The sequence below is a fragment of the Qipengyuania sp. MTN3-11 genome, from assembly GCF_042851825.1.
GTDB lineage: Bacteria > Pseudomonadota > Alphaproteobacteria > Sphingomonadales > Sphingomonadaceae > Qipengyuania.
The window spans coordinates 55,323-165,477 of record NZ_BTGM01000002.1 but is presented as its reverse complement, the minus strand read 5'-3'; the positions used below and the strand labels follow the sequence as shown (position 1 = coordinate 165,477).

113 protein-coding genes and 3 tRNA genes (2 of these 116 only partly in view) are annotated in these 110,155 nt (G+C 67.1%); 68 read left to right on the top strand and 48 right to left on the bottom strand.

The features are described 5' to 3' along the window. The 19 genes from murD to ACGHN1_RS07975 form a co-directional block, all read left to right on the top strand. Nucleotides 1-707, top strand: partial view of a UDP-N-acetylmuramoyl-L-alanine--D-glutamate ligase gene (gene murD, locus ACGHN1_RS08065; protein ID WP_390550129.1) — the 3' portion only. Its footprint begins 628 nt before the window's first position; the window shows 707 of its 1,335 coding nt (coding positions 629-1,335); the start codon falls outside the window, past its left edge; the stop codon is at nt 705-707. A 5-nt stretch (nt 708-712) separates the two neighbouring features. Next, the gene (locus ACGHN1_RS08060) at nt 713-1,966 is read left to right on the top strand and encodes an FtsW/RodA/SpoVE family cell cycle protein (protein WP_390550905.1); all 1,254 of its coding nucleotides are present in this window, start codon (nt 713-715) and stop codon (nt 1,964-1,966) included. Continuing rightward, a complete protein-coding gene (gene murG / locus ACGHN1_RS08055) occupies nt 1,963-3,183 on the top strand; it encodes an undecaprenyldiphospho-muramoylpentapeptide beta-N-acetylglucosaminyltransferase (protein ID WP_390550127.1) in 1,221 nt (406 codons plus the stop codon). Before ACGHN1_RS08060 ends, murG begins: the two co-directional genes overlap by 4 nt. Beyond that, nucleotides 3,180-4,601, top strand: a complete 1,422-nt coding sequence (murC, locus tag ACGHN1_RS08050) for a UDP-N-acetylmuramate--L-alanine ligase (RefSeq protein ID WP_390550125.1) — start codon at nt 3,180-3,182, stop codon at nt 4,599-4,601. The genes murG and murC overlap by 4 nt, the downstream gene beginning before the upstream one ends. After that, a complete protein-coding gene (gene murB, locus ACGHN1_RS08045) occupies nt 4,598-5,566 on the top strand; it encodes a UDP-N-acetylmuramate dehydrogenase (protein WP_390550123.1) in 969 nt (322 codons plus the stop codon). Before murC ends, murB begins: the two co-directional genes overlap by 4 nt. Then, the gene (locus tag ACGHN1_RS08040) at nt 5,563-6,564 is read left to right on the top strand and encodes a D-alanine--D-alanine ligase (protein ID WP_390550121.1); all 1,002 of its coding nucleotides are present in this window, start codon (nt 5,563-5,565) and stop codon (nt 6,562-6,564) included. The genes murB and ACGHN1_RS08040 overlap by 4 nt, the downstream gene beginning before the upstream one ends. Further along, nucleotides 6,557-7,465 carry a cell division protein FtsQ/DivIB gene (locus tag ACGHN1_RS08035; protein WP_390550119.1) on the top strand — a complete coding sequence of 303 codons (909 nt, stop codon included), beginning with the start codon at nt 6,557-6,559 and terminating at the stop codon, nt 7,463-7,465. The genes ACGHN1_RS08040 and ACGHN1_RS08035 overlap by 8 nt, the downstream gene beginning before the upstream one ends. Continuing rightward, the gene (gene ftsA / locus ACGHN1_RS08030) at nt 7,465-8,745 is read left to right on the top strand and encodes a cell division protein FtsA (RefSeq protein WP_390550117.1); all 1,281 of its coding nucleotides are present in this window, start codon (nt 7,465-7,467) and stop codon (nt 8,743-8,745) included. The genes ACGHN1_RS08035 and ftsA overlap by 1 nt, the downstream gene beginning before the upstream one ends. Nucleotides 8,746-8,901: 156 nt before the next feature. Next, a complete protein-coding gene (gene ftsZ, locus ACGHN1_RS08025; protein ID WP_390550115.1) occupies nt 8,902-10,740 on the top strand; it encodes a cell division protein FtsZ in 1,839 nt (612 codons plus the stop codon). Between the two features lie 35 nt (nt 10,741-10,775). Continuing rightward, the gene (locus tag ACGHN1_RS08020; protein WP_390550113.1) at nt 10,776-12,473 is read left to right on the top strand and encodes an SPOR domain-containing protein; all 1,698 of its coding nucleotides are present in this window, start codon (nt 10,776-10,778) and stop codon (nt 12,471-12,473) included. A 146-nt stretch (nt 12,474-12,619) separates the two neighbouring features. Then, complete coding sequence (locus tag ACGHN1_RS08015) at nt 12,620-13,123, top strand: YbjN domain-containing protein (RefSeq protein WP_390550111.1); 504 nt, start codon at nt 12,620-12,622, stop codon at nt 13,121-13,123. A gap of 48 nt (nt 13,124-13,171) precedes the next feature. Next, nucleotides 13,172-13,978, top strand: a complete 807-nt coding sequence (locus tag ACGHN1_RS08010; RefSeq protein ID WP_390550109.1) for a pyrroline-5-carboxylate reductase family protein — start codon at nt 13,172-13,174, stop codon at nt 13,976-13,978. 108 nt (nt 13,979-14,086) lie between these two features. Then, nucleotides 14,087-14,833 carry a Bax inhibitor-1/YccA family protein gene (locus ACGHN1_RS08005; RefSeq protein WP_390550107.1) on the top strand — a complete coding sequence of 249 codons (747 nt, stop codon included), beginning with the start codon at nt 14,087-14,089 and terminating at the stop codon, nt 14,831-14,833. A gap of 168 nt (nt 14,834-15,001) precedes the next feature. Further along, a complete protein-coding gene (locus ACGHN1_RS08000; protein WP_390550105.1) occupies nt 15,002-15,922 on the top strand; it encodes a hypothetical protein in 921 nt (306 codons plus the stop codon). A 102-nt stretch (nt 15,923-16,024) separates the two neighbouring features. Next, a tRNA-Ala gene (locus ACGHN1_RS07995) sits at nt 16,025-16,100 on the top strand. A gap of 327 nt (nt 16,101-16,427) precedes the next feature. Next, entirely contained in the window at nt 16,428-17,486 is a 1,059-nt protein-coding gene (gene obgE / locus ACGHN1_RS07990; RefSeq protein ID WP_390550103.1) for a GTPase ObgE, read from the top strand. A gap of 2 nt (nt 17,487-17,488) precedes the next feature. Further along, the gene (gene proB / locus ACGHN1_RS07985) at nt 17,489-18,610 is read left to right on the top strand and encodes a glutamate 5-kinase (RefSeq protein ID WP_390550904.1); all 1,122 of its coding nucleotides are present in this window, start codon (nt 17,489-17,491) and stop codon (nt 18,608-18,610) included. Then, nucleotides 18,607-19,515, top strand: a complete 909-nt coding sequence (locus ACGHN1_RS07980; protein ID WP_390550101.1) for an NAD-dependent epimerase/dehydratase family protein — start codon at nt 18,607-18,609, stop codon at nt 19,513-19,515. The genes proB and ACGHN1_RS07980 overlap by 4 nt, the downstream gene beginning before the upstream one ends. A 104-nt stretch (nt 19,516-19,619) precedes the next feature. Further along, a complete protein-coding gene (locus ACGHN1_RS07975; RefSeq protein ID WP_390550099.1) occupies nt 19,620-20,054 on the top strand; it encodes a lipoprotein in 435 nt (144 codons plus the stop codon). Between the two features lie 47 nt (nt 20,055-20,101). On the opposite strand, the gene ACGHN1_RS07970 is transcribed toward ACGHN1_RS07975, so the two are convergent. Genes ACGHN1_RS07970 through ACGHN1_RS07955 form a run of 4 tightly spaced genes read right to left on the bottom strand, consistent with a single transcriptional unit; the run spans nt 20,102 to nt 24,356 of the window. Then, nucleotides 20,102-21,148, bottom strand: a complete 1,047-nt coding sequence (locus tag ACGHN1_RS07970) for a mechanosensitive ion channel family protein (protein ID WP_390550097.1) — start codon at nt 21,146-21,148, stop codon at nt 20,102-20,104. A 10-nt stretch (nt 21,149-21,158) separates the two neighbouring features. Continuing rightward, the gene (gene metC / locus ACGHN1_RS07965; protein WP_390550095.1) at nt 21,159-22,361 is read right to left on the bottom strand and encodes a cystathionine beta-lyase; all 1,203 of its coding nucleotides are present in this window, start codon (nt 22,359-22,361) and stop codon (nt 21,159-21,161) included. 1 nt (nt 22,362) lies between these two features. Beyond that, nucleotides 22,363-23,211, bottom strand: coding sequence for a sulfurtransferase (locus tag ACGHN1_RS07960; RefSeq protein WP_390550093.1), 849 nt, complete (start codon nt 23,209-23,211; stop codon nt 22,363-22,365). A gap of 41 nt (nt 23,212-23,252) precedes the next feature. Then, nucleotides 23,253-24,356 (bottom strand): hypothetical protein, encoded by a 1,104-nt coding sequence (locus ACGHN1_RS07955; RefSeq protein WP_390550091.1) that lies wholly within the window; start codon nt 24,354-24,356, stop codon nt 23,253-23,255. 118 nt (nt 24,357-24,474) lie between these two features. Here ACGHN1_RS07955 and queF point away from each other — a divergent pair, with 118 nt between their 5' ends. Next, complete coding sequence (gene queF / locus ACGHN1_RS07950; RefSeq protein ID WP_390550089.1) at nt 24,475-24,948, top strand: preQ(1) synthase; 474 nt, start codon at nt 24,475-24,477, stop codon at nt 24,946-24,948. Continuing rightward, complete coding sequence (locus ACGHN1_RS07945) at nt 24,945-25,748, top strand: DUF1499 domain-containing protein (protein WP_390550087.1); 804 nt, start codon at nt 24,945-24,947, stop codon at nt 25,746-25,748. Before queF ends, ACGHN1_RS07945 begins: the two co-directional genes overlap by 4 nt. Here ACGHN1_RS07945 and ACGHN1_RS07940 read toward each other — a convergent pair. The 4 genes from ACGHN1_RS07940 to ACGHN1_RS07925 all read right to left on the bottom strand — a co-directional run bounded on the left by ACGHN1_RS07940 (nt 25,714) and on the right by ACGHN1_RS07925 (nt 29,149). Continuing rightward, a complete protein-coding gene (locus ACGHN1_RS07940) occupies nt 25,714-26,835 on the bottom strand; it encodes an FAD-dependent oxidoreductase (protein WP_390550085.1) in 1,122 nt (373 codons plus the stop codon). The genes ACGHN1_RS07945 and ACGHN1_RS07940 overlap by 35 nt on opposite strands. A gap of 12 nt (nt 26,836-26,847) precedes the next feature. Then, nucleotides 26,848-26,922, bottom strand: a tRNA-Thr gene (locus ACGHN1_RS07935). Between the two features lie 32 nt (nt 26,923-26,954). Continuing rightward, complete coding sequence (locus ACGHN1_RS07930; RefSeq protein WP_390550083.1) at nt 26,955-27,836, bottom strand: hypothetical protein; 882 nt, start codon at nt 27,834-27,836, stop codon at nt 26,955-26,957. Beyond that, the gene (locus ACGHN1_RS07925) at nt 27,833-29,149 is read right to left on the bottom strand and encodes a replication-associated recombination protein A (RefSeq protein WP_390550903.1); all 1,317 of its coding nucleotides are present in this window, start codon (nt 29,147-29,149) and stop codon (nt 27,833-27,835) included. The genes ACGHN1_RS07930 and ACGHN1_RS07925 overlap by 4 nt, the downstream gene beginning before the upstream one ends. Before the next feature lie 141 nt (nt 29,150-29,290). On the opposite strand from ACGHN1_RS07925, the gene ACGHN1_RS07920 reads away from it, so the two are divergent. Together ACGHN1_RS07920 and ACGHN1_RS07915 are read left to right on the top strand one after the other, a co-directional pair. Then, nucleotides 29,291-29,884 carry a PadR family transcriptional regulator gene (locus tag ACGHN1_RS07920; RefSeq protein ID WP_390550081.1) on the top strand — a complete coding sequence of 198 codons (594 nt, stop codon included), beginning with the start codon at nt 29,291-29,293 and terminating at the stop codon, nt 29,882-29,884. A gap of 59 nt (nt 29,885-29,943) precedes the next feature. Beyond that, nucleotides 29,944-30,366 (top strand): hypothetical protein, encoded by a 423-nt coding sequence (locus ACGHN1_RS07915; protein WP_390550079.1) that lies wholly within the window; start codon nt 29,944-29,946, stop codon nt 30,364-30,366. Here ACGHN1_RS07915 and ACGHN1_RS07910 read toward each other — a convergent pair whose 3' ends face one another. Next, a complete protein-coding gene (locus tag ACGHN1_RS07910; protein ID WP_390550077.1) occupies nt 30,367-31,518 on the bottom strand; it encodes a glycosyltransferase family 4 protein in 1,152 nt (383 codons plus the stop codon). 178 nt (nt 31,519-31,696) lie between these two features. On the opposite strand from ACGHN1_RS07910, the gene ACGHN1_RS07905 reads away from it, so the two are divergent. The 3 genes from ACGHN1_RS07905 (at nt 31,697) to ACGHN1_RS07895 (ending at nt 35,693) form a co-directional block, all read left to right on the top strand. Beyond that, nucleotides 31,697-32,854, top strand: coding sequence for a phosphoserine transaminase (locus ACGHN1_RS07905; RefSeq protein ID WP_390550075.1), 1,158 nt, complete (start codon nt 31,697-31,699; stop codon nt 32,852-32,854). Nucleotides 32,855-32,944: 90 nt separating this feature from the next. Further along, a complete protein-coding gene (gene serA, locus ACGHN1_RS07900; protein ID WP_390550074.1) occupies nt 32,945-34,528 on the top strand; it encodes a phosphoglycerate dehydrogenase in 1,584 nt (527 codons plus the stop codon). Nucleotides 34,529-34,556: 28 nt separating this feature from the next. Then, nucleotides 34,557-35,693 carry an ATP phosphoribosyltransferase regulatory subunit gene (locus tag ACGHN1_RS07895; RefSeq protein WP_390550073.1) on the top strand — a complete coding sequence of 379 codons (1,137 nt, stop codon included), beginning with the start codon at nt 34,557-34,559 and terminating at the stop codon, nt 35,691-35,693. Here ACGHN1_RS07895 and ACGHN1_RS07890 read toward each other — a convergent pair whose 3' ends face one another. Further along, nucleotides 35,694-36,509, bottom strand: coding sequence for an aldo/keto reductase (locus ACGHN1_RS07890; protein ID WP_390550071.1), 816 nt, complete (start codon nt 36,507-36,509; stop codon nt 35,694-35,696). It lies immediately after the preceding gene. Nucleotides 36,510-36,596: 87 nt separating this feature from the next. Further along, a complete protein-coding gene (locus tag ACGHN1_RS07885; RefSeq protein ID WP_390550069.1) occupies nt 36,597-39,908 on the bottom strand; it encodes a S41 family peptidase in 3,312 nt (1,103 codons plus the stop codon). Between the two features lie 160 nt (nt 39,909-40,068). Here ACGHN1_RS07885 and ACGHN1_RS07880 point away from each other — a divergent pair, with 160 nt between their 5' ends. Together ACGHN1_RS07880 and ACGHN1_RS07875 are read left to right on the top strand one after the other, a co-directional pair. Beyond that, nucleotides 40,069-41,358, top strand: coding sequence for an adenylosuccinate synthase (locus ACGHN1_RS07880; protein WP_390550066.1), 1,290 nt, complete (start codon nt 40,069-40,071; stop codon nt 41,356-41,358). Nucleotides 41,359-41,454: 96 nt separating this feature from the next. Next, nucleotides 41,455-41,997 (top strand): murein L,D-transpeptidase family protein, encoded by a 543-nt coding sequence (locus ACGHN1_RS07875; protein WP_390550064.1) that lies wholly within the window; start codon nt 41,455-41,457, stop codon nt 41,995-41,997. On the opposite strand, the gene ACGHN1_RS07870 is transcribed toward ACGHN1_RS07875, so the two are convergent. Together ACGHN1_RS07870 and ACGHN1_RS07865 are read right to left on the bottom strand one after the other, a co-directional pair. Continuing rightward, complete coding sequence (locus tag ACGHN1_RS07870) at nt 41,994-42,377, bottom strand: DUF6768 family protein (protein ID WP_390550062.1); 384 nt, start codon at nt 42,375-42,377, stop codon at nt 41,994-41,996. The two genes, ACGHN1_RS07875 and ACGHN1_RS07870, sit on opposite strands and share 4 nt — an antisense overlap. After that, entirely contained in the window at nt 42,374-42,928 is a 555-nt protein-coding gene (locus tag ACGHN1_RS07865) for an RNA polymerase sigma factor (RefSeq protein ID WP_390550060.1), read from the bottom strand. Before ACGHN1_RS07865 ends, ACGHN1_RS07870 begins: the two co-directional genes overlap by 4 nt. Nucleotides 42,929-43,046: 118 nt before the next feature. Here ACGHN1_RS07865 and ACGHN1_RS07860 point away from each other — a divergent pair, with 118 nt between their 5' ends. Next, nucleotides 43,047-44,081, top strand: coding sequence for a MarR family transcriptional regulator (locus tag ACGHN1_RS07860; RefSeq protein WP_390550058.1), 1,035 nt, complete (start codon nt 43,047-43,049; stop codon nt 44,079-44,081). A 20-nt stretch (nt 44,082-44,101) separates the two neighbouring features. Here ACGHN1_RS07860 and lysA read toward each other — a convergent pair whose 3' ends face one another. The 3 genes from lysA to argH are packed head-to-tail and all read right to left on the bottom strand — an operon-like array spanning nt 44,102 to nt 47,034. Beyond that, on the bottom strand, nt 44,102-45,373 hold the full coding sequence (gene lysA / locus ACGHN1_RS07855; protein ID WP_390550056.1) for a diaminopimelate decarboxylase: 1,272 nt from the start codon (nt 45,371-45,373) through the stop codon (nt 44,102-44,104). 45 nt (nt 45,374-45,418) lie between these two features. Next, on the bottom strand, nt 45,419-45,661 hold the full coding sequence (locus ACGHN1_RS07850) for a lipoprotein (protein WP_390550054.1): 243 nt from the start codon (nt 45,659-45,661) through the stop codon (nt 45,419-45,421). Beyond that, nucleotides 45,658-47,034 (bottom strand): argininosuccinate lyase, encoded by a 1,377-nt coding sequence (gene argH, locus ACGHN1_RS07845; RefSeq protein WP_390550902.1) that lies wholly within the window; start codon nt 47,032-47,034, stop codon nt 45,658-45,660. Before argH ends, ACGHN1_RS07850 begins: the two co-directional genes overlap by 4 nt. Nucleotides 47,035-47,050: 16 nt before the next feature. On the opposite strand from argH, the gene ACGHN1_RS07840 reads away from it, so the two are divergent. Next, nucleotides 47,051-47,614 (top strand): TlpA family protein disulfide reductase, encoded by a 564-nt coding sequence (locus ACGHN1_RS07840; protein WP_390550052.1) that lies wholly within the window; start codon nt 47,051-47,053, stop codon nt 47,612-47,614. A 25-nt stretch (nt 47,615-47,639) separates the two neighbouring features. Here the strand turns inward: ACGHN1_RS07840 and ACGHN1_RS07835 are convergent. Continuing rightward, nucleotides 47,640-47,715: transfer RNA gene (locus ACGHN1_RS07835), tRNA-Val, on the bottom strand. Nucleotides 47,716-47,796: 81 nt separating this feature from the next. Between ACGHN1_RS07835 and ACGHN1_RS07830 the strand changes: the two genes are divergently transcribed. After that, nucleotides 47,797-48,786, top strand: coding sequence for an asparaginase (locus ACGHN1_RS07830; protein WP_390550050.1), 990 nt, complete (start codon nt 47,797-47,799; stop codon nt 48,784-48,786). Nucleotides 48,787-48,801: 15 nt separating this feature from the next. Here the strand turns inward: ACGHN1_RS07830 and ACGHN1_RS07825 are convergent, their stop codons facing one another. From ACGHN1_RS07825 to fmt, 4 genes are read right to left on the bottom strand one after another with little or no spacing between them, the layout of a single operon-like run. Further along, the gene (locus ACGHN1_RS07825) at nt 48,802-49,914 is read right to left on the bottom strand and encodes a zinc-binding dehydrogenase (RefSeq protein WP_390550049.1); all 1,113 of its coding nucleotides are present in this window, start codon (nt 49,912-49,914) and stop codon (nt 48,802-48,804) included. Then, complete coding sequence (locus tag ACGHN1_RS07820; protein ID WP_390550047.1) at nt 49,911-50,291, bottom strand: hypothetical protein; 381 nt, start codon at nt 50,289-50,291, stop codon at nt 49,911-49,913. Before ACGHN1_RS07820 ends, ACGHN1_RS07825 begins: the two co-directional genes overlap by 4 nt. A 35-nt stretch (nt 50,292-50,326) precedes the next feature. Beyond that, a complete protein-coding gene (gene truA / locus ACGHN1_RS07815) occupies nt 50,327-51,085 on the bottom strand; it encodes a tRNA pseudouridine(38-40) synthase TruA (RefSeq protein WP_390550045.1) in 759 nt (252 codons plus the stop codon). Further along, nucleotides 51,082-51,987 carry a methionyl-tRNA formyltransferase gene (fmt, locus tag ACGHN1_RS07810; protein WP_390550043.1) on the bottom strand — a complete coding sequence of 302 codons (906 nt, stop codon included), beginning with the start codon at nt 51,985-51,987 and terminating at the stop codon, nt 51,082-51,084. Before fmt ends, truA begins: the two co-directional genes overlap by 4 nt. Before the next feature lie 53 nt (nt 51,988-52,040). Between fmt and recR the strand changes: the two genes are divergently transcribed. The 4 genes from recR to ACGHN1_RS07790 all read left to right on the top strand — a co-directional run bounded on the left by recR (nt 52,041) and on the right by ACGHN1_RS07790 (nt 55,117). Continuing rightward, nucleotides 52,041-52,640: a recombination mediator RecR gene (recR, locus tag ACGHN1_RS07805; RefSeq protein WP_390550041.1), complete on the top strand. Its 600-nt coding sequence runs from the start codon at nt 52,041-52,043 to the stop codon at nt 52,638-52,640. A 204-nt stretch (nt 52,641-52,844) separates the two neighbouring features. Further along, the gene (gene def / locus ACGHN1_RS07800; RefSeq protein ID WP_390550039.1) at nt 52,845-53,423 is read left to right on the top strand and encodes a peptide deformylase; all 579 of its coding nucleotides are present in this window, start codon (nt 52,845-52,847) and stop codon (nt 53,421-53,423) included. Further along, a complete protein-coding gene (locus ACGHN1_RS07795) occupies nt 53,420-53,611 on the top strand; it encodes a hypothetical protein (protein WP_390550038.1) in 192 nt (63 codons plus the stop codon). Before def ends, ACGHN1_RS07795 begins: the two co-directional genes overlap by 4 nt. Nucleotides 53,612-53,653: 42 nt before the next feature. After that, a complete protein-coding gene (locus tag ACGHN1_RS07790) occupies nt 53,654-55,117 on the top strand; it encodes a DNA recombination protein RmuC (RefSeq protein ID WP_390550036.1) in 1,464 nt (487 codons plus the stop codon). A gap of 10 nt (nt 55,118-55,127) precedes the next feature. Here ACGHN1_RS07790 and ACGHN1_RS07785 read toward each other — a convergent pair whose 3' ends face one another. From ACGHN1_RS07785 to ACGHN1_RS07750, 8 genes are all read right to left on the bottom strand, one after another. Further along, nucleotides 55,128-55,682 (bottom strand): PilZ domain-containing protein, encoded by a 555-nt coding sequence (locus ACGHN1_RS07785; RefSeq protein WP_390550035.1) that lies wholly within the window; start codon nt 55,680-55,682, stop codon nt 55,128-55,130. 59 nt (nt 55,683-55,741) lie between these two features. Then, nucleotides 55,742-56,572: a TrmH family RNA methyltransferase gene (locus ACGHN1_RS07780; RefSeq protein ID WP_390550033.1), complete on the bottom strand. Its 831-nt coding sequence runs from the start codon at nt 56,570-56,572 to the stop codon at nt 55,742-55,744. Beyond that, nucleotides 56,569-56,847, bottom strand: coding sequence for an HPr family phosphocarrier protein (locus ACGHN1_RS07775; protein ID WP_390550031.1), 279 nt, complete (start codon nt 56,845-56,847; stop codon nt 56,569-56,571). The genes ACGHN1_RS07780 and ACGHN1_RS07775 overlap by 4 nt, the downstream gene beginning before the upstream one ends. Beyond that, nucleotides 56,844-57,275, bottom strand: coding sequence for a PTS sugar transporter subunit IIA (locus tag ACGHN1_RS07770; protein ID WP_390550030.1), 432 nt, complete (start codon nt 57,273-57,275; stop codon nt 56,844-56,846). The genes ACGHN1_RS07775 and ACGHN1_RS07770 overlap by 4 nt, the downstream gene beginning before the upstream one ends. A gap of 72 nt (nt 57,276-57,347) precedes the next feature. Beyond that, on the bottom strand, nt 57,348-58,298 hold the full coding sequence (rapZ, locus tag ACGHN1_RS07765) for an RNase adapter RapZ (protein WP_390550028.1): 951 nt from the start codon (nt 58,296-58,298) through the stop codon (nt 57,348-57,350). Between the two features lie 48 nt (nt 58,299-58,346). Then, entirely contained in the window at nt 58,347-58,805 is a 459-nt protein-coding gene (locus tag ACGHN1_RS07760) for an HPr kinase/phosphorylase (protein WP_390550026.1), read from the bottom strand. Further along, entirely contained in the window at nt 58,766-60,382 is a 1,617-nt protein-coding gene (locus tag ACGHN1_RS07755; protein WP_390550024.1) for a stimulus-sensing domain-containing protein, read from the bottom strand. Before ACGHN1_RS07755 ends, ACGHN1_RS07760 begins: the two co-directional genes overlap by 40 nt. After that, a complete protein-coding gene (locus ACGHN1_RS07750; RefSeq protein WP_390550022.1) occupies nt 60,375-61,127 on the bottom strand; it encodes a response regulator transcription factor in 753 nt (250 codons plus the stop codon). The genes ACGHN1_RS07755 and ACGHN1_RS07750 overlap by 8 nt, the downstream gene beginning before the upstream one ends. Before the next feature lie 187 nt (nt 61,128-61,314). Between ACGHN1_RS07750 and ACGHN1_RS07745 the strand changes: the two genes are divergently transcribed. The 3 genes from ACGHN1_RS07745 to ACGHN1_RS07735 all read left to right on the top strand — a co-directional run bounded on the left by ACGHN1_RS07745 (nt 61,315) and on the right by ACGHN1_RS07735 (nt 63,712). Further along, nucleotides 61,315-62,919 (top strand): phosphoenolpyruvate carboxykinase, encoded by a 1,605-nt coding sequence (locus ACGHN1_RS07745; protein WP_390550020.1) that lies wholly within the window; start codon nt 61,315-61,317, stop codon nt 62,917-62,919. Nucleotides 62,920-63,218: 299 nt separating this feature from the next. After that, nucleotides 63,219-63,431 (top strand): cold-shock protein, encoded by a 213-nt coding sequence (locus ACGHN1_RS07740; protein ID WP_390550018.1) that lies wholly within the window; start codon nt 63,219-63,221, stop codon nt 63,429-63,431. Nucleotides 63,432-63,499: 68 nt separating this feature from the next. After that, the gene (locus ACGHN1_RS07735; protein WP_390550016.1) at nt 63,500-63,712 is read left to right on the top strand and encodes a hypothetical protein; all 213 of its coding nucleotides are present in this window, start codon (nt 63,500-63,502) and stop codon (nt 63,710-63,712) included. A gap of 9 nt (nt 63,713-63,721) precedes the next feature. On the opposite strand, the gene ACGHN1_RS07730 is transcribed toward ACGHN1_RS07735, so the two are convergent. Further along, complete coding sequence (locus ACGHN1_RS07730; protein WP_390550014.1) at nt 63,722-65,575, bottom strand: DUF885 domain-containing protein; 1,854 nt, start codon at nt 65,573-65,575, stop codon at nt 63,722-63,724. Between the two features lie 83 nt (nt 65,576-65,658). Between ACGHN1_RS07730 and ACGHN1_RS07725 the strand changes: the two genes are divergently transcribed. Then, nucleotides 65,659-65,865 (top strand): hypothetical protein, encoded by a 207-nt coding sequence (locus ACGHN1_RS07725; RefSeq protein WP_390550012.1) that lies wholly within the window; start codon nt 65,659-65,661, stop codon nt 65,863-65,865. Between the two features lies 1 nt (nt 65,866). Here ACGHN1_RS07725 and ACGHN1_RS07720 read toward each other — a convergent pair whose 3' ends face one another. Continuing rightward, nucleotides 65,867-66,538 carry an energy transducer TonB gene (locus ACGHN1_RS07720; protein ID WP_390550010.1) on the bottom strand — a complete coding sequence of 224 codons (672 nt, stop codon included), beginning with the start codon at nt 66,536-66,538 and terminating at the stop codon, nt 65,867-65,869. 144 nt (nt 66,539-66,682) lie between these two features. Continuing rightward, nucleotides 66,683-67,339, bottom strand: a complete 657-nt coding sequence (locus ACGHN1_RS07715) for an alpha/beta hydrolase (RefSeq protein ID WP_390550901.1) — start codon at nt 67,337-67,339, stop codon at nt 66,683-66,685. Between the two features lie 180 nt (nt 67,340-67,519). Between ACGHN1_RS07715 and ACGHN1_RS07710 the strand changes: the two genes are divergently transcribed. Genes ACGHN1_RS07710 through ACGHN1_RS07700 form a run of 3 tightly spaced genes read left to right on the top strand, consistent with a single transcriptional unit; the run spans nt 67,520 to nt 69,911 of the window. Further along, nucleotides 67,520-68,485 carry a cysteine desulfurase family protein gene (locus tag ACGHN1_RS07710; protein ID WP_390550008.1) on the top strand — a complete coding sequence of 322 codons (966 nt, stop codon included), beginning with the start codon at nt 67,520-67,522 and terminating at the stop codon, nt 68,483-68,485. After that, nucleotides 68,482-69,585 (top strand): cysteine desulfurase family protein, encoded by a 1,104-nt coding sequence (locus tag ACGHN1_RS07705; protein ID WP_390550006.1) that lies wholly within the window; start codon nt 68,482-68,484, stop codon nt 69,583-69,585. Before ACGHN1_RS07710 ends, ACGHN1_RS07705 begins: the two co-directional genes overlap by 4 nt. After that, entirely contained in the window at nt 69,582-69,911 is a 330-nt protein-coding gene (locus ACGHN1_RS07700; RefSeq protein WP_390550004.1) for a 2Fe-2S iron-sulfur cluster-binding protein, read from the top strand. Before ACGHN1_RS07705 ends, ACGHN1_RS07700 begins: the two co-directional genes overlap by 4 nt. A 5-nt stretch (nt 69,912-69,916) precedes the next feature. Here ACGHN1_RS07700 and ACGHN1_RS07695 read toward each other — a convergent pair whose 3' ends face one another. The 4 genes from ACGHN1_RS07695 to ACGHN1_RS07680 all read right to left on the bottom strand — a co-directional run bounded on the left by ACGHN1_RS07695 (nt 69,917) and on the right by ACGHN1_RS07680 (nt 72,153). Continuing rightward, the gene (locus ACGHN1_RS07695; RefSeq protein WP_390550003.1) at nt 69,917-70,324 is read right to left on the bottom strand and encodes a DUF1398 domain-containing protein; all 408 of its coding nucleotides are present in this window, start codon (nt 70,322-70,324) and stop codon (nt 69,917-69,919) included. A 9-nt stretch (nt 70,325-70,333) separates the two neighbouring features. Continuing rightward, nucleotides 70,334-70,798, bottom strand: a complete 465-nt coding sequence (locus tag ACGHN1_RS07690; protein ID WP_390550001.1) for a MarR family winged helix-turn-helix transcriptional regulator — start codon at nt 70,796-70,798, stop codon at nt 70,334-70,336. A 112-nt stretch (nt 70,799-70,910) separates the two neighbouring features. Then, nucleotides 70,911-71,513, bottom strand: coding sequence for an SOS response-associated peptidase (locus tag ACGHN1_RS07685; RefSeq protein WP_390550900.1), 603 nt, complete (start codon nt 71,511-71,513; stop codon nt 70,911-70,913). Between the two features lie 82 nt (nt 71,514-71,595). Further along, nucleotides 71,596-72,153, bottom strand: a complete 558-nt coding sequence (locus tag ACGHN1_RS07680) for a type 1 glutamine amidotransferase domain-containing protein (protein ID WP_390549999.1) — start codon at nt 72,151-72,153, stop codon at nt 71,596-71,598. A 97-nt stretch (nt 72,154-72,250) separates the two neighbouring features. Between ACGHN1_RS07680 and parC the strand changes: the two genes are divergently transcribed. Continuing rightward, entirely contained in the window at nt 72,251-74,557 is a 2,307-nt protein-coding gene (gene parC, locus ACGHN1_RS07675; protein ID WP_390549997.1) for a DNA topoisomerase IV subunit A, read from the top strand. 133 nt (nt 74,558-74,690) lie between these two features. Here parC and ACGHN1_RS07670 read toward each other — a convergent pair whose 3' ends face one another. The 6 genes from ACGHN1_RS07670 to ACGHN1_RS07645 form a co-directional block, all read right to left on the bottom strand. Further along, nucleotides 74,691-75,242, bottom strand: coding sequence for a hypothetical protein (locus ACGHN1_RS07670; RefSeq protein WP_390549995.1), 552 nt, complete (start codon nt 75,240-75,242; stop codon nt 74,691-74,693). A gap of 227 nt (nt 75,243-75,469) precedes the next feature. Then, nucleotides 75,470-76,636, bottom strand: coding sequence for a CCA tRNA nucleotidyltransferase (locus ACGHN1_RS07665; protein WP_390550899.1), 1,167 nt, complete (start codon nt 76,634-76,636; stop codon nt 75,470-75,472). A gap of 1 nt (nt 76,637) precedes the next feature. Further along, entirely contained in the window at nt 76,638-77,243 is a 606-nt protein-coding gene (locus ACGHN1_RS07660) for a CoA pyrophosphatase (RefSeq protein WP_390549993.1), read from the bottom strand. After that, the gene (locus ACGHN1_RS07655; RefSeq protein WP_390549991.1) at nt 77,240-77,788 is read right to left on the bottom strand and encodes a DUF1285 domain-containing protein; all 549 of its coding nucleotides are present in this window, start codon (nt 77,786-77,788) and stop codon (nt 77,240-77,242) included. Before ACGHN1_RS07655 ends, ACGHN1_RS07660 begins: the two co-directional genes overlap by 4 nt. Nucleotides 77,789-77,834: 46 nt before the next feature. Continuing rightward, nucleotides 77,835-78,347 carry a GNAT family N-acetyltransferase gene (locus ACGHN1_RS07650; RefSeq protein WP_390549989.1) on the bottom strand — a complete coding sequence of 171 codons (513 nt, stop codon included), beginning with the start codon at nt 78,345-78,347 and terminating at the stop codon, nt 77,835-77,837. Nucleotides 78,348-78,405: 58 nt separating this feature from the next. Continuing rightward, complete coding sequence (locus ACGHN1_RS07645) at nt 78,406-79,593, bottom strand: PQQ-dependent sugar dehydrogenase (RefSeq protein WP_390549987.1); 1,188 nt, start codon at nt 79,591-79,593, stop codon at nt 78,406-78,408. A 40-nt stretch (nt 79,594-79,633) separates the two neighbouring features. Here ACGHN1_RS07645 and ACGHN1_RS07640 point away from each other — a divergent pair, with 40 nt between their 5' ends. The 5 genes from ACGHN1_RS07640 to folP all read left to right on the top strand — a co-directional run bounded on the left by ACGHN1_RS07640 (nt 79,634) and on the right by folP (nt 85,379). Next, entirely contained in the window at nt 79,634-80,218 is a 585-nt protein-coding gene (locus tag ACGHN1_RS07640) for a ribonuclease HII (RefSeq protein ID WP_390549985.1), read from the top strand. After that, complete coding sequence (locus ACGHN1_RS07635; protein ID WP_390549983.1) at nt 80,215-81,147, top strand: oxidoreductase; 933 nt, start codon at nt 80,215-80,217, stop codon at nt 81,145-81,147. The genes ACGHN1_RS07640 and ACGHN1_RS07635 overlap by 4 nt, the downstream gene beginning before the upstream one ends. 195 nt (nt 81,148-81,342) lie before the next feature. Then, nucleotides 81,343-82,479 (top strand): site-specific DNA-methyltransferase, encoded by a 1,137-nt coding sequence (locus tag ACGHN1_RS07630; RefSeq protein WP_390549981.1) that lies wholly within the window; start codon nt 81,343-81,345, stop codon nt 82,477-82,479. Nucleotides 82,480-82,585: 106 nt separating this feature from the next. Next, nucleotides 82,586-84,097 carry a M20/M25/M40 family metallo-hydrolase gene (locus ACGHN1_RS07625; RefSeq protein WP_390549979.1) on the top strand — a complete coding sequence of 504 codons (1,512 nt, stop codon included), beginning with the start codon at nt 82,586-82,588 and terminating at the stop codon, nt 84,095-84,097. Nucleotides 84,098-84,263: 166 nt separating this feature from the next. After that, nucleotides 84,264-85,379 (top strand): dihydropteroate synthase, encoded by a 1,116-nt coding sequence (gene folP / locus ACGHN1_RS07620; protein WP_390549977.1) that lies wholly within the window; start codon nt 84,264-84,266, stop codon nt 85,377-85,379. 20 nt (nt 85,380-85,399) lie between these two features. Here the strand turns inward: folP and ACGHN1_RS07615 are convergent, their stop codons facing one another. After that, nucleotides 85,400-86,818 (bottom strand): sigma-54-dependent transcriptional regulator, encoded by a 1,419-nt coding sequence (locus ACGHN1_RS07615; RefSeq protein WP_390550898.1) that lies wholly within the window; start codon nt 86,816-86,818, stop codon nt 85,400-85,402. 187 nt (nt 86,819-87,005) lie between these two features. Between ACGHN1_RS07615 and ACGHN1_RS07610 the strand changes: the two genes are divergently transcribed. From ACGHN1_RS07610 to ACGHN1_RS07545, 14 genes are all read left to right on the top strand, one after another. Continuing rightward, complete coding sequence (locus tag ACGHN1_RS07610) at nt 87,006-87,131, top strand: hypothetical protein (RefSeq protein ID WP_390549975.1); 126 nt, start codon at nt 87,006-87,008, stop codon at nt 87,129-87,131. An 11-nt stretch (nt 87,132-87,142) separates the two neighbouring features. Continuing rightward, a complete protein-coding gene (locus ACGHN1_RS07605) occupies nt 87,143-88,264 on the top strand; it encodes an NAD(P) transhydrogenase subunit alpha (RefSeq protein ID WP_390550897.1) in 1,122 nt (373 codons plus the stop codon). Nucleotides 88,265-88,356: 92 nt separating this feature from the next. Continuing rightward, nucleotides 88,357-88,731: an endonuclease domain-containing protein gene (locus ACGHN1_RS07600; RefSeq protein WP_390549973.1), complete on the top strand. Its 375-nt coding sequence runs from the start codon at nt 88,357-88,359 to the stop codon at nt 88,729-88,731. Further along, nucleotides 88,731-89,015, top strand: coding sequence for an NAD(P) transhydrogenase subunit alpha (locus ACGHN1_RS07595; RefSeq protein WP_006833497.1), 285 nt, complete (start codon nt 88,731-88,733; stop codon nt 89,013-89,015). The genes ACGHN1_RS07600 and ACGHN1_RS07595 overlap by 1 nt, the downstream gene beginning before the upstream one ends. Nucleotides 89,016-89,047: 32 nt before the next feature. Continuing rightward, the gene (locus tag ACGHN1_RS07590) at nt 89,048-90,541 is read left to right on the top strand and encodes an NAD(P)(+) transhydrogenase (Re/Si-specific) subunit beta (protein WP_390550896.1); all 1,494 of its coding nucleotides are present in this window, start codon (nt 89,048-89,050) and stop codon (nt 90,539-90,541) included. Further along, on the top strand, nt 90,541-90,858 hold the full coding sequence (locus ACGHN1_RS07585) for a hypothetical protein (RefSeq protein WP_390549971.1): 318 nt from the start codon (nt 90,541-90,543) through the stop codon (nt 90,856-90,858). The genes ACGHN1_RS07590 and ACGHN1_RS07585 overlap by 1 nt, the downstream gene beginning before the upstream one ends. 78 nt (nt 90,859-90,936) lie before the next feature. Next, on the top strand, nt 90,937-92,154 hold the full coding sequence (locus ACGHN1_RS07580; protein ID WP_390549969.1) for a parallel beta-helix domain-containing protein: 1,218 nt from the start codon (nt 90,937-90,939) through the stop codon (nt 92,152-92,154). Further along, on the top strand, nt 92,151-93,167 hold the full coding sequence (locus ACGHN1_RS07575) for an SO2930 family diheme c-type cytochrome (RefSeq protein WP_390549967.1): 1,017 nt from the start codon (nt 92,151-92,153) through the stop codon (nt 93,165-93,167). The genes ACGHN1_RS07580 and ACGHN1_RS07575 overlap by 4 nt, the downstream gene beginning before the upstream one ends. Nucleotides 93,168-93,339: 172 nt before the next feature. Beyond that, nucleotides 93,340-94,344, top strand: a complete 1,005-nt coding sequence (locus tag ACGHN1_RS07570) for an alpha/beta fold hydrolase (RefSeq protein WP_390549965.1) — start codon at nt 93,340-93,342, stop codon at nt 94,342-94,344. Between the two features lie 66 nt (nt 94,345-94,410). Continuing rightward, on the top strand, nt 94,411-95,103 hold the full coding sequence (locus ACGHN1_RS07565; RefSeq protein ID WP_390549964.1) for an aspartate/glutamate racemase family protein: 693 nt from the start codon (nt 94,411-94,413) through the stop codon (nt 95,101-95,103). 64 nt (nt 95,104-95,167) lie between these two features. Further along, complete coding sequence (locus ACGHN1_RS07560; RefSeq protein WP_390549962.1) at nt 95,168-96,328, top strand: deoxyguanosinetriphosphate triphosphohydrolase; 1,161 nt, start codon at nt 95,168-95,170, stop codon at nt 96,326-96,328. Next, entirely contained in the window at nt 96,321-97,022 is a 702-nt protein-coding gene (locus tag ACGHN1_RS07555; protein WP_390549960.1) for an NAD(P)H-binding protein, read from the top strand. Before ACGHN1_RS07560 ends, ACGHN1_RS07555 begins: the two co-directional genes overlap by 8 nt. A 116-nt stretch (nt 97,023-97,138) precedes the next feature. Continuing rightward, nucleotides 97,139-98,695 (top strand): long-chain-fatty-acid--CoA ligase, encoded by a 1,557-nt coding sequence (locus tag ACGHN1_RS07550; RefSeq protein ID WP_390549959.1) that lies wholly within the window; start codon nt 97,139-97,141, stop codon nt 98,693-98,695. Continuing rightward, nucleotides 98,692-99,294 (top strand): DUF938 domain-containing protein, encoded by a 603-nt coding sequence (locus ACGHN1_RS07545; protein ID WP_390549957.1) that lies wholly within the window; start codon nt 98,692-98,694, stop codon nt 99,292-99,294. Before ACGHN1_RS07550 ends, ACGHN1_RS07545 begins: the two co-directional genes overlap by 4 nt. 59 nt (nt 99,295-99,353) lie before the next feature. Here the strand turns inward: ACGHN1_RS07545 and ACGHN1_RS07540 are convergent, their stop codons facing one another. Then, on the bottom strand, nt 99,354-99,479 hold the full coding sequence (locus tag ACGHN1_RS07540; protein ID WP_390549955.1) for a hypothetical protein: 126 nt from the start codon (nt 99,477-99,479) through the stop codon (nt 99,354-99,356). Between the two features lie 94 nt (nt 99,480-99,573). On the opposite strand from ACGHN1_RS07540, the gene ACGHN1_RS07535 reads away from it, so the two are divergent. Continuing rightward, entirely contained in the window at nt 99,574-99,810 is a 237-nt protein-coding gene (locus ACGHN1_RS07535; RefSeq protein ID WP_390549954.1) for a hypothetical protein, read from the top strand. Nucleotides 99,811-99,812: 2 nt separating this feature from the next. Here ACGHN1_RS07535 and ACGHN1_RS07530 read toward each other — a convergent pair whose 3' ends face one another. Then, nucleotides 99,813-99,980 (bottom strand): hypothetical protein, encoded by a 168-nt coding sequence (locus ACGHN1_RS07530; protein ID WP_390549952.1) that lies wholly within the window; start codon nt 99,978-99,980, stop codon nt 99,813-99,815. Between the two features lie 85 nt (nt 99,981-100,065). Beyond that, on the bottom strand, nt 100,066-101,586 hold the full coding sequence (locus ACGHN1_RS07525; protein ID WP_390549950.1) for a CpaF family protein: 1,521 nt from the start codon (nt 101,584-101,586) through the stop codon (nt 100,066-100,068). 229 nt (nt 101,587-101,815) lie between these two features. Between ACGHN1_RS07525 and ACGHN1_RS07520 the strand changes: the two genes are divergently transcribed. The 3 genes from ACGHN1_RS07520 to ACGHN1_RS07510 all read left to right on the top strand — a co-directional run bounded on the left by ACGHN1_RS07520 (nt 101,816) and on the right by ACGHN1_RS07510 (nt 107,029). Next, on the top strand, nt 101,816-102,712 hold the full coding sequence (locus ACGHN1_RS07520; RefSeq protein WP_390549948.1) for a DMT family transporter: 897 nt from the start codon (nt 101,816-101,818) through the stop codon (nt 102,710-102,712). Nucleotides 102,713-102,767: 55 nt separating this feature from the next. Further along, nucleotides 102,768-104,591 carry a glutamine--fructose-6-phosphate transaminase (isomerizing) gene (glmS, locus tag ACGHN1_RS07515; RefSeq protein ID WP_390549945.1) on the top strand — a complete coding sequence of 608 codons (1,824 nt, stop codon included), beginning with the start codon at nt 102,768-102,770 and terminating at the stop codon, nt 104,589-104,591. 86 nt (nt 104,592-104,677) lie between these two features. After that, complete coding sequence (locus ACGHN1_RS07510) at nt 104,678-107,029, top strand: putative bifunctional diguanylate cyclase/phosphodiesterase (protein ID WP_390549943.1); 2,352 nt, start codon at nt 104,678-104,680, stop codon at nt 107,027-107,029. A 6-nt stretch (nt 107,030-107,035) separates the two neighbouring features. Here the strand turns inward: ACGHN1_RS07510 and purQ are convergent, their stop codons facing one another. Together purQ and purS are read right to left on the bottom strand one after the other, a co-directional pair. Next, on the bottom strand, nt 107,036-107,713 hold the full coding sequence (purQ, locus tag ACGHN1_RS07505; RefSeq protein WP_390549941.1) for a phosphoribosylformylglycinamidine synthase subunit PurQ: 678 nt from the start codon (nt 107,711-107,713) through the stop codon (nt 107,036-107,038). Next, nucleotides 107,710-107,946 (bottom strand): phosphoribosylformylglycinamidine synthase subunit PurS, encoded by a 237-nt coding sequence (purS, locus tag ACGHN1_RS07500; RefSeq protein ID WP_390549939.1) that lies wholly within the window; start codon nt 107,944-107,946, stop codon nt 107,710-107,712. Before purS ends, purQ begins: the two co-directional genes overlap by 4 nt. Nucleotides 107,947-108,200: 254 nt before the next feature. On the opposite strand from purS, the gene ACGHN1_RS07495 reads away from it, so the two are divergent. Together ACGHN1_RS07495 and ACGHN1_RS07490 are read left to right on the top strand one after the other, a co-directional pair. Beyond that, the gene (locus ACGHN1_RS07495; protein WP_390549937.1) at nt 108,201-110,069 is read left to right on the top strand and encodes a ShlB/FhaC/HecB family hemolysin secretion/activation protein; all 1,869 of its coding nucleotides are present in this window, start codon (nt 108,201-108,203) and stop codon (nt 110,067-110,069) included. 2 nt (nt 110,070-110,071) lie between these two features. Continuing rightward, nucleotides 110,072-110,155 carry the start of a beta strand repeat-containing protein gene (locus tag ACGHN1_RS07490; RefSeq protein WP_390549935.1) on the top strand. The gene runs 5,277 nt beyond the window's last position, so only the first 84 of its 5,361 coding nucleotides appear in the window; it begins with the start codon at nt 110,072-110,074; the stop codon falls past the right edge of the window.

The following is a 110,155-nucleotide window of genomic DNA, read 5'->3' as shown; positions in this document are numbered from 1 at the left end:
TGCAGACAAGAGAAGGCTGTGCTGTTTGCCGCGCTCAAGATTGGTGGCACGACCAGAAGATCGGCGCGAAAGCTGGTGGGAAATATCTCGAAGTGTTCGACGATGTTTTCCACCAATGGCAGGGATTGCCAGATGCTATCGGAATTCTCGAGCAATCTCGCTGGAAAGCACTGCAAGGCCCGCACAATTTGCAAAACGCCGAAGCGGCCATCGCAGTGGGTTTCGTGCTTGAACTTTCAGCGCAGCAGATTCGCGATGGTCTAGAGACTTATCCTGGCCTCCCGCACCGCATGGAGCGCGTCGCGGAAATCTTCGGCGTCGCTTACGTCAACGACAGCAAGGGCACCAACACCGCCGCCTCCGCCCCTGCGCTGGCGGCCTTCGAGAACATCCACTGGATCGTCGGCGGGCTGGCCAAGGAGCCCGGGCCCCAGGGTCTTTTGGGCGAATGCGAGGCAGAGCTCGGCCATGTGAAGGCCGCCTACACCATCGGCAAGGCCGGGCCCGTCTTCGCCGAGCTGCTGGAGGGCCGCGTGCCGGTCAAGCGCAGCGAAACGCTCGATCAAGCGGTGATCGACGCGGCGAACGAAGCGGTGTCCGGCGACACCGTCCTGCTCAGCCCGGCCTGCGCCAGTTTCGACCAGTTCCGCGATTTCGAGGAGCGCGGCGAGGCCTTCCGCGCCGCCGTGAAGAGGCTCGCCGCATGAGCACGATGCAGCCCTACGTCCCCGGCCAGCGCCGCCGACCGGCCTATGTGCCCAGCCAGAAGCTCTCGCGCATCTCGCGACTGCGCATCTGGTGGCGCGAGGTCGACCGGGTGTTGCTGGCGCTGATCCTGGCGCTGATGGTGTTCGGCGCGGTGGCGGTCGCGGCGGGATCGCCGGCCAGCGCCGACCGCCTCTCGACCACCGCCGAAACGCTCGATCCGCTCTATTTCTTCTACCGCCATCTCGCCTGGCAGGCGGTCGGCATCGCCACCATGATCGGCGTCTCGATGCTCGAGCGGGACAACGCCCGCCGCCTCGGCATCGTGCTGGCGGTGGTGATGACCTTCTTTCTCTTCCTCGTCCCGATCATCGGAACAGAGGTCAACGGCGCGCGGCGCTGGCTGACGATCGGCATGCGCTTCCAGCCGTCGGAATTCGTCAATCCCGGCTTCGCCATCTTCACCGCGTGGATATTGTCGTGGCGGGTGCGCGACCCGAACCTGCCGGTGGTGGCGCTGTCCGGCATCGCCATCGGCATCCCGGTGCTGCTGATCCTGATGCAGCCCAACCTCGGCGGCACGATCCTGCTGATCGGGGTCTGGTTCGTCTCGATCCTGCTCGCGGGCGCGCCGATCAAGCGGCTCGGCATACTCGCCGGAGCCGGCGTGGCGGCGCTGACCGCGACCTATTTCCTCTACGACAACGCCCGCCACCGCATCGACAGCTTCATGGGCGGCGGCACCGCCTTCGACCAGGTCGACCTGGCCGAGCGGACGCTGCTCGCGGGAGGCTGGACCGGCAGCGGCTACGGGCTCGGCATCCGCAAGATGAACCTGCCCGAAGCGCACACCGATTACATCTTCTCGGTGATCGGGGAAGAATTCGGGCTGATCGTTTGCGGTATCGTCGTCCTCGTCTATCTCGCCATCGTGACCCGGGTGCTGATGAAGCTGATCGACGAAGAAGACCTTTTCGCCCTGCTGGCCGGAGCGGCGCTGGCGGCGCTGCTCGGCGGGCAGGCCTTCATCAACATCCTCGTCAACCTCCAGCTCTTCCCGTCCAAGGGGATGACGCTGCCGCTGGTCAGCTACGGCGGCTCCTCGACCATCGCCACCTGCCTCACCGTCGGCCTGCTGCTGGCGATTACCAAGCGCAACCCGTTCCTGCGGCGCGAGACCCGGGGCCTGGCCGATCTGATCGGCTGGCAGGAGAGGCGCGAGCGCGGCGAGACCGTGCTGCGCCGGGAAATCGTCCCGTGAGCGGCGCGCCCATCAGCCCCGTGCGTTCGGGGGCAGGGCGTCACTACGTCCTCGCCGCCGGCGGAACCGGCGGGCACCTGCTGCCCGCCTTCGCGCTCGCCACCGAGCTCGAGCGGCGCGGGCACCACGTCGCGCTGATCACCGATGCCCGGGGCGAGGCGATCCCCGGCAAGCCCGATTTCATGCCCGCCCACGTCCTGCCGGTCGGCCGCTTCGGCAAGAACCCGCTGGGCTGGTTCGCGGGCATCAAGGCAGTGCTCGAAGGCCGGAGCATGGCGCTGCGCCTGTTCGAGAGCTTCGCCCCCAGCGCCGTGGTCGGCTTCGGCGGCTATCCCTCGATCCCGGCGGTGCTGGCGGCGACCGGGCGTGGCATTCCCACCGTGCTCCACGAGCAAAACGCCGTGCTCGGCCGCGTCAACCGGCTGTTCGCGCGGCGGGTGGAGGCTATCGCCACCGCCTATCCCGAAATCGAGCGGCTCAAGCCCAAGCATTCCGGCAAGGTCCATCTGGTCGGCAATCCGGTGCGCGCGGGCGTCCTCTCGCTGCGCGACGAGGATTACCCCGCGCTGCACGAGGACGGGGTGCTGCGCGTCCTTGTCACCGGCGGCAGCCAAGGTGCGCGGGTGCTGAGCGAGGTGGTGCCCGACGGGCTCGCCATGCTGCCACCGGCGGTCCGTCAGCGGCTTCAGGTCACCCAGCAATGCCGCCCCGAGGACGTGGACGCGGTGCGCCAGCGCTATCGCAGCCACGACATTCCCGCCGAACTCGGCACCTATTTCGAGAACATGGCTGCGCGGCTCGCCGATGCGCATCTGTTCATCGGCCGCGCCGGTGCTTCCACCATCGCCGAACTGACCGCGGTCGGCCGCCCCGCGATCCTCGTCCCGCTGCCGATCGCGACCGACGATCACCAGGCGGCGAACACCCGCGAGATGGTAAAGGCCGGTGGCGCGCGGATGATTCGCCAGCACAATTTCACCGCCAAGGAACTGGCCAAGCAGATCATGGCGCTGGCCGACAATCCCAGCGGCTTGGCCAAAGCGGCGCATGCCGCGTGGAATTGCGGGCGGCCCGATGCGGTCAGGGACCTCGCCGATCTCGTCGAGAGTTTCGGCGGGGCCGAGATGATGGACGTGATCCGCGTCGGCGGCAACAACGCGCGCGGTGCGACCCAGGGCGCGGCCGTGGGTCAGGGTGCGGGAAGGAACGCCGCGTGAAGGGCGTCCCCACCGATATCGGCACGGTCCATTTCGTCGGCATCGGCGGGATCGGCATGTCGGGCATCGCCGAGGTTATGGCCAATCTTGGCTACAGCGTTCAGGGGTCCGACATCGCCGAAAGCGCGACGATCGAACGCCTGCGCGCGCGCGGCATCCCGGTGGCGATCGGCCACGCGGCGGAGAATGTCGAGGGTGCGGCGGTTGTGGTCACTTCCACGGCGGTCAAGCGCTCCAACCCGGAAGTCGCCGCCGCGCTCGAAGCGCGCACGCCGGTGGTCCGCCGCGCCGAAATGCTCGCCGAGCTGATGCGCCTGAAATCGACCATCGCGGTCGCCGGCACGCACGGCAAGACCACCACTACCAGCATGATCGCCGCCCTGCTCGATGCCGGCGATGTCGACCCCACCGTCATCAACGGCGGGATCATCGAACAATACGGCTCCAACGCGCGGCTCGGCGATTCCGACTGGATGGTGGTCGAGGCCGACGAGAGCGACGGCAGCTTCCTGCGGCTCGACGGCACCATCGCGGTCGTCACCAACATCGATCCGGAACACCTCGACCATTACGGCAGCTTCGACGGGGTCAAGCGCGCCTTCGTCGAGTTCATCCACAATGTCCCGTTCTACGGCGCGGCGATCCTGTGCATCGACCATCCGGAAGTGCAGGCCGTGATCGGCCAGGTTCGCGACCGCAAGGTCACGACCTACGGCTTCAATCTGCAAGCGGATATTTGCGGCGTGAACGTGCGGCCCGACGAGGGCGGCAATCGCTTCGATGTGATCGTGCGTCAACGCGGCGAGGAAGATCGCCGGATCGAGGGCGTGCGCCTGCCGATGCCCGGGCGGCACAATGTCCAGAACGCGCTTGCCGCGATCGCCGTGGCGATCGAGATGGGCTGCAGCGACGCGGTGATCTGCAACGGCTTCGCCAATTTCGGCGGCGTGCGCCGACGCTTCACCAAGGTGGGAGAAATCGCGTCCGGCGAAGGCATGGCCCGGATCATCGACGATTACGCCCACCACCCGGTCGAGATCGCGGCGGTCCTCGCCGCGGCGCGCGAGAGCGCCACGGGCCGCGTGATCGCGGTGATGCAGCCGCACCGCTACACGCGCCTCCGCGATCTGATGGACGAGTTCCAGAACTGCTTCAACGATGCCGACGAGGTGCTGGTGACCCCGGTCTACGAGGCGGGCGAAGACCCGATCGAGGGGATTGACAGCACCGCTCTGGTCGCCGGGCTCAAATCGCGCGGCCACCGCTCCGCCTCGACCGTGACCGACCGCGACGAACTGGCGCAGATCCTCGCCGGCGAGCTGCGCGCGGGCGACATGGTCGTATGCCTCGGTGCCGGCGACATCACCCGATGGGCGGCAGGGCTCGCCGATGCGGTGCGCGAGGCGCGGGTGGCATGACGATGACCTGTCCCGACTGGTCGCAATACGACGATGGCAGCGCCCCCGGCTGCGAGGTGGAGGGCGGATCGGAAGGCTGGGTGCCGGTCGACGGCGTGCGCGGCACGCTCACCCGCGATGCCCCGCTCGCCAAACTCGTCTGGTTCAAATGCGGCGGCAATGCCGACTGGCTGTTCGAACCCGCCGACAAGGACGATCTCACCCGTTTCCTCGAGAGGCTGGACAACGCCACCCCGGTGATGCCGCTGGGACTGGGTTCGAACCTGATCGTGCGCGACGGCGGGGTGCCCGGGGTGGTGATCAAGCTCGGCAAGCCCTTCGCCGAAGTCGCCATCCGCGACGACTGCGTGGTCGAGTGCGGCGCAGGCGCCCACGGCATTCTCGTCGCCAGCACCGCGCGCGATGCCGGGGTGGCCGGCCTCGAGTTCCTGCGCGGCATTCCCGGCACGGTCGGCGGCTTCGTGCGGATGAACGGCGGGGCTTACGGCCGCGAGGTCGGCGACGTGCTGATCGATTGCGATGTGGTGATGACCGACGGCAATCTGATGCGCCTGACCAACAAGGAACTACGCTACAGCTATCGCCACTCCGAACTGCCGCCCGGGGCGGTCGTGATCTCGGCGCGCTTCCAGGGCGAACCGGGCGATCCCGAGACGATCGGCGCGGAGATGGAGCGCATCGCCGAAGCGCGCGAGAGTTCGCAACCCCTGCGTACCAAGACCGGGGGTTCGACCTTCAAGAACCCGCCCGGCGCGAAGGCTTGGGAGCTGGTCGATGCCGCCGGCTGCCGCGGACTGACCAGGGGTGGCGCGCAGGTCAGCGAGAAGCACGCCAATTTCCTGATCAACACCGGTACTGCCACCAGCGCCGATATCGAAGAACTGGGCGAGGATGTCCGCCGCCGCGTCTATGCCGATTCCGGCGTCGCGCTCGAATGGGAAATCCAGCGGGTGGGGCGGCCATGAGCGGTGAACCCACGATCCTCGACCGCAAGCTCCACGTCGCGGTCCTGATGGGCGGCTGGGCCAAGGAACGCGAGGTCTCGTTGATGAGCGGCCGGGGCGTGGCCGAGGCGCTCGAGGCACGCGGACACCGGGTGACCCGGATCGACATGGACCGCCGGGTCGCCGCACGGATCGCAGAAGCTGCGCCGGATGTCGTCTTCAACGCGCTCCACGGCGTCCCGGGCGAGGACGGCAGCGTTCAGGGCCTGCTCGACCTGATGGGCGTGCCCTACACGCATTCCGGGGTCGCGACCTCGGTGGTGGCGATCGACAAGCTGCTGACCAAGCAGGTGCTGGGGCCGCACGGCATTCCCTTTCCCGGTGGACGCATCGTGCGGTCCGAGGAGATCTTCGAGCGCGACCCGCTGCCCCGGCCTTACGTGCTGAAGCCGGTCAACGAGGGCAGTTCGGTCGGCGTGGCGATCGTCACCGAGGAAAGCAATTACGGCAATCCCATCGCGCGCGGTTGCGCGGGGCCGTGGCAGGATTTCGACGCGCTGCTTGCCGAACCCTTCATCAAGGGGCGCGAGCTGACCACGGCGGTGATCGACGACGAGGACGGCCCGCGTGCGCTGATGGTCACCGAACTGGTGATCGAGAGCGGATTCTACGATTTCGAGCACAAATACACCGAGGGCCGGACGGTCCATGTCTGCCCGGCCGAGATACCCGAGCCCATCCGCGACCTCTGCCTCGAATACGCGCTGAGGGCGCACAGGGTGCTCGGTTGCCGCGGGACCAGCCGGACCGATTTCCGCTGGGACGACGAGGAGGGCGAGGACGGCCTCTTCGTGCTGGAGACGAACACCCAGCCGGGGATGACACCGCTCAGCCTGGTCCCCGAACAGGCCCGGGCCCAGGGTATGGAATACGGCGACCTGGTCGAGACGATCATCGCCGCCGCCCTCCGTGATTTCGCGAACACGGGACCATCCAGCCAAGCGGCCGATCATGGCTAAGGTGAAGCGTGCCGCCCCCGGCGTCCGCCGTTCTGCCGCAGCGCGCAGCCGCAACAACCGCGCTCGCGCGGCGAGGAAGACTACGGTAACCGTGTTCGATCGCCTCCTCGCGCTGCTGCCCTTCACCGACGAGCAGTTGCACCGGATATTTCTGTTCCTCATCATCGGAACGGCGCTCGCTGCGGCATGGTTCGTCGCCAGCCTTGCCGGCCTCCCTGCCTTGGCACACGAGCGCCTGGCGCATTCCGCCGCCGATGCCGGCTTCGAGGTTCGCCGGGTCAAGGTGACCGGCGTCGAGCGGATGAACGAGCTCCATGTCTACGAGCGCGCGCTGGCGGAGCACGAGAGGCCGATGGCGCTGGTCGATCTGGAAGGGCTGCGCCAGCGCCTGCTCGACTTGAGCTGGGTGGCCGATGCCCGGGTCTCGCGCCAGCTTCCCGACACGCTCATCATCGACATCGTCGAGCGCAAGGAACATGCCGTGCTCGCGCGGCCCGACCGGTTGATGCTGGTCGATGCGACGGGGCACGAGCTCGAGCCGGTTTCCGCGGGCAACGCCAAGGGCAAGCTGCTGATCACCGGACCCGGCGCCAAGAAGCAGGTCCCGGAGCTCGACAGCCTGCTCGATGCCGCTCCGGCCCTGAAACCCCAGGTCGCCGAAGCCGAATGGGTCGGCAACCGCCGCTGGAACCTGACCTTCAAGACCGGCCAGATGCTGGCCCTGCCGGAAGAGAATTCTTCCGCCGCGCTGGTGCGCTTCGCCAAGCTCGACGGCATGCACCGCCTGCTCGGCGGCAGGGTGGTCGCGGTCGACATGCGGGTGCCGGGGCAGGCGGCATTCCGCTGCAGCGGCGGTCCCTGCAGCCAGGCCCAGCTGACGGCCTCGACGATGAGCGACTGATGCCCGATACCCGCATCCTGCGCGCCTTCGGCGCCGTCAACATCGGCTCATTCCGCGTCTCGGCGATGATCGTCGGTCAGGACGATACCGGGGCGATGCGCGTGCTCGGTTCCGCCCACCGGATGAGCGAGGGCGTCAAGCGCGGCTACGTCACCGACATGCGCGCCGCCAGCCATGCCATCCGTCAGGTCGTCGAGAAGGCCGAGAACGAGGCCGGGACGGCGGTGTCCAGCGTCTGGCTCGGCTGTTCGGGCGCGGGGCTGTCGAGCAAGATCGCCAGCGTCGAGATCGCCATCGGTGGCCGGCGGATCGAGGAACACGATATCGAGCACCTGCTCTATGCCGCGCGCGACCATATCCAGCCCGACGGGCGCATGGTGCTTCACGCCCAGCCGGCACACTACACGCTCGACGGGGCGCACGGGGTCGCCGATCCCAAGGGGCTCCACGCCGAGGCCCTGGGGGTCGACATCCACGTGACCCTTGCCGACGGGGCGCCGGTGCGCAATCTGATCGAGGCGGTGCAGGGCGCCCATCTCGATGTCGAGGCGGTGGTCGCGAGCCCGCTCGCCAGCGCCTATGCCTGCCTCGGGCGCGAAGAGCGCGAACTCGGCGTCGCCCTGATCGAGATCGGGGCCGAGGTGACCAATGTCTCGGTCTTCGCCGGCGGGATGCTGTTGGGCCTGAAATCCGTGCCGCTGGGCTCCAACGACATCACCGATGCGATTGCCTCCACGCTCGGCATCCGCCGCGGCCAGGCGGAGCGCCTCAAATGCGTATCGGGTTCGGCCATCGCCAGCCCCAGCGACCGGCGCGAGATGATCCCGGTCCACGGTCCGGGCGAGACCCCCGACGGGAGGCTGGCGCGCGGGGCGGACGAGCACAACCGCATCCCGCGCGCGGAACTGGTCGGCGTGGTCACCGATCGCCTGTCCTATCTCGCCAGCGAAGTCGGCAAGGCGCTCAAGGCGATGGGCTTCGGCAGCGGACAGGCGGGACAGGTGGTGCTGACCGGCGGCGGAGCCGAACTGCACGGGATCGCCGAATACATGCAGGGCGCACTGGGACGGGCGGTGCGGATCGGCAAGGCGGTCGACCTGACCGGGCTGCCCGAAGCGCACGCGACCCCGGGCTTCGCGACACTGGCGGGGCTGTGCCTCTATGCCGCAGACGATCCGGTCGACATCCGCTCGGTCGGGCCGAGCGCGACGGAAGTGCATCATTACGGCGTCGGTGCCATATTCGGACGAGTAATGCGCGCCGTCCGCGAGTATTTCTGAGCCGTCGGGCCGTGGCATCGGGACGACGGGCTTTGTGGATAAGGCAAAAAGGGCTTTGCCAGCGCGATTCGGTTTGTGGCAGGACGGTTGCATGGCATCCCTGCGGCTTTCCCGCGTGTTATTTCCCGTTTTTTCTCCATTGGGGACTGTGAATCCATGAGCATCAATATCGGACCGGCCTCTTCTGACGACATGCGGCCCAGGATCACGGTGATCGGCGTCGGCGGAGCGGGCGGCAACGCCATCGCCAACATGATGGAAGCGGAAATCGAGGGGGTCGACTTCATCGTCGCCAACACCGATGCCCAGGCGCTGTCCAACGCCGCAGCCGAGCGACGCATCCAGCTTGGCCCCGACATCACCGGCGGATTGGGCGCCGGCGCGCGGCCCGAGGTCGGAAAGGCCGCCGCCGAGGAGACGGTCGAGGAGATCGAGCATGCTCTGGAGGGCGTGAACATGTGTTTCATCGCCGCCGGCATGGGCGGCGGCACGGGGACCGGCGCTGCACCGGTGATCGCCGAGGCAGCCCGCAAGCAGGGCGTGCTGACCGTGGGCGTGGTGACCAAGCCGTTCCTCTTCGAAGGCACGCGCCGGATGCGCGCCGCCGAGGCGGGGATCGAGGAACTGCAGAAGCACGTCGACACGCTGATCGTCATTCCCAACCAGAATCTGTTCCTGGTCGCCAAGGCGGAAACGACCTTCAAGGAAGCCTTCATGCTCGCCGACGAGGTGCTGCAACAGGGCGTTCGTTCGATCACCGACCTGATGGTGATGCCGGGCCTCATCAACCTCGACTTCGCCGACGTGCGCTCGGTGATGAGCGAAATGGGCAAGGCGATGATGGGCACGGGCGAGGGCGAGGGCGAGAACCGCGCGCTCGAAGCGGCGGAACACGCCATCGCCAACCCGCTGCTCGACGGGGTCAGCATGGCCGGTGCCAAGGGCGTGATCATCTCGATCATCGGGGGCGAGGACATGAAGCTGCTCGAGGTCGACGAGGCGGCGAACCATATCCGCGAGCTGGTCGACGAGGATGCGAACATCATCTGGGGCAGCGCCTTCAATCCCGATCTCGACGGCAAGATCCGCGTTTCGGTGGTGGCGACCGGCATCGATGCCAGCGCCGCGCATGCGCCGGCACCGCAGAGCGCTTATCCCCGCAGCGAGGCGCGGCCGCCGAAGCGCCCGACCTTCGAGCTTCCGCGCGACAACGCAGTCGAGGACGACAGCCCGTTCGAGCTCAGCGAGGGGCTTGCCGCCGATCCCGAGCCGGAGTCCGATGCGCACAGCCAGCCGGAGCCAGTTCGCGCCGACGATCCGATCGAACTCGACGAGGCCGATATCGCTCGGGACGAGGACGAGGAAACCGAGCGGGCCACCGCATTCGGCTATTCTGCCGGCGACGCCGGAGCCAGCGATGCCGGAGCCAGCGACGCCGATGAGGACGATATCGACGACGTCGACGACATCGTGGATCCGCTGGCCGGTCTGCGGAACGAACACACCGAGCGTTTCGACCGCGATCTGGACGATTCCGACATCGCCCCACCGGCCGACGATACCGGCCATGCCGATGCCGGGCAGGACAGTGGCTTCACCGAGGACGAGGAGGATCGCACTCCCGATTTCGGCTCCTCTCGGGCCGGCGAGCGGAGCAGCGGCCAGGACGAGCTGCAACTCGGCTCCGATCAATATGCCGACGATGGCGATGGCCCGCTTTCTGCCCGGCCGCGCAAGCGCCCGCTCGTTCCCGGTGGAACCGGCGCTGCAGGTGATGCCGGATCGACCGGCAGCGGTTCGCAGAGCGGTGGCAGCGCGGGTTCCGGCGGCATGGGCGGACGATCCGGCGGCCAGGGCAGCACCCTGTTCGAACGGATGGCCAATCTCTCCCGCGGATCGAACGCCAAGAACCAGGACGACGACGAGGACGATGACGACGACAATGGATCGGCGCTCAACATTCCCCGTTTCCTCGGGCGCCAGAACAATCAGTAAGCGCGCGTTCAAACACATTCGGGGATAAGGCGCGGATGGTGTTCCCGCCTCCATCGCTGCGCTTGAAACCGGGCCTCGTGGTGCTCGGCGCCGCGCTGGTCATGCCGGCGATGGCAGGGCCGGCCGCGGCGCAGCGCGAGATCGTGCAGCCGCTGCCACCGGCTGAGGCCGACGATCTCAACGAGGCGCTGCGCCGCCTGTCGGCCAATCCGGTCGATCTCGACGCCCTGCTGCAGGCCGGGGCCGCCTCGCTGGTCCTGCGGGACGTCGCGGCCGCGGAGGGGTTCTACGCCCGTGCGCTGGCGGTGGCTCCGGCGAACGGCTTCGCCAAGCTTGGAATGGCCAGGGTCCGCCTCGAGGCACGCGATCCGGTCGCCGCGCTGCGGCTGTTCGACGAAGCAGAGCAGGCCGGAGTGCCTGCCGGGCTTATCGCCGCCGACCGCGCCTTCGCCTACGATCTTGTCGGCGACCAGGCCCGGGCACAGTCCGCCTACCGAACCGCACTGGCGGCAGGGGAAGACGCCGAGGTCCGGCGTCGGCTGGCGCTCAGCCTCGCCATTTCGCGCCAGCGCGACGCGTTCGAGGATACGATCTTCCCGCTGCTCGACGCGCAGGATCGCGCAGCCTTCCGCACTAGGGCTTTCGGGCTCGCCATCCTCGGCGACGAGGGCGAGGCGATCGAGATCGCCGAAACCATGCTGCCCACCGATCTGGCGCTGCGCATGGCGCCCTATCTGCGCTACATGCCGCGTTTGACCGCGGCGCAGCAAGCCGCAGCCGCCAATCTCGGGGTCTTTCCGCGGGCTTCGGACATCGGCCGCGACGATGCGGCGATCGCGGCCTATGCCGCGCAGGGCCAGCGTATCGCCCGGGTCGCCGATGCCTCGCTGACGCCCACGGGTCAGACTCTGGGCCAGAACCGCAATCCTGCCTCCGCGCCGGCCTCACGGCAGACCGAGCGTGCCGAACCACGGCGACGCCCCGACCAGCAGGATCGAACCGCAGGAGCAGGGCCAGGACGAGCAGGGCCAGGACAGCGTGCCATCGCGCTTCCCGAAATCGACACCGCGGTCGCCCAGCAACCGCCGACCGAAACCGCGAGTCCAGTCCTGGTCGCCTCGGCACCGACCGCATCCGGCCCAACGCTAGCGCCCACGCCCGCGCCTTCCTCCGCCGCCGCGACCGGCAATCCCCCTGCCATCGCCCTGGCGACCGGGGAGCGAACGGAGCCGACCCCGGCCGAGACGCGAATCGCGACGATCGATCCGACCCCCGAACCTCCGGTCTCGCCGCAACCGGTGATGCCGCCGCAGTCCCCCCCGGCGCGCGTCGCCGACGCCTTCGCCGATTTCGACCTCGCCTCGACCACGACGCAGGTCTCGCCACGGGTGCCCGACGCGGTCGACATCACCGCGATCACGCCGCCGCGCGAGATCGAGCGCGAAGAGCCTGCCCCGCCGGCCCATCCCGCAAGGCACTGGGTTCAGGTCGCAACGGGCAAGGATCTGGCGGCGCTCAAGTTCGACTGGCGCCGCATCGCGCGCGGGGCCGGAGGCGAGCTCGATGGCAAGGGGCCGTTCACCGCGCCTTGGGGCGAAGCCAACCGGTTGCTTGCAGGCCCCTATCCGAGCGCCTCGGCCGCGCGCGAAAAGGTCAACGAGTTGAAGGCGTTGGGTCTCGACACCTTCCCCTTTTCAAGCGCCGCGGGCGAGGCGGTCGCAGCACTGGACTGAGCCTGGTCCTGCGAATTTTGCACAGGCTTTGAACAGCGATTGCAGCGCGCGGTGCGGTTCTCCCCAGCCGCAAGCGCCTCGTGCATTGCCAAGCGCGGCCCCGGTTCGGCATCCAGCGTGGCCATGGATCGGATGGGTTTTCGCTGATGAGATCGGGTGAGCAGACAGTCGAGGCGGAGAACGACGCCGCGCCGATCGCGATGCTCGAAGCGCTGTTTCGCGCACATGGCTGGCCGTGTTCGGCAGGGTCCGAAGAGTTGGCGGGCGAGATCCAAGGCAGCTGGGCCAAATATCAGGTCAAGGGAATCTGGCGCGGCGACGACAATGTTCTGCAGGTGCTGTGCCTGCCCGATATCCGCGTATCCGAGGATCAGCGCGAAGCCGCCTTCGAACTGCTGTCGCTGATCAACGAACAGATGTGGCTCGGCCATTTCGACATCTGGTCGAAAGGCGGAATGCTGCTCTATCGCAACGCCAATCTGCTCGGCGACGACGGCACGCTGAGCCTTAGCCAGGCGCAGGCGCTGATCGACATCGCGGTGGAGGAATGCGACCGCTTCTACCCCGCCTTCCAGTTCGTTCTGTGGGGCGGAAAATCTCCGAGGGCAGCGCTGGAGGCGGCGATGGTGGATGCCGCGGGGGAGGCCTGAGCGCGGCAGGACCTTGACCCGCCGTCGGGCGGGCCTAGGTCGGCGGGCATGAATTTCGAGAGCATCCTGATCTACGGTTACGGCACGATGAGCTCGGCGATGCTCGAGGGCTGGCTCGCTTCGGGCCTCGCGCCGGACAGTTTCACCGTGTTCAATCCGCGCACCAAGAACGTCCCTGAAAGTGTTGCATTCACTGACGAAATCCCCGCGGCATCCTTCGATGCCGTGGTGCTTGGCTTCAAACCGCACATGCTCGCCGATATCGCGCCGGCCATGCAACCGGTCTGCGGCAACGGCACGACGGTGATCTCGGTGCTGGCCGGGGTCGAGCTCGACACCCTGTCGCGGCGATTTCCGCAGGCGCGCGCGGTCGTGCGCTTCATGCCCAATCTCGCAGTCGCGCTCGGCAAGTCACCCAACGCGGTGATCGGGGCGGGGCTCGACGACGGCACTAAAGAGAACGTCACCGATCTCGCCGAACGGCTCGGGACCGCCGAATGGATCGCAGACGAGGCGCAGTTCGACCTCGTCACCGCACTCGCCGGGTCCGGCCCCGGCTTCGTCTATCGGTTCATCGAGGCCCTCGCAGCGGGTGGCGAGGCGCTGGGCCTGAATGGCGCGCAGGCGGAACGGCTGGCGGTGCAGATGGTGGAAGGGGCAGCCGCGCTCGCCGCCGCTTCGCCATATGCTTCAGGAGAGCTTGCGGCTCGGGTCGCGAGCCCCGGGGGCATGACCCAGAAGGGGCTCGACGTTCTCGACCGCGACGCGGCGCTTGTCCGCCTCCTTACCGAAACCTTGCGCGCGGCGCGCGATCGCGGGCGGGAAATGGCCGCAAACGCCCGGGATCAGGGTTAATTTCCACCGCGCCGAATTTTGCCGGTTTTCCTTGAAAAAATATGCGCGCCGCCCGATATTGCGGGGACGCGGAGGGCTTCTCCTCCGCCTTTGGGAGTTATTACGAAAATGGCCGATTGGAACGACACCAGGCAGCAGCAGCGCACCGGCTTCGGCTCCGTGCCGCGCGCCGGCGATGCCGTTGCCCGGGGCGAAACCTTCGACGCTGGTCTGCGCAAGCACATGCTGTCGATCTACAATTACATGGCGTCGGGGGTGCTGCTGACCGGCATCGTCGCACTGCTGACCTATCAGTCGGGGCTGGCGGTGACCTTCGCAAGCGGTCCACTGATGTGGATCGTGGCGCTTTCGCCGCTCGCCTTCGTGCTGGCGATGAGCTTCGGTCTCAACAAGATGAGCCGGGGCACGCTGCAACTGCTGTTCTGGGCCTTCGCCACGGTGATGGGTCTGTCGCTGTCGACGATCTTCCTGCGTTTCACGGGGGAAAGCATCGCGGCAACCTTCTTCGCCACCGCGGGTGCCTTCGCCGGTCTCAGCCTGTTCGGTTACACCACCAAGAAGAACCTGCAGGGCATGGGCACCTTCCTGGTGATGGGCGTGATCGGCTTGCTGATCGCCATGGTCGTCAACATGTTCCTGGGTTCGAGCACGCTGGGGCTGGCGATCAGCTTCCTCGGTGTGCTGATCTTCGCCGGGCTGACCGCCTACGACACGCAGCGTCTGAAGCGCGAGTATCAGTATCTGCGGGGCACCGAGTTCGCCGGCAAGGCGATCATCATGGGTGCGCTCAGCCTCTATCTCGACTTCATCAACATGTTCATGTTCCTGTTGCAGTTCATGGGCAATCGCGAGTGATCGCTCTCGGATAGTCGCAAGCAGGATTCGCTTCATCGTGCCCGGGGTGCCCAGTGCATCCCGGGCATTTTCTTGTCTGCCGCGAACGGCTAGGGCGTCGGCTTCATCCTGGGTCAATCCGGCGGACGCGATGTAGGTCCCGGCCGGGCAGAGGGGCGCTACTTTCCTATGACACGATTTTCGAACACCATCGTCCGCATTGCAGCGGTTTCCACTGGCGCTGCGCTGCTGGCCGCCTGCGCCACACCGCCGCCACCGCCGCCACCGCCGCCACCGCCGCCACCGCCCCCGGCCGAGATCATTCCCTACCGGCCGCTGCCGCCGGGCGGCGCGTCCTATGTCATGGAGATCCCGCGGATCGGTCCGATGGGCGTGCGCGAGACGGTCAACGTGGGGCTGACCGACGATGAGAAGGTGTGGCATTTCCGTTCGGCATGGAACGTCGCGGCGCTCAATTGCCTTTCGCCGCAATACCAGCCGATCCTCGACGCCTACAGCGCCTATATCAAGGATCACGCCCGGGCTTTGAGGGGTGTCAACGACAGGATCGAGAAGACCTATCAGGACAGCTACAGCGTCCGCCGCGAGGCGATCCAGGCGCGCGAGCTGAAGATGACATCGGTGTACAATTTCTTCGCCCTGCCGCCCGCGCGATCCGGCCTGTGCCAGACCGCGCTGGACATCTCCAACCGCGCGATCGCTACGCCGGATCTCGATCCTGCGGCCTTCGCGCTGGCGAATTTCGCACTGTTCGAGCAGCCCTACGAGACATTCTTTACCCGCTACGAGGCCTATGAGCGCGAATCGGCGGCGTGGGATGCGCGTTACGGCGCCCGCTACGGAGCCTCGCAGCCCGGTTATGTCGCGGTGCAGGCGGCGCGCAACACCGTCGCGCCGATGGTCGGGGCGAGCGATCCCGCGGCGACCCTGGCCAACCCCGAGGCGACTACCTCGACGACGGTGATCGATCCCGACACCGGGGTGCCGATCCCGGTGGTCCCGGTCGACGAGACGCGGGAATCGGTGCCCGTGGTCCAGCCGATCCCGAGCGATGCCGGCGAGGACGACAGTCCGCAGCAGCAGCAATAGGGCCGGTTTGCGGTCTGCGAGATTGGACTTGGCAAAGCCGCGCCCCTTTGGCTAAGGGGCGCGCTCGCTTCGGGGCAGTCCCCGGTGCGGAAGACCTGGAACGGGGCCGTAGCTCAGTTGGGAGAGCGCGTCGTTCGCAATGACGAGGTCAGCGGTTCGATCCCGCTCGGCTCCACCAGGTAAATTTTCTTCGAACTTTCCTGGTGGGCTCCTGGTGGTTCGATCGCGCCTCCGCGCGATCGTCCTCGCGGCTGTTCCTCCCTTCGGTCGGGCCGCTGCGGGCGGGCGGTCGCCCTTTGTCGGTCGCTCGACGCGCCCGAGACTGGCGCTAAATCTCGTGGCCTGGTCGCGGAGCACGGGCCGATAGGCCCGCAAGCGCACGCGCGCGTCCCGCAGGTGCTCGACGCGGCACGCGTCGAAACAGCACCGAGGACGAACCGACGGAGGTCGGTTCGAAAAACAAAAAACTTCCCGCGCCCCGCGCTAGTCCTCTAACGGGCACGACATGCACTTTCTCGATCAGGCGAAAATCTATCTACGCTCGGGCGCGGGCGGCCCCGGGGCCGTCTCGTTTCGGCGCGAGAAATATATCGAGTACGGCGGGCCCGACGGCGGCAATGGCGGCAAGGGCGGGGATATCGTCTTCGAAGCGGTGCAGGGCCTCAACACGCTGATCGACTTCCGTTACGCCCAGCATTTCAAGGCCAGACGCGGCATGCACGGGCAGGGCAAGAACCAGACCGGCGCGGGCGCGGACGACCTGGTGATCGAAGTGCCCGTGGGCACGCAGGTGCTGTCCGAGGACAAGGAAGAGGTGCTCGCCGATTTCACCGAGGTCGGCCAGCGGGTCACCTTCCTCGAAGGCGGGATGGGGGGGCGCGGCAATGCCAGCTACAAGAGTTCCACCAACCGCGCGCCGCGCCAGCACCAGCCCGGCATGCCGGGCGAGGAGATGTGGGTCTGGCTGCGGCTCAAGCTGCTCGCCGACGTCGGACTGCTCGGTCTTCCCAATGCCGGCAAGAGCACCTTCATCAACCAGGTCACGAACACGCAGGCCAAGGTCGGCGAATACGCCTTCACCACGCTGGTGCCCAAGCTCGGCGTGGTCCGCCACAAGGGCCGCGAATTCGTGCTCGCCGACATTCCCGGCCTCATCGCCGGCGCGGCGGAGGGCAAGGGGATCGGCGATCGCTTCCTCGGCCATATCGAACGCTGCCGGGTGCTCATCCACCTGATCGACATCGCCGGCACCGATCCGGCGGACGCCTTCCGTACGGTCAACGCCGAACTCGAGGCCTATGGCGAGGGCCTTGCCGACAAGCCGCAGCTCGTCGCGCTGAACAAGCTCGATCTCGCCGACAGCGAATTGGGCGAAGGCTTCGCCGAGGAGCTGCTGGCGGCAGGCGCGGACGAGGTATTCCAGGTCTCGGGAGCCACCGGCGCGGGCATGGATGTGTTGCTCGACGCGGTGCTGGGCTATCTGCCCGACCGGACCGCTACCGAAACCAAGGCCTCCGAAGTCGAGGATGCGACCGAGGACGCCCAAGGCTGGTCGCCGCTATGACCATGGACGTCGCGGCCCTCTCCGACCTGCGCGGGGCGAAGCGGCTGGTCATCAAGATCGGCTCCGCCCTGCTAGTGCGCAAGGGCGCGCCACGTCGCAAATGGCTGCGCGCCCTCGTCGAGGAGATCGCCGCGCTGCGGTCCGGGGGTGTCGAGATCATCATCGTCAGCTCCGGCGCGATCGCGCTGGGCGCCGCGCGGCTGGGGCTGCCCAAGGGCGGCCGGGCGCGCCTGTCGGACGCGCAGGCGGCCGCCTCGGTCGGCCAGGTCGAGCTGGCGCGGCTGTGGTCGGAAGCGCTCGGGGATCATGGCATCACCGCCGCCCAGATGCTGGTCACGCTCGGCGATCTGGAGGACCGGCGCCGCTACCTCAATGCCGCCGCCACGCTGGCGCGCCTCGTGGACGGCGGCACGGTGCCGGTGGTCAATGAAAACGACAGCGTCGCAACCGAGGAAATCCGCTTCGGTGACAACGACCGGTTGGCGGCGCGGGTAGCGCAGGCCGCCAGGGCGGATGCCGTGCTCCTGCTGTCGGATGTCGACGGCCTGTACGACCGCGACCCTCGCGAAGACGGCGCGCAACTGGTTTCGCGGGTCGAGGGGGTCGGACCCGAGATAATCGCGATGGCAAGCGAAACCTCGTCCTCGGGCATGGGCAGCGGCGGCATGCTGGCGAAGCTGCAGGCGGCCCGGATTGCCGAGCGCGCCGGTATCGTCCTGGCGATCGTCGATGGCAGGGACAAGCGGCCTCTGACCCGTGCCTTCGAGACCGGCATCGGTACCCTGTTCCTGCCGCGCCGCAACGATGGTGCGCGCAAGGCCTGGCTCGGCGGGCGGATCGCACCGCTGGGACTGCTCGTCGCCGACGCCGGCTGTGCGCGGGCCCTGGCCGAAGGCGCGAGCCTGCTGGCGGCGGGACTGACCGAAGTGGAAGGCGATTTCGCCCGCGGCGATCTGGTCGCGATCCAAGGGCCGAAGGGCGAGAGGCTGGGCCAGGGTCTGGTCGAATATAGCGCAGCCGAATGCCGCGCGATCCTGGGCCTGCGCGAAAAGGAACAAGCGGCGAAGCTCGGCTATGCGCCCCGCGCCGCCGTGGTCCACCGCGACCACATGGTCCGCGAATGAAGCTCGCGATCACCGGCGCGACCGGTTTCGTGGGGCAGGCGGTGCTCGACATGGCCGCGACCGAGAGCGCCGACGTCCGCGCCCTGACCCGCAGGGCGCAGGAACCGCGCAGCGGGGTCGAATGGATCCCCGGAAGTCTCGACGAGCCCGCCGCGCTCGCGGATCTCGTAAGCGGGGCGGATGCGGTGCTGCACGTCGCCGGGCTCACCAACGCGCTTCATCCCGAGGAGTTCGACCGGGCGAATGTCGATGGAACCGCGCGGATGATCGACGCCGCAAGGGCGGGCGGGGCGGCCCGCTTCGTCTTCGTCTCCTCGCTTTCGGCGAGAGAGCCGAGCCTGTCGAACTATGGTCGGTCGAAGGCGCGGGCCGAAGCCCTGGTTCAGGACAGCGGTCTCGACTGGACGATCGTCCGTCCGCCCGCCGTCTACGGCCCGCGCGACACCGAGATGTTCGAACTGTTTCGAGCCGCGAAATCGCGGATCGTTCCCTTGCCGCCCCGGGGGCGAACTTCGATCATCCATGTCGACGATCTTGCGCGGCTGCTGATCGCGCTGGCGGCGGACGGGTTGCGCACGTTCGGGGCGACGATTGAGCCCGACGATGGAACGCCGGGCGGCTATACGCATAAGGAGCTGGCCCGGCTGATCGGCAGCGCCGTGGGCCGCCGCGTCTTCGCGCCGCATCTGCCGAAATCATTGCTGTTTGCCGCGGCCCGGGCCGATCGGCTGCTTCGCGGGCGGAAGGCCAAGCTGACGCCTGACCGGGCGGGCTACATGGTGCACCCCGACTGGGTCTGCGATCCGGCGAAAGCCGTACCCGGGGATGTCTGGGCCCCGCGGATTGCGGGTCCGGAAGGGCTGGCCGCGACCGCGGCCTGGTATCGCGAGCAGGGCTGGCTGTAACCGCTTGGCGGAAAACCAAGCGAGGCGTAGTTTCCGGCCGGGATCGCGAGTCGCAAGTGACGGGAACGGCCGTCTTTCGTGCGTCACGTAGAGGAAACACTCCAATGAGAAAAATGTTGATCGCGGCCGTTCTGGCCGCCGGCCTCGCCGCCTGTTCGCAGGAAGCCGCCGAACCCGAAGCCGAAGCCACCACCGCCGCCGTTCCCGAGCCCGCCGCCGAGACCGCGGCCATGGCCGCCGACGGCCAGCCCGCCCCGGGCATGTACAGGATCACCACCGCCGACGGCATGGTCTTCAACGAGGACGTCCGCGCCGATGGGACCTATGTCCAGACCGACGAGGCCGGCGAGGTGGTGGAGACCGGACGCTGGGTCCAGAAATCGCCCGAGCAATATTGCTACACGGTCGACGAGCAATATCTCGACGAGGACACCCCGGCCGGCGAGCGCTGCAACACCGAAGGCATCGATGCCGAGGGTGTGTGGACCTCGACCAATCCGGACGGCGAGACGTCGACCGTGGAGCGGGTCACCGCCTGATCCGAACTACGAGGGGAGCGGCGTGCGAGTAAGCTCCGCCGTCGCTCTCACTTGCGCCCATCGCTCTCCAGATGCGCGAGCAGCCGGTCGAGCTGTTCGCTGCTGCGCAGATGCAGGTCGCGCTGGGGATAGGGGATTTCGATCCCTTCGTCCTTGAACAGCCACCACAGCGCCTTGAGCACCTCGCTACGCACGTTGCCGACCCCTTCTTCCGGGTCCTGGATCCAGCAGTGGATGGTGAAGTTGACCGAATTGTCCCCGTATTCGGTCATCCAGACTGTGGGCGGCGGGGTCGCGAGCACCCGGTCGCTGGCGCGCGCGGCCTGCAGCATCAACTCCTCGGCGCGTTTCATGTCGGCATCGTAGCTGATGCCGACGGGCACCTGCATGCGCACATTCTTGCTCGAATAGGACCAGTTCTCGACCTGATTGATCATCAGGTTTTCGTTGGGGATCAGATATTCGCGCTGGTCCCGCGTGGTCACCGACACCGCGCGAACGCCGATCTTGCGGATCTGGCCGAAGCTCTCGTTTCCGGCCATGTCGGTCACGGCGATGACGTCGCCCGGCTTGATCGACTTGTCCATCAGCAGGATGATTCCGGCGATCAGATTGCCGAAGGTCTTCTGCAGGCCGAAGCCGATGGCGAGGCCGAATGCGCCGGAAAACACCGCGAGCGCGGTGAGGTCGATCCCCAGCGCCTCGATCCCGATGAAGAAAGCCGCGCCCCAGACGATGATCGTCAGCACCTTCTCGCCCAGAAGCTGCTGCGCCTCGTCGAAATGCGTGAAGCGCCGCATGGTCGCGTGCGCTGCCTTGCTGGCGAGGTGTGCCGCGAGCAGGACAGCGATCAGGATCACCACCACAATCATCACGTCCCACAGCGAGACGCGGAAGGTGCCGATGCTCAGTGCCGCCGCGTCGAGCGTGTCGATCAGGCTTCCGGCGGTCTGGCTCTGCGCGGAGACCGCTTCGCGCAGCCCCTCTGCCGCGGCGACACCATCGGTCGGGGCCGGCTCGGATAGGCTCCAGGCCTGCTCGACCGGCGCGGCCGTGGGGCTGGCGACGGGGGTGGAGGGAGGGGGGGCGGTCATCTCGGGTCGGTCAGGCGTCCATGGCGGAAAAAGCACGGTCGAGATCGGCAATGAGGTCCTGCGGATCTTCGAGACCGATCGACAGACGGATGGCATATCGGTCGTCCGGCCGCCAGCCCTGCGGCGGCCAGGACATGGCTTCGCGCACCGCGCCGATATCGACCGGCAACGCCAGGCTTTCGAACCCGCCCCAGCTGTAGCCGATGCCGAACAGTTCCAGCGCGTCGATCAGGCGGCAGCGCGCGGCATCGTCGCGGCCGCGCAATACGAAGCTGAAAAGCCCGCAGCCGCCACTAAAATCGCGCTGCCAGAGATCGTTGCCGGGCGCGCCGGGAAGCATCGGGCACAGGACATGTGCGACCTCGCTGCGATCCGCCAGCCATTCGGCGATCGCGAGCGCGCTGGCGGCGGTCCGTTCGAGCCGCAGTTCCATCGTCCGCAGGCCCCGCAGTGCCAGCGCGGCATCGTCGGGAGAGACGACATGGCCGAGTTCCTGGGCGGTGCTGCGCAGGCGGCGGTACCAGCGCTCGCCCGCCGTGCAGGCGCCCATCATCAGGTCGGAATGGCCGCCGACGTGTTTGGTCAGCGCCTGGATCGCGATGTCGCAGCCATGCTCGAGCGCGGGAAAGCCGAGCGAGGTCGCCCAGGTGTCGTCGATCAGGCTCACCGCGCCCTTGTCGCGGGCGATCGCGGCGAGCGCCGGGATGTCGCAGACCTCCATGCTGAGGCTGCCGGGGCTTTCCAGCATGACGGCGCGGGTCTTGTCGCAGAACGCCTGTGCGAACCCGTCCGGATCGAGCGGATCGAAGAACCGCGTCGTGATTCCGAACCGCCCGAGCAGGCCCAGTGCCATGGTCCGTGTGGGATCGTAGGCATTGTCGGTAACCAGCAGCACGTCGCCAGGTTTCAGCACGGCGAGCAGGGCCCCGGCAATAGCCGCCACGCCGCTGGGATAGAGCACGGTGCCGTGCGCTCCCGGCTCCAGCGCGGTCAGCGCTTCGGCCAACGCCCATTGCGTCGGCGAGCCCCGGCGCCCGTAGAAGAACCGCCCGTCGCGGTTGGAATTCGGCCCCTCGCGCAGCGCGGCGCAATCGGCGTAGAGATGAGTGCTCGCCCGATAGATCGGCGGATTGACGACGCGCGGTTCGGGCCCGCGCCCCTCGATGACGAGGCGCGTCGCCGGAGCGGCGGTGGCATCTTTCCCTGCGCTCATGTCAGACTGCGGCCCCCGTCTCCTTGGGCGTGGCCGGGTCCGCCCCCCATTCGGCCCAGCTCCCGTCGTAGAGCGCGGTCTCGTCGGCCCCGATCAGATGCAGCGCGAACAGCAGGACCGAGGCGGTCATGCCGCTGCCGCAGCTGGCGACGATCGGACGACGAGGATCGAGACCGGCGTCGAGGATCGCCTGCCGCAAATCGTCGCGGCTGCGGTAGGTGCCGTCGTCCTCAAACAATGCGCGGTAAGGCAGGTTGCGCGCGCCCGGGATATGGCCTCCGGGAAGTGCGTGGACCGTATCTTCGGTCGCGCCCGAGAATCGCTCGGCGTCGCGGGCATCGACCACCTGTTCGGCCCGGCTGTCGAGATTGGCGAGCATCCGGTCCTTGTCGCGAACATTCGCACCGCGGACCATATCCACTGCGTAATCGCTGGGCTCGACGGCAGCCTCGCCGCTTTCGCAGGGCCGGTTCTCCTCCCGCCATTTGCTCCAGCCGCCGTCGAGGATCGCCACCCGTTCGTGCCCGAACAGCCGCAGGATGAACCATGCGCGCGCCGCGCTGGCGATCATGCTGTCGTCGTAGAGGACGATCCGGTCCGTTCGGCCGATCCCCAGCGCGCGCATCCGCGCTTCGAATTGCGCCGCTGTCGGAAGCGTGTTGGACAGTTCGGCTTCGGGGTCCTGAAAGCTCGGCAAGTCGAGATAACGCGCGCCCGGAACATGCGAGGCGGCGAAATCGGCGTGCGGATCGCACTCCGAGCCCGGAAGGTGGCGGGTGGCGTCGAGCACCACCAGGCCGGATCCGCCCAGGTGCCGTTCCAGCCAGTCGGTCGAGACGAGACTGTCCATGCACGCCCTGCTAGCTGGCGGGGCGCGATGCGTCGATAGCTTCAGTCGATGGTCTTCTGGGCCAGCGGTTCGTAGCTGCGCGGGCCGTCCTCGAGGTTGAACGGTACCAGCCGGGAACCCCCGCCCGAAGCCGCCGGGCCGATCGCCAGCGTGCGGGCGACCGGCTCGATCCCGGCGGCTCGAGCGCGCAGTCGCAACAGCGGCACCAGCAGCGCGACCTGGCCCTGATGAATGACCCTTGCGCTGGCGAGGGGCAGGGTCACCTGACCTTCGAACCGTGCGCTTTGTCCGGCGGCGAGGCGCTTGGTCGCGTGCCGCTCCTCGAGCGCGGTGCCGGCGCCCGCGACCTGCTGTTCCATCGGCAGTTCGCCATGCGCCGAGGCGAGATCGGCCTCGATCGCGACTTCGTTGAGGGCGGAGACAGATCGATTGAGCACCGTCACGCGATAGGCCAGCGTGGCGTTGAGCAGACTGCGGCTCATTCGCAATGCCTCGATGCGCAGGGAAAGAGCGTTCGCAGTCATCGCGCCAACCGGTTCGCCTGCCCGTTCGACGCGCGGCCTTTCTATCGGTGGGACGATGGCGGCAGCGCGTTTGCGTCGCAGAATATAGCCTCCGCCCAGAGCACCCAGACCGAGGGCGGCCAAGGCGCCGATCCACCACAGCCCGCTTTCGGGATTTTCCGGACCCGTCGCCAACTCCGACACTGCATCGGGGACGGGCAGGTCAGGCGTGGAGCCCGCCAGCGGCATCGCCGGGTCGATCGCGATATCCGCTTCGGCGGCAACGGAATCATCGGCGAACGCCGTCGGCGTCGCGCTCGGGCGGGCGATCGGCGGCGCAGCCGGGGCCTGCCGGTTCGCCGGTACGGACCCCGGCAGCACGATCGGCCGGTTCGCCGATGGAACGGTGGTTGCCTCGGGCAGCACGATCGGCGTCTGCCGCGATGGGGAGGGGGTGGGGGTGGGTATGGCGCGCGGGCGGATCGGCACCGCGCCTTCGGTATCGACCGGGCCTTGCACGTCCGGCGTCGCGGTCGGGGTGGGTTCGGGGGGCAGCTGGAAGTCGCGAGGCGATTGCTGGGCAAGAGCAGGCACGGCGATGCACGCCAGAACTACGGGGGGAAGGCGGAAACGCAGGATCATGGCTCGTCGAAATACCGGTTCGATCCGACCGTTCGGATCGCGGCGCTGAATAGGCGGTGAAGCGCCGCCGCCCAAGCCCTTGCTTGCGCGCCAGGCGCTTTCGCGGCACAGGCGCGGCATGGGCGACACACCTTCTCCGACCCCCGCGGCCCCCAGGTTTCTCGGCGCGAACAGCCCGCTGCCCGGCTCGCCCGAGGAGGCGGAACTCGATTACGTCCCCAATCCGCGCGAGGGCGAGCTTTACTGCGTGCGCTTCGCCGCGCCGGAATTCACTTCGCTCTGCCCGGTTACCGGCCAGCCCGATTTCGCGCATCTGGTCATCGATTACGCCCCCGGCGCGACGATCGTCGAGAGCAAGAGCCTCAAGCTCTTCCTCGGCAGTTTCCGCAACCATTGCGGCTTTCACGAGGACGTGACCGTGGGCATCGGCAAACGGTTGTTCGGCGAGATGGCACCACGCTGGCTGCGGATCGGCGGCTATTGGTACCCGCGCGGCGGCATACCGATCGACGTGTTCTGGCAGAGCGCCGCGCCGCCCGAGGGGCTGTGGCTGCCCGACCAGGGCGTGGCTTCATACAGGGGTAGAGGATGATGGGTAAGGTGCTGGACAATCTGCCGAAATATTCGCTGTGGCTCGCCCTGGCGTTGCTCGGCTGGCTGGCGATCGCGGTGTTCGGGCCCAAGCTCGGCGTGATCGGCTGGCAGACCGGGTTCGGCTTCATGACCGTGACCGCAGGGCCGATCCTGATGGCGGTGGTCGCGCTGGTGGCTCTGGTCGCGCTTGCCGCAACATTGCTGCGCCGGCCGCGCAGGCCGTGGTGGAAGGCCGCGGTGGCGCTCGCGATCCCGGCGATCCTGTTCACCGCGCTGCTGCAGATGCGCGCGCGGAGCCAGGAGGTGCCGCCGATCCACGACGTTTCGACCGACCTGCGCAATCCGCCGCAATATTCCGCCGCCACCCTGGCCCTGCGTCGGGAGGCGGGAGCCAACCCGCTGGTCGATTACGGCACGCCGCTGGGCGAGATGGAGATGTGGCAGGGTGTCGATCGCGACCTCGCGATCCGCAACCATGCCGACATCATCGCGGGCGAATACGGTGATCTCCAGCCGATCCCGGTGGGTCGCGCCACACGCGAGGAAGCGATGAACGCGGTGGTCGCAGCAATGGGCGAGATCGGCCTGCAGGATGTGCGGACCGACAGCGCCGCCGGCCTTGTCGAGGGGACGGCGGAAACCTTCGCCTACGGCTTCCGCGACGATGTCGTCGCCCGCATCACCGACACCCGGATCGACCTGCGCTCGGCCAGCCGGGTCGGTGTCTCGGACCTCGGCTACAATGCCGAGCGGCTGCGCGACCTCAGCGACGCGATCGAGGATCGCCTCGGCCGCTGAACCGCGCGATCCAGCGCCGGTCGAGCCAGTCCTTGAGCCGGCGCAGCCAGCGGCCCTGAAGCGCCAGCGGGCCGTAGCTGAGGATGCTTTCGCCGCGGCAGGTGTTGAGGAGGTAGATATCCATGCCGCGCGGATCGTAGGCCGCCAGCCTGCGCTCGCCCGCCACTCTGCGGCGCAGGTTCCGGGCCAATACCGGCCCGGCATAGACCGCGTGGACGCCCGAATGACGGACCTCGCGGTCCGTGCGCCGCGCCACGTCCCCGGCGGCGAAGATATGGGCCATTCCCTCGACCGCGAGGGTGGGGCCGACGCGGATGAAGCCGTCACGATCGACCGGCAGGCCGCAGGTACCGGGCCATTCCGCCGCCCCGCTGCCTATTGCCGCGACGATCAGATCCGGCGGATCGAGCGGTTCCGGGCCCGCCATAAGCCTGCCATCGACGATGCGCGCGTCCACGGAGTGCAGGGCAATTCCCTGCAGGTCGAGTTCGCCGCGGACCTTGCGTCGGACCCGTGCGGAGTGATCGGGCAGCAGGCCGTCCTTCCCCGCGATCAGCTCGACCTCGGGCGCGTGGACGCTGTTGCGCAGGCCGAAGGCGAGTTCGACACCACCAGCGCCGCCGCCGATCACCGCGATCCGCCGCGGGAATGGGCCATGGGTTCGGAGTTCGTTCCAGCGCTCCACGAAGCGATTGATCGGCCGGATGTCGAGCAGGCGCGGATCGGAGCCCAGGACACGCGCGGCCCGCGGCGCACCGCCGGAGGCGATCGAGCAGAGATCGAAGGCAATCGTGTCCCCGGTCGCGAGCATGATCGTGCGGCGCTCGGGATCGATCCCCGTCGCGGGGAAGCGGTGCCACTCGATCCCGGCCGCCGCGACCAGCGGGGCGAGTGCGATCCGCGTCTCGTGCTGACGGTACTCGCCGGCCAGCCAGCCCGGCACCATGCCCGAATACTGCATCGCATCGCGCGGTTCGACCAGCACGGTATGCGCGTCCGGCGGTCCGTGCCGCAGCCAGTCGTCGATCACCCCGAGATGGGCATGCCCCGCACCGATCAGGACGATGGCCGGACGATCAAGCGCCACGGTGTTCGGATGTGGTGCCGGCTGAGGGATTTGAACCCCCGACCTTCGGTTTACAAAACCGCTGCACTACCACTGTGCTAAGCCGGCATCCGGGACGCGCGTCACGTCGGCCCCTTCGATCAAAGCGCGCCGAAAGTCCAGCCTTCGGTGCGGGCGATCTCGGGGCTGAGGCCGGGTGGGTGCCAGCGGCGTTCGCCGTTCGCCACGGCGCGGAGCCAGGCCGCGGCCAGCAGGGCATCGGAGGCATGGTCGTCGATTGGCCCGCTCGCCTCCACAGGTGGCGAACCAAGCGCGCCGAGGGCCTCGTTCAGCGCCCCGAAGCTGCGCATCTTGGCCTTCGATACGGTCCGACCGGCCTCGAGGGCAGCCAGGCTGGTGTAGATCTCGACCACCACCGATCCTTCGGCAGGGAGCGGATCGACGGGCCAGACCGGCAGGTGTCCGCGCAACCGATGGAGCATCCGCATACCGGTAAGGCTCGATTTGCCCACCTGCGCCGCACCGACGAGATTGAAGTTCGAATAGGGCTTGCAACCCATCGCCGCCTGCGCGTGTTCGGTCACGCGGAACCGACCGCGACCGTGATCGGCATCGTCGCAGCGAAAATGCGCGCCGGTCTCGGTGCCGTTGCGAAAATAGGCGCGGTAGTGCGGATGGTCGACGAAGGCCTGCGCGCCGAGGTCGGGGTCCTCGCGGCAAATGTCGTCGACCAGCTCCCAGAGCGCGGGCGCGTCCGGGAGCAGCACCTCGTTAGCCGGAAAATAGGCACCGCAATCGGCATGGGGCAGGGCGATGCCGAGATCGAGGCCGACCAAGGTGTCGGGCGGCAGATCGTCGCGGAGCAGCGCGAGGACTTCGCCCCGGCTCCAGCCGCGTCCGCGCTCGACCAGAACCGGTGGTCCGCCGGCAGCATCGGCCAGCGCCAGCGCAATGCCCTTGTGCCGCGCGCCTTTCGCCCCCGACCAATCGATGGCGAGGAAATGCGCGAAGCGGCGGCTCACCCGCGTTCGCGCCGCAGCTTGTCCCAGTAATCCAGACGCTTCTTCACCTCGCGTTCGAAGCCGCGATCGACAGGTGCGTAATAGGTCTGCGGTTCCATCTCTTCGGGCCAGTAGTCGTCGCCCGAAAAGCCCTCGTCGGCATCGTGATCGTAGCTGTAGCCCGAACCGTAGCCGATCTCCTTCATCAGCTTGGTCGGGGCGTTGAGGATGTTCTTGGGCGGCATCAGGCTGCCGGTTTCCTTCGCGCTGCGGAAACTCGCCTTCATCGCCTTGTAGGCGGCGTTCGATTTGGGCGCGCTGGCGAGGTAGATGCAGGCCTGGACCAGCGCCAGCTCGCCCTCCGGGCTGCCGAGGAATTCGTAGGCGTCCTTGGCTGCCATGCACTGCACCAGCGCCTGCGGGTCGGCCATGCCGATATCCTCCACCGCCATGCGGATCAGCCGCCGCGCGAGGAAGCGCGGCTCCTCGCCCGCGGTGAGCATGCGCGCGAGGTAGTAGAGGCTGGCCTGCACATCGCTTCCGCGTACTGCCTTGTGCAGCGCGGAAATGAGGTTGTAGTGGCCCTCGCGGTCCTTGTCGTAGACCGCCACGCGGCGCTGGAGAAATGCCCCTAGCGCCGCCGGATCGAGCGGCTCCTCGAGCTTCGCGTTGTAGAGCGTCTCGGCCTGGTTGAGCAGGAAACGACCGTCCCCGTCGGCGCTGGCGACCAGCGCGTCGCGCGCCTCGGCGGTGAGGGGGAGGGGGCCTTCCAGAGCTTCGGCCCGGTCGAGCAATTGCCCCAGCGCCTCGCGGTCGAGCCGCTGGAGAATCAGCACCTGCGCACGGCTGAGCAGCGCGGCGTTGAGCGCGAAGCTCGGGTTCTCGGTGGTCGCGCCGACCAGCGTCACCGTGCCGCGTTCGACGAAGGGCAGGAAGCCGTCCTGCTGCGCGCGGTTGAAGCGGTGGATCTCGTCCACGAACAGCAGCGTACGCTGCCCCGCCTCGGCGGCCTTGTCGGCGGCGGCGAAAGCCTTCTTGAGGTCGGCGACCCCGGAAAACACGGCGCTGACGCTCTCGAAGCGCATACCCACGCTGTCTGCAAGCAGGCGGGCGATGGTGGTCTTGCCGGTGCCCGGCGGTCCCCAGAGGATCATGCTCGAAAGCCGGCCCGCGGCGACCATCCGCCCGATCGCGCCCTCGGGGCCGGTCAGATGGTCCTGCCCGATCACTTCTGCGAGGCTGGCGGGGCGCAACCGGTCGGCAAGCGGCGCATCCTCGCGGGGGACCGGCGGTGGGGCAGGGTTGGGCACCGTGTCGGGAAAGAGATCGGCCATTTCGATGGTCAATCTAGGGGCTCGATGAAAAAATGCACCGGGGCTCTTGCCGATGCAGAATAAAGATATATCTTAGAGCCATCGAAGATAGGGCGAGGTAATATGATGCACAGATCACACAAATGGCACCGTCGGGGCCGCATGGGAGGCTGGCCCTTCATCGCGGCGATGATGTCCGAAATGAATGCGAAAGACGGCCTGGGCGCATCGGCTCGGTTCGGCGGGCCTGGCTGGAGCTTCGACTTCGGCTCCGAGGGGCCGGGTCGGGGCCGCCGCCGCCGCATGTTCGGCTCCGGCGAATTGCGCTTGGTTCTGCTCAAGCTGATCGCCGACGAACCGCGCCACGGCTACGAGCTGATGAAGGCGGTAGAGGAGATGACGGAGGGCGGCTATTCGCCGAGCCCTGGCATTCTCTATCCGACCCTGTCGCTGCTCGAGGACGAGGGGGCGATCGCGCAGACCAGCGGCGACGAGCCGCGCAAGGCCTATGAGGCGACCGACGCCGGTCGCCGCGAGCTCGAGGAGCGGGCCGAGGAGGTCGAGGCGCTCATGGACCGGCTCACCGCGCATGGCGAGCGCCGCAGGCCCTTCTCCACGCCGGAGATGTTCCGCGCCGCCGGCAATCTCGCCACGGTTCTCAAGAACAAGGCGAAGAGCGGCGATCTCGACGAGGCGGCGATGCGCGAGATCGTCGACATGGTGGACGAGCTGGCGAAGAAGATCGAACGGCTTTGAGCCGGGGCGCCGTCCGTGCTATCTCTCCCGCAGGGTCGCATCCCTGTGGGAGGGGAAGCATGAACATTGCTGCAAACACGCCGTGGCACGTCTGGGCGGTCGGCATCGTCACCTTGCTGTTCAACGCGATGGGCGTGTTCAGCTACATCATGACGCAGACCGGCAACCTCGAGGCGCTCGGCATGACGGCCGATCAGATCGCCTATTTCGATACCTTCCCGGCCTGGGCGCACGGCGTCTGGGCCCTGGGTGTCTGGGGCGCCTTCGTCGGCTCGATCCTGATCCTGCTGCGCAGCCGCTTTGCGCTTGCCAGCTTCGCGGTCGCCACCGTAGGACTGGTCGGCACCACCTATTTCGAGCTCGCGGTCGCCGAAGTTCCAGAGGAGCTTCAGAACCCCTCGCTGCTGGTGGCAATCTGGGTCTTCACTATCGGTTCGCTGATCTATTGCTGGCGCATGCGCGCCGCCGGTGTGCTGCGCTGATCAGCGCCGCGTTGCGGCAAGGCGCAGGTAGGTATCGACCACCGTCTGGTTGATGGCGTCCCAGCTGTAGTCCCCGGCCTTGCGCTCGCCGGCCTGTCCATGTGCTCGGCGCAGGTCCGGATCGTTGCAATAGGGTGCGAGCGCCGCGGCGAAGCTTTCCGGCGTGCCTTCGCGCACCAGCGTTCCGGTCTCGCCGTCGTCGACCAGGCTGGCGCTGCCGGTGGCCCCGGCGGCCACCACGGGCAATCCGCTCGCCATCGCTTCCAGCGTGACGTTGCCGAAGGTCTCGGTGACCGAAGGGTTGAAGAAGATGTCCGCGCTCGCCAGCGCGCGGCCGAGGTCGGGGCCGGTCTGGAACCCTGCGAAGACACCGCCCGGCAAGGCGCGCTCGAACCATTCGCGCGCCGGGCCGTCGCCGATCACCAGCACCCGGTGCGGCACCTCGCGGCGGCGCAGCGCGACGATGGTCTCGGCGAAACTGTCGAGCCCCTTTTCCATTACCAGCCGCCCGAGGAAGGCGATGGCCGCCTCCTCGTCGCCGATGCCGAGCGCGCGGCGCCATGCGAGATCGCGCTTGCACGGATGGAAGATGTCGCGGTCGACCCCACGTGTCCACAGCGTGATGTTGTCGTGCATGCCCTGCGCCTTGAGCTCTGCGATCTGGCTTTCGGACGGCGCCACCAGTGCATCGCAGCGGTTGTAGAACCGCCTCAACATCCATTCGACCAGCGGCTCGGTGAAGCCGAGCCCGTAATAGCGGGGATAGGTCTCGAACTTGGTGTGGACAGAGGCGAGCACGGGGATTCCGCGATCGCGCGCCCATTTCTGCGCTGCGTGACCGGTAGGATCGGGCGAGGAGAGGTGGACCATGTTGGGCGCGAAACGCTCGAGATCACGCCGCGCGGCGGCGTTCAGTCCCAGGGGCAGCCGGTATTCGCCGCGACCGGGGACGGGCATGCGGGTGTTGGGAATATCGACGAGATCGCCGGTCGGCGCGAAGTCCGGTTCGGCCACCACCGGGGCATAGACGCGCAGCGCCGCGCCTTGGCTCAGCAGATAACCGGCGAGGCGGTTCAGCGCCTGATTGGCGCCGTCGCGGGTGTAATTGTAGTTCCCGCTGAACAGGGCAATGCGCAGGTCGCTCGGCTCCATGGCCGCGGGCCATAGGCAAGCACGGGGCGCTTGGCGAGGGGGCCGTGCGCGATCGCGAATGCACCACGCCCTGTCGATGGAACCCGCTTTCGCATTGACACGCTGCGACGCAACATTAGGTGCGGCTTCGGGCCACGCGGTCCCAACGCCGCGCGTGCTCTCTGCAAGGAGAGAATACATGACTGACGAACCCACGCTCAAGCCTGAGCGCCCTTTCTTTTCGTCCGGACCGACCGCCAAGCACAAGGGCTGGTCCGCTTCCAATCTCAAAACCGAATCGCTCGGCCGCTCGCACCGCAGCAGCCTCGGCAAGTCGCGGCTGAAGCATGCCATCGACCTGTCGAAGGAATTGCTCGGCGTGCCGGAGGATTACCTGGTCGGCATCATGCCGGCATCGGATACCGGTGCGCTCGAATGCGCGATGTGGACGATGCTCGATCCCGCGCGCCCGGCGACGGTGGCGGCCTGGGAAAGCTTCGGCAACGTCTGGATCCAGGATGCGGTCAAGCAGTTGAAGCTTCCCAGACTGACCACGCTCGACGCGGATTACGGCGAGATCCCGGATCTGGCGTCGATCCCGCAGGACAACGATGTGGTCTTCACCTGGAACGGCACCACCAGCGGCGCGAAGATTCCGGACACTCAATGGCTGGCCGATGGCCGCGAGGGCGTGACGATCAACGATGCCACCAGCGCCGTCTTCGCGATGGAGATGGACTGGGCCAAGCTCGATGCCACGACATACAGCTGGCAGAAGGTGATGGGCTCGGAAGCCCAGCATGGCATGCTGATCCTCAGCCCCAAGGCGGTCGAGCGGATCGAGAGCTACGATCCCGAATGGCCGCTGCCCAAGCTCTTCCGCCTGAAGAAGGGCGGCAAGATCAACGAGGGCATCTTCCGCGGCGAGACGATCAACACACCCTCGATGCTCGCGACCGAGGATTACATCGACGCGCTCGAATGGGCGCAGGGGCTCGGCGGGCGCAAGGCGATGTTCGAGCGTGCCGATGCCAATGCGAAGCTCGTCACCGATTGGATCGAGGCGACCCCGTGGCTGCGCAACATGGTATCCGATCCGGCCAAGCGCACCAACACCGGCGTGTGCTTCGTCTTCCAGGGCGACTGGTACGAGAGCCTTTCCGACGAGGACAAGGCAGGCGTCCCCAAGAAGATCGTGAAGCTGCTCGAGGATCGCGACGTCGGTTACGATTTCAACGGCTATCGCGACGCACCCCCGAGCCTGCGCATCTGGTGCGGCGGCACGGTCGAGCAGGAGGATCTGAAGCGCCTGCTGCCGTGGATCGAATGGGCCTACGAACAGGTCCGCAACGGCTGATCCGCCGGTCGGCCCGGATCGCGGGCCGAAGCCTTCCCTTCCAGACATCCTGCCCGGCGGGTGCCGGGCGAACGACAGGACAATTCCGTCATGACCAAACCCAAAGTTCTCATCAGCGACAAGATGGACCCCAACGCCGCGCGCATCTTCGAGGAACGCGGCTGCGAGGTGGATGTCATCACCGGGGAAACCCCCGACGAACTCAAGGCCCGCATCGCAGACTATGACGGCCTCGCCATCCGCTCCTCGACCAAGGTGACCGCGGACATCCTCGCCGCCGCCGACAACCTCAAGGTCATCGGCCGGGCGGGCATCGGCGTCGACAATGTCGACATCCCCGCCGCCAGTTCGAAGGGCGTGGTGGTGATGAACACCCCCTTCGGCAATTCGATCACCACCGCCGAACATGCCATCGCGATGATCTTCGCGCTCGCCCGCCAGATTCCGCAGGCCGATGCGCGCACCCAGAAGGGCGAATGGCCCAAGAACGATTTCATGGGCATCGAGGTGACCGGCAAGACGCTCGGACTGATCGGCGCGGGCAACATCGGCTCGATCGTCGCCGCCCGGGCGTTGGGCCTGCGGATGAAGGTAATCGCCTACGATCCCTTCCTGACGCCCGAAAGCGCGATCGAGATCGGGGTCGAGAAGGTCGATCTCGACGGCCTGCTGGCGCGCGCCGATTTCATCACGCTGCACACGCCGCTGACCGACGAAACCCGCAACATCCTCTCCGCCGAGAACATCGCCAGGACCAAGCCCGGCGTGCGGATCGTCAATTGCGCGAGAGGGGGCTTGATCGACGAGGCGGCGCTGGCCGCAGCGCTCGACAGCGGGCAGGTCGCGGGCGCGGCGCTCGACGTGTTCCAGACCGAACCGGCGAAGGAATCGCCGCTGTTCGGCAAGCCCAATTTCATCTGCACCCCGCATCTCGGAGCCAGCACCACGGAGGCGCAGGTCAACGTCGCGCTCCAGGTGGCGGAGCAGATGGCCGACTATCTGGTCAACGGCGGCGTCTCCAACGCGCTCAACATGCCCAGCCTCAGCGCCGAGGAAGCGCCCAAGCTGCGGCCCTACATGAAGCTGGCGGAAAATCTCGGCAGCCTCGTCGGCCAGCTCGCCCACGGAAATCTCACGCGGATCAGCATCGAGCGAGAGGGGGCCGCGGCCGAACTGTCGGGCAAGCCGATCACCGGCGCCGTGCTGGCCGGGCTGATGCGCCAGTATTCGGACACGGTGAACATGGTCAACGCGCCGTACCTCGCCAAGGAACGCGGGCTCGACGTGCGCGAGGTGCGTCACGATCGCGAGGGTGCGTACAGCACGCTGCTGCGCGTGACCGTGGGAACCGATAGCGGCGATCGCTCGGTCGCCGGCACGCTGTTCGGGCCCGATGCGCCGCGGCTGGTGGAGATCTTCGGGGTCGGCATCGAGGCGGAACTGGAGGGCGACATGCTCTACATCGTCAACGACGACGCACCGGGCTTCATCGGCCGGATCGGGACGCTGCTGGGCGAAAACGGGATCAACATCGGCACCTTCCATCTCGGCCGCCGCCAGGCGGGGGCGCAAGCGACGCTGCTACTGAGTGTCGACCAGCCGATCCCAGATGCCGTCGTCGAGCAGGCGTGCGCGCTCGAAGGTGTGCGCCTGGTCAAGCCGCTGGAATTCTGATGCCGGCTGGGGCAGGGGCTGCCGGGCCATGACCGGACCCTTCAGCAACCGCGCCGCCGATCCAGACGACCTCCTGCCCGAGGGGCTGGAGGACATGCTTCCGCACCGCTCCGCCGCCGTCAGCCGGGCGACGCGATCCGTGCTCGCGGCGATGGACGGCCGCGGCTACGACCGCGTCCGCCCGCCGATGCTCGAGTTCGAACGCTCGCTCGCCGGGCGGATGGACGGGGTGGCGACGCGCCGCATGTTCCGCTTCGTCGACCCGGCGAGCCTGCGCACGCTGGCGCTGAGGAGCGACATAACCCCGCAGATCGGTCGCATCGCTGCCACCGGTCTCGCCGATGCGCCGCGCCCCCTGCGGCTGTGCTACGGCGGCGAGGTCGCGACGATCCGCGCCGACCAGCTCGATCCGGCGCGCCAGCGGCTCCAGCTCGGAGCGGAACTGATCGGCAGCGACACCGTCGAGGCAGCGAGCGAGATCGTCACCCTGGCGATCGAGGCGCTGGCCGCGGCCGGGGCAAACGGGGTTTCCGTCGATTTCACCCTTCCCGATCTGGTCGACCGGCTGGCCGAGAAGGCGATGCCGCTCGAACCCGGTGCGAAGGATGCGGTCCGGCGCGAACTGGATGCCAAGGATGCGGGCGGGCTCGCGGAGATCCCGGGCGGCGAGGCCTACCTGCCGCTGCTCTACGCCGCCGGGGATTTCGACGCGGCGATCGAACGGCTCTCCGCTCTCGATGCCGGCGGAGCGCTGGCGAGCCGCATCGGAGGCCTGCGCGCCATCGCCGCGCGCCTGGGCGACCGGACCCGGCTGACGCTCGACCCGAGCGAACGCCATGGCTTCGAGTACCAGAGCTGGTTCGGCTTCACCGTCTATGCCGAGGGCGCGCGCGGCGCGCTGGGCCGGGGAGGCACCTATCGTCTGTCCGGCAGCGGCGAGACCGCGACCGGGTTCTCGCTCTACATGGAACCCATGTTGGAAGCGCTGGGCGAGGGGCCTGTCGGGCGCGACCTGCTCTTCCTTCCCCTCGGCCACGACCGGGAAGCCGCAGCGCGATTGCGCAGCGAAGGCTGGCGGACCCTGTCGGCACTCGACGAAAGCGACGAGGCGGCGGTGCTGGGATGCACCCACCGCCTCACCGCCGAAGGTCCGCGCCCGATCTGATCAGCTGAATTTCGCAGGATCGGGCCCCATGCGCCCGTCCGCGCTGTCGAGCGCGTCGATCCGGCCCATCTGCTCGTCCGATAGTTCGAAGGCGAGCGCCTTGAAATTGGCTTCGATGTGATCGCGGCTACTGGCCTTGGGAATCGGGCAGAGGCCGTGCTGCAGATGCCAGCGCAGGATCACCGCGCTCGCCGGCTGGCCGGTCTCCTCGGCGATCGCGCCGACGGTGTCGTCGTCCATGCCTTCGCCCTGGCCGAGCGGCGACCAGCTCTGGGTAACGATCCCCATCTCCTCGTGGACCTTGCGCAGGCCTTGCTGCTGAAAGCTGGGATGCAGTTCGATCTGGTTGAGCGCCGGGGTCACGCCGGTGGCATCGACGATGCGCTTCAGATCCTGCTCGCGGAAATTGGACACGCCGATCGACTTGGCCTTGCCGGCATCGCGCAGCTCGATCAGCGCTTTCCACGTGTCGACGAACAGATCCTTGTCCGGGCACGGCCAGTGGATCAGCAGCATGTCGACATGGTCGCGGCCGAGCCGGTCGAGGCATTTGTCGGCGGCCTTGAGCGTCCGGTCGTAGCCCTGGCTATCGTTCCAGATCTTGGTCTGGAGGAAGATGTCCGACCATTCGCCGACGCCCTTGCCGACACCGCGCTCGTTTTCATAGATCGCGGCGGTGTCGACCAGCCAGTAGCCGACATCGATCGCGGTCGCGACCGCTTCGGGCGCGTCGTCATCGGCAAGCTTGTAGGTGCCGAAGCCGAGCTGGGGGATCTGCCGGCCGTCGTTGAGGTCGAGGGTGGGATAGTCGGTCATGGATGCTCCTTGGTTGCGTCCCACCAACGGAGCGGACGCGCGATCTTTCCGGCCCGGATCCCGAAAAAATCGCGCGTCCGAAAAACGCTATCGGTCGAGCCGGTAGGCGTCGCGCCCGGGCTCGCCGACCGGGGGCAGGGGCAGGGGCACCAGCTCGCGCACCGGTTCGGCGGCGATCTTCGCTTCCAGCCAGCCCACCGCCGCTTCGAGCTGGGCGTCCTGCCCCTCGAAGCTCGCGTGCGGCAGGTTCTCGACCTCGATGTCCGGAGCGACGCCCCAGCCTTCGATCAGCCAGCGCCCGTCGAGCCCGTACTGAGCATATTCGGCAATCCGGGCCATGCCGTTGTCGGTCAGCGGATTGCGGCCCGACAGCCAGATGCCGGCCCCGGCGGTGCGCGTGCCGATCAGCGGCGCAAGGCCCAGCGACTTCATCCCGGCGGCGAAGGTCTCGCCGTCGGAATAGGTCCGCTCGTCGATCAGCACCGCGATATGGCCGCGGAACGCGCCCTGCATGTTGGTATAGGGCCGGCCGCCGTCGGTCGCCCAATAGGCCCAGACGCGGCGCATCAGTTGCGCGATGACGATGCTGTCGACATTGCCGCCGTTGTTGCCGCGCACGTCGATGATCAGTCCGTCCTTGTCGAGCTGGGGGAAGAAATCGCGCGCGAAGGCGGCGACATCGTCCCCGCCCATGGCCTTGAGGGCGACATAGCCGATGTCGCCGCCCGAAAGCCGGTCGGTCTCCGCGCGCTTCTCCTGAACCCGATCGAACCAGCGGGCCATGTATTCGCCGCCCGCATTCATCGGCTGGACGATGGCGGAAACGCTCCGGCCGCCGCGCGTCAGGTCGAGCCTGACCTCTTGCCCGACCTTGGCGGTGAGCGCCTGGGCGAGCTCGGCGTGGGTGCGGACCGGACGTCCGTCGACCCGCGTGATGACGTCGCCGACCCTGGCATCGACTCCCGGCCGGGTCAGCGGCGGCCGCATCGAGACGATGTCCTCGTCGCTGCGATAGATGGCGTCGATCCGGAGCCCGCCGGCCACCGGCGAGGTCTCCGCGCCGAGGAAGCCGAGCTCGGCGTTTTCGGTATCGCGCGGTACGTCGCCCCCGCCCACCTGGCTGTGGAGGATGCCGAGCTGCGAGGACATCTGCGAGAGAATGGCGTTCAGCTCTGCGCGGTGGCCGATGCGCGCGACCAGCGGTTCGTGCCGCGCGCGCACCGCATTCCAGTCGACGCCGCGCAGCGCGGGATCGTAGGCGAAGTCGCGGTGCATGCGCCATGCGTCGACGAACATCTGCTGCCATTCGGCCTGCGGATCGACCAGCAGCTTCCAGTCGGCCAGCCGCACCCGATGGGGGTCGAGCGTATCGGGCATTTTCGCACCCACCGGGACCAGCGCCATCGCCGGACTGTCGGGCGGACCCGACACCACGAAGGCGGTCTTGCGATCCGCGGATAGCTCGAAGCCCAGCGCCTTGGCGGCGAAGGTCTCGATCTTGGGATCGTTCTTGCTGATCGCTACCGAGACGATGTCCTCGCCGCGCCGGGTGAAGAGGAAATCCTCCGCCGCGAACAATGCGCCTTCGACCCCGGCGGCACCGGGGACCTTGTAGAGGCGGTCCGCGAGCCCCTCGAGGACGATATTCGCCGGGGCGGGCTTGGTGTCCTCCTCCTCCTCGTCTTCTTTTTTCGAATCCTCGGCCGAGCCTGCAGCGCCAAGTTCGGCCTCCTCGTCCTCGCCGCTCAACTCGTTCTCCTCGACGAAGCGGAATTCGGACGCGGGGTCGAGCTGGAGCGCGTAGATCTCGCCGCGATCCGGGAAGGCCACGCCCATGTTGCGATCGCCCCAAGGATAGCCTGGATTCGGAGAGAAATTGCGTTCGGAGAGGAAATAGAGCCACGCCCCGTCATGCGCGAAGGCGGGGGCGAAATCGCTGTACTTGTCGGAGGTGGCGCGCACCCGGCGGCCGCTGGCGAGATCCTGGACGAAGATCGATCCGCGATAGCCGGTACCACCGTCGAAATCTTCGGCATAGGCGATGAATTTCCCGTCCGGCGAGAAGGTCACGCCGGAAAAGGGATTGTCGTTGCCGGTGGCGTTGCGGGCGAGTTCGGTCACCCGGCCGGTGGCGACGTCGATCTTCTGCAACCTGGCTGCCTTGTCGGCGACGACGATGGTCTTGCCGTCGGGCGAGAGATCGAATTCCCAGATGTAGCTGTCGTAGCCGCGGGTCACCGCCACCGGAGCGCCGGTGCCGTCGGCCGGCATCCGGTAGATGTCACCGCGCACGTCCTGGTCGATGATCGCGAAGACCTCCGCGCCCTCGGGCCCGGCGACCGCTTCGCGCGCACGCGCGTCGAGCGGGACGGGAAACTCGATCCGGCGGCGCTGGCTGGTGAAGCCCAGCGCCACTCGACCGCGCGCGGTCAGGGCCACGCTCTCGCCGGATGGCGAGACATGCGCGGCGGTGAGATTGCGCAGCGGATTCTCGAGCGCGCGTTCGCGGGTCTGCTCGCGATCGGTGACGAGGTCGATGTCGAGCCGGCGCATGGTGTTCCCGGCGATCGAATAGACGTGGAGGTCGGCGCCGTTCTGCAGGAATATCTCGCCGTTATCGAGACTCGCCTGCAGCACCGGGAAGGGCAGTTCCGCCGAATGCTGGCGAACCCCGCTGCCGTCTTCGGCAACCGACCAGACGGCATCCCCGCCGCTCTGGTCGGAGATGAAATAGATGCGCCCGTTCCAGGCCATCGGCATGCGGATTCCGGCGGCGTGGTCGGCGAGCAGCTGGGTCGCCTCGGCCTGCGATCCCATCTGCCAACGCCACAGCTGCGCCGTGCCGCCGCCGCGATACTGCACGGCGTTGTCGTTGGCGCGCATGTCGAGGCCGCGGCGCTGGAAGAACAGCGTGTTCGGGTCCGAACCGAAGGTCGCGGCGTTCGCGCGCCATAGCGGGATCGCCTGCGGCTCGCCGCCGTCGGGCGCGACGGTGTAGAGGATTTCGCCGAGCCCGCCCCCGTGGCGGTTGGTGGCGAAGACCACGCGGCCCTCGGGCGTCCAGCCGACGGTGCGCACCCCGCCGCTCTCGAAGGTCAGCCGCTTCGGCGCCCCGCCCGAAACCGGCATGACGTAGACGTCGCCGGTGCTGTCGTAGGCGGCGTTGAAGGCGACCATGGTGCCGTCCGGCGAAAGCGCGGCATTGCTCTCCTCTTCCTCGTGATTGGTCAGCCGGACCGCCATCCCGCCGCCGCGCGGCGCGCGCCACAGATCGCCCTCGCTGGCGAAGACCAGCGTGTCGCCGCGCGCGCTCGGATATTGGTAATAGCCTTCCTCGGCAGCGACGGCGGATGCGGCGAGCGCGAGCAGGCTCGCGGCGGCGAAGCGAAGCGATTTCATTCCTGGATGTCCCCCTGCGGTGTTTGCCGGGCGAGAATGCGAACAACCGCCGCCAAGCACAATCGCAAATTCGACCAGCGTCTTGCCGTGCCGACGAAGCTTGCCCGGGGCTGCGCGTCTGCTAGGGCGCGCCTCGCATTCCCGGCAGGACAGGATTGAGATGGCCAACGTCACCGTGATCGGCGCCCAGTGGGGCGATGAGGGCAAGGGCAAGATCGTCGACTGGCTCGCCAGCCGGGCCGATGCCGTGGTGCGCTTCCAGGGCGGCCACAACGCCGGGCACACGCTGGTGGTCGGCGACACCACCTACAAGCTCAGCCTGCTGCCCAGCGGCATCGTCACCGGCACGCTCAGCATCGTCGGCAACGGCGTGGTGCTCGATCCCTGGGCGCTGAAGGCCGAGGTCGAGAAGCTCGAAGGGCAGGGCGTCGCCATCACGCCCGACAATTTCGCCGTCGCCGACAATTGCGCGCTGATCCTGCCGATCCACCGCGATCTCGACGGATTGCGGGAAACCGCGGCGGGCAGCGGCAAGATCGGCACCACCGGCCGCGGCATCGGCCCGGCCTACGAGGACAAGGTCGGCCGCCGCGCGATCCGCGTGTGCGATCTCGCCCATCTCGATCATATCGAACCGCAGCTCGATCGCCTTTGCGCCCATCACGACGCGCTGCGCGCGGGGTTCGAACAGGCCCCGATCGACCGCGAGGCGCTGCTCGCCGAACTGCGCGAGATCGCGCCCTTCGTGCTGAAGTTCGCGCAGCCGGTGTGGAAGCGGCTGAAGAAGGTGCGCAAGGCCGGTGCCAAGATCCTGTTCGAAGGCGCGCAGGGCGTCTTGCTCGACGTCGATCACGGCACTTATCCCTTCGTCACCAGCTCCAATACCGTCAGCGGCTCCGCGGCGGCGGGCAGCGGGCTGGGGCCGAACGCCACCGGCTTCGTGCTCGGCATCGTCAAGGCCTACACCACCCGGGTCGGCAGCGGTCCGTTCCCTACCGAGCTCGAAGACGAGGTCGGCCAGATGCTCGGCGAACGCGGCCACGAATTCGGCACCGTCACGGGGCGCCAGCGGCGGGTCGGGTGGTTCGATGCGGTGCTGGTGCGCCAGACCTGCGCGATCAGCGGCGTGACCGGCATCGCGCTCACCAAGATCGACGTGCTCGACGGGCTCGACAAGGTGAAGATCTGCACCGGCTATCGCCTGCGCGGACAGGTTTACGACTATCTTCCCAGCCACGCCGCAGACCAGGCCGCCGTCGAGCCGATCTACGAAGAGATGGACGGCTGGAGCGAAAGCACCGCCGGCGCGCGCAGCTGGGCGGACCTGCCGGCCAATGCGATCAAATACATCAGCCGCGTCCAGGAACTGATCGAGACCCCGGTCGCGCTGGTTTCCACCAGCCCGGAGCGCGAGGACACGATCCTGGTCCGCGATCCGTTCATGGATTGATCCGGTGGTCATCCCGGCGCAAGCCGGGGCATCATCTCCCGGCACTCCTGCGGAAAGGGATTCCGGCTTTTGCCGGAATGACGGTAGGATGACGGCGTGAGAATCGTCGTTGCCTTCCTCGCCCTTTTCGCGTCGACCGCCTGCTCCACGTCGCCTGCGCCGCCAGCCGCGCCATCGGTGGCAGAGCGCGTTCCTGCGGCGCGAGTCCTTCCCCGATCTCCGGAACGCGCCGATTTCGTGCTGATCGACAAATCCGACCGGACCCTATGGGCCTATTCCCACGGCCGTATCATCCGTGTCTTTTCCGGCCTCCAGTTCGGCGACGCCCCCTTGGGGCACAAGCAGTTCGAAGGCGACGAGCGCACGCCGGAAGGGCGCTACACGATCGACTACGGCAACCCGCAGTCGCGCTACTACCTCAGCCTGCACATCTCCTACCCCAACGCCGCCGACCGCGCATATGCCGCGGCGAATGGGCGCTCGCCGGGTGGGGACATCTTCATCCACGGTCAGCCCAACGGTTCGGCCCAGCGGATGCGCGGCGACTGGACCGACGGCTGCATCGCCCTTTCCGACGAGGAGATCGCCGACCTCTGGCAGATCGTGCCCGACGGCACCCCGATCGAGATCAGGCCCTAGCGCTTCGGCCCGCCGCGCTCGGACAGTTCGGCGATCTGAAACTGCAGGCGCTTCAATTCGCGCAGCACGGTGATCAGGTTCATCCGGTTGAACAGCCACTCCTTGATGAAGCCCTGCATCATCAGCAGGCCCAGCAGCAGCAGGCCCCAGCCGAGCATGGCATCGCCGCTTGGTGCCTCGACCAGGCGAAACACAGCATAGAACATCGCCGCTGCCAGCCCCAGCGAGACCACGAAGACCAGCTTCGCCCAGCCGCCGAGGGGGCCGGCGAAAGTGTCCCCGATCTGGCCGAACAGGCCGTTCGTGTCGTCGAGCGAGGCGAGGAAGGCCCTGTCGTCCTCGTCCAGCGCGCCGCGAATGCGGTTGTCGATATCGGTCATGCGTCGTCTCCTTGAAGCACCGCCTTCAGCCGGCGGCGGGCGTTGAACAGGCGCGATTTGACGGTGCCTTCGGGCGCTCCGGTCGCGGCGGCGATTTCGGCAAGGGTCAGCCCCTCTGTGTAATGGAGATGCGCCGCCAGCCGCTGATCGCCGGGCAGTGCGGCGAAGGCCTGGAGGATCGCCAGGCGTTCCTCGGGCGCCCGGCCCGGTGCGCGCAGGTTTTCCTCCGCCAGCTCGCCGGAACGGCCGCGGCGCGCCTGCGCGGTTCGAATCCGATCGAGGCATTTGTGGCGCAAGATGCCGAAGGCCCAAGGGGCGAAGCGCGCCGGATCGTCGAGCCGGTGAATTCCCCGGAAAATCGCCACCCAGCTATCCTGAACAGCGGACGTCGCGCCGTCCGGATCCTGGAGCAAGCGGCGCGCCGTGCGGAGCAGCCGCGGCTGCCAGCGAACTGCGAGCCGCCGCGCAGCCTGCCGATCGCCGGACCAGACCAGCGTGACCAGCAGCGCGTCGAACGCCGCGTCGCTCTCGGATGTCGTCGGACGGTCCATGGCTCTACAGTCGCGGCACGCCGGCAAAAGGTTCGCTCGGGCAAGCTCGAAAATGGAGTTTTCTTGACACGGCCATGATTTGTTCTCAATTTGTTTGCACGACTCAGGACAACTACGGATGGCTCAACTGGCATACCTGTGTGACGACGAACCCGATGCAAAGCTTGGGGGCGAGAACCGAGAGGCATTCGGTGCCGAGCCGGTGGAGGGTGATCGGCCGGCGCTGGCCGTTTCGCTGTTCGCCGAAAGCGAAACCGTCCTGTCGGCCATGGCCGAGGATGCCCGATGTGCGGGGATGGGCGTGCGGACACGCCGTTCGCTGTCCTCTCTGCTCGAACGCGGGGGCGGGGTGCTGGGCGATGTCGTTCTGGTCGATTGTCCCGAAATCGACGCGGCGCGCCTCGCCGCGCTCGTCCGGCTCGACGAACGCGCCGCGCGCGCGGGGGCGATGCTTCTCGTCTCGACCACTGCGGATGCACTCGAGGACGTGTTCGGTTGCCTCGATCGCTCCCGGCCCGACATTCTCGTCGGAGCGACGAGAGCGCAGCGGATCGTTTCGCTGGGTGGTGCGCTCGCGCGCATTCCGGGCCGCCGCTTGAGGGAGCCGGACGAAAGCGAGCGGATCGCGCTGCTGCGGCTCGCCGAGGAGGTCGAGCGGCTGGCGGCCAAGATCGACGGATTGTCCGGAGCACCGCAGGAATATTATCCGGCCACGGAACGGGAACTCGCCATCCACCTCGCCCAGCCGACGCAAGGGTTTCGGCATGCCGAGCGCGAGAATGCGATGCAGCGCAAGCCACGCATCCCGTTGCCGGAGCCGCGGCTGGTCAAGACCATGCTGCGGCACCGCGCGATGCGGGCGGAATTCTTCGACGGCGATCTCTTCGCCGACCCGGCTTGGGACATCCTGCTCGATCTCACCGCGGCGCGCGCCGAACACCGGCGGGTTTCGGTAACCTCGCTGTGCATTGCCGCCAGCGTGCCGGCGACCACGGCGCTGCGGTGGATTTCGCAGATGGTCGACGCCGGCATCCTCGAGCGGACGCAGGACGACGGCGACAAGCGGCGTGCCTTCATCGCGCTCTTGGACAAGGCTGCCGATGCCATGGCGCGGTATTTCGATGCAATCGGCCTCCAGACCAACACGGTCTGAGCCGATCGGCGGCCCGGTCCTCAGGCCAGCCAGTCGGGGACCCGTTCCGCACCCATCATGGCATCGGCGGGGACCCGCTCGGTAACCGTGGCGAAGCGATCGCCGTCCACCAGCACCTCGGCGACGAAGCCGCGCGAATTGTAGCTCGAGGCCATGGTCGCGCCATAGGCTCCGGCGGTGCGGAACACGGCGAGATCGCCGGACCCGACCCTCTCGATTTCGCGCCCCGTGGCGAAGGTGTCGCCGGTCTCGCAGATCGGCCCGACGATATTGGCGCGCATCCGGTCGTCTCCCGGCGTCACCGCCGCGAAATCGTGCCAGGCTCCGTACATGGCGGGGCGGGCGAGATCGTTCATCGCCGCATCTACCACTACGAAGGGATCGGCGACCCCGCGCTTGACCCGGATCACCCGGGTCAGCAGCACCCCGGCGTTGCCCGCGATGACCCGTCCCGGCTCGAACACCAGGCGGACGTCCCAGCCCCTGGTCACCCGTGCCACCATCGCTCCGTATTCGGCCGGCGAGGGTGGAGCGTCCTCGGGCTTGTAGGGTACGCCCAGACCGCCGCCGAGGTCGGCGTGGGTGATTGCGTGCCCTGCCTCGCGCAAGTCCGCGATCAGCCGGCCGAGCTTTTCGAACGCGCGTTCCAGCGGCGCGAGCTCGAAAAGCTGGCTGCCGATATGCAGCGCCACGCCGCGCAGCCGCAGGCCGGGAAGCGCGGCGAGGCGGGCAAAGATCGCCGGAGCCTCGCCGATCGGCACGCCGAACTTGTTGTCGGCCTTGCCGGTGGAGATCTTGTCGTGCGTCCCCGCATCGACATCGGGATTGACCCTGAGGGCGCAGCGCGCTTCCACCCCGCGCGCGGCGGCGATGGCGGAGAGTTCGATCCCTTCCTCTTCGCTCTCGAGATTGAATTGGCCGATCTCGGCGTCCAGCGCCTCGTCCAGTTCGGCCGCGGTCTTGCCGACACCGGAAAAGACGATCTTTTCCGGCGCCATGCCCGCGGCGAGCGCGCGGCGCATCTCGCCGCTCGAAACCACGTCCGCCCCGTAGCCCTGCCGCTGCAGCACCTTGAGCACCGCGAGGTTGGGATTGGCCTTCACCGCGAAGGCGAGCAGCGGCCCGTCCGCATCCCCGCCCAGCCCGGCAAGCGCTTCGGCGAAAACCTGCGCGTGCCGTTCCAGCGTGGCGCGGGAATAGACATAGACGGGAGTACCGACCGCCTCGGCAATCGCCGGCAGGGGAACGTTTTCGACGTGCATCACGCCGTCGCGAAGGTGAAAATGGTTCATCGGGAGCGCGCTCTGCCTAGAAGTGCTCGCCGTGTCGAGATGCGATCACCTTTCCGGCGGAAGATCGAAGGGATCATCCTCGCGTTCCTCGGAGCGGCGACGCAATTCGACATTGCGTTCGGGGTCGGCGAGGGTGGGGAGATCGAGCAGATCGTCGGCCGTGGGGCGCTCGACCGATCCGTAGGGGGCGGGCGGCAGGCTCGCCCCGGGGCGCGGTTCGAGAGCCGATGTCTGCCCGCAGGCTGCCAGCATGAACAGCACCAGCAATCCCGCTCCGACCCGCTTCATTCACCCGTTCCCAGCATCCTGCGTCCTTCGGCCACGCGTTCCCTTACCTGATCGGGCGCGGTGCCGCCATAGGAGCATCGGGCGGCGACGGAAGCATCGACCGAAAGCGCATCGAACACCCGCTCGTCGATCCGCGCGTCGATCGTCTGGAGATCGGCCAGCGGTAGCGCGTCGAGCGCGACGCCTCGCTCTTCCGCCAGCTTCACCGCCGCGCCGGTGACGTGGTGCGCCTCGCGGAAGGGAATGCCCGCCTCGCGCACCAGCCAGTCGGCCAGATCGGTGGCGGTGGCGAAACCGGCTTCCGCCGCGGCGCGCATCCTGGCGGTGTCGAAGGTGCTGTCGGCGACCATACCGGTCATCGCCGCCAGCGACAGGTCGAGCAGGCCCGCCGCCTCGAACACCGGCGGCTTGTCGTCCTGCATGTCCTTCGAATAGGCGAGCGGCAGGCCCTTCATCGTCACCATCAGCGATGTCGCGCAGCCGATGATCCGCCCGGCATGGCCGCGCACCAGTTCCGCCGCGTCGGGGTTCTTCTTCTGGGGCATGATCGAGCTGCCGGTGGAAAGCGCATCGGGCAGACGCACGAATCCGAAGGGCTGGCTGGCCCACAGCACCATCTCTTCCGCGAGACGGGAGAGGTGGATCGCGCAGGTGCTGGCGGCGTGGAGATATTCGAGGGCGAAGTCGCGGTCGGACACGGCATCGAGGCTGTTGCGCGTCGGCCCGTCGAAGCCGAGCGCGGAAGCGGTTGCGTGGCGATCGATGGGAAAGCCCGTCCCGGCGAGCGCCGCGCTGCCCAGCGGACACAGCGCCATCCGCTTGCGGGCATCGGCAAACCGGGCGCGATCGCGCGCGAACATCTCGAAATAGGCCATCAGATGATGGCCCAGCGTCACCGGCTGCGCCGTCTGCAGGTGGGTGAAGCCCGGCATGACGCTGGCGGCGTGCTCTTCGGCGCGGATCAAGAGGGCGTTCGACAGCCGATCAAGTGCCTGTTCGGCACGCTCAGCTGCATCGCGGACCCACAGCACGAAATCGGTCGCTACCTGGTCGTTGCGGCTGCGCGCGGTGTGGAGCCGACCCGCGACCGGCCCGATCAGCTCGGTCAGCCGCGCCTCCACGGTCATGTGGATGTCCTCGAGGTCCCAGTCCTCGGGCACGCCGTCGCGCTCGTACTCCGCGGCAATCGCCTGTAATCCCTCGTCGATCGTCTGCGCATCCTCGCCCGAAACGATGTCCTGCGCCGCCAGCATCGCCACATGCGCGCGGCTGCCCGCGATGTCGTGGCGCCACAGCGCCTTGTCGAACGGGATCGAAGCGTTGATTTCGCGCATGATCGCGCTAGGCCCGCCGGCGAACCTACCGCCCCACATCTGGTTGGAGCTCGATTTGTCCCGCTCGTCGCTCACGCTCGCTGCCGTCCTCACTCTGCTGATCGGCGGCTGCGATAGGGCAGCGCCGGATGGCGGGCAAGGACCGGCGAAAGCAGCGCCCGCGGGCGAGATCGACCGGTCCATGGCCGGGGAGCTGATGCCCGCGGTCAATCTCGACAGCGCCCGGGGCGAGGTGCTCAATCTCGGCGCGCTTCAGGGCACGCCGGTGTTGCTCAACCTCTGGGCGACCTGGTGCGCGCCCTGCGTCAAGGAAATGCCGCTGCTAGACGATTTGGCGGTTGATATGGATGGCGAAATCCGGGTGGTCACGGCCAGCCAGGATCTTGGCGACCGGCAGAAAGTCGTCGACTTCTTCGCCGAGCGCGATTTCGAACTGATCGAACCCTGGCTCGATCCGCAGAACCGGTTGATGGAGGGGCTGGGCGTGGATGTGCTGCCCACCACCATCCTCTACGACGCGCTGGGTCAGGAGGTCTGGCGCATCACCGGCGATTACGACTGGTCGAGCCCGGAAGCCCGCGCGGCGGTGGAGGAGGCGATCGCGCCGCCCGTGCCCTGAGAATGATGGTGGCCCTGCGAAATGCTGGTGGGCGCTGACGGGCTCGAACCGCCGACCCTCTCGGTGTAAACGAGATGCTCTACCAACTGAGCTAAGCGCCCCTCGTGGGGAGGCGCGCTTCTAGCGTGCGTGGACCGAAAATCAATTGCCCGCTGTCGCCTCGCCCGGCTAGGCGACGCGCCATGCCGGACCCTCGCATTCTCATCCTCGCCACCGGCGGCACCATCGCGGGCGTCGCGGGCAGCGCGACGCGGCACGATTACCGGCCGGGGCAGATCGGCATCGACGACTATCTGGCGAAGGTCGAAGCGATCGGCCTGCCCGCCACGCTCGAGGGCCGCCAGATCGCCAATGTCGGTTCGGAGGACATGTCGCCCGCCATCTGGGCGCGGCTCCATGCGGAGATCGCCGCGGCGTTCGCCGACGATGCCTGCGACGGGATCGTCGTCACTCACGGAACCGACACGGCGGAGGAAACCGCGTTCCTGCTCGATCTGACGCTGCCGTCCGACAAGCCGGTGGTGCTGGTCGGGGCGATGCGGCCGGCCGATGCGGTGGGCTACGACGGCTTGCGCAATTTCGCCAACGCGGTCCGGGTCGCGGGCGACAGGCGCGCGGCGGGGCGGGGCGTGCTGGTGGTCATGGGCGACCGGGTGTTCGCCGCGCGGGACGTGCGCAAAGTTCGCACGCGCGGTTCCGAGGATGCCTTTCGCGGCTTCCCGCGCGGCAGCGTCGCGCTGGTGACCCCGAGCGCGCTCGAATGGTTCGGGGCGCCCTGGCGCAGCGACAATTGCGCCCGCCATGCCCTGCCGGCCGAGATGCCCGAAGTGCCTATCCTCTACGTCCACGCCGGGCTTGAGCCCGGGATGGTGGACCGCCTGACCGGTCCCCGGACACGCGGGATCGTGGTCGCCGGAGTGGGCGAGGGGAACATGCCCGAACCCGTCCGCGGCAAACTCGCTGCGCTTGCCGCGCAGGGCCTGGCGGTGGTTCGCGCCAGCCGCGTCGACGAAGGGCTGGTCGACCGCGAGCCGGACGACGAGAGCAATCGCTTCGTCGCGGCGCGCGCGTTCAACCCGCAGAAGGCGCGGCTGCTGCTCCAATTGCTGCTGGCGAACGGCAGACGCGACCCGGCGGCGATCCAGGCAGGATTCGACGATCCTTACGCCTGAGGGCGCACGCCCGGCTCAGGCTTGCGGGGTGACCAGATATTTCTCCCCGGTCTTCATCCGGCGATAATCCAGGATGGCGTCCTTCTCCAGCATGCCCTCCAGCGAGACCTTGCTCTTGTAGCCGCTGGCGAAGGTGGTGGTGAGATTGTCGAGCACGCGCTTCCTCATCCGCATCACCGTTTCCGCTCCGGCGGTCTGCAGGAACGGGGTGAGCAGCCAGCCCGACAGGGTCCAGCCGAAGCCGTAGGAGGGGGTCAGCGTGGTCGGGCTGAGATCGAGCCGACCGTAGATTAACATCCGCTTCTGCTGGTTCGAGCCGTAGCGGCTGTATTCGCTCATCTGTTTCACCGCGACCTGCTCCATCGCCTTGAAGCAGTGATCGACCATCTGCCCCCCGCCGATCGGATCGAAGCCGTAGAAGGCACCGGTCGCATCGATCCCGGCGCGCAGCTGCTCCATGAAATCACCGTCGGAGGAGTTCACCACCCATTGCGCGCCGGCATCCTTCAGCAGCTTCACCTGCTCGTCCTTGCGGACGATGTTGACCAACGCCATCCCGTCTTCCTGGCAGATGCGCTCGAGCATCAGCCCGAGGTTCGACGCGCCGACGGTGTGCAGGATCGCCTTTTGCCCGTCCATCCTGGCGTTCTCGACGAAGCCGAGCGCGGTCATCGGGTTGACGAAGCTCGACGCGCCGTCCTCGGCCGAATGATCGCCGAGCGGGAGGCACATGGCGGCATCGGCGATGGCGTATTCGGCGTAGGCGCTACCCGGCACGCAGGCGACGCGCTGGCCCATCAGGCCCTTCGCAATGTCGCTGTTCCCAGCGGCGACGACCGTGCCCGCGCCCTCGTTGCCCGCGGGCAAGCGCTTGCCGTGACGCGCCTTCTGGCCCGAATTGAACGGTTCGGGCATTCTCGCCACCACCTTGCCAGGCGAATAGTCGGCATTCTCGAAATCCGCCGCACCGGTCAGGATGGCGAGGTCGGACGGGTTGATCGGTGCGGCCTCCATTTTCACCAGCACCTGGTTGCCGGTCGGTTCGGGGAAACTCGTCTCGGCGATCTCGACCGTGAGCGTGCCGTCCTCGTCGAGCGTGGTGAAAAGCTGTCTGCCGGTGGTGGTCATGGAATTTGGTTCTCCTTGGATGACATGATTGGTTCGACCGCAGGTTCTTCGCCACGCGGCATGATTGCAACGCTGAAAATCATTGCCGCCCAGACCGCCAGGGTCGGCTGCAACTGCGGAATCACGGGAATGTCCAACGGATCGGCGAGGATACGCGGAAGGAGGAAGATCAGCATCGCCGTCATCGCGCCGTAGAACAGCTTGTATTGGCTGTGGGCGAGGTAGAGGATCGAGATGACCGCGCCGGCGCTCAGGAACAGCAGTATTGCGAATTCACCCGGTGGAAGGCCGTTCGCATCGGCGAGGACAAAGCCCAGCACTGCCCCGAAGACGATGTTGATGCCCTGGATATTGGCGTCATATTCCCCTTCGCTCATGCGGGCGGTCCGGGGGATCGCATGCCATTTCGCCATCATTCCACTCCGTTATCGCTCGGATATTCCGCTGCCACGAAATAGAGCCCGTGCGGCGGCGCGTTCAAGCCCAGTTCGGCGCGGTCGCGCGCGACGAGCGCTTCTGCAAGCCGTTCTTCGCGCCACCGGCCCATCCCGACCAGGGCGAGGCAACCGACCATGCTGCGGACCTGGTGGTGAAGGAAGCTGCGCGCTTCGGCGTGGATGCGGAGTTCCTCGCCCACCCGCTCGACGTCGAGCCGGTCGAGCGTCTTGACCGGACTGTCCGACTGGCAGTGCACCGAGCGGAAGGTGGTGAAGTCGTGCCGCCCCACCAGCGCCTGCGCCGCGCGGTGCATCGCTTCGGCATCGAGCTCCTGCGGCACCTGCCATAGCCGGTCGCGCTCCAGCGTCAGCGGCGCGCGGCGGTTGGCGATGCGGTAGAGATAGCGCCGCCGGATGCAGGAAAAGCGCGCGTGCCAGTCGTCCGGCACGATCTCGCACGCGGTCACTGCCACCGGGTCGGGCCGCAGATGCGCGTTCAATGCCTCCATCAGCCGGAAGGGCGGGATGTCCTTGGCAATATCCACATGGCTGCGCATGGCGAGCGCGTGCACGCCCGCATCCGTGCGTCCGGCGCTGTGGAGCGTCGCCGTCTCCCCGGTGGTGGCCTCGACCGCCTTTTCGACCGACTGCTGCACGCTCGGCCCGTCCTTCTGGCGCTGCAACCCGAAAAAGGGTGTCCCGTCGAATTCGAGTGTGAGCGCGAAACGGGTCAAGCGAGGCGGGTTCCCTTGGCCACCGGCCGCCCGCGCAGGAATTCGCCGGCATCCATCGCCGGCCTGCCGGCGCGCTGGAGGCGCAGCGGGCGCAGCGCCTGCTCGCCGCAGGCCACGGTCAGCGCATCGTCGAGCACCTCGCCAGGCTGCCCGTCCTGCTCCGCGACCTCGGCGCGCAGCAGCTTCACCCGCTCGCCTTCGAGTTCGAACCAGGCCCCCGGAAAGGGCGCCAGGCCGCGCACCAGCCGCTCGATCTCCTCGGCGGGCTTCGACCAGTCGATCCGCGCCTCGGCCTTGTCGATCTTGGGAGCGTAGGTCGCGCGCTCCTCGTCCTGCGCCAGCGGGCGGTGATTGGTCAGCTCGCGCAGGGTGCCGACCATCAGCTGCGCGCCCTTTTCGGCCAGCTCCTCGGTCAGCTCGCCGGTGGTCTTGCGCTCGATCGGCGTGCGGATCGTCGCCAGCATGGGTCCGGTGTCGAGCCCGGCTTCCATCTGCATGATCGTGACGCCGGTGGTGGGATCGCCCGCCATCACCGCGCGGTGGATCGGGGCGGCCCCGCGCCAGCGCGGCAGGATCGAGGCGTGGACGTTGAGGCAGCCGTGCGCCGGCGCATCCAGGATGGGCTGCGGCAGGATCAGGCCATAGGCCGCCACCACCGCGACATCCGCCTCCAAAGCGGCGAAGCGCGCCTGCTCCTCCGCCGATTTGAGCGAGGTTGGCGAGCGCACCTCGATCCCCAGCACCTCGGCCTCCTTCTGCACCGGCGAGGGTTGTGGCTTCTTTCCCCGGCCGGCCGGGCGCGGCGGCTGGGTGTAGACCGCCACGATCTCGTGCGCCGCGTGATCCAGCGCCTTCAACGTCGGCACCGCGAATTCCGGCGTTCCCATGAAGATTATGCGCATCGCGCTGCTCGCCGGACTTTCTCTTGCATGGCCCGCGCCCTATCTGTGGTGCGATGGCATCGCAAGAAATCGAGACCCTTTCCGCCGCGCTCGCCCGCCTGCCGGGGCTCGGCCCGCGCAGCGCGCGCCGCGCGGTGCTGTGGCTGGTCAAGCGCCGCGACAAGGCGCTGCCCGAATTGTTGACGGCATTGGAAGCGGTGCGCGACACGCTGGTCGAATGCGATGTCTGCGGCAATATCGACACTCGCAATCCCTGCGGCATCTGCGCCGATCCGCGCCGCGAGGGTAAGGCGATCTGCGTGGTCGAGGATGTCTCCGACCTGTGGGCGCTGGACCGGGCAAAGCTCTTCAACGGCACCTACCACGTTCTCGGCGGCCGGCTGTCCGCGCTCGACGGCGTGCGGCCCGAGGATCTCGCCATCGCCTCTCTGCTCGACCGGGTGGAGCGGGGCGGGGTGGACGAAGTGGTGCTCGCCATGAACGCCACGCTGGAGGGGCAGACCACCGCGCATTACCTCGCCGAGCGGCTGGAGGATTTCCCGGTCCGGGTCACCCAGCTCGCCCACGGCCTGCCGGTCGGCGGCGAACTCGACTATCTCGATGAGGGAACGCTGGCACAGGCGCTCAGGGCGCGACGGCCTTTGGCGGGGTGAGATTTTCTCACACAAAGACACGAAGCCACGAAGGTCGAGTCGACGGCGCAGCCGCTTTCGGATTTCGATGGCTTGCAATCGCGATAACCGCCTGCGGCGCCATCAAGTGCCCTTCGTGTCTTCGTGGCTTCGTGTGAGCCCGACTGCCTCCGCCATCCGAAACCACAGTTGAACCCGCCGCCCACGCGCACTAAATCGGCCCTCATGGCCATCCGTGAAATCCTCGAAGTGCCGGACCCCCGGCTCAAGACCGTATCCGAACCCGTCACAGCGTTCGACGACGACCTAAAGACGCTCGTCGACGACATGTTCGAGACGATGTACGCCGCCAACGGTATCGGCCTCGCCGCGATCCAGGTGGGCGTGCCCAAGCGCGTGCTGGTGATCGATCTCCAGCCCGAGGATACCGACGCCGAGCCGGAGGAATGTGGCCACGACCACGGGCAGGGCGGGCACAGCCATGTCCACTACCCGACCAAGAACGAGCCGCGCATCTTCGTGAACCCGGAAATCCTCGACCCCGCGGAAGAGTTGGCGAGCTATCAGGAGGGCTGCCTCTCTGTTCCCGACATCTACGCCGATGTCGACCGTCCGACCACGTGCCGCGTGCGGTGGCAGGATCTGGAGGGCAACACTCACGAGGAAGACATGACCGGCCTGATGGCGGTGTGCATCCAGCACGAGATGGACCATCTCGAAGGCGTGCTGTTCATCGACCATCTTTCGCGCCTCAAGCGCAACATGGCGCTCAAGAAGCTGAAGAAGCTGCGCGAAGCGGCGTGAGCTTCGTCCGATCCGCCATCGCCGCAATCGTCTATGCCGCGCTGATGACGGCTTGGGCCTGGCATGACCGCGATCCTTTCCGCGATTCCTATCTCCTCGGCTTCCTGTTCTATGGCTTGACCTTCGGCATCGTGTTCCATGTGCTGATGAACTGGGTCGCGCGGAAGGATTCGTCGAAAACCGGCTGAGTGCGGCTGGCGTTCCCTCTCCGTTCCCTGTAAAGTGGGAAAATGGACCCCACGCTTCTCGCCATCGCCGCTATCGTGCTGGGCCTCGGGCTCGGCTATGTCCTCGGTCACCGTTTCGGCTCGGCTCCGGTAAAGGACTGGCAGGCGCGCCATGGCGAGCGCGATGCGGAGGCCAAGAACCTCGACGACAAGTTCCGCAAGGTGATCGTCGACCTCGAGAATGCCACGGTGCGCGCCGAGCGGGCCGATGCCCTCGACGCCGAACTGCGCGAGACCCGGCAGATGCACGAGAGTGCCTTGGAAGAGCTGCGCCGCAGCAACGGACAGCTGGCGTCCGAACTGGCTACGCTGAAGGAGAAGACCGCCAATTTCGACGAGCAGAAACGCCTGCTGGTCGAGGCGCGCGAGGGACTTCTCAAGGAATTCCAGAACACCGGATCTGCGGTGCTGACCAAGGCGCAGGAGGCCTTCCTCGAGCGGGCAAGCGAGCGCTTCCGCCATTCGGAAAAGACGTCCGAGGAGAGGATCAGGGCGCTGCTCCAGCCAGTCGGTGATCGGCTCAAAAAATACGAGGACCAAGTCGCCGCGCTGGAAGAGAAGCGCACCAACGCCTTTTCCTCACTCGCAACGCAGATCGAGCAGATGCGCTTGGGGCAGGAAGAGGTCCGGCGTGAGGCGCAGCGGCTCGGCAATTCCCTGACCAATGCCCCAAAGGCGCGCGGTCGCTGGGGCGAACGGGCGCTGCAGAACGTGCTCGAACAATGCGGGTTGTCCGAACACACCGATTTCCAGCTCGAACATTCGATCGACACCGAGGAAGGCCGCTTACGGCCCGATGCGATCGTCAACGTGCCCGGCCAGAAGAAGCTGGTGATCGACGCCAAGGTGTCCTTGAACGCCTACCAGGCGGCCTTCGAGGCGGAGGGCGACGAGGAACGCCGCCGCCATCTCGACCTGCACGCCAAATCGATGCGCAACCACGTCCAGACGCTGGGATCGAAAAGCTACCAGAGCCAGTTCGACGACACGCCCGATTACGTCGTGATGTTCGTGCCGGGCGAACATTTCGTCGCCGCCGCGCTCGAACACGATCCCGAACTCTGGGATTTCGCCTTCCGCAACAAGGTCCTGCTAGCCACCCCTACCAATCTGGTCGCGATCGCCCGCACGGTCGCGCAGGTGTGGCGGCAGGACAATATCGCGCGCGAGGCGGTCGAGATCGGCAAGGCCGGGGCCGAGCTATACGATCGCCTCGCCGTCGCCGCAGAACACATGAAGCGTGTCGGCGGCGGGCTCGAAAGCGCGGTCAAGAACTACAACAAGTTCGTCGGCAGTTTCGAGCGCAACGTGCTCTCGGCCGGGCGGCGCATGCACGAGAAGGGCATCGAGATCGGCAAGCGCGAGATCGAGGAGCTGCCGCAGATCGCCGAGACGCCGACCTATACCGCCGAGGACGCGGCGCAGATCGAAGACGATAGGGGCGAGGGTCGCGAAGCGGCGGAATAACCGCCTCCGATCAGCCTTCCTGCGCGAGCAGACGCAGCTTCTGCGCCGCCATATCGAGCACGTGCAGCTTGCCGAGGTAGCGCGCGACGACATCGGCGTCGCTGGCGAGAGTGTCAGCCAACGTGTCGAGCAGATCGGCCAAATCGCGCAATTCCGCACAGTCCGGTCCCGAGCGCTGCTGCGATGCGAGAAAGGCCGCGCTGGGCTGCGCGTTGGGGAACAGGTCGCGGACCTCGTGGACGATACGGTCGACGCGCTGCTGGCCGTGATGGTTCGAGGGTAGCCATTCGGCCGGATCGATCGGCGCATCGAAATGAAGCCCGGCGTATTTCTCGTCGCGCCGCATGACGGTGCCCACGGCCGACAGGCTGCCCCGGCGCAGGCAAAGGTCCTCGCCGACCTCGGGCAGTTCGCTGCCTTCGATCAGCGCGCCGGAAGGGGAGATGTTGCGCAGGCGGACATTGGCCTGCAGCCGCGGCGTGGCGATCGTCGCCGCCACGAACAGGTTCGTGCGGCTCTCCTGCCGGCGGCATTCTGCCTGCGTATCGCTCAGCGGCGGAAACATCTCCATCCCGCATCTATGGCAGACAGGTCTTGCGAATAGGTTTCCCCGAGCCTTGGGAACTACCCCTGCCGGGCCGATCCGGCGCCCTCTTCCAGTGACGCCAGGACCTCGTAGCCGAGTACACCGGCGGCGATCGCGGCGTTGAGGCTGTCGGCGCGGCCCTTCATGGGCATCGTTACGCGCAGGTCGCAGGCCGCTTCGTAGGCTTCGGGAAGGCCCTGCGATTCATTGCCGATCAGCACGAAGCAGGGGGCGGCGTAGGGCGCACCGCGATAGGGGACGGCATCGCGCAGCGACGCGGCGACGAGCTGTCCGTCACCGCCACGCAGCCAGGATTCGAATTCATCCCATCGCGCCCTGGCAAGCCGCTGGGTGAAGATCGCCCCCATGCTCGCTCGCACCGCCTCGACTCCGAAGGGATCGGCGCAATCGTCGAGCAAGATCAGCCCGCCCGCACCGATCGCGTCGCCGGTGCGCAACATGGTGCCGAGATTGCCCGGATCGCGCATGGCCTGCGCCACCAGCCAGATATTCGCGCTCGTACGGTCGAGCGTAGCGAGCGACGCGTCGAATTCGGCGAAGACTCCGGCGACCGCCTGCGGATTGCCCTTGCCGGTGATCTTGGCGAGGATGTCCGGGGTCGTCTCGATCACCTCGCCGCCGGCCTCCGAAACCGCGCGCTCGAGCGCTTCGAGCAGGGGATGCGGATCGCGGCTTTCCGAAAGCACCAGCACCTCGGGCAGGTGGCCGCATTCCCGCGCGTCGGTGAGCAGCCGCAACCCTTCGGCCAGGAAACGCCCGGCGGCCTTGCGGTGCTTCTTCTCGCGCAGCGCACGCAGCGCCTTGACGGTCGGGTTGGAGAATCCGGTGATTTGGCGGCGCACTGTCAAGGTTCGCCGAAACCGTCCTCGACCATGGCGGCCAGTTCGGCCATCACAGCCTCGGCATTCTCGCCGGCGACGATCAGCTCGATCTCGTCACCCTTCGCTGCGCCCAGCATCATCAGGCCGAGGATCGATCCGCCGGCGGCCTTGTTGGCCCCCTTTGCTACGTGGACGCTGGTACCCTCGGGCAGATCGCTGACCGCGGAGACGAACTTGGCGCTGGCCCGGGCATGCAGTCCGCGCTGGTTGACCACGGTGAGCCTGCGCCGCGCTTCGCTCAAGTGGCGGCCTTTGCCTTGGGCGGTGCCTCGTCATGGCCGAGGAATTCGCTGGCGACGGTGATGTAGTTACGTCCCGCTTCCTGAGCCGCATGCACCGCGTCGACCACCGCCATCGACTTGCGGGCACCGGCCAGGCGGATCAGCATCGGCAGGTTGATCCCGGCGATCACCTCAACCCGCCCGGTGTCGAGCAGAGAGATGGCAAGATTGGACGGCGTCCCGCCGAACAGGTCCGTCAGGATGATGGCGCCGTCGCCAGTGTCCACCGCGGCAATGCCGTCGGCGATTTCGCGCCGGCGTTGCTCCATGTCGTCGCTGGGGCCGATGCAGACCGTCACGACCTGCTGCTGGCCACCGACCACGTGCTCCATCGCCTCGATGAAGTACTCGGCGAGGTTGCCGTGGGTGACGATGATCATGCCGATCATGCGAACCGTTCCAATGAGGCAGGACTTACGTACATCGACGGTGTGCGCCCTTGCGCGCGGTGGCGGAGCAAGTCAACCGGCCAGCGGCTGCGCATCGGGGGCCTGTCCCTCGATGGCATCCTCAGCCTGGGCGTCGAGATTGCGGTGGAGCACGGTGGGGGCGTGGCCGGCCATGCGCAGGACTTCGGCCATGCGCTCCACGCAAAAAACCGAGCGGTGGCGGCCGCCGGTGCAGCCAAAGGCGATGGTGAGATAGGCGCGGTCCTGGGCCGCGTAGCGCGGCAGCAGCGCGAGCACGCAATCGGAAATCGCCGTGAAGGCCGACGCGAAAGCGGGATCTCGTTCAATATGGTCCGCCACCGCCCGATCGCGCCCGGTCAGCGGACGCAGCTGTGGGTCCCAATGCGGATTGTCGAGGAAGCGCATGTCGAACAGGAGATCGGCGAGCGGCGGCATGCCGCGAGCGAAACCGAAGCTTGTCACGGTGACGGTGAGTTCGGTCGGCGTTTCGGGTGCGAAGTGCTCGCGGACCGCCTGCTGCAGATCGTGCACGGTGAAGGAAGAAGTGTCGATGACCGTGTCCGCGGCCTGACGCAGCGGCGCCAGCAACTCGCGTTCGGCCTTGATGCCCTCGCTCACCGGTCGCCCGCGCGCCAGCGGATGGCGGCGCCGGGTCTCGTTGTAGCGCCGCTGGATCTCGCTGCTGCCGCAATCGAGGAAGAGCGAACCGGCCGCGAGGTTTTCGCGGTTGGAGAGCTCGCGGAAGCGCCGCACGATCTGTTCCGGGACGAAGCCGCGGGTTCGCGAATCGACTCCGATCGCCAACGGAACCCGTTGGTCTTGGTCGGCGCGCAGGAGTTGGGGGAGCAACCGCAGGGGAAAATTGTCGATCGTTTCCCAGCCGAGATCCTCCAGCACCTCGAGCGCGGTCGACTTGCCCGCGCCCGACATGCCGGTGACCAGCAGCAGGCGCTGCGTCGCATCGGCAGAGGGGGAAGCGCCGGAGGGCGGTTCGGCGGTCATCGCAGGCATGGTGACACATGTTATGCCGAATGTGAAACGCTTCGGCGCTCAGGCGAGACCGAATTCGACGAGCGCCTTTTCCGCCCGCAACGGAGCGATGGCATCGCCGGTGCGGAAGGCGAGCAGGGGAACGGCGATGCCTGCCAGCTGCCGGGTGGCAATCTCGGGAAAGCGCGGGGCCGCCGGATCGAGCGAGAGGACGAGCGAAACCGGAGCGGAGGTCGTCGGAAATTCGATCAGGCCGATGCCGCGCAGCTCGAGCTTGCCGGCGATGCGCGGGGGCGGCGAAGCCCACAGGCGGCTTGCGCGCGGCTCGAGAACAATCCCGTCGTCCCCCACCAGCACCGCGCCGCGATCGATCAGCGCCAGCGCCAGCGAGGACTTGCCGCTGCCCGGCGGCCCTTCGATCAGCAGCCCGCGTCCCGATACCGCCACGCAGGTGACATTGGCCAGCGGCGGCAGTCCCGTCACCGTGTCGTTATCACCGGCAGCCCCAGAGTCAGACACGCTCCGCTCTCGCCGTCGGGTCTCGGCCCGGCGGTCAGGGTCCCGTCATGGGCCTCGGCGATGGACCGCGCAATGGCGAGGCCGAGGCCGGAGTGATTGCCGAAATCCTCGCTTTCCGGGCGGACCGAATGGAAGCGCTGGAACACCTGTTCGCTGCGCTCCTCGGGAATGCCGGGACCGTCGTCGATGACGCTCAGCGTCGCCCAGCCGTCGCGCCGGTCCAGATCGATCGAGATGGTTCCGTCGGCAGGCGAGAAGGAGACAGCATTGTCGAGCAGGTTTTCGATGACGCGTTCCAGCCTCGTCGGCTCGCCCATGACCGGGACCGTGTCGCGGGTATGGGTGAAGCGGATGGCACGCCCGTCGTTCTCCTGCCGGTCCTCGCGAGTGGCGATGATGTTGGCGACCAGCACGACCAGATCGACCGGTTCGAACACCGTTCGCGACAGTTCGGCGTCGACCCGGCTGGCATCGGAGATTTCGGTAACCAGGCGATCGATCCGGCGCACGTCGTGGGTGGCGATCTCGAGCAGCTGGGCGCGCAGCGCGGGGTCCTCCACCTTGCCAAGCGATTCGGTCGCCGAACGCAGCGAGGCGAGCGGGTTCTTGATCTCGTGGGCGACATCGGCAGCGAAGTGCTCGACCGCATCGATGCGCTGGCGCAGCGCCGCTGTCATGTCGGAGATGGCGCGGGCGAGCATGCCGATCTCGTCGCGCCGGTCGGGCAGACGCGGTACCTCGACCTGACGGTCGCGGCCCTGACGCACGCGAACCGCCGCCTGGACCAGTTCGCGCAGTGGCTGCACGATGGTCCGTGCCAGGAACAGCGACAGGAAGGTCGAGATCAGCAGTGCCACCAGCACCGCCGCCGCCACCGTAGTCCGCGCCCGGCGCACGCTTTCGGTGATGTCGATGGGGTTGCGTGTTATGAGCAGCGCTTCCCCGTCGAGGCCGACCGGCGCCGCTGCGTTGATCACGTGGGTTCCGTCCGCCGCGTCGCGCAGCACGATCTGGGTCAGGCTCTCCTCGCGGGCGCGGGCCAGTTCGGGCCAGGCATCGGCCTCGTCGGTCGCCGGTTCGCGATAGTCGGGCAGCGGCGGCGCGCCGACCACCCGGTCGAACCAGCGGTCGAGCGTGAGCGCAAAGTCGCGTTCCTCGCTATCCTCGCCCGGTTGGGCATCGATCGAGAAGGTCGGCGGTCCCAAAGCGAAACTGTCCGCCTCGAGGCTGCCCTCGGGGCTGTAGAGCCGGATCCGCAGGCGCTGTTCCTTGCCGATCTGGATCAGCAGCGCCTGCTGGCGCTCGTTGGTCGCGCCGGCGAGTGCTTCGGCGGTGATCTGCGCCTCGACCAGCGCCAGCTTGAAGCGCTCGTCGAGCAGCTGCTTGCGATAGACGTCGAGATAGATCACCCCGCCACCCAGCAGCACCAGCGGCAGGACGTTGACGAAAAGGATTCGGCTGGTGAGCGAGAGCCGGCGCGACCAGCGCTGCCGCTCAACCCGCGGATCGCCGCGCAACGCATTGCCGGAATCGCCGGGCCCGCCGCCCGGCCCCTCGCGCGGCTTCGCCTCAGCCATCGGTGAAGCTGTAGCCCGCCCCGTAAAGCGTATCGATGGCGGCGAATTCGGGATCGACCTTGCGGAACTTGCCGCGCATCCGCTTGATGTGACTGTCGACCGTACGGTCGTCGACGAAGACGTCGTCGGGATAGGCCGCATCCATGAGCTGGTTGCGGTTCTTGATCACGCCGGGCCGAGCGGCGAGCGCTTCGAGGATCAGGAATTCGGTCACGGTAAGCGTCACCGCCCGCCCGTCCCACAGCACCTGGTGGCGCGCCGGATCCATCCGCAGCCGCCCGCGCTCGAGCACCGGCTGCGGGACCTCGCCCTCCGCGTTTCCACCCTCGGGGGGCAGTTTGCCCCCGCGGCGCAGGATGGCCCGGATGCGCGCCAGCAGCAGACGCAGGCTGAAGGGTTTGGCGATATAATCGTCGGCCCCCATTTCGAGGCCCGCTTCCTCATCCTGCTCGTCGTCCTTGCTGGTCAGAAAGATCACCGGCAGCAGCGACCGCTCGCGCAGCCGGCGCAGCAGCTCCATCCCGTCCATGCGCGGCATCTTGATGTCGAACACGGCAAGATCTGGCGGGTTTTCCAGCAGCGCCTTCAGCGCCGTTTCGCCGTCCGAATAGACGCGGGTGGCGTATCCTTCCGCCTGCAGCGCGATCGAGACGGTGGTGAGGATGTTGCGGTCGTCGTCGACAAGCGCGATCACTGCCCTGCCGGAATCGCCTTCGCTCGGCTGCGCGGTGGCATCGTTTTCCATCGCCGATCGCCTAGACGCTTTGCCGCCCGGTCGCAACGCGCCAGCGTGCCGTTCCGAGGCAAACAAACATCTGCAAATTGACGCTCGGGACCCGGCGTCCTATGCGCGGAATCGACAGGCGTGCACTTGCCAGAAGCACCCGACCACTCGCCAATCACCGCGTCGCATCGCGCCAGGAGAAAGACCCTTGACCGTTCCGCTTTCGCATTCGCTCGAACAGCAAGGCATCAACACCTGTGCCACGATCCATTCCAACCTTTCGAACGAGGCGCTGACCAAGGCGGCGCTGGAAAACGGCGAGGGCCGAAAGGCGAAGCACGGTCCGCTGGTGGTGGAAACCGGCGAGCACACCGGGCGCAGCGCCAAGGACAAGTTCATCGTCCGCGATTCGGAGACCGAAACCACTGTCTGGTGGGACAACAATGCCTCGATGACGCCGGCGCATTTCGCCGCGCTCGAGGCGGACTTCCGGGCGGCGCTGAAGGACAAGTCCGACCTCTACGTCGCCGACCTGTTCGGCGGCTCGCAGCCGGAATACCGCGTCAACGTACGCGTGATCAACGAACTCGCCTGGCACAACCAGTTCATCCGCACCCTGCTGGTCCGTCCGACCGAGGCGGAACTGGAGGGATTCGTCCCCGAATACACGATCATCGACCTGCCCAGCTTCCGCGCCGATCCCGAACGCCACGGCTGCCGCAGCGAAACGGTGATCGCCGTCAACCTGTCGAAGAAGCTGATCCTGATCGGCGGCACGCGCTACGCAGGCGAGATGAAGAAGAGCGTCTTCGGCATCCTCAACTACCTGCTCCCGCCGCAGGGCGTGATGCCGATGCATTGCAGCGCCAACATCGGACCCGACGGCAAGACCGCCGTGTTCTTCGGCCTCTCCGGCACCGGCAAGACGACGCTGTCGGCCGACGCAAGCCGCACGCTGATCGGCGACGACGAGCATGGCTGGTCGGACACCGCGGTCTTCAATTTCGAAGGCGGCTGCTATGCCAAGATGATCCGCCTCGATCCCAAGGCCGAGCCGGAAATCTACGCCACCACCCGGATGGAAGGCACCGTCCTCGAGAATGTCGTGATGGATGCGGACGGCGAGATCGATCTCGACGACAACAGCCTCGCCGAAAACACCCGCGGCGCCTATCCGCTCTCCTCGATCCCCAACACCAGCGAAGAGAACATGGGCCCGCCGCCCAGCAACGTCATCATGCTCACCGCCGACGCTTTCGGGGTGCTGCCGCCGATCGCTCGGCTGACGCCGGATCAGGCGATGTATCACTTCCTGTCGGGCTACACCGCCAAGGTCGCAGGGACCGAGATCGGCGTGACCGAACCGCAGGCCACCTTCAGCACCTGCTTCGGCGCCCCCTTCATGCCGCGCCATCCCAGCGTCTACGGCAATCTCCTCAAGGAACGGATCGCCAAGGGGCAGGTCCAGTGCTGGCTGGTCAACACCGGCTGGACCGGCGGCAAGTACGGCACCGGTCACCGGATGCCGATCAAGGCCACCCGCGCGCTGCTCAACGCCGCGCTCGACGGTTCGTTGAGCGAGGCCGAGTTCCGCAAGGATCCGAACTTCGGTTTCGAGGTTCCGGTGCAGGTTCCGGCGCTCGACCAGGCCGGCATCGACCAGGCGATCCTCGATCCCCGGACCACCTGGACGAACGGCGAGGAATACGATGCCACCGCGCAGAAGCTGGTCCAGCTGTTCGTCGACAATTTCGAACCCTTCGCGGAACATGTCGACCAGGGCGTGAGAGACGCGGCACCGGCGGCCGCCTGACCGGCCGAGGGCCGGTCTACGAGTTGGAGAGGAGAGCCCCCGGCGGCGAGCGATCGCCGACCGGGGGCCGAGCTTCCGGCCCGACCTCCGCATTAACGATTAGGGCCTTGGCGGGAAACCTGCTAGGTCCCCGCTGCTGACGTCGAAATTTGCGACGGACTTCGGCTTTTGACAACCGCCGCCATCCTTTCCGGTGCCGGCGTCGACCAGACGACGACTTCCTTTCTTCGGACGACCTGACGCACGACTTCGCCGCATGTCGCGGCGCGGCAACCAATGTTCTTGAAAGGAACAATTCCATGGCCAAGACCGGCTCCGTCAAATTCTTCAACACCGACAAGGGCTACGGCTTCATCCAGCCCGACGATGGCTCGGAAGACAGCTTCGTCCACATTTCGGCGGTTCAGGCCGCCGGCATGCAGACGCTCGATAAGGACCAGCGCCTCAATTACGAGGTCGAGACCGGCCGCAACGGCAAGGCGAGCGCGGTGAACCTCTCCGCCGCCGATTGATTTGCCTTCCGGGGTTTCCCGCGCCAACCGCAGGAAACCCCGGACCCTTCAACAGGAGATGTCCCTCCATGTCCCAGTCATTCGAATTTTACGATGCCCGCGCGCGCGAAGCGGCGGACGAAGCGAGCAAAGCGACGCTGGACAACGTCAGGGACCGCAATCTGCGCGCCGAGAAGACCTGGCGCGGCCTCGCCGATCAGGCGCAGCGCGTCGCGGACGATCGCCAACGCGCCGAACGCGAGCGTGCCGAGCGCCGCGCTGCCGAGGCGCTGGAAAGCTAGGCGTTTCCGTCAGGTCCGCGTCGCGGTAATATAGCGATCGACATTGGTCGCGAGCACGTCGAGCGGGGCATTGCCGCCCAGCACCACCGCATCGTTGAATCCCTTGAGGTCGTAGGCCGGGCCGAGCGCCGCCTGCGCGCGTTCGCGTTCGCGCACGATCTGGCTGTGGCCGATCTTGTAGCCGCAGGCCTGGCCCGGCCAGCTGCAGTAACGGTCAACCTCGCTCGCAACCTCCTCGGGCTTCGAGCCGTTGCGCTCCACGAAGAACGCGCGGCCCTGCTCGCGCGACCAGCGCTTGTGGTGGAGGCCGGTATCGACCACCAGCCGGCAGGCGCGGAATGCCAGCGATTGCAGATAGCCCAGCCGCCCGACCTTGAATTCGTCATAGGCACCGAGTTCGTCGGCGAGCTGTTCGGCGTAGAGCGCCCAGCCTTCGGAAAATGGATTGAAGGCGAGGATCGAGCGGATCAGCGGCAAGCGGTTGGAAAATTCGCCCTCCCACACATGGCCCGGGATCGTCTCGTGATAGGTGAGGTCGGCTAGGTCGTACTTGCGATGAAGATCGGTGGTCCTGAGATTGATCCACATGCGCGAGGGGATCGTCCCGTCCTTGCTTCCGGCCCCGCCATAGGCGCCCGGCGCGCCGGGCTCTTCCTCCGGCGGCAGACGGCGGACTTCGAGATTGGGATCGACCAGCGTGTTGAAGGCGCGCGGCATCTGGGCGGTGATCCATGCGATGCGGTCCTGGATGAACGCCATGATCTCCGCCCGGCCCGGATCGCCCTCGGCGAATTGATAGCGCGGGTCCTGCGAGAGTGCCTGCATCCGTTCGCCGACCGAGCCGGAAGTGTAGCCGATTTCGCGCAGGATGGGGTCCATCCGGGCGTGCAGGGCCTCGAGCTCGTCCAGCCCGATCTCGTGGATTTCGTCCGGCGAAAGCGTGGTCGTCGTCGCCGAGCGCAAGGCCCAGTCGTAATATTCGTTGCCCCGGGGCTGGCTCCACATTCCCGGATCGGAATCGGCCATGGCACGCTCGGCTTGCAATTCGGCGAGCTGGCGTTCGAGCGCGGTGGCAATCGGCCCGGCTTCCAGTTCGCGGGCCCGGTCGGCCTCCGCTTCCGGCAGGCCCTTGGCGCGCAGCCTCGCCCGCAGCGGTTCGGCGAACAGCTCGCCGCGTCCGGCTCGCTCCAGCGTTCCGCGCATCTGCGTCATCGCCTTGTCGAGCAGGAAGTCGGGCGGGACCATCCCCATGCCGCGCGCGGCGGCGCATCGTTCGCGCTCCCCATCGAACACCGCCGGCATCTGCTCCATGCGCGCCAGATAGGCCTCGGCATCCCCGGCATCCTCCACCGGATGGGTGGCGTCCATGAAGCGTGGCAGGTCGAGATAGCTGCCGACGTTCTGGATCACCACATAGGGTGCCTGGCGCCAGCTGCCGACCGCGACATCGCCATAGGGGAGGGCAAAGCCGTCGAGCGCAAGCTGGTAGCCGCTCTCGACGACATCCAGGTTCGTCATCGTGTCGGCATCGAGCCCCTGTCTGGGGAAATCGCGCACCCTTTGCAGGTCGCGGCGCAGGGTCGCCACGAAAAGCTCCTGTCCGCCCGCCGACTGGTCCTCGAGCCGCGAGCGCATCAGCGCATGGCGGCCGGTATCGACACCCAGGCCCGTGGCGCGTTCCGGCTCGTGATCGAGCAGATTGTAGGCGATGACGTCCAGCAGAGCGTTGGCGCCGACGATCCCGCCGGCCGGCGCCCCTGTCGCGCCATAGGTGGCGGCACAGCCCGAGAGACCCAGCGCGGAGGTTGCGCCAAGACCGGCGAGGGCCTGGCGGCGGGTGATGTCGAAGCGGGGTGAGGTCATGCGCGCCGGTGTGCGGCGCGTATCATCCCGAGTCAATCGGCCGGGCCGTTCCCCGGCAGACGCGAAGCGGTTATGGGAGAGGGATGGCCGACATCGTCCTTTCGATCGTGGTGCTGGCGGCTTTCGCGCTGCTCGGCGGAGCGTGGCTGCTTTATCGCCGGACCGGCGTGGCCAAGCAGCCGCTGCTGATGGTGCTGCTCGCGGCGATCGCGCTGGCCAATGTCGCCATATGGACGGTACCGGATCGCAGCGGCGATGCCCCGCTCGAACGGCTCGAGCGGGGCGATTGAGCTAGTCCGGAACCACCCAGCGCACGGAACTTGCATAGGTGCCGGCGACCGCATCGCCGTCGGTACCCCGCGCCGGCTGGAACCGAGCGCGCCGCGTGACGAGGTTGCAGGTGGCGTTGTCGAGTTCCGAATGGCCGGTGGATCCGGTGATCGTGCAGTTCGCCACTCGGCCGTCGGCAGCGATCTCCAGCCGGAAGCGGGCGGTTCCGGTAAGATCGCGATTGATCCAGCTGCTGCGATAATCGTCGGTCGTCACCCAACCCGCCGGATCGTTGCGCGGGCGGGCGGCGACCGGATCGATCGTCGGCGTCGGCGAGGGAACGGAGGGGGTGATCGAAGGCGTGCTGCGCGGGATCGGCGCCGGCGGGAGCGGCGGCAGGACGATATCGCGCACGTCGAACGTGGGTGGCACCGGGCGCAGGTCCAGTTCCGGCCGGGGCGCGGTGATGGGCGGGGACACGGACCACGCGGTGGCGTCGGGCACCGGCTCGGGTGGGATTTCCGGCGGCGGCGGATCCCTGACGTCGAAGGACGGGATCGGCGGTGCCTTGTCGATCACCGTGCCGGCGACCGAAAGGCCGAACACGAGCACCGCGCCGATGCCGGCATGGATGGCGATCACCGCCGCCATGCTGCCCGGCGATGCGCGGCGGGTCTGGTCGAGATAGGACATAGGCTTTCTCCTCTCACACGGGCCGCCGGTTGCGACTCTGGAGGGACGGCCTCGCCCGAACATTGTGTTACAACATCACGTCAAATGCAAGCGGTTGGTTTCCTTGCAGTCGAGTGCGGCGCGTTTCGAAGTGCGCCCGTCCGATCAGGTGATCGGGCAGGCGGGGTCGAGACGGAAATCGAGATAATTGTCGACCGAGGCCATCAATTCCGCCTGCTCGCTTTCGAAAAAGTGATTGGCGCGCGGAATTTCCTCGTGATGCACGGTGATGTGCTTCTGCGTGCGCAGCTTCTCGACCAGCTTGGTGACGGCCTGCGGCTGGACCACCGTGTCCTGCGCCCCGTGAATGAAGATGCCGCTCGCGGGGCAGGGGGCGAGGAACGAGAAATCATACATGCTCGCCGGCGCGCCCACGGAAATCCAACCTCGGATCTCCGGCCGCCGCATGAGCAGCTGCATCCCGATCAGAGCGCCGAAGCTGACGCCCGCGACCCAGGTCACCTGCGCCTCGGGATGGACCTGCTGGACCCAGTCGAGCGCGCTCGCCGCGTCCGAAAGCTCGCCCACGCCGTTGTCGAAGCTGCCCTGGCTGCGACCGACGCCGCGGAAATTGAACCGCAGCGTGGCGAAGCCGCGGTCGACGAAGGTCTTGTAGAGCCGCTGGGTGATCTGCTCGTTCATCGTGCCTCCGCCCTGCGGGTGGGGGTGAAGGATCATCGCCACCGGCGCACGCGGGCGCGGACCGGGGGAGAAACGGCCTTCGAGGCGGCCCTCGGGGCCGGGAAAGATCACGGTCGGCATGGGGTGGAATACCTTGGTCGAGAATGTCGGATCGCGTTGCTTGCGGGGCTTCACGCGAAGTGGCGCGCTATATAGGGTTTCGTCGTCGAATCGCAATATTTTCGAGCCCGTCCCGTCCCGCAACGCATCTATCTCGATCATGCCGCCACCAGCCCGCTGCGCCCCGAAGCCCGCGCGGCGATGGACGAAGGCTTCCGCCTGTGGGCCAATCCGTCGAGCCCGCACGCCGAAGGCAGGAAGGCGAGGGCGGCGCTCGAGGATGCGCGCGAACGGATCAAGGCGGCGCTCGGCTGGGAGGGCGAACTGATCTTCACCAGCGGCGCGAGCGAGGCAGCGGTGCTGGCCCTGGGGCGATCCCGGGCGAGCACGATCCTGACGAGCGCAGTCGAACACGACTGTATCCTCCAGGCCGCGTCCGAGGCCGACAGGATACCGGTGCACGGCGACGGGGCGGTCGACCTCGAACGGCTTGCGGGTGCGGTCGAGGGTACACGGCCGCTGGTCGCCGTCCAGCACGTCAATTCGGAGACCGGCAACCGGCAGGACATCGCCGCGATTGCCGGCATCGTCAGCGACGCAGGGGGTGTTCTCTTGGTCGACTGCGCGCAGAGCGCGGGGAAAATACCGCTCCCGGCCTGCGACATGGCGATCGTCTCCGCCCATAAATTCGGCGGGCCCATCGGCATCGGCGCGCTGCTGGTGCGCGATTTCGCGATGCTCGAGCCTTCCGGAGGGCACGAACGGGGCTACCGCCGGGGGACCGAGAACTTGCCGGGAGCGCTCGGCATGGCCGCCGCGCTCGATGCGGCAAGCGATCCCTATGTCGACCCTCTCGTTCTCGGACCATTGGACCGGCTCGAGGACATCCTCGAACTTGCCAATCCGACTCCTTATATTCGCGCCATCGCCATGCCGGAGATGTCCGCCACCGCGCAGGTGATGCGCTTCGACATGGCTGGCATCGCGGTATCGCAGGGGAGCGCCTGTTCCAGCGGGACGATGAAGACCAGCCGCGTGCTGGAAGCGATGGGCATCGATCCTAAAGTCGCTGCGAACACCATCCGCGTCTCGGTCGGCTGGAACACCACGCGCGAAGAGGTGGAACGCTTCTGCGAGGCGTGGATAGATATGGCGACTCGGAAATGATCTATCTCGACTACCAGGCCACCACCCCGCTCGCGCCCGAGGCGCGCGATGCCATGCTGCGCTGGATGGACGGGCCGGGCGGGACCGGCTTCGGCAATCCGCACAGCCCCCACCGCATGGGCCGTCAGGCGGCGGCGGCGGTAGAGCTGGCGCGCGATCAGGTGGCTGCGCTGTTCCCGGCGGGCGGCCGCGTGATCTTCACCAGCGGTGCGACCGAGGCGATCAACCTCGCCATACGGGGGAGCGGGAGCACGGGCGCGGTGTCCTATTCCGCGATCGAGCACGCGGCGGTGATCGACACGGCGGAAACCGCCGACAAATCGCATGTGCTCAACGTGGCGAAGAACGGCCAGTGCAACACCAGGCAGGATCTGCCGAACGACACGCGGCTGGTCTGCCTGATGCAGGTCAACAACGAGATCGGCACGATCCAGCCGACCGTCGAATGGCACCGCAAGGCGAAGGAAAACAACGCGCTCTATCTGTGCGACGCGGTCCAGGCCTATGGCAGGATGGAGGTGACCGGCGCGGACATGATCGCGGTCAGCGCGCACAAGCTCCATGGGCCCAAGGGGATCGGCGCGCTGTGGGTGCGCGACGGAATCGATCTGGGCGAGGTGCAGACCGGTGGTGGGCAGGAGAAGGGTCTGCGCTCCGGCACGCTCAGCCCGGCCCTGTGCGCGGGCTTCGGCGCGGCGGCGCAGGAGGCGAGGGAGCGCATGGAGCAGGATGCCGACCACGCCGAGAAGCTGTGGCACCGCGCTCGCGACCTGTTCGAGGATTGGGAACTCAACGGCAGCGCCGAGGCGCGCTGGCACGGCAATATGAACATCCGTCCACGCGGACCCAACGGCGGAGGGCTCGATGTGAACCGGCTGATGAGCGACGTGCGCGACGTCATGTTCTCCGCCGGCAGCGCCTGCGCCAGCGGGTCGGGGCGCACCAGCCACGTCCTCGAGGCGATCGGGCTGAACAAGAAACAGGCGAAGGCAAGCATCCGCCTCGGCTGGGGCCGCTACACGACGATGGAGGAACTGGAGACCGCGGCAGCGAAGATCAACGCCGCGGCAAAGGCGCAGGGTGTGAGCGCGGGCGAATGAGGATCCGCTTCGAAACCAACAAGGGCGAGACCGTCGAGGCAGAGGCACGCGAAGGCGACATCCTGCTGGACGTCGCGCAGGCCGCCGGAATGCCGCTGGAGGGCACCTGCGAGGGGCAGATGGCCTGCTCGACCTGCCATGTGATCGTCGCAGACGAGTGGTTCGGCCGGCTCCCGGACGCGAGCGAGGAGGAGGAAGACATGCTCGACCTCGCCGCCGCGGTGGCGCGCACCAGCCGCCTTTCCTGCCAGATCGTGCTTGGGCCCGAGCACGACGGCCTCACTGTCCGCATCCCCGCCGAAAGCCACGACATGCGCCGGTTCTAGAACCTCTAATCGCCGTCGGGAAAATGCTCGACATGGGTTTCGCCGGTGCGCCCGTAGTAGACCACGCGCCGCCCCTGGAGCGACACCATATAGCCGGCGCAGCCCGCCGCCCGCGCCTTGCGGCAGAAACCGCGATAGCTGTAGCCGGGACCATCTGCCTGCGCTTCGCGAATGGCTTCGCTCAATTTTTCGGCGTCCAGTTCCGGCGCGATCGCCCCTCCGTCAGCGTGGGTCGCCAGATCGAGAGGCTCGCCGTCCGAGAGATAATATGTGGCCGCGTTTCGCTGGAAGTCGACCGCGTAGCCTTCGTAACCCAAGCGCGCCAATTCCTGGAGGATTTCCGGAAAGCTCATCCGGTCCTCTTCGGCGCCGGTCAGGCAGGCTTCGGCGCAGCGTCTTTGATCGGGGGTCATGATCGGGTCCTAGCTTGTGGGAAGGGTCTTGAGTTTCCTTGCGGCCACGATGCTCCGCAGGGCGTGGGTCATGGTTGCCCTGTCGCTATCCGCGAGATCGCCGAAGAATTCGCGATCGTTCTCATCTGCGAGCCGGGCCAATTGCGGCACCAGCGCTCGCCCGGCCGGGCTCAGCGACAACAGGTGAGCACGAGCATCGTCCGCCCGATCCGTGCGGGCGACCAGCGATTTCGCTTCCAGTCGTTCGGCAAGCTTGCTGATGGCGCCGCGGCTCATTCCCATCGCCTCGGACAGGCGGCTGGGGCCCAGCATGTCGTGATCGCGCAGCGTGCGCAGGAACACCCATTCGGCCACCGTGACCCCATGCCGGTCGAGCTTGCGCGCGAAAGCGGCGGAAACGTGATTCGAGACGAAGCGGAGCCAGTAGCCCAGATGATCGCCCAGTTCCGATGCCGGTTCGGTTTCGTCCGCCAATAGTCCGGTCCTTTCGAACCCGATCTAAGACAAGATTGTTTCCTAGTCAACAAAACAGATTTGGGAACGGGCGGCGTGCCGCAACCCCGTCATGGCTGCGAGAGGGGTAATCTCAGCGCCGGAGGACCCAGGGTTCCCGCGTCCGGTCTAGCGCCAGGGCGCCTGCCCACGGCCGGCAAAGGTCATAGGCCTCGGAGGGCGTGCCTTCCATCCAGCGCGCCCGGTCCGCCTCGCGCAGGATCACCGGCATGCGGTCGTGCACTCCGTCCATGTCGATGCAAGCTTCGGTCATCATCATCGAATAGCACGGCCCCCACTCGTCGCTTTCGCGCCAGATCCCCGCAACGCTGAACAGCTCCGCATCGGGAAGCGATATCCATGTCCGTGTCTTGCCGCCCTTCGGTCCCTCGGCCTCGGCGAATCCGGTCAGCGGGAGCAGGCAGCGCCGTTCCTCGAAGCTGTAACGCCAGAAGAAGCTCTTCACCCTGTCTGCGCGGGTGTTGTTGACCGGCTTGGGCTTGAGCGGCTGGCCTTGCTTGCCCTTGCGCGACAGCGGGAACCCCCAGACCATCGAGCGCGCCCGCTCTCCGTCGAACACCAGGCCGGGCTGGCCGGGATAGACTTCCATCCCCGCATTGCCGATCTCTACCGCGATGTCGCCGAACATCGCCGCGACCTCGCTGGCGGGTTTGGTCATGCGGTAGAGGTTGCACATGGGTCCCTTGTGGACCGGCATCCCACAAACGAAAAGCCCCACCGCATCGCTGCGGCGGGGCCATAATCGCTTGGGTCGGAAATCAGGCGGATTCGAGCTGGCGATCGTCGACCTTCACGCCCAGCGCTTCGATCAGCGCCTTGGAAAAGGCCGGAATGTCGTCGGGGTTGCGGCTGGTGATGAGGTTGCCGTCGGTCGCGACTTCCTGATCCACTACCTTCGCGCCGGCATTCTTCAGATCGGTGCGGATCGAGGTGTAGCAGGTCGCCGTCTTGCCCTCGACGATACCGGCCTCGATCAGCATCCACGGCGCGTGGCAGATCGCCGCGATCGGCTTGCCCGCATCGTTGAATTCGCGGACGATGGCCACCGCGCGGTCGTTGGCGCGCAGGAGGTCCGGGTTGATCTGACCACCGGGGATCAGAAGCGCGTCGTATTCCGCACAGTCGGAAACATCGTCGACGGTTTTGTCGACCTTGACGCTCTTGCCCCAGTCGTCCTGGTCCCAACCCTTGATTTCGCCGCTTTCGAGACTGACCACGGTCGTCTCGATACCGGCGTTTTCGAGATTGGCCTTCGGCTTCAGCAGTTCGGACTGCTCGAAGCCGTCGGTGGCGAGGATCATCACATGCTTGGTCATAGGTACTTCCTTGATTTGGTTACGACCTTGCAACGTATGGGGAAAGGCAGTCGTTCCGTTCTTCTAGCCAGGCCGGGCCGGTGATAGGGCGAGCCGCATGGCCACCATCGAAGACGAGAAAGACCCGTTCGACGCGATCGTCGATGCCCCGTTCGACAGCGCGCTAAGCGAACGGTATCTTGTCTATGCGCTCAGCACGATCACCGCGCGCTCGCTCCCCGACCTGCGCGACGGGCTGAAGCCGGTTCACCGACGGCTGCTGTGGGCGATGCGGCAGTTGAAGCTCAATCCGACCGACGCTTTCAAGAAGTCCGCCCGCGTGGTGGGCGACGTGATCGGCAAGTATCACCCGCACGGCGATGCCAGCGTCTACGATGCCATGGTCCGCTTGGCGCAGGATTTCGCGCTGCGTTATCCGCTGGTCGAGGGGCAGGGCAATTTCGGCAATATCGACGGCGATAACGCCGCTGCCTATCGCTATACCGAAGCCCGCCTGACAAGGACCGCGCTGCGGCTGATGGAGGGGCTGGACGAGGGCACGGTCGATTTCGTCCCGACCTACAATGGCGAGGAGCAGGAGCCGGAAATCTTCCCCGGCCTGTTTCCCAACCTGCTCGCCAACGGCGCCAGCGGGATCGCGGTTGGCATGGCCACCAATATCCCCAGCCACAACGTCGCCGAGGTCGTCGACGCGACGCTGGAGCTGATCGACAATCCGCATGTCGAACACGCGCGGCTGATGGAGCTGTTCCACGGGCCCGATTTCGCCACCGGCGGACTGGTCGTCGACAGCGCGGAGACGATCGCCAGAGCTTACGAGACCGGCCGCGGCAGCTTCCGCATCCGCGCGCGCTTCCATGCCGCCGAAGCCGCCGCGCCCGCCGATCGCGAAGCGGGGATCGAGAGGCTCGGCGGCGGCCAGTGGCAGCTGGTGATCGACCAGATCCCCTATCAGGTGCAGAAGGGCCGCCTGATCGAGCAGGTCGCGCAGCTGATCGCCGACAAGAAGCTGCCGATCCTCGAGGACGTGCGCGACGAGAGCGACGAGAACATCCGCATCGTCTTCGTGCCGCGCAGCCGCAACGTCGATCCCGAACTGCTCAGGGAAAGCCTCTACAAGCTCACCGATCTCGAGGTGCGGTTCGGGCTCAACCTCAACGTCCTCGATGCCACCCGCACGCCGATGGTGATGGGCTTGAAGGAGCTGCTTGGCAATTGGGTCGCGAGCCAGATCGACATCCTCCAGCGGCGCAGCCGGCACCGGCTGGACCAGATCGCCCGGCGGCTGGAGCTGGTCGAGGGCTACATCGTCGCCTTTCTCAATCTCGACCGGGTGATCGCGATCATCCGCTCCGAGGACGAGCCCAAGCCGGTGATGATGGCGGAGTTCGGCCTCACCGACCGGCAGGCCGAGGCGATCCTCAACATGCGGCTGCGGAGCCTGCGCAAGCTCGAGGAAATGGAGCTCAGGCAGGAAAAGGACGCGCTCCTGAAGGAGCAGGACGAGCTCGAGAAGCTGCTCGGCTCGCCGGCGCGCCAGCGCACCCGGCTGAAGCGCGACCTCGCCGCGCTCAGGAAGGAATACGGCCCCGACACCGCGCTCGGCGCACGCCGCACGCGAATCGAGGAGGCGGCGCCGGCGGTCGAGTTCAGCATGGACGCGATGATCGAGAAGGAGCCCGTCACCGTCGTCCTCAGCCAGAAGGGCTGGGTGCGCGCGGCGAGGGGCCATGTCGACCTTGCCGGGAGTTCGGACGGCATGGGCGATTTCAAGTACAAGGAAGGCGACGGGCCCGCCTTCGCGCTCCACGCGCAGACCACCGACAAGCTCCTGCTCGCCGCCGACGACGGGCGTTTCTTCACGCTTGGCGCGGACAAGCTTCCAGGCGCGCGCGGCTTCGGCGAGCCGGTGCGCAACACGCTCGACATCGATCCTCAGGCGAACATCGTCGCGGTGATCGTCCATCGCGCGGGCACCCGGCTGTTGCTGGCGGCGACCACCGGCAAGGGCTTTGCCGCGACGACCGACGATCTCCTCGCCGAAACCCGCAAGGGGCGGCAGGTGATGAACGTGAAGGACGAAGCGAAGCTGCGCGTGGCGCGGCCGATCCCCGCCGGCCACGATCACGTCGCGGTGGTCGGCGACAACCGCAAGCTGGTGGTCTTCAATCTCGAGGAACTGCCCGATCTCGCGCGCGGACAGGGGGTGAAGCTGCAGAATTACCGCGACGGCGGCCTCAGCGATGCCACCACCTTCCGTCTCGAGGAAGGGCTCAGCTGGATCATGGGTGGCAAGGAAGGCCGCACCCGCACCGAGGGCGAGATGTGGCAGTGGAAGGTCGCTCGCGGCGGGGCCGGGCGGATGCCGCCCCAGGGATTTCCCCGCGACAACCGGTTTACGTAAGGCGGTTCACCTGAGGCGGTTCGCCCGGGGCGGTTCGCTCCGGGAAGCAAATAGGAAAAAGGGCCGGAAACGGTTTCCCGCCTCCGACCCCCCGAAACCCTTCCGGTGCGACCCGAAGGGCTCGTCCGAATTCCTATTCGCCGGTGGTCTCACCCTGCGCGGACATCGCCTCGTCGATCTGGGCATTGGTAAGACGCGCCATCAGGCCTGCGTCGCTCATCGCGAAATATTCGCGCAGCAGCGTGACCTTGTCCGCCTCGTCGCCGCCGCGGGCGATCACGATGTTGTTGCCGTCGACTTCGAGGATGGTTCCGAGCGCGGCATTGTCGGCGGCGACGACGGTGGCGCCTTCGACAAGCGCGGCATCGCGCGCGGCATTGGCTTCCGCGATCTGCGCATCGACCATGCTGTCGAGCTGGGCCTTGGTCACGGTCACGGTCGGACCGGCTTCACCCTGTCCGTACATGCTCACCGCAAGCGGCACCTTGTGCTTGCCGGTATCGAGAATGGCTTCGCCATTGGCGACGCTTTCGATCGTTCCGACGACGTTGCCCTGCGGTCCGGTGACGGTTGCGCCAGCGACGACCTGGCTAGCGGCCTGAGCCGGAGCCTCGGCGGTTTCCTGTGCAAATGCCGGGGTGGCCGACAGGGCGATGGCAGCAGCGGCCAGCTTGAGGGTGTTCATCGAAATTCTCCAAGGTCTGTTTCTGGATAGAGGACTGAAATGCGACACATCCGCGATCGTGCCCCGGCACGACGCGAAAACACCGCCAATTGTTGCTTCGCGGAGGTGAACCGGGCCAAGGTCCGGACGTCGATCCGCCGCGAACGGGCTGGGGCTTGGCAAGGTCGGTTCGGATTTGCAACCGCTGGGCCCCTTATACCAGACGCACATGAAGCCGCGATGAAGGCCTAGCGCGTCGCCAGAGCCTCCTCGAGCAAGGACTCCACCCTCGAGCGATCGGGAAAGCCCTCGGCCACCCAGCGGCGCTCGATCGCTTGGAGCATCCGAGCGACTTCGGGCCCGCGCGCGACGCCCCGTGCGACGATCTCGCCACCCTTGAGCGGCAGCGTGGGTATTTCCCAGCCCTGCAACGGCGAGGGGTCGGCACCGGTCAGCAGAAGGCGGTCCTTCGCACAGGCGATGCCAACGCCGTAGGCCAGCGCGCGCGGCTGTTCGCCGTCCCGCGCATCGCGCGCTGCGGCACACGTCAGCCGCTCCCGCTGGCTGCGCGAGAGTCGCAGCCGTGCTGCGACCGTTTCCGCTACCGGCGGCAGGGCAGGGAGCATCGCGGCCAGCCGGCGCATGGCGTCGGGAGTAACGGCATAGGTTTTCTCGGCGGCGATCAGGGCCTCCAAATTCGCCACTTCGCGCCGCCCGCATTCGGGGAGGATTTCCCGTAGCACATCCAGCTCGCGCATCTTGGCGACGGTGGCGGAAGGGTCGGGCAGCGCGAGCAGGTTCTGCAGCTCCCAACCCACGCGCTCGCGGCTTAGCCCCTTGAGGCTGGGGGCGAGTTCGCTGCAGGCTTCGGTCGCCTCCGCGTCCCAGTCGTCGGCGAAGCGGGTGGCGAAGCGGAAATAGCGCAGGATCCGCAGGTGATCTTCGCGGATACGGGTGCGGGCATCGCCGATGAACCGCACCCGGCGGGCGGCGAGATCGTCGAGACCGCCGAAATAGTCCGAAATCTCCAGCGTTCCGGGGTGGGCATAGAGCGCGTTGATGGTGAAATCGCGCCGCGCCGCATCGTCCTTCCACTCGCTGGCATAGGCAACCTGGGCATAGCGGCCGTCGGTGGCGAGATCGCAGCGCAGGGTCGTCACCTCGACATTGCCGTCCGGCAGGATGGCGGTGACGGTGCCGTGGTCGATCCCGGTGGGGACGGTGCGGATGCCTGCTTCCCGGCACAGATCGATGACTCGCTCCGGCCTGTGGCGGGTGGCGGCATCGATGTCGTGGCTGGGGCAGCCCATCAGCGCATCGCGCACGCAGCCGCCAACCCAGCGCATCTCCTCTGCCCCCAGCGCCGCGACCAGCGCCGCGAGGTCCTCGCGTCCGGTCCAGTCGGTATGCGGCATCCTAGTCACGCACGGCCTCCAGCCATGCGAGCCGACGGGAAAGGTTGTAGCAGATCGCCGCGGTGACCCCCCAGATACGGTAACCGCCATGATCGAGCTCGAGATATTCGCGCGTCGCGCCCTTCCAGAACACTTCGTTGCGGGTCCAGCTGCGTGCATTCATCAGCAGGTCGAGCGGAGCCTCGAACCAGCTCTCGACCTCGCGTTCGCAGGCGACCAGCGGCAGGCCGGGGGGCACGACGCCGAGCACCGGGGTGATGTCGAAACCGGTGCCGGTCTGGTAGCGGTCGGTGGTGCCGATGACCGAGACTTCGGCCGGGTCGAGCGCCAGTTCCTCCTGCGCCTCGCGCAGTGCCGCCGCAACCGGGGCCTCCCCCGGCTCGAGCTTGCCGCCAGGGAAGGCGACCTGGCCGGGATGGTCCTTCATCGTGCGCGGGCGTTGGGTCAGGATGACGGTCGGTTCCGGGCGATCGACGACCGCTATCAGCACTGCGGCCTCGGCGGTGCGCCCGGCCTCGGCGAAGCGCGCATCGCTCATCAGCCCCTCGATGTCTTGCGCATGACCCCGCGCGAAGAGCTCGCTCAGCCGGTCGAGAAGCGCGGTCATGAGGGGCGCAGCGGGAAGCTGCGGCCTCCGCTGGTCACGGTCCAGTCGTCGCCTTCCTCGAGCGCGATCTGCGCGAGCTGTTCGTAGGTCGAGCGGTTGAGCCGCGCCTCGCAGCCCCGGCGGACCATCAGGTAGAGCGACGGCAGATCGGGATCGCCCGCCGCGCGCAGCGGATGGTCGGGGCCGGCGACGACCAGCTCGTCGGTGCCGAGCCGGAAGGCGAGGTCGCCATCGACCCGGCGCACGTCGACCGCCTGGAAACACGCATCCTCCACCGCGATCCGCAGCTTCTGATAGGGGACGACCAGCCAGTGGCTCCCGTCTTCCTCGCGGTTGAGGAGGCTTGCGAAAGCGCGCACCATCGCCGGGCGGGTGATCGGCGATCCGTTGTGAAGCCAGGTGCCGTCGGCGGCGATCCGCATGCCGCTCTCGCCCACATTGTCCGGGTTCCACTGCTCGACCGGCGGCAGTTTGCGCGCCGCGACCGCCTCGGCGATCTCGGCGAGCGACATTCCGGCAAGTTCTGGCGGCGGTTCGTAGGGCATCGGATGGAGCGTTGGCAGATGGCGGGGTGCGACTCAATCCTCGCCGCTATCCCTGCGGGCTCCACGGCCCCAGCATGCCCCGTACGGGAAGGATCGCCGGATTGGCGCAACGTGCCAGCAGGCGGTGCTGCTCGTAGGGGCCGGGGCAGCGCCAGCCGCCGGTGTGCGCCGGCGAGAAATCCCAGCGGCCGTAATAGTCCTCGTCGCCGATCAGCACCTGCGGCAAGGGCGCCGTAGGCTCGATCGCACCGAGCGATGCGGCCATGAGCGCCTTGCCGAAGCCTTCGCCCTGCCGCCCGGGCGCGACCGCGACCGGGCCGACCATCAGCAGCGGATGGGCGCGCCCCTCGGGATCGGTCAGCGCGACCGGCCACAGCTGGATCGAGGCGACGAGATAATCCTCCTCGTCCAGCGCCGCGAAGCTCAGCGCCGGGAGCCAGTCCATCCCGGCGCGGATGCGATAGGCGGTTCGGGCATGGCGATCCGTCCCGAAACTCGCATCGAGCAGGTCCTCGACCAGCTGCGGGTCGATCGCGGTAAGGGGAACGATGGTGGCCACGGGCGGGGCGCGATAAGGCCCCGCCGCGGTGCTGTCGAGCGCGATCAGAGTGCCATCATCATCGCGGGGTCAGCCGCAGCAGCCGCGCCCCGTCGCGGTCCTCCAACACGTAAAGCGCGCCGTCGGGCCCTTCGATCACCGACCGGATGCGGCTGCCCATCGGATAGCGGGCGACCTCGCGCGCCTGTTCGCCGTCGATGGCCACATGAACCAGGCCCTCGGTCACGAGACCCGAGATGATCAGGTCGCCCTTCAGCGCCGGGAACAGATCGCCCGAATAGAAGGTCATGTTGCCCGGTGCGATCACCGGGGTCCAGCTGATCGCGGGCTTGGCGAAGCCGTCGTCGGCGCTGTGATCGGGAATGTCGGAACCGTCGTAATTGACGCCGTTCGAGCGTACCGGCCAACCGTAGTTCTGCCCCTGCCGCACGAGATTGAGCTCGTCGCCGCCTTTGGGGCCGTGCTCGATTTCCCACAAACGGCCCTGCGCGTCGAAATCGATGCCCAGGATGTTGCGGTGGCCCCAGCTCCAGATCTGGTCCGACGGGCTGCCGCGGCTTGCGAGCGGGTTGCCCGGCGCAGGCGTGCCGTCGAGATTGAGCCGCACGATCGTGCCGAGCGTGTTCGAGGTATCCTGCGCCGGCTGCATCTTCTGCCGCTCGCCGCTGGCAACGAACATGTAGCGCTCGTCCGGGCTGAACACGATCCGGTGCGAGAAATGGCCGCGCCCGGTGACCTTGGGCTGCTGGCGCCAGATCACGTTCAGCCCCTCGATCGAACAGGCGCGGGCATTGGGACAGCTGAGCGTGCCGCGCCCGACCACTGCGCCGCGGGTGTCGCCGTCGCCCGCCTCGACCCAGCTCAGATAGATGGTGCGGCCCGACAGCGGCGATCCCGCCTGGCTCGGCAGGAAGGCGATGTCGCCGAGGCCGCCCTGGCCGCCGTAATCGACCTGCGGCACGCCACTGACCGTGATCGTGTTGCCGCTGTCGCGGTCGTAACCGACGATGCGGCCCGGCTTGGTGGTCACGAACAGCACCTCGGTCCCCGGCGCGAATGCCTGCGCCCAAGGCTCGTCGAGCGTGTCGATGGTCTCGGTCGCGAAGCTGATTTCGCCGTCCATCTGTCCACCCGTGGAGGGGGCGGGGGTCGATTGCGCGGCGGTATCCCCGGTCGCGCTGCCACCGCAACTTGCGAGGAAGAGGGCAGGCGATAGAATGGCGGCGAAGAGGTTTTTCTCGGTCATGCTCTCAGGAACTCCCCAAAATGGACTTGGCTCCGCCCGGATGATCGCGGGCGTCGACGAGGCAGGCCGTGGCCCCCTGGCGGGGCCGGTTGTGGCCGCTGCCGTGGTGCTGTGCAAGCCGTGTCCCGCCGGGCTCGGCGATTCCAAGGCGCTCTCGCCGCAAGTCCGCGCGAAGCTCGACAGGGCGATCCGCGCGCGTTGCGCCTACGGGATCGGCGTGGTCGAGGTCGAGGCGATCGACCGGCTCAACATCTTCGGCGCGACCATGCTGGCGATGACCCTGGCGATGGAACGGCTGTGCGAAGCTCTGGGGCTCGAGGATTGCGAGGCGCTGATCGACGGCCATCTCACCCCCGCGGGCCGCAATGCCGGCTGGCGCTGGCCCGCGCGCGCCATCGTCAAGGGCGATGCCAGGGAGCGCTGCATCGGGGCCGCCAGCATCATCGCCAAGGAGCACCGCGACCGGCTGATGCGCGAGGCCGCCGCCCGCCATCCCCATTACGGCTGGGACCGCAACGCCGGCTACGGAACGCCCGAGCACCTTGCCGCATTGCGTGAACACGGGCCTTCGCCGCTGCACCGCCGCAGCTTCGCGCCCGTCGCCCAGATGGAGATGTTCGCGTGAGTTTCGCCTTTTTCGACATGCCGGACCAGACCGGCAGGACCGCCGTGGTTACCGGCGCCAACACCGGCATCGGCCTGGAGATCGCCCGGGGGCTCGCCCGCAAGGGCGCCCGCGTGATCCTCGCCTGCCGCGATGCCGACAGGGCGAACGCGGCGATCGAGGACATCCGCAGCGGCCCGGAACGCGCCGACTGCGCCTATCTCCACCTCGATCTCGCCAACATCGCTTCGGTCCGCGATGCGGCGGCGGAGCTCGGGAAGGAGCAGCAGATCGACCTTCTGATCAACAATGCAGGGGTCATGATCCCGCCGCTCTCGCACGGATCGACGGGTGCCGAACTGCAATTCGCGGTCAATCATCTCGGCCATTTCGCGCTGAAGGGACTGCTGATGGGCAAGCTGGCGGCGGATGGCGGCGCGCGGGTGGTCAGCCAGGCGAGCCTAGCCCACAAGGGTGCCGGAATCGACTTCGACAATCTCGACGCCCGCCACGGCTACAGCCGTCTGCGCTTCTACGGCCAGAGCAAGCTCGCCAACCTGCTCTTCGCCTTCGAGCTCGACAGGCGGCTGCGCGCGGCGAATTCGCCCGTGGTCTCGGTGGCCTGCCATCCCGGCATCGCCCGGACCGAACTCACTCGCCATCTCGGCGTGCTCGGCCCGGTCTTCGGCGCGGCCACCGGCTTCCTGCTCAATGATTCGGTGAAGGGCGCTCTGCCCGCGCTCCAGGCGGCCACCGATCCCGATGCCGAGGGCGGGGACTATTACGGCCCCTATGGCCTGCGCGAAATGAGCGGCGGCGCGTCGGGCCCGGCGGTGGCGGCCAGGACCGCGCAGGACCCCCAGCTCGCAGCCCGGTTGTGGGAGAAGTCGGTCGCGATGACCGGCATCGATCCCGGGCTGGAACCCGCGCCTGCGCAAACGCCCGCCTAGCGAGTCCTCGGCGCAACACCACCGCATCTTGGGCCGCGGCTTCGGACTTCGGCGCAAGATGTCGTGGGGACTCTTTTCGTTCCGCGCGACCCCGGCATGGCTAACGCGCAATTAACCATGCCGCTCTAAACCTCGGTGCTTGACCGTGGGTCCGTTTGGACTCACCCTGTGGATAAATCAGGGCAGGGGAGCCTCATGGGGGTTATCGAGACCGTCAAGTCTCGCGCGCAAGCGATTGAGCAAAAGGGAAATACTGTCGGGGCACTGCCGCTCGGGCAGATTCTCGACGGCGACTGCGTCGAGCGGCTTCGGGCGCTGCCCGACGCCTCGATCGATCTCGTCTTCGCCGATCCCCCGTACAATCTCCAGCTCGGCGGGGATCTCAACCGGCCCGACGGCAGCCATGTCGATGCCGTCACCGACGCCTGGGACCGTTTCGACAGCTTCCGGACTTACGACGATTTTACAAAGGCCTGGCTCACGGAATGCAAGCGCGTTCTGAAGCCCGACGGGGCGCTGTGGGTGATCGGCAGCTACCACAACATCTACCGCGTCGGCGCGATCCTGCAGGATCTGGGCTTCTGGATCTTGAACGACATCGTCTGGCGCAAGACCAACCCGATGCCCAATTTCCGCGGCACCCGCTTCACCAATGCGCACGAGACGCTGCTGTGGTGCAGCCAGGGCGAGAAGGCGAAATACCACTTCAACTACCGCGCGATGAAGACGCTGAACGACGAGCTGCAGATGCGCAGCGACTGGGTCCTGCCGATCTGCAACGGGGCGGAGCGGCTGAAGGAGGGCGGACACAAGGTCCACCCGACCCAGAAGCCCGAGGCGTTGCTCTACCGCGTGCTGCTTGCCACCACGACACGCGGCGACGTCGTGCTCGATCCCTTCTTCGGCACCGGCACCACCGGCGCGGTGGCCAAGCGGCTCGGCCGCCAGTGGATCGGCTGCGAGCGCGAGGGGGCGTACCGCGACGCGGCGATGAAGCGCATCGAAAAAGAACTCCCGCTCGACGAAAGCGCGCTCACCACGATGCAGGCCGGCCGCAGCGCGCCGAAAGTGGCCTTCGGCGCGCTGGTCGAGAACGGCCTGGTGCCGCCGGGCACGAAGCTCTTCGACAAGCAGCGCCGCTGGACCGCGACGGTCCGCGCCGACGGCTCGCTCGCCTGCGAGAAACATACCGGCAGCATCCACGGGCTCGGCAAGGACCTGCAAGGTGCCCCCAGCTGCAACGGCTGGACCTTCTGGCACTACGAGGCGGACGGCGAAATCAAACCCATCGACGCCGCGCGGCAGCTCTACCTGTTGGCCAGCGAGGATTGAGGGGAAGGTCGGGGCCCGACCGGGATCTCGACCTGATCGGGAGAAGTCCGTTGTCATTCGCGCGTCGGGTGGTAGCTTCGGCCAGATATTTCGGGGAGCTATGTCCATGAAGCGTTTGGCGGGATTACTGTGCGGTGCGATGATGCTGGCGTCTGCGGCTGTGCCGACGGCGGCGGAGACGCCCGGTCGCGAGCAGATCGCGACGGTCGTCGAGCAGCAGCACGACGCCAATGTAAGAACTCTGCAGGAATGGATCGCGCTGCCGACCATTGCCGCCGAGAAGCGCAATGTCGTCGAGGGCGCGGAATACATGCGCCAACTGGCCCTCGACGCCGGTTTCCAGAACGCGCGGATCGTCCCGACGGACGGCGTGCCGGGAGTTTTCGCGACACTCGACGCGGGAGCACCGACCACCCTCGGCATCTATTTCATGTACGACGTGAAGCAATTCGATGCGGAGGAGTGGAGTTCGCCGCCGCTAGAAGGTGCGCTGGTGGAACGGCCCGGCGAGGGGATGACGATGGTCGGCCGTGGCGCGGTGAACCAGAAAGGACCCGAGACTGCTTTCCTGGCCGCGCTCAAGGCGATTCGTGACAGCGGGCGGAAGTTGCCGGTCAACATCGTCCTTGTTGCCGAGGGCGAGGAAGAGGTAGCCTCGACCAACTTCCACCAGGTCATTGCCGACCCGGAGGTCCAGGCGGCGCTGGCGAAGAGCATCGGCGTCTTCATTCCCTCTGCCGGACAGGGCAGGGACGGCAGTGCCAACATCACTCTCGGTGCCAAGGGCGCTGTCGAATTCCAACTGGTGGTCGGCGGAGAAACGTCGGACAAATACCCCAAGACCGATGTCCATTCCTCTAACCACGCCCGGATCGAAAACCCCGCATGGCGTTTGGTCAAGGCCCTCGACACGCTGGTCGCCGATGACGGTCACACCCCCGCGATCGACGGGTGGTTCGAAAACGTGAAGCCCTTGACGGACAGGCAAAAGCAACTGACTGCCGAGGGGGCGAAGCTCTATCCGGAGGCCGAAGCAAAGGCGCAGCTTGGCGTTGGGCGGTGGATCGACGACGAGGACTATGTCGCCAGTCTCGAGAGACTGGTTTCGCAGCCTACCGTGAACATCCAGGGTCTGGTGGCCGGCTACACCGGGCCGGGGGGGAAGACCGTCCTGCCCGGACGCGCGGAAGCGAAGCTGGAATTTCGGCTCGTCCCGGACATGACCAAGGAAGAAGCGGTTTCCAAGCTCGAGGCGCATCTCGCAAAACGCGGGTTCGACGATGTCCGCGTCACGGTTTCCGGTGGTTATGGCCCTAACGAGACGGACGAGGATAGTCTGCTGATTCGCGCGCAGAAGGCGCTCTTCGACAACATGGGTCTGCCCTACTCGATAACCGCCCGCAGCGCGGGGAGCTGGCCGGGCGTCATGTTCAACGGGCCGCCGCTCGGTCTCCCGGCCTCGCAGTTCGGCCTCGGCCGGGGCGGCGGCGCGCACGCCCCCGACGAATGGTTTCTGGTCGAAAGCGCCAATCCCGCGGTCAATGGCCTGGACGAAGCGGTGATGGCTTTCGTAGATTACCTCTACATCGTGGCCGAGGAAGCAACACAGACGCCCTAGCGTTGCATCGACATCTCGACCGGGCGTGCCGCGCTGGCGAACGGAAATTCATTCCCCCGGACAGGGCCGATAAGCAGCAGACAACTGCACTGGACGGGTGGCGATCTGCGGCCCGACCAGTAGAGCATGGCCTATCGCGAACTGGAACAGCAGGACCGACGCGCCCATGACCGACGCCTTGTACATCCGCCCCATCGGCTTCGCACCCGGTCCGCAGAGCGAGCATGGCAACGCCATCCGGCTGGCAGGCGGCATGGTCTACGCCAGCCGCTTCGCGGTGATCCTCCGGCGGGAGGGCAAGGTGGTCGAGCGCTGGCTCGCCTCGCCCGAAACGATGGCCGAGGTTTTGGGGCGGCTGCCCGACGATTGCGGCGCGGAGGGGGAGGCGCAATGGGCCAATTTCACCCTCGCTCATCCGCCGCTCGAACTGGGCGCGCGCACCGTACGGCTCGACCAGCCGCAGGCGATGGGCATCCTCAACGTCACTCCCGACAGCTTCAGCGATGGCGGGCGCTTCCTCGACGATCCCGAGGCCGGGCGTGCGCACGCCGCCGCGATGGTCGAGGCAGGGGCCGCCATCCTCGACATCGGCGGGGAGAGCACGCGCCCCCGGGCGCAGGCCGTGTGGGAAGGCGACGAGATCGAACGGGTGCTTCCCGCGATCGAAGCCTGCGTGGGCATGGGCGCGGCGGTCAGCGTCGACACGCGCAAGGCGGCGGTGATGGAGGCCGCGCTCGATGCCGGCGCGCATATGGTCAACGACGTCTCGGGCCTCGCGCACGATCCGCGCAGCGCCGAAGTGATAGCGGCGCGCGGCTGCCCGGTGGTGCTGATGCACGCTCTCGGCGCGGGCGGCGAGGATCTGCATGCGGGTGGCGAATACGGCAGCGTGGTGTTCGACGTGTTCGATGCCTTGCGCACCCGGCGCGATGCGGCGCTCGCCGCGGGGATCGCGCGTGAATGCATCCTGCTCGATCCCGGGCTCGGCTTCGGCAAGTCGCTCGCCGACAACACGGCGGTGCTCAACGCGCTGCCGCTGTTCCACGCGCTCGGCCACCCCTTGCTGCTGGGGGCCAGCCGCAAGCGGATGATCGGCGCGCTGTCGAACGAGGCGCCGGCCGTAGCGCGCCTGGGCGGCAGCATCGCGCTGGCGATGGCGGGGATGGACGCCGGGGTGCAATTGCTGCGGGTCCACGATGTCGGCGAGACCGTCCAGGCGCGCAACGTCTGGCGCGGCCTGCGCGACGCGGCGCTGACCGATTTCGCGGATCTGCCGGGGTAGCGGATTTCGGTCCAGCCAACTCAGGCCGCGTGGTCGATCCCCAGATCGCCGAGCTTGCGGTAGAGGGTGGAGCGGCCGATGCCGAGCCGGCGGGCGACCTCGGTCATCTTGCCGCGGTAATGGCCGATGGCGAGGCGGATGACGTCGGCCTCGATCTCCTCGAGCGCGCGCAGATTGCCGTCGTCGGTGTAGAGCATCACGCCGAGCCCGCGCAGGCGGCTCTCGCCCCGGTCCTCCATGTCGCCGAGCAGTTCGGCGAGTTGGGGGAAGCTGGTCGCGGTCAGCGATTCCTCCTCGCAGAACACCGCGGCGCGGAACAGCACCGCCTGCAGCTGGCGGACGTTGCCCGGCCAGTCGTAGGCTTCGAGCAGGGCAAGCCCGCTGTCGGCGATCGAATGGTGGACCAGCCCCGGCTGCTTGCCGATGTTGGAGAGGAAATGGCGAGTGAGCGCCGGAATGTCGGCGGTCCGTTCGCGCAGCGGTGGCAGCTCGATCCGCGTGCCGGCGAGCCGGTCGCGTAGCTCGGCGGAGAAGGTGCCCTGCTCCACCATCCGGTCGAGCGGCGCGTCGCTGGCGGCGAAGACGCGGACATCGACCTTGTAGCCGTGGGTCGCCCCGGTCGGGCGGACGATCCCGGTGGCGATGGTCTGGGCGAGCCGCGACTGCAGCGTTTCGTCCAGCCGGTCGATCTCGTCGAGCATCAGCGTGCCGCCGTCGCAGTTCTGGAGCGCGCCGACCTGGCGTTCGAACGCCCCGGCGAACGCCCCTTGTTCGTGACCGAACAGCAGCGATTCGATCGAACTCGCGGGAACCGCGCCGATGTTGACGATCCGCACGGGGGCCTTGGCGCGGGGGCTCGCGGCGAGCATCGCGCGCAGCAGCATGTCCTTGCCGGTTCCGGTTTCGCCCTCGACCAAAATGTGGCCGTGGCCGCGAGCGGCGGTGGCGGCCTTGGCCAGCGCCGTGCGGAAGCTCGCGGCGGTGCCCACCATGGCATCGAAGTCGAGGGTCGCGGGCATCTTCTCGGCGAGCGGCTGGAGTTCGTGGCGAGTGGTCTCGCGCTGGCTCGCGCCGCGCAGCGCCTGCAGCAGGCGCTCGGGCGCGACCGGCTTGATCAGGTAGTCGGTCGCCCCGGCGCGCATCGCCTCGACCGCGAGCAGCGGCGAGGTGCTGGCGGTGAGCATCAGCACCGGCACGGCGGGGCGCAACGCCTTGAGCTGGCGGATCAGCGAGCAGGCATCGTCGCCCGGCACCCACTGGTCGAGCAGGATGACGGAGACCTGCCGCCCCTCGGGCGTGTCGAGCATGGCGAGCGCGCCGTCGCAATCGCCGGCCACCAGCGTGCGATAGCCCTCGCGCGCGGCAAGCGCGGTCACCAGCCGGCTCTGCGCCGGCTCGTCGTCGATCAGCATCAGCAGGCGCGGTTCGATGGTCGCCATGGTGCGCGTGGTCTCCCTGGCCGGACGGTCCGGCTGGGCGATGGAATAGTGCGGAAGGGTAAAATACCGCTTAACTGTTTCAAATCGGGATCGGCACATGGCGGCGAACACGGTCTTGAGCGCGGCGGCGCGGCGCGATAGAGCGGTTGCCACATCAGCCGGTAGAGGCATCAATTCGGGGAACACGATGAGCACGGTGCATGATATGGAAAAGGCTTCGAAGACCTACGGGAGCTTCGTGGGCAGCCTGAAGTGGATCGTGCCGCTGCTGGCGCTGCTTGCCTTTATCGTCGTCGTCCTGATCTCGGGTTGAGCGGCGGGCCCTTGCGGATCGCCATCCTAAAGGAGCGCGCGCCGGGCGAAAGCCGGGTCGCCGCCACGCCCGAGACGGTCAGGAAATTCGCCGCGCTCGGCGCCATCATGGCGGTGGAACAGGGTGCGGGTGAAGGCGCTTCGATCCCCGATGCCGCATTCGCCGAGGCGGGGGCCGAGGTCCTTGCCGCCGAACGGGCGGTGGCGGGGGCGGACATCGTGCTCGGCGTGCAAGCGCCCGATCCAGCCGCGCTGGCGGGCGCGAAGCCGGGTGCCTGGGTCGCGGCCACGTTCGATCCCTTCCGCGAGGGCGAACGCGTCCAGGCCTATGCCGGCGCCGGGCTGGAGGCGCTGGCGATGGAGTTCATGCCGCGCATCACCCGGGCGCAGAGCATGGACGTGCTCTCAAGCCAGTCCAACCTCGCCGGCTACAAGGCGGTTATCGCCAGCGCGGACGAATACGGGCGCGCCTTCCCGATGATGATGACCGCCGCGGGCACGGTGCAGGCGGCGAAGGTCTTCGTGATGGGCGTGGGCGTCGCGGGCCTCCAGGCGATCGCCACCGCCAAGCGGCTGGGCGCGCAGGTCTCCGCCACCGACGTGCGCAGCGCGACGAAAGAGCAGATCCAGTCGCTGGGCGCGAAGCCGATCTTCGTCGAGAATGTCGCTGGGATCGAGGGCGAGGGCTCGGGCGGCTATGCCACCGAGATGAGCGAGGAATACCGGAAGGCCCAGGCCGAACTGGTGAGCGCGCATATCGCCAAGCAGGATATCGTCATCACCACCGCGCTGATCCCGGGGCGTGCCGCGCCGCGGCTGGTCAGCGACGCGCAGATCGCCAGCATGAAGCCGGGCAGCGTGATCTTCGACCTCGCGGTGTCGCAAGGCGGCAACGTGGAAGGCTCGGTCGCGGACGAGACGGTGGAGAAGCACGGCGTTAAGATCGTCGGCTATGCCAACACCGCCGGGCACCTCGCGGCGGATGCATCTGCGCTCTACTCGCGCAACCTCTACAACTTCCTCTCCGCTTTCTGGGACAAGGAGGCGGGCAGACCGGTGCTCGACGAGGAAATCGGCAATGCCGTGCGGCTCACGCAAGGGGGCAAGGTGGTGAACGAGAGGCTCGTCGCTTGAACGGAGGCCTTGCCCATCCTCCCCGGCACGGGGAGGGGGACCGCGCGAAGCGCGGTGGAGGGGAGTCAAAGTTCGTCGCGAGACCTGTAGTTTTGCGCGCGCGAAAGCTGCGCCGAGAGATGACCAAGCCCGAGCGGATGCTATGGCAACAACTCCGCCTGCGCCCGAACGGATACAAATTTCGCAGGCAGCGTCCCATCGGTCCATACATCGCCGATTTCTGCTGCCTGTCGGAGCGCTACGTCATCGAGGTGGACGGCAGCGCCCACGACAATTTCGACCGCGCAAAGTTCGATGACCGGCGCGTGGCATTCATGAAGGAAAACGGGTTCAGGGTCCTCAGGGTCACTGCCACCCGCGTGCTCGCGGACGCGGTCGACACCGCCGAGGCGATCGTCGCGCGGATGGCCAGTCCCCTCCACCGTCCTGCGGACGGTCCCCCTCCCCGTCCCGGGGAGGCTGGTTAGTGGACTTCATTTCGATCCTGTCGATCTTCGTGCTGGCGTGTTTCGTCGGCTATTACGTGGTCTGGTCGGTCACCCCGGCGCTGCACACGCCGCTGATGGCGGTGACCAATGCGATCTCGAGCGTGATCATCGTCGGCGCGCTGATCGCGGCGGCGGCGGCGGACGTGCCGGGGGCGAAGTGGCTGGGGCTGCTCGGCATCGTGCTCGCCAGCGTGAATATCTTCGGCGGCTTCGCGGTGACGGCGCGCATGCTGGCGATGTACAAGAAGAAGGAGAAGAAGTGATGCGTCGCCCTCTCCTTGCCGCGCCTTTTGCGATGCTGGCCGCACCCGCCCAAGCCGCGACCGGCGAGCCTGTGAACCCCTGGGTCGCGCTCGCCTATCTGGTGTCGGGTGTCTTCTTCATCCTCGCGCTGCGCGGGTTGTCATCGCCCGCGACGAGCCGGACGGGCAACCGCTTCGGCATGATCGGGATGCTGATCGCCGTGGTGACGACGCTGGTGACGCATTTCCCCATGCGCACCGAGGCGACAGGGCCCGACGCGATGGAACTCATCATCGACGGCGCGACGACGCTGGAAATCATCGCCGCCATCGCGATCGGCGCTATCATCGGCATCACCATCGCCCGTCGCATCGCCATGACCGCGATGCCCGAGCTGGTCGCGGCCTTCCACAGCCTCGTCGGGCTCGCCGCGGTGCTGGTGGGCTGGGCAGCCTATCTCAATCCAGGCGCCTTCGGCTTGCTGACCGACACCGGCATCGGCGCGGTGTCCAAGGTCGAGATGGGGCTCGGCATCGCCATCGGGGCGATCACCTTTTCCGGCTCGGTCATCGCCTTCGCCAAGCTCAGCGGCAAGATGAGCGGGTCGCCGATCCTCCTGCCGGCGCGGCATGTCATCAATCTCGGCACGCTGGCGGCGATCATCGTCCTCACCGCGCTGTTCGCGATGGCCGCACCCGAACAGACCCTGCCGCTGATCGTCGGGCTGACCGTGCTCGCCTTCGTGATCGGTTTCCTGCTCATCATCCCCATCGGCGGGGCGGACATGCCGGTCGTGGTCTCGATGCTGAACTCCTATTCGGGCTGGGCGGCTGCGGCGATGGGCTTCACGCTCGGCAATACGGCGATGATCATCACCGGCGCGCTGGTCGGCTCCTCGGGCGCGATCCTGAGCTACATCATGTGCCGCGCGATGAACCGCAGCTTCATCTCGGTGATCGCGGGGGGGTTCGGGGCGGACGACAGCTCTTCGGGCAGTGGCGAGGCGCGCGAACAGCGCCCCTACAAGCAGGGCAGCGCGGCCGATGCGGCCTTCATGCTCGAACAGGCGGAAAAGGTCATCATCATCCCGGGCTACGGCATGGCGGTGGCGCAGGCGCAGCACGCCTTGCGCGAGATGGCAGACATGCTGGAAGAGAAGGGCGTCGAGGTGAAATACGCCATCCACCCGGTCGCGGGCCGCATGCCGGGGCACATGAACGTGCTCCTCGCCGAAGCGCAGGTGCCCTACGAGAACGTCTTCGAGCTGGAAGACATCAATTCGGAATTCGCGCAGGCCGACGTCGCCTTCATCATCGGCGCCAACGACGTGGTGAACCCGGCGGCCAAGACCGACAAGAGCTCGCCAATCTACGGCATGCCGGTGTTCGACGTCGACAAGGCCAAGCAGGTGTTCTTCATCAAGCGCAGCATGGGCGGCGTCGGCTATGCGGGCGTCGACAACGACGTGTTCTACATGGACCAGACCATGATGCTGCTGGCCGATGCCAAGAAGATGGTCGAGGAAATCGTGAAGGCGATGGATTGATGCGCGCTCCCCTGATCCTGTGCGCCGCCCTGATGGCGAGCGGCTGCGTCCAGACGATCGCGGAGAGCCGGGTGCGCTCCGCCCTGGTCGAGGCGGGCCTCGGCCAGCGCGTCTCCGATTGCATGGCGGGCCGCATGGTCGACCGGCTGACGATCGATCAGCTGAAGAAGCTCGAACGGCTCAAGACCGGCGCGCGGGAGCGCGAGCCCAGTTCGGTCGGCGACTACCTGGCCCGGGTCCGCCGGGTCGGCGATGCCGAGGTGGTGGCGGTGACCTCGTCCTCCGCCGCGCTGTGCGCCACCGGTCTCGCCGACTGACGCCTCTGTCGCACGCCCCGCGATTGGCGGGTTGCTTTCAGCCACCCTTCAGGCAGAATATGCTGAAGGGAGAGTGACATGATCCGCACATTGACGATTTCCGCGCTGCTGTTGGGCGCTTCGCCGCTGGCGCCGTCCGTTCTTCTGGCGGCCACCCACACCGTCACGCCGGGCGAGGGCGCGCAGGAGCGGCTGCAGGAGGCGTTGATCCTCGCCGAGCCGGGGGACGAGGTGGTGCTCGAGGCCGGGCACTACGCGCTGACAGACGGGCTCAGCCTCGATGTCGACAACGTCACCGTGCGCGGCGCGGGGATGGACGAGACGGTGCTCGACTTCACCAGTCAGGCCGGATCGGGGGAAGGCTTCCTGATCACCTCCGACAACGTCACCGTCCGCGATTTCGCGCTCGAAAATCCCAAGGGCGACGGGGTCAAGTCCAAGGGCGCCGACAACATCGTCTACCACCGCGTCCGCGTCACCTGGACGGGTGGCCCGGACGCGACCAACGGCGCCTACGGCATCTATCCGGTCGAGAGCGAGGGCGTGCTGATCGACGGGGTCAAGGTCTCCGGCGCCAGCGATGCCGGCATCTATGTCGGCCAGTCGAACCGTATCACCGTGAGGAATTCCATCGCCGAGGCGAACGTCGCCGGAATCGAGATCGAGAACAGCCGCAACGCGCTGGTCGAGAACAACCTCGCCACCCGTAACACCGGGGGCATTCTGGTGTTCGACCTGCCCGACCTGCCGGTGATGGGCGGCGGCAACGTGGTCGTCCGCCGCAACCTCGTGGTCGCCAACGACACCGCCAATTTCGCGCCGCCGGGCAACATCGTCGCCAGCGTGCGGCGCGGCACCGGCATCCTGGTGATGGCGAACGAGAACGTCACGATCGAGGGCAACGTGGTCGACGGCAATCCCACCGCCGGGGTGATGGTAATCGCCTACACCCAGCCGTTCGAGGACGAGCGCTACAATCCCTACGCGCGCAACGTATCGGTCGGCGCGAACGTGTTCGGGCGCAACGGCTACGAGCCGCAGCTCGACGGCAGCGACCAATTGCTGGCCGCGTTCGGCGGATCGCTGCCGCCGATCCTGTGGGACGGCATTGCCCAGAGCGACACGGGGCTGCGGGTGGCGGACGGCATCGCCGGCTGGACCCTCGGATTGACGCGGCCCGGCCAGTCCTTCGGCGAGGCCAGCCCGGCGCCGCTCTCCGTGCCCCAGCCCGCCGACGCGACATGGGACGATGCCGGGATCGGTGCGCCTGCCGAGCTCGAGGACCGTCTGGGTTGACCCGTGGTGCTGCCATCCTTGCCGCGGCGGCTCTGTCGCTCGCCGGTGCGATGGCGGTCCGCGCCACGCCCCCGGCCGAGGTCGCGCAGGCCGTCGTCGCAGGCGACACCATGCCGCGCGTGCTGTCGGAATACGGCTTCTTCGCCGATGCGCCGGCGCAGGTTCCGGCGCGCAATGTCGTGCCCTACCGGCTCAACACCCCGCTCTATTCCGACGGCGCGGAGAAGCTGCGCTTCATCTATCTGCCCGAGGGCGAACGGCTTGCCGCCGATGGAGAAGGCCTGCTCGAATTCCCGGTCGGCGCGGCGATGATCAAGACCTTCGCCTTCGGCGAGGGTGCCGATCGCCGGCTGATCGAGACCCGCGTGCTGCTGCACCGGGCCGAGGGCTGGGTGGCGCTGCCCTATATCTGGAACGAGGAACAGACCGAGGCGACGCTGGCTCTGGCGGGCGGACGCAAGCAGGTCACGACGCCCGCGGGCGAAAGCATCAGCTACCGCATTCCCAACAAAAACCAGTGCAAGGAATGCCACGGGCTCCAGGGCGCGGTGGTGCCGATCGGGCCCAAGGCGCGCAACCTGTCTACCGAATGGCTGGCCGACATGGTCGCCGCCCGGCGCCTCGATGCCATGCCCGCCACGCACGACATGCTGCCGCTGTGGGAGAACCGCGACGCGGTCCCCGCCCGCCTTGCGGCGCGCGCCTACCTCGACGTCAATTGCGCGCATTGCCATCGCCCGGGTGCGACCGCGTCCAACAGCGGGCTCGACCTGCGCTGGGAACAGGACGATCCCGAGGCGCTCGGCGTGTTCAAGCGTCCGGTCGCGGCGGGCCGCGGATCGGGCGGCCACGAATTCTCGGTGGTGCCCGGGCAGCCCGGCGATTCGATCATGGTCCACCGCATGGACAGCGTGGAACCCGGGGTAGCTATGCCGGAACTCGGCAAGTCGACGGTCGACGAGGACGGGCTCGCGGTGGTGCGCCGCTGGATCGCGGAGATGGCGCCGAGCTGATTTCCTACGCGTGGGAGCGGTGCTAGACCCGGCGCATGACCGCCCGAGACCTCTCCTTCTACCACCCTGCGCGGCGTGTGGATGCGACCCCTGCGTTTCTTTCCCTTGGACAGTGTAACACCTGTAACACCGTTCAGTCCCTAAGCCGCGAAACTGAACGGGGACGGTGCCGATGAAGTGGGTGCTGCGGGGCCTCGCCGTCCTCTTCGGCCTCCTCTTCCTCGCCCTGATCGTCTTCCGGGTGGAGGACACCGATCCTGCGGCGATGCGGGCGAAGTACGGCGGCCCGCCGTCCGAATTCGTCACGCTGTCCGACGGGCTCGAGGTCCATTACCGCGACGAGGGGCCGCGGAACGCACCCGCCATCGTCCTGCTCCACGGCTCCAACGCCGATCTCCACACCTGGCAGCCCTGGGTCGACGCGCTGAAGGCCGATTACCGCGTGATCCGCTTCGACCAGATCGGCCACGGCCTCACCGGCCCGGCGATTGACGGCGATTACGCGCTCGATGCCTTCGTCGGCGATGTCGGGGAAATGGCCGACCGGCTCGGGCTCGAACGCTTCGTGCTGGCGGGCAACTCGATGGGCGGCGGGATCGCCATGGGCTATGCCATCCGCCATCCCGAACGGCTGGCGGGGCTGGTGCTGGTCGATGCGGGCGGCGCGCCGATCAAGCGTGAGGGCGGGGGCGGCAACATCGCCTTCACGCTGGCGCGCATTCCGGGGGTCAGTTCGCTGCTGAGCACCGTGCTGCCGCGGGCGATGATCGAGCGCAGCCTGAGCCAGTCGGTGTCCAACCAGGATGTCGTCACCCCTGAAGCGGTCGACCGCTACTGGGAACTGGCGCGCTATCCCGGCAACCGCGCCGCGACCGCGAAGCGCTTCGCCACCCCGCGCACCGCTTTCACCGCCGAGGAGATCGCCCAGGTCGACGTGCCGACGCTGGTGATGTGGGGCGAGGAAGATGCGCTGATCCCCTATGCCGCCGCCGAGTGGTACCGGGAGGCGCTCCCGAACGCCACGCTCGTCGCCTATCCCGGCATCGGCCACCTGCCGCACGAGGAGGCTCCGGGGCGAAGTGTTGCCGATCTGCGCCAGTGGCTTGCCGGTCTGGAGGCGATCGACCCGGGGGCGGAACCCCGCCCGGCCCCGGTCGTTGGGCGACAAACACGATAAGCGGCAATCATGAGGCGCGCCTTTGCGGCGTGCAGGGACACGGCAACAGGGAAGGGGCGCGCGGCCTTGCGGAAACTCGGACTGATCGGCGGCATGAGCTGGGTGTCGACCCGCGCCTATTACGAACGGATCAACAAGCTGGTGCAGAAGGAGCGCTCGCCGACCTCGAGCGCGCCGCTCCTGATCGAAAGCCTCGACTACGCGCCGCTCTATGCCGTCCACGACGATGAGGGCTGGGACCGCGCGGTGGCAATTCTCGGCGAGAGCGCGCAGCGGCTCGAGGGGGCGGGGGCGGAAGGCTTGCTGGTCTGCGCCAATTCGATGCACCGCATCTACGACCGGCTGGCCGAGATGGTCTCGATCCCGATCATCCATGTCGCCGACGAGACCGGCAAGGTAATGGAAGCGCGCGAGACGAAGAGCGCCGCGCTGCTCGGCACCCGCGCGGTGATGACGGAGAGCTTCTTCCGGCAGCGGCTTGTGGCTCACGGGGTCGACCTGCTCCCGCCGGACATGGACGACGTCGAGATGGTCGATTCGATCATCTACAAGGAGTTGATGCTGGGCAAGGTCTCGCGCGACGCCGAACGCGCCTTGAAGACCATCATCACCCGCAAGGAACAGGCCGGGGCGGAAGCGATCGTGCTGGCCTGCACCGAACTGGCGTTGGTGGTCGATACCGATGCCAACGTGCTGCCGGTGTTCGATACCACCGAGATCCACTGCCAGGCCGCGGCGGAGTGGATGCTGGAAGGCTGAAGCCCCGGGGTTGCCAATCTGTTCACGTTGCCGGGCCGGCGCGGCTCGCATAGGCCCGCCGGCGATGGACCGCGCCCCCTATGCCAGCGACCCCGCTCTCTCGCGCGGGCGGGAGTTCCGGACCGAAAGCGGCGCGGCCCGGGGCCCGCGCAGTGCCTTCCAGCGGGACCGCGACCGCATCATCCATTCGATCGCCTTCCGCCGGCTGCGTTCCAAGACCCAGGTCTTCGTCTCGCCCGACGGCGACCATTACCGCACCCGGCTGACGCACAGCCTCGAGGTCTCGCAGATCGCCCGCGTGCTGGCCCGCGCGCTGCGGCTCGACGAGGACCTGACCGAGGCGCTCAGCCTCGGCCACGACATCGGCCATCCGCCCTTCGGCCATGCCGGCGAGAAGGCCCTGTCCGAAGCCATGGCTCATGCCGGCGGCTACGATCACAACGCCCACGGGTTGCGCACGCTGGCGCGGATCGAGAGCCCCTATCCCGAACACGAGGGGCTGAACCTCACCTGGGAAACGCTGGAGGGGATGGCCAAGCACAACGGCCCCGTCGCCGCCCCGAACTGGGCTTTACGCGACATCGACGAGGCCTACCCGCTGGCGCTCGGCCAGTGGCCTTCGCTGGAGGCGCAGATCGCCAACGTCGCCGACGACATCGCCTACGACAACCACGACATCGACGATGGCTTGCGCGCCGGGTTCCTGACACTCGATCAGCTGCTCGCGCTCGACTTCGTCGCCGATCAGTGGCGCGAGGTGGAGCGGCGTTACCCGACCGCGCCCCGCGACCGGCAGCTGCGCGAACTGATCCGCACCCAGATCGGGCTGATGGTCAACGACGTCATCGCCCGGACCGGTGCCGAGGTGGGCGGGCTGGCGAGCGCGGACGAGGTGCGGGACGCCGGTCGCCAGCTTGCGGGCTTCTCGCCCGGCATGGCGGCGCAGGAGCGGCAGCTGAAGACCTTCATGTACGACAATCTCTACTACCACCCCGAACAGCTGGCGACGGCGGAAGGCGCCCGCGATGTCATCGCCCGGCTGTTCGTCGCCTACCGCCAGGACGAGACCACTCTGCCCCGCGCGTGGCGGGAACAGCTGCCCGCCGCCGATCCCGAACGCAGCCGGCACATCTGCGACTTCGTCGCCGGCATGACCGACCGCTTCGCCATCGAACAGTGCCGCCGCATCTACGGCATGGTGCCGGAAGGGCTCAGCAATGTCTGAACCGCTGCGGGTCGCGCTTGTCGGAGCGACGGGCCTGATCGGCGGCAAGCTGATCGAGGCCTGCGTCGGGCGCGAGGATGTCCGCCTTGCCGGTATCGCGCGGCGCGAAGCGGCGCTGCCGCCGGGTGCGCGGATGGAGATGTTCGTCGCCGAACCGGACAAGTGGAGCGAGGTCATCGAGGCCGTCCGGCCCAAGGCGCTGGTCTGCGCGCTCGGCACCACCTGGGCCAAGGCGGGGAAGGACGAAGAGGTCTTTCGCGCCGTCGACAAGGATCTCGTGCTCGCGGTGGCGCAGGCCGCGAAGGAACATGGCGTCGAACGCTTCGTCTCGGTGAGCTCGGTCGGCGCCGATCCGGCGGCGCGGTCCTTCTATCTGCGCGCCAAGGGAGAAACCGACGCCGCGCTGAGGAAGATGGGGCTCCACCGGCTCGACATCCTGCGCCCCGGCCTGTTGCGCGGCCAGCGGGACGCGGACCGCAGGGCGGGGGAGCGGCTGGGGATCATGGTGGCCCCGCTCGTCAACCTGCTGCTCCATGGCTCCTACCGGCGCTATCGGGCGATCGAGGCGGGCGAGGTCGCCCGTGCCGCGCTCGCCTTCGCCAAGCGTCCGGCGCAGGGCCGCTTCGTGCACGAGAACGACGCCATCCTGCGCGCGGCGAACAGTCTGGCGTTGCCATTGGAAGCGAGCGTTTGACGCGGCATCCCTGATCCTCGCTGCCTATGCGGTCGAGAAATCGCGGCTGGACTAACGTCCATCGCGTGGCATGATTGCCCAACGCGACATTGCGATCATTAAGGGAGGAAGAGAGGATGGCCGCACCGTCGCGCGATCTGATCGGTTTCGACGACTACATCCGGCATTGGGCGGAGCACACGCCCGAGCGCATCGCTCTAGAAGACAGCGAAACCGCGATCGGCTTCGCCGAGCTGGATAGGCGCACGCGCAAGGCCATCGTCCTGTTCCGCGAATTGGGCGTAGAGAAAGGCGATCGCATCGCCTGGCTGGGCAAGAACGCGACACTCTATTTCGAACTGTTCTACGCCGCGGCGCGCTGCGGGGCGGTGATGGTTCCGATCGGCTGGCGGCTGGCAATACCCGAGGTCGCCTTCATCCTGCGCGATACGGATGCAAAGCTGCTGTTAGCCGGCCCTGGCTTCGACGATGCGGCAAGGGCGGCCTGCACGGAGATCGCCAACCCGCCAGCGATCCTTTCCGCACGGGAGGCGGAGGCGCGTCTGGAAGCGCAGGAACCGCGGGACTTCACGCCGGCGGCTCCGGACGACGCGGTCCTCCAGCTCTACACCAGCGGCACCACCGGCAATCCCAAGGGCGCGGTGCTTTCCAACCGCAACCTCTTCGCCCTGCGCAAGCCGGGGGAGGAAGCGGGGGTTCCCTGGGCCGAATGGGACGATGATGAGGCCCTGCTGATCGCCATGCCCTGCGCGCATATCGGCGGGACCGGGCTCGGAGTGATGGCGATGGGGGCGGGTGCCCGCGCGATCGTGCAGGCGGAATTCACGCCGGACGGAGTACTCGACGCCTTCGAACAGGGGGCGACGCGGATGTTCATCGTACCCGCGGCCTTGCAAATGGTCGTTCATCATCCGCGAGCGAAGACGACCGACTTCTCCGCGGTCAAATACGTCTTCTATGGGGCCGCGCCGATCCCGCTCGACCTGTTGCGCGAAGCGGTGGCGACCATCCCCAATGCCGATTTCGTCCAGGTGTACGGCATGACCGAGACCACCGGTACGGTCGCCGCCCTTCCGGGCGAGGACCATGACACTGCGGGCAACCAGCGCATGCGATCGGCCGGCAAGCCGCTTCCCGGGACGCAGGCGAGAATCGTCGGAGAGGACGGCACGGAATTGCCACGGGGGGAGGTTGGCGAACTGGTGTTCCGATCCCCGTCGAATATGCTCGGTTACTGGAATTTGCCTGATGCCACCGCCGAGGCCCTGCGCGATGGCTGGATGCACACCGGCGATGCCGCCTACATGGACGAGGACGGCTACATCTACATTCAGGACCGGATGAAGGACATGATCATCTCCGGAGGCGAGAACGTCTATCCCGCTCAGGTCGAAAGCGCGATCTACGGCCATCCGGCGGTGGCCGAGGTCGCGGTGATCGGCGTGCCGGACGACACATGGGGCGAGGCGGTGAAGGCCTGTATCGTGCCCAGGGCGGGGGCCACAGTCGACGAGAGCGACGTCATCGCCTGGACCCGCGAGCGGCTGGCGGGGTTCAAGGTCCCGCGTTCGGTGGACGTCATCGCCGAAATGCCGCGCAATCCCTCGGGCAAGATCCTGCGCCGGGAATTGCGCGCGCCCTATTGGGCCGGACGAGACAGGCTGGTCAATTGAAGCGTCACGCACCTGCCGCGGCCCGCAATTCGCAGCCCATCGCCGAGGTGCTGGCGCGGGAATTGCCGGAGACGGGAACGGTGCTCGAGGTCGCGAGCGGGAGCGGGCAGCACGCCGTGTTCTTCGCGCGGACCTTTCCGCATCTCGACTGGCAGCCGAGCGATGTGGATGCAGACGCGCTCGCTTCGATCGATGCCTATGCGAGCGAGACCGGGCTCGCAAATCTGCGGCCCGCGGCGGTATTCGACGCTACCGGCCCGGATGCGCCGCTGGACCGGGCCGCGGCGATCCTGTGCATCAACATGGTCCATATCTCGCCGTGGTCGGCGACCGAGGGACTGTTCGGACATGCGGCCCGGATCCTGCCGACCGATGGCCCCCTGATCCTCTATGGCCCCTATCTGGAAGGCGACGTCGATACCACCGAATCCAATCTGGCCTTCGACGAGAGCCTGAAATCGCGCGATCCCGCATGGGGACTGCGCCGGTCAGAGGCCATCGACGAATTGGCGCGGAGCCGGGGGTTCAAGCGAACTGCGCGCTATGCGATGCCGGCCAACAATATCATTTTGGTCTATCGAAGGAGCGCGGGAGACTGACGCCGAAAACGAAAACGCCCGCCGATTGGCGGGCGCCTCCATTCGAAAAGTTCGCGACTTCAGATTTCCTCGTCGACCTCGTTCGCAGCGGATTCGAGGTCTGCACCGGCACCGCGCACGGTGTTGCAGGCGGCGGCGGAGAGGGTCATCGCGGCCAAACCGAGTGCCATCATGATCTTGCGCATAGAATTTTCCTTTCCCGAAGAGCCCCCGATGGGCGTCCAGAGGCAAAAACCGACCAAATGAATTCGAGTTCCCGCGACCTACATATCTGACAGTATGACGAACCTCATCGACGACTTTCTGTTTGCCAGCGATGCAGAATTGCTGGCCTTCTCGGGCATCGCATTGCTGGTCGCAGCAGCGATCGCGATGTGGATGGATCGCCGTCGCCTGAAGCGCGGAGAGATCGATCGGGTCGGCTGGGTGCCCTGGACCGGGCTGTTCCTGCTGCTGGCGGTATCCGGCGGAGGGATGCTGGCCCTAGCGTTGCCGGCGCTGTTGACCGGCGCGTGACCTCAGGCGGCTTCGGTGTCGATCGGTGCCTCGGCTTTGCCGGCCCGCGCACGCATCGTCCGGAAGGATTCGCTCAGCAGTTCGGTGAAGCGACCTTCGCTAGGACAGTTGCTATCGTTCACCGGTTCGGTCTTGATCCGCCTGCGCTCGAAGAAAATTCCGTATTCCATGATCGGCCCTTACATCGAGAGCCTCCGTAGCACCCTGGCGATGGCCGGTATTGTAGGAAACCGCCGAACGGGCGATCCGGATCGATCAGAGGCAGGCTTCGAGATAGGCCTGGTCGAAACCGAACTGACGAGCCTTCTCCAGAGTGTAGGGCCGCAAACCGCTGGAGCGGAATTCGCCGAGGATCTTCCCGTCTTCGCTTTCATCCAGATATTCGAATTTGAACAGCTCCTGGGTGACGATGACGTCGCCTTCCATCCCGATGACTTCGGTAACGTTGGTCGTGCGACGCGAACCGTCGCGCAGGCGCTTGACCTGGACGATCAGGTCCACCGATTCCGCGATCTGGCGGCTGATCGCCTCCTTCGGGATCTTGATGTCGCCCATCAGGATCATGTTTTCCATACGGCCGAGGCATTCGCGCGGGCTGTTTGCGTGGAGCGTGCACATCGAGCCGTCGTGGCCGGTGTTCATCGCGGCGAGCAGGTCGAAGCATTCCGCGCCGCGAATCTCGCCCAGGATGATCCGGTCGGGGCGCATGCGCAGCGCGTTCTTGACGAGGTCGCCGATGGTGATCGCGCCCTGGCCTTCAAGGTTCGGCGGGCGCGTTTCGAGCGGCAACCAGTGCGGTTGCTGCAAGCGCAGTTCGGCCGCGTCTTCGATGGTCAGCACGCGCTCGCCCGGGTCGATCATTTTCGAGAGGGCATTCAGCATCGTCGTCTTGCCCGAACCGGTGCCGCCGGAAATGACGATGTTCATCCGGCAGGCGCCGGCGATCTTGAGGGCGGTCGCCATCTTCTCGTCCATCGAGCCGAAGCCCTTGAGCATGTCGATGGTAATCGGCTTTTCGGAGAACTTACGAATCGAGATGGCGGTGCCGCGCAGCGACAGCGGCGGGACGATCACGTTGACGCGGCTGCCGTCCTTGAGGCGCGCGTCGGCCAGCGGCGTGGTCTGGTCGACGCGGCGGCCGACCTGGTTGACGATGCGCTGAGCGATCTGGAACAGGTGCTGTTCGTCGCGGAACCGGATCGGCGCGATCGTCAGCTTGCCCTTCTTTTCGATGTATGTCTGGTCCGGCCCGTTGACCATGATGTCGGAAACGTCGGGATCGTTGAGCAATTCCTCGAGTGGACCGAAGCCGAGCAGTTCGTCGACCAGGACCTTTTCCAGCGCGAACTGCTCGCGGCGGTTGAGCGTGACCTTGAGTTCGGCGAGCACCTCGAGGATGATCGGCCGGAATTCCTCGGACAGCTCGTCCTTGGTCAGCGTCGCCGCGGCTTCCGGATCGACGCGCTCGAGCAGGCGCGGCAGCACCTGTTCCTTGATCTTGTGGACGCTCGCCTCGAAGCCGCCGATCTCGGCTTCGCCGCTGTGGACGCGATTGGCGCGGTCCGAAAGCCGCGCCATCGCCTCGTTGGTTGCGGGATTGGCGCTACCGTCGGCATCCTCGTCGGGAAGCGGCGGGAACTGGTCGCCGCCGCTCGCCTCGGAATTGTCGCGCGTCGGGGCCGGAGAACCGCCCCGCATCGGCTTTGCAATCCCGAACTGTGGACGCGCACCGGAGTTCATGCCCCCCGGTCCGTTTTTCCGTCCGAATGCGCTCATTTCCTGATCCCCGAGATCGTCTTTCAACAGAACCGTGCCGGTGTGTGGCGAAGGTCCGCTTGCGGAGCATGGTCAATATTCCGGAAACCTTGATTTTTTCCTAAGCAGCGGCGTCCGCGGCCCGTTCCCGGCTGCGGAAACGGCGGCAGCCTTGCCGGGTCGTGGAGGAAAGCCTAGCGGCAAAGACTTACGATTTCTCGGACCTCAGGATTTTTCGGACAGGGATGGAATGCAGACGGACGAGCGCCGCGGCTTGATGCTGGCGATCTGCGGCTTCGCGCTGCTGTCGGTCGGCGATGCCGTGGTAAAGACGATGGCGGGCGCATGGTCGCCGGTGGCGGTCGCGGCGCTGCGCTTCTCGATCGGCGCGGCGGGTCTTTGCATTCTCCTTTATCGCCGAGAGGGGCCGGCCGGGTTCCGCCCGCGCAATCCGCTGCTCCAGCTGGCGCGGGGATTCTGCGTTGCCGGAGCGACCATCTGCTTTTTCTCGGCGATCTTCGTCCTGCCGCTGGCCACCGCGATGGCGCTGACTTTCGTTGCGCCGATCTTCGTCGCGCTGTTGAGCGGGCCGTTGCTGGGGGAAAAGGTGCGGCCTGCGGTCTGGCTGGTCTCTCCGGCCGCCTTGATAGGTGTTGTGTTGATCCTGCGCCCCAACCTGACAACGCTGGGCCCGGTGGCGCTCCTGCCTCTGGGCAGCGCGCTCTTTTTCGCGCTCATGGTGCTTGCAAACCGTGCGAGCGCCGGGCAGGGCAGCGCCCTTTCGATGCAGGCCTTCATTGCCTTGGGGGCGACGCCGTTCCTGGTCGCGGCCGCCGCCATCGGGCATGTCAGCGGAGCGCCGATGCTCGCGGTCGGTACCCCGGACTGGACGGTAGCGGCGCGCTGCGCGATCGTCGCGGTCACCGCCAGCAGTGCGCATTGGCTGGTCTATCTCGGCACGGAACGCGCCGGCGCAGCGACCATAGCGCCGTCCACCTACGTCCAGATGGTCGTGGCAACGGTCCTGGGCTACCTGCTGTTCTCCGATGTACCCGATGCCCTGACCCTGGCCGGTGCCGCGATCATCATCGGGGCGGGTCTCGTCCTGTGGTGGCGGACACCGGGGTCCGCACCGATCGACGATTGATCGTCTCGCGCGAAGCGCTACATCGCGGGTCCAGATTCAGGGAAAGCGACGGAATATGTGCGGAATCATCGGGATCGTCAGCGGGGAGCCGGTTGCCGACCGGCTGGTCGACGGGCTTCGGCGGATGGAATACCGCGGATATGACAGCGCCGGCCTGTGCACAATCGCCGAGGGCGATCTGGTGCGGCGACGCGCGCAGGGCAAGCTCGACAATCTGGTCACCGAACTCGCCTCCAATCCCGCCCCGGGAGATATCGGCATCGCGCACACGCGCTGGGCCACCCACGGCGCGCCGACCGCGAACAACGCCCATCCCCACGCGACCGAGCATCTGGCGCTGGTCCACAACGGCATCATCGAGAACTTCAAGGAGTTGCGGGCGGAACTGCGCGCCGACGGCAGGACGCTGGAGAGCGATACCGACAGCGAGGTGGTCGCGCATCTCATCAGCCGCGAATACGAGAACGGGGCGGAGCCGGCGGATGCCGTGAGGGCCGTCCTGCCGCGACTGCGCGGGGCCTTTGCCATCGCCATCGCCTTCCGGGCCCATCCCGACATGCTGATCGGCGCGCGGCTCGGCTCCCCGCTGGTGGTCGGATATGGCGAGGACGAGATGTTCCTCGGGTCCGATGCGCTCGCGTTGGCGCCGCTGACCCAGCAGATTTCCTATCTCGAAGAAGGCGATCTGGTGATCATCGACCGGTCCGCTGCCCACGTCTTCGACGAAGGCAACGAGCCGGCCGAGCGGGAAATTCGCAGCTCGGGTGCCTCGGCAGAGGCGGTGGAGAAAGGCAATTACCGCCACTACATGCAGAAGGAGATATTCGAGCAGCCCACCGTGGTGGCGCAGACGCTCTCTTCGTATATTCATCAAGCCAACAATCAGGTCGCCCTGCCGCAGTTCGACTTCGATATCTCGCGCATTCGCCGTGTCACCATCGTCGCTTGCGGCACGTCCTTCTATGCCGGGCTGGTGGCGAAATACTGGTTCGAGCAATTCGCCCGCGTTCCGGTCGATATCGATGTCGCCAGCGAATTCCGATACCGCGAGCCGGTGCTCGAGGAGGGCGGGTTGTCGCTCTTCATCAGCCAGTCGGGCGAGACTGCCGACACACTTGCGGCGCTGCGCCACTGCAAGGAAAACGGCCAGACAATCGCCGCAGTGGTCAACGTACCGACCAGCACCATGGCGCGCGAGGCGGACCTTCTGCTGCCCACCCACGCCGGGCCTGAGATCGGCGTTGCCAGCACCAAGGCCTTCACCTGCCAGCTCGCGGTCCTGGCTGCGCTTGCCGCCCACATGGCGGTCAAGAAGGGACTGATGGATCGCGCCGAGGAGGCCGAGGTCGTCCAGCATCTGCTCGAAGCGCCCGCCAGCCTCAACGCAGCGCTCGATCACGACGACGATATCGCGGCGATGGCACATTTGATCGCACCGGCGCGCGACGTGCTCTACCTTGGGCGCGGACAGGATTTTCCCTTGGCAATGGAAGGCGCGCTGAAACTCAAGGAAATCAGTTACATCCATGCCGAAGGTTATGCCGCAGGGGAAATGAAGCACGGCCCGATCGCGCTGATCGACGACGATGTTCCGGTTATCGTGCTGGCGCCGTCGGGTCCGCTCTTCGAAAAGACGGTTTCGAACATGGAAGAGGTGCGCGCGCGGGGCGGCAAGATCGTGCTGATCTCCGATGCCAAGGGCCTGGAGGATGCCGGCGAAGGCTGCATGGCGACGATCGAGATGCCACAGGTGCATCCCCTGATCGCGCCGCTGGTCTATGCGATCCCGGTCCAGCTTCTCGCCTATCACGTCGCCTGCGTAAAAGGCACCGATGTCGACCAGCCGCGCAATCTGGCGAAATCCGTCACCGTAGAATGACAAGCCCTTGGGGCGCGTCGTTTTTTCAAGGTTTTGGAGCACCCTCATTTACGCCCCCATAACCTTTCGCGCCTAAGGCGCTGGGTGTGAACGCATTGGTCGAAAACGAATTTGCCCCCGAGGTGTGTACGCGCACTTTGCTGGGCTTCAAGAACCCCGAGCACGGCGACTGGTCGCGTGTGCACGGGCCGCAATACGCTCTTCTGTTCCAGCGCGCATTGGCCCGGGTGGCGTTGAACATCGTCGGGATCGCCTTCATCGTCGCCAGCTTTCGCGGCGCCTTGCCATGGATCATGGCCGGCGCATGGGGTGTCGCCGTGACGGCAGTCACTCTCTACGTCTATCGGCTCGAAAAGAGCTTCGCGGATGCGGACGTGAGGGCCTTCACTCGCGAGGAGCAACGAACCCATACGCTCGCCGCGCTCGCCAAGGGGGCGCTCTGGGTGGTGCCGGGAACGGTGTTCCTCGCCTATGCCGATCCCGCCATACACGGTATTGCCTGGGCCTATATGGCATTGATGATGCTGAGTTCGTCGGTCACCCGGTTCACCGCGCCCCTGGCTTCGATCAGCTTCATCGGATTGGCCGGGATCGGCTGGACCGCCGGGCTCGCCTATCACGGCAGCATCGGGCTGGCGTTGTGCGCTGGCCTGTCGTCGATGATGGCGGTCGTCGGATCGATCGAGAGCGCCAAGGCAAGTTATTCGGAGCGCTTCGCCCGTTTCGGCATGGCCGAAAAGAGCCAAGTCGTCTCGCTGCTGCTTCGCGAATACGAGGAGAGCGAAGCGGACTGGCTGTTCCAGCTCGACGCCGGACGTCGTCTGCAGAAGGTATCGCCGCGGCTGGCCTTCGCCTTGGGAAGGGACCTGGCCGAGATCGAGGGCAAGAGCTTCCTCCAGCTTATCTCCGGCCCCGCTTGGGAAACCGGACAATTTCCGGCGAGCCTCCACGACCTTGCGAACAAGCTCAAGGAACGCGAGAACTTCTCCAATCTGACGGTGCAGGTCTCTATCGATGGCGAGCGCCGCTGGTGGGAATTGTCGGGCACTCCCATCATCGACGAGAGCGGCCGATACGCGGGATTCCGCGGGGTCGGGTCGGACGTGACCGCGCAGCGGGAGTCGTCGGAGAAGATCGCCTACCTCGCGCGCTACGACACGCTAACGGCGCTGCCCAACCGGCTGATGCTGCACGAGGCACTGGGCGAGGCGCTGAAATACGCGGAAAAATGGCGTTCGCGCTGCGCGCTGCTGATGCTCGATCTCGACCGGTTCAAGGCGGTGAACGATTCACTCGGCCACATGGTCGGCGACCGCATGCTCGCCGAGGTCGCGGAGCGACTGAAGTCGATCATGAGCGAGAACGAGATCTGCGGGCGGCTCGGCGGAGACGAATTCGGGATCGTCATTCGCGATGCTTCCGACCGCGACCGCATCGATCGCGTCGCTCGCGCGGTCATCGATGCCCTTTCCGAACCCTATCACATCGAGAACCACGTTCTTTACGTCGGCGCGAGCGTCGGCTCCGCGATCGGGCCCCGCGACGGCCGTACGGTCGAGGAACTCATGCGCAACGCTGATCTCTCGCTCTACCGCGCGAAGGATGTCGGAGGCGGCGAGCATTGCGAGTACGAACCCTCACTCCATGCGAGCGCCGAAGAGCGGCGGCAGCTCGAGTTCGCTTTGCGCAGCGCTTTGGCCAAGAACGAACTGGTGTTGAATTATCAGCCCGTGGTCGACGCCAACTCCGAGAAGATCGTCAGCTTCGAGGCACTGGTGCGCTGGAACAGCGAGGAACACGGTTTCGTCAGCCCAGGCAAGTTCATCCCGCTGGCCGAGGACACCAGGCTGATCGTGCCGATCGGAAAATGGGTCATGCAGCAGGCCTGCGCAGAGGCGGCGCGCAACTGGCCGGAGCACATCAAGGTCAACGTCAACGTCTCGCCAGAGCAGCTGATCGAACCCGATTTCGCGACTACCGTAGTCCAGGCTCTCTCGCGCAGCGGCCTCGCGCCGCAGCGACTGGAGATCGAAGTCACCGAAAGCATTTTCCTTCGCGATGCGGAGGTCGCGCGGCGTGCCTTGGAACAGTGCATGGCTCTGGGCTGCTCGGTCGCGCTCGACGATTTCGGCACCGGCTATTCCTCGCTCGGCTATCTGCGCAAGCTCAAGTTCTCGACGATCAAGGTCGACCGGACATTCGTCCAGGGCGCGTCGCAGAATTCCGCCGAGAGCCTGGCCATCATCCGCGCCGTCGTGGCGATGGCCGACAGCCTGGGCATGAGCACGACCGCCGAGGGCGTCGAGACGGAGGACGAGGTGATGATGATCCGCAGCCTGGGTTGCGACAAGATCCAGGGCTTCCATTTCGGTCGTCCCATGACCGCCCAGGATGCCCTGTCGCTGTTTCCGCAAACGAACAGGCGCAAGATCGCCTGACCGGGGTCAGGCTGCGAGCAGACCCTTCAGGGCTCCAGCAAACAGCGCCAGACCGTCGGTGCCGCCATGCGCGGGATCGACCGCGCGTTCGGGATGCGGCATCATGCCCAGGACATTGCCACCCGCGTTGACGATTCCGGCGATGTCGCGCTGCGAGCCGTTGCAATTGTCCGCGTATCGGAACACCACGCGGCCTTCGCCTTCAAGGCGGTCGAGCGTGTCCTCGTCCGCGAAGTAGTTTCCGTCGTGATGGGCGACCGGTATGCGGATCATCTGGCCTTCCTCGTAGCCGCCCGTGAACACCGACCGCGTGTTCTCGACCTTCAACCCGACCGTCCGGCAGATGAAATTCTGGCTGCGGTTGCGCATCAATGCGCCGGGCAGCAGGCGCGCTTCAGCAAGGATCTGGAAACCGTTGCATACGCCCAGCACCGGCACCCCGCGTTCCGCCTCGCGAACGACGGCCCGCATGATCGGGCTGTTGGCCGCCATCGCGCCGGAACGCAGATAGTCACCATAGGAAAACCCCCCCGGCAGGGCGATGAAGTCGAGCCTGTCCGGAAGATCGGCCTCGCCATGCCACACCCGCAGCGCCGGCACCCCCGATGCCCGTTCCAGCGCAACGGCCATGTCGCGGTCGCAATTGGATCCCGGAAAGGTGACGACGGCAGCGCGCAGGCTCATCGTTCGGTGGTCTCGATGCGATAATTCTCGATCACGGTGTTCGCGAGCAGCTTCTCGCACATCTCTCCGATCGCGGCCTCTTTCGTGCCTTCGGGCATCTCGAGCTCGATGAAGCGACCGATCCTGACGTCGCCCACCCCGTCGAATCCCAGCCCTTCCAGAGCGTGATGGACCGCCCGCCCCTGGGGGTCGAGCACGCCTGGCTTGAGGCTGACGTAAACGCGGAATTTCATGTGGGGCCTCGTCGGCTGGAAGAACGCTGGCGCCTATGCCGTCATGTCGGCCCCGGTTCAAGCGGCGGCGCACGGGAGGCTCGAAATCTGCCCCGCGCGGCTCACGGTAATCGCCCCGAATATCACGGAAATTTCGTAAAGGCCCTTCCCCTCGTCGATTCGATATGTATTCTTCGGGCTAAGCCGACGGATTCTTAGAAGATCGGCAGGCGGGTCGCTGACATCGGGTCGAAACGACACGGGGGCGACAGTTCATGAGGTTTGGCGGATCGCGCTTCGCGGCGGGCGAGGCGATTTCTGACATAGTTGCGGTAGAGCGGCGATCTCGCGTCGCCACGCTTCTGAACGGCGGCGGAACCACGCTCACCGGGGCTCTCCTGGCGGCGACGGCGATGCCGCTCGCAGCGCAGACCGCCAGCGACGTCGCTCCACCGACCCGCGGCGAGCTGACACCGCCTCAGGCACGGGAGGACAGGCCCGATGGCCCCAGCCTGACCATCGACGGCTCGATGGAACGCACTCCTTGCGCGCTCGACAATCCCGAATTCGCCGGCATCGAGACACGGCTCAATGAGATCCGGTTCGTCGGGGCGGAAAAGGCTCCCGAGGTTGCCCTTGGCGAAAGCTATGCCGAATATCTCGGGCGCGATCTGCCGATTTCGGTGCTGTGCGACATTCGTGCGCAGGCCAACCAGATGCTGCAGCGCGCCGACTATCTGGCGACGGTGGAAATTCCGGCGCAGCGGATTGCGGGCGGTGTTGCCGAGTTCCGCATCGTCTTTGGACGGGTCACGGCACTGCGTGTCCGCGGCGATGCGGGCCCGTCCGAACAACTCGTCGCGTCCTATCTCGAACGGCTTACCGAGGATCCGGTGTTCAACACCGGAAGGGCCGAACGCTATTTGTTGCTGGCGGACGATTTGCCGGGTGTCGATGTCCGACTTTCGCTGCGCCCCGCCGCGGGTGGCGAACCGGGAGACCTGATCGGCGAGATCGCGGTCCTGCGCCGCAGCGCGTCGCTCGATTTCAATGTGCAGAACTACGGATCGAAGGCACTCGGTCGCTTCGGCGGCCTGTTGCGCGGTGAAGTCTACGATCTTACCGGAATGGGAGACCGCACCAGCCTGGCCCTGTTCAGCACGCTCGATTTCGATGAACAGCAGACCATCCAGCTGGGCCACGATTTTCGGGTCGGCAGGGACGGGCTGACGCTGGGAGGGAACTTCACCTACAGCTGGACCGACCCCGACGTGAACCTGCCCGGCTTCGATGTCCAGTCGGAGACCCTGCTGGCCTCGATCAACGCCGCCTATCCGCTTCTGCGCAGCCGGCAGGCTTCCATGGTGGCAGGTGCGGGCTTCGACTATGTCGACCAGGACGTCGAGGTGAACGATCTCGGATTGTCGCGCGATCGCGTGCGCATGCTCTGGGCGCGGATCGACGGCGTCGAGTTCGACAGCGACAGCATCGTCGGGGTCGGCGGCTATTCTCTTTACGAACCGCGCTGGAGGGTCGGGGCGGCGCTCGAGCTGCGCCAAGGTATCGACATCTTCCATGCTAGTCCGGATTGCCGCCCGAACCTGGCTGGCTGTACCGCGGGAGGGTTCGTGCCGCCAAGCCGGATCGAGGCCGATCCTACTCCCTTGCTGGCCCGCTTCGAAGGGGCAGCGGAATATCGACCCGTGCCTCGGGTCAAATTCCAGCTCGGCGTCGAGGCACAATATTCCGGCGATGCTCTGCCCGCCTTCGAGGAGTTTGCGGCCGGCACCTATTCGATCGGGCGCGGTTACGATCCTGGCAGCGTCCTCGGAGACAGCGGCGTGGGCGTGTCGCTCGAAGCGGCGTTCGGCAGTCTGGCGCCCCGCACGGCCATGGGGCTGGCGGTCCAGCCCTATGCTTTTACCGATGCCGCATGGGCTTGGAACGAGGACCCGAGCCGGAGCCCGCTCAATCCCGATCGGCTGTGGTCGGTTGGCGGCGGCGTCCGGCTGGCCTGGGGCGGGACGATGCAGGCCGACCTCGCGGTCGCGGTCCCGCTCGAAAAGCCCGATTTTCAGGCCTCGCGCGGCGATGTCCGCGTGCTGATGTCCATCACCACCCGTCTCTTCCCATGGAGATTCTGATCATGAGTCGCACCCGCTCGATCCGCACCGGCTTTTTTCTCGGCATCGCAGGATCCGCGATCGCCGCGGCGCTGGCGATGCCGCAG

Bases quoted from the DNA above. Each gene is read 5' to 3' on its own strand.
- ACGHN1_RS08060 (WP_390550905.1), top strand. From the start codon at position 713: ATGCAGCCCTACGTCCCCGGCCAGCGCCGCCGACCGGCCTATGTGCCC.
- murB (WP_390550123.1), top strand. From the start codon at position 4,598: ATGACGATGACCTGTCCCGACTGGTCGCAATACGACGATGGCAGCGCC.
- ACGHN1_RS08040 (WP_390550121.1), top strand. From the start codon at position 5,563: ATGAGCGGTGAACCCACGATCCTCGACCGCAAGCTCCACGTCGCGGTC.
- ACGHN1_RS08035 (WP_390550119.1), top strand. From the start codon at position 6,557: ATGGCTAAGGTGAAGCGTGCCGCCCCCGGCGTCCGCCGTTCTGCCGCA.
- ftsA (WP_390550117.1), top strand. From the start codon at position 7,465: ATGCCCGATACCCGCATCCTGCGCGCCTTCGGCGCCGTCAACATCGGC.
- ftsZ (WP_390550115.1), top strand. From the start codon at position 8,902: ATGAGCATCAATATCGGACCGGCCTCTTCTGACGACATGCGGCCCAGG.
- ACGHN1_RS08020 (WP_390550113.1), top strand. From the start codon at position 10,776: ATGGTGTTCCCGCCTCCATCGCTGCGCTTGAAACCGGGCCTCGTGGTG.
- ACGHN1_RS08015 (WP_390550111.1), top strand. From the start codon at position 12,620: ATGAGATCGGGTGAGCAGACAGTCGAGGCGGAGAACGACGCCGCGCCG.
- ACGHN1_RS08010 (WP_390550109.1), top strand. From the start codon at position 13,172: ATGAATTTCGAGAGCATCCTGATCTACGGTTACGGCACGATGAGCTCG.
- ACGHN1_RS08005 (WP_390550107.1), top strand. From the start codon at position 14,087: ATGGCCGATTGGAACGACACCAGGCAGCAGCAGCGCACCGGCTTCGGC.
- ACGHN1_RS08000 (WP_390550105.1), top strand. From the start codon at position 15,002: ATGACACGATTTTCGAACACCATCGTCCGCATTGCAGCGGTTTCCACT.
- obgE (WP_390550103.1), top strand. From the start codon at position 16,428: ATGCACTTTCTCGATCAGGCGAAAATCTATCTACGCTCGGGCGCGGGC.
- proB (WP_390550904.1), top strand. From the start codon at position 17,489: ATGGACGTCGCGGCCCTCTCCGACCTGCGCGGGGCGAAGCGGCTGGTC.
- ACGHN1_RS07980 (WP_390550101.1), top strand. From the start codon at position 18,607: ATGAAGCTCGCGATCACCGGCGCGACCGGTTTCGTGGGGCAGGCGGTG.
- ACGHN1_RS07975 (WP_390550099.1), top strand. From the start codon at position 19,620: ATGAGAAAAATGTTGATCGCGGCCGTTCTGGCCGCCGGCCTCGCCGCC.
- ACGHN1_RS07970 (WP_390550097.1), bottom strand. From the start codon at position 21,148: ATGACCGCCCCCCCTCCCTCCACCCCCGTCGCCAGCCCCACGGCCGCG.
- metC (WP_390550095.1), bottom strand. From the start codon at position 22,361: ATGAGCGCAGGGAAAGATGCCACCGCCGCTCCGGCGACGCGCCTCGTC.
- ACGHN1_RS07960 (WP_390550093.1), bottom strand. From the start codon at position 23,211: ATGGACAGTCTCGTCTCGACCGACTGGCTGGAACGGCACCTGGGCGGA.
- ACGHN1_RS07955 (WP_390550091.1), bottom strand. From the start codon at position 24,356: ATGATCCTGCGTTTCCGCCTTCCCCCCGTAGTTCTGGCGTGCATCGCC.
- queF (WP_390550089.1), top strand. From the start codon at position 24,475: ATGGGCGACACACCTTCTCCGACCCCCGCGGCCCCCAGGTTTCTCGGC.
- ACGHN1_RS07945 (WP_390550087.1), top strand. From the start codon at position 24,945: ATGATGGGTAAGGTGCTGGACAATCTGCCGAAATATTCGCTGTGGCTC.
- ACGHN1_RS07925 (WP_390550903.1), bottom strand. From the start codon at position 29,149: ATGGCCGATCTCTTTCCCGACACGGTGCCCAACCCTGCCCCACCGCCG.
- ACGHN1_RS07920 (WP_390550081.1), top strand. From the start codon at position 29,291: ATGGGAGGCTGGCCCTTCATCGCGGCGATGATGTCCGAAATGAATGCG.
- ACGHN1_RS07915 (WP_390550079.1), top strand. From the start codon at position 29,944: ATGAACATTGCTGCAAACACGCCGTGGCACGTCTGGGCGGTCGGCATC.
- ACGHN1_RS07910 (WP_390550077.1), bottom strand. From the start codon at position 31,518: ATGGAGCCGAGCGACCTGCGCATTGCCCTGTTCAGCGGGAACTACAAT.
- ACGHN1_RS07905 (WP_390550075.1), top strand. From the start codon at position 31,697: ATGACTGACGAACCCACGCTCAAGCCTGAGCGCCCTTTCTTTTCGTCC.
- serA (WP_390550074.1), top strand. From the start codon at position 32,945: ATGACCAAACCCAAAGTTCTCATCAGCGACAAGATGGACCCCAACGCC.
- ACGHN1_RS07895 (WP_390550073.1), top strand. From the start codon at position 34,557: ATGACCGGACCCTTCAGCAACCGCGCCGCCGATCCAGACGACCTCCTG.
- ACGHN1_RS07890 (WP_390550071.1), bottom strand. From the start codon at position 36,509: ATGACCGACTATCCCACCCTCGACCTCAACGACGGCCGGCAGATCCCC.
- ACGHN1_RS07885 (WP_390550069.1), bottom strand. From the start codon at position 39,908: ATGAAATCGCTTCGCTTCGCCGCCGCGAGCCTGCTCGCGCTCGCCGCA.
- ACGHN1_RS07880 (WP_390550066.1), top strand. From the start codon at position 40,069: ATGGCCAACGTCACCGTGATCGGCGCCCAGTGGGGCGATGAGGGCAAG.
- ACGHN1_RS07870 (WP_390550062.1), bottom strand. From the start codon at position 42,377: ATGACCGATATCGACAACCGCATTCGCGGCGCGCTGGACGAGGACGAC.
- ACGHN1_RS07865 (WP_390550060.1), bottom strand. From the start codon at position 42,928: ATGGACCGTCCGACGACATCCGAGAGCGACGCGGCGTTCGACGCGCTG.
- ACGHN1_RS07860 (WP_390550058.1), top strand. From the start codon at position 43,047: ATGGCTCAACTGGCATACCTGTGTGACGACGAACCCGATGCAAAGCTT.
- lysA (WP_390550056.1), bottom strand. From the start codon at position 45,373: ATGAACCATTTTCACCTTCGCGACGGCGTGATGCACGTCGAAAACGTT.
- ACGHN1_RS07850 (WP_390550054.1), bottom strand. From the start codon at position 45,661: ATGAAGCGGGTCGGAGCGGGATTGCTGGTGCTGTTCATGCTGGCAGCC.
- argH (WP_390550902.1), bottom strand. From the start codon at position 47,034: ATGTGGGGCGGTAGGTTCGCCGGCGGGCCTAGCGCGATCATGCGCGAA.
- ACGHN1_RS07830 (WP_390550050.1), top strand. From the start codon at position 47,797: ATGCCGGACCCTCGCATTCTCATCCTCGCCACCGGCGGCACCATCGCG.
- ACGHN1_RS07825 (WP_390550049.1), bottom strand. From the start codon at position 49,914: ATGACCACCACCGGCAGACAGCTTTTCACCACGCTCGACGAGGACGGC.
- ACGHN1_RS07820 (WP_390550047.1), bottom strand. From the start codon at position 50,291: ATGAGCGAAGGGGAATATGACGCCAATATCCAGGGCATCAACATCGTC.
- fmt (WP_390550043.1), bottom strand. From the start codon at position 51,987: ATGCGCATAATCTTCATGGGAACGCCGGAATTCGCGGTGCCGACGTTG.
- recR (WP_390550041.1), top strand. From the start codon at position 52,041: ATGGCATCGCAAGAAATCGAGACCCTTTCCGCCGCGCTCGCCCGCCTG.
- def (WP_390550039.1), top strand. From the start codon at position 52,845: ATGGCCATCCGTGAAATCCTCGAAGTGCCGGACCCCCGGCTCAAGACC.
- ACGHN1_RS07790 (WP_390550036.1), top strand. From the start codon at position 53,654: ATGGACCCCACGCTTCTCGCCATCGCCGCTATCGTGCTGGGCCTCGGG.
- ACGHN1_RS07785 (WP_390550035.1), bottom strand. From the start codon at position 55,682: ATGTTTCCGCCGCTGAGCGATACGCAGGCAGAATGCCGCCGGCAGGAG.
- ACGHN1_RS07770 (WP_390550030.1), bottom strand. From the start codon at position 57,275: ATGATCGGCATGATCATCGTCACCCACGGCAACCTCGCCGAGTACTTC.
- rapZ (WP_390550028.1), bottom strand. From the start codon at position 58,298: ATGACCGCCGAACCGCCCTCCGGCGCTTCCCCCTCTGCCGATGCGACG.
- ACGHN1_RS07755 (WP_390550024.1), bottom strand. From the start codon at position 60,382: ATGGCTGAGGCGAAGCCGCGCGAGGGGCCGGGCGGCGGGCCCGGCGAT.
- ACGHN1_RS07750 (WP_390550022.1), bottom strand. From the start codon at position 61,127: ATGGAAAACGATGCCACCGCGCAGCCGAGCGAAGGCGATTCCGGCAGG.
- ACGHN1_RS07740 (WP_390550018.1), top strand. From the start codon at position 63,219: ATGGCCAAGACCGGCTCCGTCAAATTCTTCAACACCGACAAGGGCTAC.
- ACGHN1_RS07735 (WP_390550016.1), top strand. From the start codon at position 63,500: ATGTCCCAGTCATTCGAATTTTACGATGCCCGCGCGCGCGAAGCGGCG.
- ACGHN1_RS07730 (WP_390550014.1), bottom strand. From the start codon at position 65,575: ATGACCTCACCCCGCTTCGACATCACCCGCCGCCAGGCCCTCGCCGGT.
- ACGHN1_RS07725 (WP_390550012.1), top strand. From the start codon at position 65,659: ATGGCCGACATCGTCCTTTCGATCGTGGTGCTGGCGGCTTTCGCGCTG.
- ACGHN1_RS07720 (WP_390550010.1), bottom strand. From the start codon at position 66,538: ATGTCCTATCTCGACCAGACCCGCCGCGCATCGCCGGGCAGCATGGCG.
- ACGHN1_RS07715 (WP_390550901.1), bottom strand. From the start codon at position 67,339: ATGCCGACCGTGATCTTTCCCGGCCCCGAGGGCCGCCTCGAAGGCCGT.
- ACGHN1_RS07710 (WP_390550008.1), top strand. From the start codon at position 67,520: ATGGACGAAGGCTTCCGCCTGTGGGCCAATCCGTCGAGCCCGCACGCC.
- ACGHN1_RS07705 (WP_390550006.1), top strand. From the start codon at position 68,482: ATGATCTATCTCGACTACCAGGCCACCACCCCGCTCGCGCCCGAGGCG.
- ACGHN1_RS07700 (WP_390550004.1), top strand. From the start codon at position 69,582: ATGAGGATCCGCTTCGAAACCAACAAGGGCGAGACCGTCGAGGCAGAG.
- ACGHN1_RS07695 (WP_390550003.1), bottom strand. From the start codon at position 70,324: ATGACCCCCGATCAAAGACGCTGCGCCGAAGCCTGCCTGACCGGCGCC.
- ACGHN1_RS07685 (WP_390550900.1), bottom strand. From the start codon at position 71,513: ATGTGCAACCTCTACCGCATGACCAAACCCGCCAGCGAGGTCGCGGCG.
- ACGHN1_RS07680 (WP_390549999.1), bottom strand. From the start codon at position 72,153: ATGACCAAGCATGTGATGATCCTCGCCACCGACGGCTTCGAGCAGTCC.
- parC (WP_390549997.1), top strand. From the start codon at position 72,251: ATGGCCACCATCGAAGACGAGAAAGACCCGTTCGACGCGATCGTCGAT.
- ACGHN1_RS07670 (WP_390549995.1), bottom strand. From the start codon at position 75,242: ATGAACACCCTCAAGCTGGCCGCTGCTGCCATCGCCCTGTCGGCCACC.
- ACGHN1_RS07665 (WP_390550899.1), bottom strand. From the start codon at position 76,636: ATGCCGCATACCGACTGGACCGGACGCGAGGACCTCGCGGCGCTGGTC.
- ACGHN1_RS07660 (WP_390549993.1), bottom strand. From the start codon at position 77,243: ATGACCGCGCTTCTCGACCGGCTGAGCGAGCTCTTCGCGCGGGGTCAT.
- ACGHN1_RS07655 (WP_390549991.1), bottom strand. From the start codon at position 77,788: ATGCCCTACGAACCGCCGCCAGAACTTGCCGGAATGTCGCTCGCCGAG.
- ACGHN1_RS07645 (WP_390549987.1), bottom strand. From the start codon at position 79,593: ATGACCGAGAAAAACCTCTTCGCCGCCATTCTATCGCCTGCCCTCTTC.
- ACGHN1_RS07640 (WP_390549985.1), top strand. From the start codon at position 79,634: ATGATCGCGGGCGTCGACGAGGCAGGCCGTGGCCCCCTGGCGGGGCCG.
- ACGHN1_RS07630 (WP_390549981.1), top strand. From the start codon at position 81,343: ATGGGGGTTATCGAGACCGTCAAGTCTCGCGCGCAAGCGATTGAGCAA.
- ACGHN1_RS07625 (WP_390549979.1), top strand. From the start codon at position 82,586: ATGAAGCGTTTGGCGGGATTACTGTGCGGTGCGATGATGCTGGCGTCT.
- folP (WP_390549977.1), top strand. From the start codon at position 84,264: ATGACCGACGCCTTGTACATCCGCCCCATCGGCTTCGCACCCGGTCCG.
- ACGHN1_RS07615 (WP_390550898.1), bottom strand. From the start codon at position 86,818: ATGGCGACCATCGAACCGCGCCTGCTGATGCTGATCGACGACGAGCCG.
- ACGHN1_RS07610 (WP_390549975.1), top strand. From the start codon at position 87,006: ATGAGCACGGTGCATGATATGGAAAAGGCTTCGAAGACCTACGGGAGC.
- ACGHN1_RS07590 (WP_390550896.1), top strand. From the start codon at position 89,048: ATGCTGGCCGCACCCGCCCAAGCCGCGACCGGCGAGCCTGTGAACCCC.
- ACGHN1_RS07585 (WP_390549971.1), top strand. From the start codon at position 90,541: ATGCGCGCTCCCCTGATCCTGTGCGCCGCCCTGATGGCGAGCGGCTGC.
- ACGHN1_RS07580 (WP_390549969.1), top strand. From the start codon at position 90,937: ATGATCCGCACATTGACGATTTCCGCGCTGCTGTTGGGCGCTTCGCCG.
- ACGHN1_RS07570 (WP_390549965.1), top strand. From the start codon at position 93,340: ATGAAGTGGGTGCTGCGGGGCCTCGCCGTCCTCTTCGGCCTCCTCTTC.
- ACGHN1_RS07560 (WP_390549962.1), top strand. From the start codon at position 95,168: ATGGACCGCGCCCCCTATGCCAGCGACCCCGCTCTCTCGCGCGGGCGG.
- ACGHN1_RS07555 (WP_390549960.1), top strand. From the start codon at position 96,321: ATGTCTGAACCGCTGCGGGTCGCGCTTGTCGGAGCGACGGGCCTGATC.
- ACGHN1_RS07550 (WP_390549959.1), top strand. From the start codon at position 97,139: ATGGCCGCACCGTCGCGCGATCTGATCGGTTTCGACGACTACATCCGG.
- ACGHN1_RS07540 (WP_390549955.1), bottom strand. From the start codon at position 99,479: ATGCGCAAGATCATGATGGCACTCGGTTTGGCCGCGATGACCCTCTCC.
- ACGHN1_RS07535 (WP_390549954.1), top strand. From the start codon at position 99,574: ATGACGAACCTCATCGACGACTTTCTGTTTGCCAGCGATGCAGAATTG.
- ACGHN1_RS07530 (WP_390549952.1), bottom strand. From the start codon at position 99,980: ATGGAATACGGAATTTTCTTCGAGCGCAGGCGGATCAAGACCGAACCG.
- ACGHN1_RS07525 (WP_390549950.1), bottom strand. From the start codon at position 101,586: ATGAGCGCATTCGGACGGAAAAACGGACCGGGGGGCATGAACTCCGGT.
- ACGHN1_RS07520 (WP_390549948.1), top strand. From the start codon at position 101,816: ATGCAGACGGACGAGCGCCGCGGCTTGATGCTGGCGATCTGCGGCTTC.
- glmS (WP_390549945.1), top strand. From the start codon at position 102,768: ATGTGCGGAATCATCGGGATCGTCAGCGGGGAGCCGGTTGCCGACCGG.
- purQ (WP_390549941.1), bottom strand. From the start codon at position 107,713: ATGAGCCTGCGCGCTGCCGTCGTCACCTTTCCGGGATCCAATTGCGAC.
- purS (WP_390549939.1), bottom strand. From the start codon at position 107,946: ATGAAATTCCGCGTTTACGTCAGCCTCAAGCCAGGCGTGCTCGACCCC.
- ACGHN1_RS07495 (WP_390549937.1), top strand. From the start codon at position 108,201: ATGAGGTTTGGCGGATCGCGCTTCGCGGCGGGCGAGGCGATTTCTGAC.